This is a genomic window from Flavobacterium salilacus subsp. salilacus, from assembly GCF_004634195.1.
Lineage (GTDB): Bacteria > Bacteroidota > Bacteroidia > Flavobacteriales > Flavobacteriaceae > Flavobacterium > Flavobacterium salilacus.
The window spans coordinates 57,672-173,014 of sequence record NZ_SKBP01000005.1 but is presented as its reverse complement, the minus strand read 5'-3'; the positions used below and the strand labels follow the sequence as shown (position 1 = coordinate 173,014).

At 36.5% G+C, this 115,343-nt stretch carries 117 protein-coding genes and 1 pseudogene (2 of these 118 cut by a window edge); 72 read left to right on the top strand and 46 right to left on the bottom strand.

Annotated features, from left to right (window positions below):
- On the bottom strand, nt 1–172 hold the 5' portion of the coding sequence (locus E0W68_RS08145) for a hypothetical protein (protein WP_135218934.1). The gene continues 251 nt to the left of window position 1, outside the view; 172 of the gene's 423 nt are visible here — the first part of the coding sequence; it begins with the start codon at nt 170–172; its stop codon lies off the left edge, out of view.
- 173 nt (nt 173–345) lie between these two features.
- Here E0W68_RS08145 and sucC point away from each other — a divergent pair, with 173 nt between their 5' ends.
- Nucleotides 346–1,539, top strand: coding sequence for an ADP-forming succinate--CoA ligase subunit beta (sucC, locus tag E0W68_RS08140; protein WP_135218933.1), 1,194 nt, complete (start codon nt 346–348; stop codon nt 1,537–1,539).
- 92 nt (nt 1,540–1,631) lie between these two features.
- Here sucC and E0W68_RS08135 read toward each other — a convergent pair whose 3' ends face one another.
- The 4 genes from E0W68_RS08135 to E0W68_RS08120 form a co-directional block, all read right to left on the bottom strand.
- Nucleotides 1,632–3,815, bottom strand: a complete 2,184-nt coding sequence (locus E0W68_RS08135) for a bifunctional alpha,alpha-trehalose-phosphate synthase (UDP-forming)/trehalose-phosphatase (RefSeq protein WP_135218932.1) — start codon at nt 3,813–3,815, stop codon at nt 1,632–1,634.
- 127 nt (nt 3,816–3,942) lie between these two features.
- Entirely contained in the window at nt 3,943–4,479 is a 537-nt protein-coding gene (locus E0W68_RS08130) for a DUF4269 domain-containing protein (protein ID WP_135218931.1), read from the bottom strand.
- Nucleotides 4,480–4,485: 6 nt separating this feature from the next.
- Nucleotides 4,486–4,908 carry a DUF1456 family protein gene (locus E0W68_RS08125; protein WP_135218930.1) on the bottom strand — a complete coding sequence of 141 codons (423 nt, stop codon included), beginning with the start codon at nt 4,906–4,908 and terminating at the stop codon, nt 4,486–4,488.
- 31 nt (nt 4,909–4,939) lie between these two features.
- Nucleotides 4,940–5,740, bottom strand: coding sequence for an alpha/beta hydrolase (locus tag E0W68_RS08120; protein WP_135218929.1), 801 nt, complete (start codon nt 5,738–5,740; stop codon nt 4,940–4,942).
- A 55-nt stretch (nt 5,741–5,795) separates the two neighbouring features.
- On the opposite strand from E0W68_RS08120, the gene E0W68_RS08115 reads away from it, so the two are divergent.
- Nucleotides 5,796–6,197 (top strand): excinuclease ABC subunit B, encoded by a 402-nt coding sequence (locus E0W68_RS08115; protein ID WP_135218928.1) that lies wholly within the window; start codon nt 5,796–5,798, stop codon nt 6,195–6,197.
- Between the two features lie 77 nt (nt 6,198–6,274).
- Here E0W68_RS08115 and E0W68_RS08110 read toward each other — a convergent pair whose 3' ends face one another.
- Together E0W68_RS08110 and E0W68_RS08105 are read right to left on the bottom strand one after the other, a co-directional pair.
- Complete coding sequence (locus tag E0W68_RS08110; protein WP_192824537.1) at nt 6,275–7,195, bottom strand: mechanosensitive ion channel family protein; 921 nt, start codon at nt 7,193–7,195, stop codon at nt 6,275–6,277.
- Nucleotides 7,196–7,226: 31 nt separating this feature from the next.
- Nucleotides 7,227–9,101 carry a mechanosensitive ion channel domain-containing protein gene (locus E0W68_RS08105; RefSeq protein WP_135218926.1) on the bottom strand — a complete coding sequence of 625 codons (1,875 nt, stop codon included), beginning with the start codon at nt 9,099–9,101 and terminating at the stop codon, nt 7,227–7,229.
- Nucleotides 9,102–9,310: 209 nt separating this feature from the next.
- Between E0W68_RS08105 and acs the strand changes: the two genes are divergently transcribed.
- The 6 genes from acs (at nt 9,311) to E0W68_RS08075 (ending at nt 14,788) form a co-directional block, all read left to right on the top strand.
- Nucleotides 9,311–11,218, top strand: coding sequence for an acetate--CoA ligase (acs, locus tag E0W68_RS08100; protein WP_135218925.1), 1,908 nt, complete (start codon nt 9,311–9,313; stop codon nt 11,216–11,218).
- A 70-nt stretch (nt 11,219–11,288) separates the two neighbouring features.
- Complete coding sequence (locus E0W68_RS08095) at nt 11,289–11,729, top strand: DinB family protein (RefSeq protein WP_135218924.1); 441 nt, start codon at nt 11,289–11,291, stop codon at nt 11,727–11,729.
- A gap of 86 nt (nt 11,730–11,815) precedes the next feature.
- Nucleotides 11,816–12,322, top strand: coding sequence for a DUF2911 domain-containing protein (locus tag E0W68_RS08090; RefSeq protein ID WP_135218923.1), 507 nt, complete (start codon nt 11,816–11,818; stop codon nt 12,320–12,322).
- A gap of 189 nt (nt 12,323–12,511) precedes the next feature.
- Nucleotides 12,512–13,351, top strand: a complete 840-nt coding sequence (locus E0W68_RS08085) for a UDP-2,3-diacylglucosamine diphosphatase (protein ID WP_135218922.1) — start codon at nt 12,512–12,514, stop codon at nt 13,349–13,351.
- 41 nt (nt 13,352–13,392) lie between these two features.
- Nucleotides 13,393–14,190 (top strand): hypothetical protein, encoded by a 798-nt coding sequence (locus E0W68_RS08080; protein ID WP_135218921.1) that lies wholly within the window; start codon nt 13,393–13,395, stop codon nt 14,188–14,190.
- A gap of 100 nt (nt 14,191–14,290) precedes the next feature.
- Nucleotides 14,291–14,788 carry a hypothetical protein gene (locus E0W68_RS08075; protein ID WP_135218920.1) on the top strand — a complete coding sequence of 166 codons (498 nt, stop codon included), beginning with the start codon at nt 14,291–14,293 and terminating at the stop codon, nt 14,786–14,788.
- Between the two features lie 122 nt (nt 14,789–14,910).
- Here E0W68_RS08075 and ettA read toward each other — a convergent pair whose 3' ends face one another.
- Genes ettA through holA form a run of 3 tightly spaced genes read right to left on the bottom strand, consistent with a single transcriptional unit; the run spans nt 14,911 to nt 17,870 of the window.
- Nucleotides 14,911–16,602, bottom strand: coding sequence for an energy-dependent translational throttle protein EttA (ettA, locus tag E0W68_RS08070; protein WP_135218919.1), 1,692 nt, complete (start codon nt 16,600–16,602; stop codon nt 14,911–14,913).
- Nucleotides 16,603–16,636: 34 nt separating this feature from the next.
- Nucleotides 16,637–16,816, bottom strand: a complete 180-nt coding sequence (locus E0W68_RS08065; RefSeq protein ID WP_135218918.1) for a CAL67264 family membrane protein — start codon at nt 16,814–16,816, stop codon at nt 16,637–16,639.
- Nucleotides 16,817–16,865: 49 nt separating this feature from the next.
- Entirely contained in the window at nt 16,866–17,870 is a 1,005-nt protein-coding gene (gene holA / locus E0W68_RS08060) for a DNA polymerase III subunit delta (protein WP_135218917.1), read from the bottom strand.
- 70 nt (nt 17,871–17,940) lie between these two features.
- On the opposite strand from holA, the gene E0W68_RS08055 reads away from it, so the two are divergent.
- The 4 genes from E0W68_RS08055 (at nt 17,941) to E0W68_RS08040 (ending at nt 21,045) form a co-directional block, all read left to right on the top strand.
- Nucleotides 17,941–18,393, top strand: coding sequence for a type I restriction enzyme HsdR N-terminal domain-containing protein (locus E0W68_RS08055; RefSeq protein ID WP_135218916.1), 453 nt, complete (start codon nt 17,941–17,943; stop codon nt 18,391–18,393).
- The gene (locus E0W68_RS08050) at nt 18,390–19,394 is read left to right on the top strand and encodes a glycosyltransferase family 2 protein (RefSeq protein WP_135218915.1); all 1,005 of its coding nucleotides are present in this window, start codon (nt 18,390–18,392) and stop codon (nt 19,392–19,394) included. Before E0W68_RS08055 ends, E0W68_RS08050 begins: the two co-directional genes overlap by 4 nt.
- 63 nt (nt 19,395–19,457) lie before the next feature.
- Nucleotides 19,458–20,291, top strand: coding sequence for an OmpA/MotB family protein (locus E0W68_RS08045; RefSeq protein ID WP_135218914.1), 834 nt, complete (start codon nt 19,458–19,460; stop codon nt 20,289–20,291).
- Nucleotides 20,292–20,586: 295 nt separating this feature from the next.
- Nucleotides 20,587–21,045 (top strand): PAS domain-containing protein, encoded by a 459-nt coding sequence (locus tag E0W68_RS08040; RefSeq protein ID WP_135218913.1) that lies wholly within the window; start codon nt 20,587–20,589, stop codon nt 21,043–21,045.
- A gap of 6 nt (nt 21,046–21,051) precedes the next feature.
- Here the strand turns inward: E0W68_RS08040 and E0W68_RS08035 are convergent, their stop codons facing one another.
- Nucleotides 21,052–21,516 carry a hypothetical protein gene (locus E0W68_RS08035; protein ID WP_135218912.1) on the bottom strand — a complete coding sequence of 155 codons (465 nt, stop codon included), beginning with the start codon at nt 21,514–21,516 and terminating at the stop codon, nt 21,052–21,054.
- 353 nt (nt 21,517–21,869) lie between these two features.
- On the bottom strand, nt 21,870–22,364 hold the full coding sequence (locus E0W68_RS08030) for a DNA-deoxyinosine glycosylase (RefSeq protein ID WP_135218911.1): 495 nt from the start codon (nt 22,362–22,364) through the stop codon (nt 21,870–21,872).
- Nucleotides 22,365–22,542: 178 nt separating this feature from the next.
- On the opposite strand from E0W68_RS08030, the gene E0W68_RS08025 reads away from it, so the two are divergent.
- A complete protein-coding gene (locus tag E0W68_RS08025; protein WP_135218910.1) occupies nt 22,543–23,097 on the top strand; it encodes a YciE/YciF ferroxidase family protein in 555 nt (184 codons plus the stop codon).
- 73 nt (nt 23,098–23,170) lie between these two features.
- Here E0W68_RS08025 and sucD read toward each other — a convergent pair whose 3' ends face one another.
- The 8 genes from sucD to E0W68_RS07985 all read right to left on the bottom strand — a co-directional run bounded on the left by sucD (nt 23,171) and on the right by E0W68_RS07985 (nt 30,665).
- On the bottom strand, nt 23,171–24,043 hold the full coding sequence (gene sucD / locus E0W68_RS08020) for a succinate--CoA ligase subunit alpha (RefSeq protein WP_135218909.1): 873 nt from the start codon (nt 24,041–24,043) through the stop codon (nt 23,171–23,173).
- A 161-nt stretch (nt 24,044–24,204) separates the two neighbouring features.
- Nucleotides 24,205–24,567, bottom strand: coding sequence for a nuclear transport factor 2 family protein (locus E0W68_RS08015; RefSeq protein ID WP_135218908.1), 363 nt, complete (start codon nt 24,565–24,567; stop codon nt 24,205–24,207).
- Nucleotides 24,568–24,571: 4 nt separating this feature from the next.
- The gene (locus E0W68_RS08010; RefSeq protein ID WP_135218907.1) at nt 24,572–25,504 is read right to left on the bottom strand and encodes a UDP-3-O-(3-hydroxymyristoyl)glucosamine N-acyltransferase; all 933 of its coding nucleotides are present in this window, start codon (nt 25,502–25,504) and stop codon (nt 24,572–24,574) included.
- Between the two features lie 23 nt (nt 25,505–25,527).
- Entirely contained in the window at nt 25,528–26,094 is a 567-nt protein-coding gene (gene efp / locus E0W68_RS08005) for an elongation factor P (RefSeq protein ID WP_135218906.1), read from the bottom strand.
- A 79-nt stretch (nt 26,095–26,173) separates the two neighbouring features.
- Nucleotides 26,174–26,959 carry an acyl-ACP--UDP-N-acetylglucosamine O-acyltransferase gene (gene lpxA / locus E0W68_RS08000; RefSeq protein WP_135218905.1) on the bottom strand — a complete coding sequence of 262 codons (786 nt, stop codon included), beginning with the start codon at nt 26,957–26,959 and terminating at the stop codon, nt 26,174–26,176.
- Between the two features lie 10 nt (nt 26,960–26,969).
- On the bottom strand, nt 26,970–28,358 hold the full coding sequence (locus E0W68_RS07995; protein WP_135218904.1) for a bifunctional UDP-3-O-[3-hydroxymyristoyl] N-acetylglucosamine deacetylase/3-hydroxyacyl-ACP dehydratase: 1,389 nt from the start codon (nt 28,356–28,358) through the stop codon (nt 26,970–26,972).
- The gene (lpxD, locus tag E0W68_RS07990; RefSeq protein WP_135218903.1) at nt 28,351–29,397 is read right to left on the bottom strand and encodes a UDP-3-O-(3-hydroxymyristoyl)glucosamine N-acyltransferase; all 1,047 of its coding nucleotides are present in this window, start codon (nt 29,395–29,397) and stop codon (nt 28,351–28,353) included. Before lpxD ends, E0W68_RS07995 begins: the two co-directional genes overlap by 8 nt.
- 23 nt (nt 29,398–29,420) lie before the next feature.
- Entirely contained in the window at nt 29,421–30,665 is a 1,245-nt protein-coding gene (locus E0W68_RS07985) for an HD domain-containing protein (RefSeq protein WP_135218902.1), read from the bottom strand.
- A gap of 187 nt (nt 30,666–30,852) precedes the next feature.
- On the opposite strand from E0W68_RS07985, the gene porX reads away from it, so the two are divergent.
- From porX to E0W68_RS07960, 5 genes are all read left to right on the top strand, one after another.
- Nucleotides 30,853–32,403, top strand: a complete 1,551-nt coding sequence (gene porX / locus E0W68_RS07980) for a T9SS response regulator signal transducer PorX (RefSeq protein ID WP_135218901.1) — start codon at nt 30,853–30,855, stop codon at nt 32,401–32,403.
- A 14-nt stretch (nt 32,404–32,417) separates the two neighbouring features.
- Nucleotides 32,418–32,825, top strand: coding sequence for a tRNA (adenosine(37)-N6)-threonylcarbamoyltransferase complex ATPase subunit type 1 TsaE (tsaE, locus tag E0W68_RS07975; protein ID WP_135218900.1), 408 nt, complete (start codon nt 32,418–32,420; stop codon nt 32,823–32,825).
- Between the two features lie 52 nt (nt 32,826–32,877).
- A complete protein-coding gene (locus E0W68_RS07970) occupies nt 32,878–34,071 on the top strand; it encodes an alanine dehydrogenase (protein ID WP_135218899.1) in 1,194 nt (397 codons plus the stop codon).
- A 190-nt stretch (nt 34,072–34,261) separates the two neighbouring features.
- On the top strand, nt 34,262–34,543 hold the full coding sequence (locus E0W68_RS07965) for a hypothetical protein (RefSeq protein ID WP_135218898.1): 282 nt from the start codon (nt 34,262–34,264) through the stop codon (nt 34,541–34,543).
- 29 nt (nt 34,544–34,572) lie between these two features.
- Nucleotides 34,573–35,400 (top strand): sulfite exporter TauE/SafE family protein, encoded by an 828-nt coding sequence (locus tag E0W68_RS07960; protein ID WP_135218897.1) that lies wholly within the window; start codon nt 34,573–34,575, stop codon nt 35,398–35,400.
- 70 nt (nt 35,401–35,470) lie between these two features.
- Here E0W68_RS07960 and E0W68_RS07955 read toward each other — a convergent pair whose 3' ends face one another.
- Nucleotides 35,471–36,709: a cation:proton antiporter gene (locus tag E0W68_RS07955; RefSeq protein WP_135218896.1), complete on the bottom strand. Its 1,239-nt coding sequence runs from the start codon at nt 36,707–36,709 to the stop codon at nt 35,471–35,473.
- 292 nt (nt 36,710–37,001) lie between these two features.
- Between E0W68_RS07955 and E0W68_RS07950 the strand changes: the two genes are divergently transcribed.
- Nucleotides 37,002–38,348, top strand: coding sequence for a DEAD/DEAH box helicase (locus E0W68_RS07950; protein ID WP_135218895.1), 1,347 nt, complete (start codon nt 37,002–37,004; stop codon nt 38,346–38,348).
- 5 nt (nt 38,349–38,353) lie between these two features.
- Here the strand turns inward: E0W68_RS07950 and E0W68_RS07945 are convergent, their stop codons facing one another.
- The gene (locus E0W68_RS07945) at nt 38,354–39,460 is read right to left on the bottom strand and encodes a lactonase family protein (RefSeq protein WP_135218894.1); all 1,107 of its coding nucleotides are present in this window, start codon (nt 39,458–39,460) and stop codon (nt 38,354–38,356) included.
- 116 nt (nt 39,461–39,576) lie between these two features.
- Between E0W68_RS07945 and E0W68_RS07940 the strand changes: the two genes are divergently transcribed.
- The 5 genes from E0W68_RS07940 to E0W68_RS07920 are packed head-to-tail and all read left to right on the top strand — an operon-like array spanning nt 39,577 to nt 44,180.
- A complete protein-coding gene (locus tag E0W68_RS07940; RefSeq protein ID WP_135218893.1) occupies nt 39,577–41,505 on the top strand; it encodes a vWA domain-containing protein in 1,929 nt (642 codons plus the stop codon).
- Between the two features lies 1 nt (nt 41,506).
- Nucleotides 41,507–42,763 carry a dihydroorotase gene (locus E0W68_RS07935; RefSeq protein WP_135218892.1) on the top strand — a complete coding sequence of 419 codons (1,257 nt, stop codon included), beginning with the start codon at nt 41,507–41,509 and terminating at the stop codon, nt 42,761–42,763.
- 4 nt (nt 42,764–42,767) lie between these two features.
- The gene (locus tag E0W68_RS07930; protein WP_135218891.1) at nt 42,768–43,205 is read left to right on the top strand and encodes a hypothetical protein; all 438 of its coding nucleotides are present in this window, start codon (nt 42,768–42,770) and stop codon (nt 43,203–43,205) included.
- A 1-nt stretch (nt 43,206) separates the two neighbouring features.
- On the top strand, nt 43,207–43,527 hold the full coding sequence (locus E0W68_RS07925; protein ID WP_135218890.1) for a DUF4870 domain-containing protein: 321 nt from the start codon (nt 43,207–43,209) through the stop codon (nt 43,525–43,527).
- Nucleotides 43,527–44,180: an alpha/beta hydrolase gene (locus E0W68_RS07920; RefSeq protein WP_135218889.1), complete on the top strand. Its 654-nt coding sequence runs from the start codon at nt 43,527–43,529 to the stop codon at nt 44,178–44,180. Before E0W68_RS07925 ends, E0W68_RS07920 begins: the two co-directional genes overlap by 1 nt.
- A gap of 30 nt (nt 44,181–44,210) precedes the next feature.
- Here the strand turns inward: E0W68_RS07920 and E0W68_RS07915 are convergent, their stop codons facing one another.
- The 3 genes from E0W68_RS07915 to E0W68_RS07905 are packed head-to-tail and all read right to left on the bottom strand — an operon-like array spanning nt 44,211 to nt 46,008.
- Nucleotides 44,211–44,699, bottom strand: a complete 489-nt coding sequence (locus E0W68_RS07915; RefSeq protein WP_135218888.1) for a hypothetical protein — start codon at nt 44,697–44,699, stop codon at nt 44,211–44,213.
- A 36-nt stretch (nt 44,700–44,735) separates the two neighbouring features.
- Nucleotides 44,736–45,236 (bottom strand): hypothetical protein, encoded by a 501-nt coding sequence (locus E0W68_RS07910; RefSeq protein WP_135218887.1) that lies wholly within the window; start codon nt 45,234–45,236, stop codon nt 44,736–44,738.
- A gap of 7 nt (nt 45,237–45,243) precedes the next feature.
- Complete coding sequence (locus E0W68_RS07905; protein WP_135218886.1) at nt 45,244–46,008, bottom strand: MBL fold metallo-hydrolase; 765 nt, start codon at nt 46,006–46,008, stop codon at nt 45,244–45,246.
- Between the two features lie 84 nt (nt 46,009–46,092).
- Here E0W68_RS07905 and E0W68_RS07900 point away from each other — a divergent pair, with 84 nt between their 5' ends.
- The 4 genes and pseudogenes from E0W68_RS07900 to E0W68_RS07885 all read left to right on the top strand — a co-directional run bounded on the left by E0W68_RS07900 (nt 46,093) and on the right by E0W68_RS07885 (nt 50,566).
- Entirely contained in the window at nt 46,093–47,562 is a 1,470-nt protein-coding gene (locus E0W68_RS07900; protein WP_135218885.1) for a TonB-dependent receptor, read from the top strand.
- Between the two features lie 112 nt (nt 47,563–47,674).
- The gene (locus tag E0W68_RS07895; protein ID WP_135218884.1) at nt 47,675–48,442 is read left to right on the top strand and encodes a hypothetical protein; all 768 of its coding nucleotides are present in this window, start codon (nt 47,675–47,677) and stop codon (nt 48,440–48,442) included.
- A 649-nt stretch (nt 48,443–49,091) separates the two neighbouring features.
- A pseudogene (locus tag E0W68_RS13960) lies at nt 49,092–49,526 on the top strand (thrombospondin type 3 repeat-containing protein); the annotation flags it as partial.
- A gap of 596 nt (nt 49,527–50,122) precedes the next feature.
- Nucleotides 50,123–50,566, top strand: a complete 444-nt coding sequence (locus tag E0W68_RS07885; protein ID WP_135218882.1) for a hypothetical protein — start codon at nt 50,123–50,125, stop codon at nt 50,564–50,566.
- 30 nt (nt 50,567–50,596) lie between these two features.
- Here the strand turns inward: E0W68_RS07885 and bcp are convergent, their stop codons facing one another.
- The gene (bcp, locus tag E0W68_RS07880; protein ID WP_135218881.1) at nt 50,597–51,049 is read right to left on the bottom strand and encodes a thioredoxin-dependent thiol peroxidase; all 453 of its coding nucleotides are present in this window, start codon (nt 51,047–51,049) and stop codon (nt 50,597–50,599) included.
- A 33-nt stretch (nt 51,050–51,082) separates the two neighbouring features.
- On the opposite strand from bcp, the gene E0W68_RS07875 reads away from it, so the two are divergent.
- Nucleotides 51,083–51,742 (top strand): endonuclease III domain-containing protein, encoded by a 660-nt coding sequence (locus E0W68_RS07875; RefSeq protein ID WP_135218880.1) that lies wholly within the window; start codon nt 51,083–51,085, stop codon nt 51,740–51,742.
- 19 nt (nt 51,743–51,761) lie between these two features.
- Here the strand turns inward: E0W68_RS07875 and E0W68_RS13835 are convergent, their stop codons facing one another.
- From E0W68_RS13835 to E0W68_RS07860, 4 genes are all read right to left on the bottom strand, one after another.
- The gene (locus E0W68_RS13835) at nt 51,762–51,905 is read right to left on the bottom strand and encodes a hypothetical protein (protein ID WP_162845817.1); all 144 of its coding nucleotides are present in this window, start codon (nt 51,903–51,905) and stop codon (nt 51,762–51,764) included.
- A gap of 57 nt (nt 51,906–51,962) precedes the next feature.
- Nucleotides 51,963–52,547, bottom strand: a complete 585-nt coding sequence (locus E0W68_RS07870) for an RNA polymerase sigma factor (protein WP_135218879.1) — start codon at nt 52,545–52,547, stop codon at nt 51,963–51,965.
- A gap of 228 nt (nt 52,548–52,775) precedes the next feature.
- Nucleotides 52,776–53,249, bottom strand: coding sequence for a YdeI/OmpD-associated family protein (locus tag E0W68_RS07865; RefSeq protein ID WP_135218878.1), 474 nt, complete (start codon nt 53,247–53,249; stop codon nt 52,776–52,778).
- Nucleotides 53,242–54,750 carry an FRG domain-containing protein gene (locus tag E0W68_RS07860; RefSeq protein WP_135218877.1) on the bottom strand — a complete coding sequence of 503 codons (1,509 nt, stop codon included), beginning with the start codon at nt 54,748–54,750 and terminating at the stop codon, nt 53,242–53,244. Before E0W68_RS07860 ends, E0W68_RS07865 begins: the two co-directional genes overlap by 8 nt.
- A gap of 56 nt (nt 54,751–54,806) precedes the next feature.
- Between E0W68_RS07860 and uvrA the strand changes: the two genes are divergently transcribed.
- The 8 genes from uvrA to E0W68_RS07820 all read left to right on the top strand — a co-directional run bounded on the left by uvrA (nt 54,807) and on the right by E0W68_RS07820 (nt 63,259).
- Complete coding sequence (uvrA, locus tag E0W68_RS07855) at nt 54,807–57,596, top strand: excinuclease ABC subunit UvrA (RefSeq protein WP_135218876.1); 2,790 nt, start codon at nt 54,807–54,809, stop codon at nt 57,594–57,596.
- Nucleotides 57,597–57,649: 53 nt separating this feature from the next.
- Entirely contained in the window at nt 57,650–58,462 is an 813-nt protein-coding gene (locus tag E0W68_RS07850) for a hypothetical protein (RefSeq protein ID WP_135218875.1), read from the top strand.
- 76 nt (nt 58,463–58,538) lie between these two features.
- A complete protein-coding gene (locus E0W68_RS14030; protein WP_135218874.1) occupies nt 58,539–59,201 on the top strand; it encodes a J domain-containing protein in 663 nt (220 codons plus the stop codon).
- A gap of 35 nt (nt 59,202–59,236) precedes the next feature.
- On the top strand, nt 59,237–59,962 hold the full coding sequence (locus E0W68_RS07840; protein WP_135218873.1) for an acetolactate decarboxylase: 726 nt from the start codon (nt 59,237–59,239) through the stop codon (nt 59,960–59,962).
- Between the two features lie 84 nt (nt 59,963–60,046).
- On the top strand, nt 60,047–60,412 hold the full coding sequence (locus E0W68_RS07835; protein ID WP_135218872.1) for a VOC family protein: 366 nt from the start codon (nt 60,047–60,049) through the stop codon (nt 60,410–60,412).
- An 85-nt stretch (nt 60,413–60,497) separates the two neighbouring features.
- Nucleotides 60,498–61,442, top strand: coding sequence for a hypothetical protein (locus E0W68_RS07830; RefSeq protein WP_135218871.1), 945 nt, complete (start codon nt 60,498–60,500; stop codon nt 61,440–61,442).
- A gap of 108 nt (nt 61,443–61,550) precedes the next feature.
- Nucleotides 61,551–62,849 (top strand): eCIS core domain-containing protein, encoded by a 1,299-nt coding sequence (locus E0W68_RS07825; RefSeq protein ID WP_135218870.1) that lies wholly within the window; start codon nt 61,551–61,553, stop codon nt 62,847–62,849.
- A gap of 20 nt (nt 62,850–62,869) precedes the next feature.
- Nucleotides 62,870–63,259 (top strand): ribosomal maturation YjgA family protein, encoded by a 390-nt coding sequence (locus tag E0W68_RS07820; RefSeq protein WP_135218869.1) that lies wholly within the window; start codon nt 62,870–62,872, stop codon nt 63,257–63,259.
- Between the two features lie 140 nt (nt 63,260–63,399).
- Here E0W68_RS07820 and E0W68_RS07815 read toward each other — a convergent pair whose 3' ends face one another.
- From E0W68_RS07815 to E0W68_RS13950, 3 genes are all read right to left on the bottom strand, one after another.
- Nucleotides 63,400–64,677 carry a glycosyltransferase family 4 protein gene (locus E0W68_RS07815; RefSeq protein WP_135218868.1) on the bottom strand — a complete coding sequence of 426 codons (1,278 nt, stop codon included), beginning with the start codon at nt 64,675–64,677 and terminating at the stop codon, nt 63,400–63,402.
- Nucleotides 64,678–64,691: 14 nt separating this feature from the next.
- Nucleotides 64,692–67,181: a YfhO family protein gene (locus E0W68_RS07810; protein WP_135218867.1), complete on the bottom strand. Its 2,490-nt coding sequence runs from the start codon at nt 67,179–67,181 to the stop codon at nt 64,692–64,694.
- A 132-nt stretch (nt 67,182–67,313) separates the two neighbouring features.
- Nucleotides 67,314–67,472 carry a hypothetical protein gene (locus E0W68_RS13950; RefSeq protein ID WP_225990292.1) on the bottom strand — a complete coding sequence of 53 codons (159 nt, stop codon included), beginning with the start codon at nt 67,470–67,472 and terminating at the stop codon, nt 67,314–67,316.
- Nucleotides 67,473–67,702: 230 nt separating this feature from the next.
- On the opposite strand from E0W68_RS13950, the gene E0W68_RS07800 reads away from it, so the two are divergent.
- Nucleotides 67,703–68,698, top strand: a complete 996-nt coding sequence (locus E0W68_RS07800; protein WP_135218866.1) for a transporter — start codon at nt 67,703–67,705, stop codon at nt 68,696–68,698.
- A 5-nt stretch (nt 68,699–68,703) separates the two neighbouring features.
- A complete protein-coding gene (locus E0W68_RS07795; protein ID WP_135218865.1) occupies nt 68,704–69,822 on the top strand; it encodes a GTP cyclohydrolase in 1,119 nt (372 codons plus the stop codon).
- A gap of 59 nt (nt 69,823–69,881) precedes the next feature.
- On the opposite strand, the gene E0W68_RS07790 is transcribed toward E0W68_RS07795, so the two are convergent.
- Nucleotides 69,882–71,147: an aminotransferase class I/II-fold pyridoxal phosphate-dependent enzyme gene (locus E0W68_RS07790; protein ID WP_135218864.1), complete on the bottom strand. Its 1,266-nt coding sequence runs from the start codon at nt 71,145–71,147 to the stop codon at nt 69,882–69,884.
- Between the two features lie 238 nt (nt 71,148–71,385).
- Between E0W68_RS07790 and E0W68_RS07785 the strand changes: the two genes are divergently transcribed.
- The 7 genes from E0W68_RS07785 to E0W68_RS07755 all read left to right on the top strand — a co-directional run bounded on the left by E0W68_RS07785 (nt 71,386) and on the right by E0W68_RS07755 (nt 76,679).
- Entirely contained in the window at nt 71,386–71,724 is a 339-nt protein-coding gene (locus E0W68_RS07785) for a TM2 domain-containing protein (RefSeq protein WP_135218863.1), read from the top strand.
- 3 nt (nt 71,725–71,727) lie between these two features.
- Nucleotides 71,728–72,138 (top strand): DUF2752 domain-containing protein, encoded by a 411-nt coding sequence (locus E0W68_RS07780; protein WP_135218862.1) that lies wholly within the window; start codon nt 71,728–71,730, stop codon nt 72,136–72,138.
- A 116-nt stretch (nt 72,139–72,254) separates the two neighbouring features.
- Entirely contained in the window at nt 72,255–72,590 is a 336-nt protein-coding gene (locus E0W68_RS07775) for a TM2 domain-containing protein (protein ID WP_135218861.1), read from the top strand.
- A gap of 303 nt (nt 72,591–72,893) precedes the next feature.
- The gene (locus E0W68_RS07770) at nt 72,894–73,361 is read left to right on the top strand and encodes a hypothetical protein (RefSeq protein ID WP_135218860.1); all 468 of its coding nucleotides are present in this window, start codon (nt 72,894–72,896) and stop codon (nt 73,359–73,361) included.
- Between the two features lies 1 nt (nt 73,362).
- On the top strand, nt 73,363–73,935 hold the full coding sequence (locus E0W68_RS07765) for a non-canonical purine NTP diphosphatase (RefSeq protein WP_135218859.1): 573 nt from the start codon (nt 73,363–73,365) through the stop codon (nt 73,933–73,935).
- A 100-nt stretch (nt 73,936–74,035) separates the two neighbouring features.
- Nucleotides 74,036–75,832 carry a DEAD/DEAH box helicase gene (locus E0W68_RS07760; protein ID WP_135218858.1) on the top strand — a complete coding sequence of 599 codons (1,797 nt, stop codon included), beginning with the start codon at nt 74,036–74,038 and terminating at the stop codon, nt 75,830–75,832.
- 79 nt (nt 75,833–75,911) lie between these two features.
- On the top strand, nt 75,912–76,679 hold the full coding sequence (locus tag E0W68_RS07755; protein ID WP_135218857.1) for a carboxypeptidase-like regulatory domain-containing protein: 768 nt from the start codon (nt 75,912–75,914) through the stop codon (nt 76,677–76,679).
- Here E0W68_RS07755 and E0W68_RS07750 read toward each other — a convergent pair.
- Entirely contained in the window at nt 76,676–77,344 is a 669-nt protein-coding gene (locus E0W68_RS07750; protein WP_135218856.1) for a TrmH family RNA methyltransferase, read from the bottom strand. The genes E0W68_RS07755 and E0W68_RS07750 overlap by 4 nt on opposite strands.
- A 54-nt stretch (nt 77,345–77,398) precedes the next feature.
- Between E0W68_RS07750 and E0W68_RS07745 the strand changes: the two genes are divergently transcribed.
- The 7 genes from E0W68_RS07745 to E0W68_RS07715 all read left to right on the top strand — a co-directional run bounded on the left by E0W68_RS07745 (nt 77,399) and on the right by E0W68_RS07715 (nt 83,918).
- Entirely contained in the window at nt 77,399–77,932 is a 534-nt protein-coding gene (locus tag E0W68_RS07745; RefSeq protein ID WP_135218855.1) for an RNA polymerase sigma factor, read from the top strand.
- Nucleotides 77,929–78,726 (top strand): anti-sigma factor, encoded by a 798-nt coding sequence (locus E0W68_RS07740; protein WP_135218854.1) that lies wholly within the window; start codon nt 77,929–77,931, stop codon nt 78,724–78,726. Before E0W68_RS07745 ends, E0W68_RS07740 begins: the two co-directional genes overlap by 4 nt.
- Before the next feature lie 7 nt (nt 78,727–78,733).
- Nucleotides 78,734–79,426: an SIR2 family NAD-dependent protein deacylase gene (locus tag E0W68_RS07735; RefSeq protein WP_135218853.1), complete on the top strand. Its 693-nt coding sequence runs from the start codon at nt 78,734–78,736 to the stop codon at nt 79,424–79,426.
- A gap of 23 nt (nt 79,427–79,449) precedes the next feature.
- Nucleotides 79,450–79,956: a gamma-glutamylcyclotransferase family protein gene (locus E0W68_RS07730; RefSeq protein ID WP_135218852.1), complete on the top strand. Its 507-nt coding sequence runs from the start codon at nt 79,450–79,452 to the stop codon at nt 79,954–79,956.
- A 75-nt stretch (nt 79,957–80,031) separates the two neighbouring features.
- Complete coding sequence (gene purB, locus E0W68_RS07725; RefSeq protein ID WP_135218851.1) at nt 80,032–81,384, top strand: adenylosuccinate lyase; 1,353 nt, start codon at nt 80,032–80,034, stop codon at nt 81,382–81,384.
- 24 nt (nt 81,385–81,408) lie between these two features.
- On the top strand, nt 81,409–82,011 hold the full coding sequence (locus E0W68_RS07720; protein WP_135218850.1) for an NAD(P)H-dependent oxidoreductase: 603 nt from the start codon (nt 81,409–81,411) through the stop codon (nt 82,009–82,011).
- 2 nt (nt 82,012–82,013) lie between these two features.
- Nucleotides 82,014–83,918 (top strand): monovalent cation:proton antiporter-2 (CPA2) family protein, encoded by a 1,905-nt coding sequence (locus E0W68_RS07715; RefSeq protein ID WP_135218849.1) that lies wholly within the window; start codon nt 82,014–82,016, stop codon nt 83,916–83,918.
- A 72-nt stretch (nt 83,919–83,990) separates the two neighbouring features.
- On the opposite strand, the gene guaB is transcribed toward E0W68_RS07715, so the two are convergent.
- The 4 genes from guaB to E0W68_RS07695 all read right to left on the bottom strand — a co-directional run bounded on the left by guaB (nt 83,991) and on the right by E0W68_RS07695 (nt 88,271).
- A complete protein-coding gene (gene guaB / locus E0W68_RS07710) occupies nt 83,991–85,463 on the bottom strand; it encodes an IMP dehydrogenase (RefSeq protein WP_135218848.1) in 1,473 nt (490 codons plus the stop codon).
- A gap of 103 nt (nt 85,464–85,566) precedes the next feature.
- Nucleotides 85,567–86,148 (bottom strand): hypothetical protein, encoded by a 582-nt coding sequence (locus tag E0W68_RS07705; protein WP_135218847.1) that lies wholly within the window; start codon nt 86,146–86,148, stop codon nt 85,567–85,569.
- 125 nt (nt 86,149–86,273) lie between these two features.
- Nucleotides 86,274–87,137, bottom strand: a complete 864-nt coding sequence (locus E0W68_RS07700; RefSeq protein WP_135219021.1) for a hydroxymethylglutaryl-CoA lyase — start codon at nt 87,135–87,137, stop codon at nt 86,274–86,276.
- Nucleotides 87,138–87,236: 99 nt separating this feature from the next.
- Entirely contained in the window at nt 87,237–88,271 is a 1,035-nt protein-coding gene (locus tag E0W68_RS07695) for a quinone-dependent dihydroorotate dehydrogenase (protein ID WP_135218846.1), read from the bottom strand.
- 89 nt (nt 88,272–88,360) lie between these two features.
- Here E0W68_RS07695 and E0W68_RS07690 point away from each other — a divergent pair, with 89 nt between their 5' ends.
- Together E0W68_RS07690 and pepT are read left to right on the top strand one after the other, a co-directional pair.
- Nucleotides 88,361–88,972: an HD domain-containing protein gene (locus tag E0W68_RS07690; protein WP_135218845.1), complete on the top strand. Its 612-nt coding sequence runs from the start codon at nt 88,361–88,363 to the stop codon at nt 88,970–88,972.
- Between the two features lie 58 nt (nt 88,973–89,030).
- Entirely contained in the window at nt 89,031–90,278 is a 1,248-nt protein-coding gene (gene pepT, locus E0W68_RS07685) for a peptidase T (RefSeq protein ID WP_135218844.1), read from the top strand.
- A 60-nt stretch (nt 90,279–90,338) separates the two neighbouring features.
- Here the strand turns inward: pepT and yajC are convergent, their stop codons facing one another.
- The 4 genes from yajC to E0W68_RS07665 all read right to left on the bottom strand — a co-directional run bounded on the left by yajC (nt 90,339) and on the right by E0W68_RS07665 (nt 93,257).
- Nucleotides 90,339–90,620: a preprotein translocase subunit YajC gene (gene yajC / locus E0W68_RS07680; RefSeq protein ID WP_135218843.1), complete on the bottom strand. Its 282-nt coding sequence runs from the start codon at nt 90,618–90,620 to the stop codon at nt 90,339–90,341.
- A 2-nt stretch (nt 90,621–90,622) separates the two neighbouring features.
- Entirely contained in the window at nt 90,623–91,102 is a 480-nt protein-coding gene (locus tag E0W68_RS07675) for a DUF1573 domain-containing protein (protein ID WP_235831828.1), read from the bottom strand.
- Nucleotides 91,103–91,122: 20 nt separating this feature from the next.
- Nucleotides 91,123–92,031, bottom strand: coding sequence for a transcription antitermination factor NusB (gene nusB, locus E0W68_RS07670; RefSeq protein ID WP_135219019.1), 909 nt, complete (start codon nt 92,029–92,031; stop codon nt 91,123–91,125).
- A 122-nt stretch (nt 92,032–92,153) separates the two neighbouring features.
- Nucleotides 92,154–93,257: a Glu/Leu/Phe/Val dehydrogenase dimerization domain-containing protein gene (locus E0W68_RS07665; protein ID WP_135218842.1), complete on the bottom strand. Its 1,104-nt coding sequence runs from the start codon at nt 93,255–93,257 to the stop codon at nt 92,154–92,156.
- Between the two features lie 195 nt (nt 93,258–93,452).
- Here E0W68_RS07665 and E0W68_RS07660 point away from each other — a divergent pair, with 195 nt between their 5' ends.
- The gene (locus E0W68_RS07660; RefSeq protein WP_135218841.1) at nt 93,453–95,213 is read left to right on the top strand and encodes an ABC transporter ATP-binding protein; all 1,761 of its coding nucleotides are present in this window, start codon (nt 93,453–93,455) and stop codon (nt 95,211–95,213) included.
- 72 nt (nt 95,214–95,285) lie between these two features.
- Complete coding sequence (locus E0W68_RS07655; protein ID WP_135218840.1) at nt 95,286–95,657, top strand: PUR family DNA/RNA-binding protein; 372 nt, start codon at nt 95,286–95,288, stop codon at nt 95,655–95,657.
- A 38-nt stretch (nt 95,658–95,695) separates the two neighbouring features.
- Here the strand turns inward: E0W68_RS07655 and E0W68_RS07650 are convergent, their stop codons facing one another.
- The 3 genes from E0W68_RS07650 to E0W68_RS07640 all read right to left on the bottom strand — a co-directional run bounded on the left by E0W68_RS07650 (nt 95,696) and on the right by E0W68_RS07640 (nt 97,676).
- Complete coding sequence (locus E0W68_RS07650; RefSeq protein WP_202922682.1) at nt 95,696–96,028, bottom strand: tRNA-binding protein; 333 nt, start codon at nt 96,026–96,028, stop codon at nt 95,696–95,698.
- A 54-nt stretch (nt 96,029–96,082) separates the two neighbouring features.
- Nucleotides 96,083–96,631: a hypothetical protein gene (locus E0W68_RS07645; protein ID WP_135218838.1), complete on the bottom strand. Its 549-nt coding sequence runs from the start codon at nt 96,629–96,631 to the stop codon at nt 96,083–96,085.
- A 112-nt stretch (nt 96,632–96,743) separates the two neighbouring features.
- On the bottom strand, nt 96,744–97,676 hold the full coding sequence (locus E0W68_RS07640; RefSeq protein WP_135218837.1) for a peptidylprolyl isomerase: 933 nt from the start codon (nt 97,674–97,676) through the stop codon (nt 96,744–96,746).
- A gap of 128 nt (nt 97,677–97,804) precedes the next feature.
- Between E0W68_RS07640 and E0W68_RS07635 the strand changes: the two genes are divergently transcribed.
- The 15 genes from E0W68_RS07635 to E0W68_RS07565 all read left to right on the top strand — a co-directional run.
- Complete coding sequence (locus E0W68_RS07635) at nt 97,805–98,254, top strand: DUF1569 domain-containing protein (protein WP_135218836.1); 450 nt, start codon at nt 97,805–97,807, stop codon at nt 98,252–98,254.
- A 77-nt stretch (nt 98,255–98,331) separates the two neighbouring features.
- The gene (gene trmD / locus E0W68_RS07630) at nt 98,332–99,006 is read left to right on the top strand and encodes a tRNA (guanosine(37)-N1)-methyltransferase TrmD (protein WP_135218835.1); all 675 of its coding nucleotides are present in this window, start codon (nt 98,332–98,334) and stop codon (nt 99,004–99,006) included.
- A 152-nt stretch (nt 99,007–99,158) separates the two neighbouring features.
- Entirely contained in the window at nt 99,159–99,509 is a 351-nt protein-coding gene (gene rplS / locus E0W68_RS07625) for a 50S ribosomal protein L19 (RefSeq protein WP_129751117.1), read from the top strand.
- Nucleotides 99,510–99,786: 277 nt separating this feature from the next.
- A complete protein-coding gene (locus tag E0W68_RS07620; RefSeq protein ID WP_135218834.1) occupies nt 99,787–102,009 on the top strand; it encodes an NADP-dependent isocitrate dehydrogenase in 2,223 nt (740 codons plus the stop codon).
- Nucleotides 102,010–102,502: 493 nt separating this feature from the next.
- Nucleotides 102,503–104,842 carry a TonB-dependent receptor gene (locus tag E0W68_RS07615; RefSeq protein ID WP_235831827.1) on the top strand — a complete coding sequence of 780 codons (2,340 nt, stop codon included), beginning with the start codon at nt 102,503–102,505 and terminating at the stop codon, nt 104,840–104,842.
- Between the two features lie 38 nt (nt 104,843–104,880).
- Nucleotides 104,881–105,705, top strand: coding sequence for a DUF4249 domain-containing protein (locus tag E0W68_RS07610; protein ID WP_135218832.1), 825 nt, complete (start codon nt 104,881–104,883; stop codon nt 105,703–105,705).
- A gap of 43 nt (nt 105,706–105,748) precedes the next feature.
- Nucleotides 105,749–106,573, top strand: a complete 825-nt coding sequence (locus E0W68_RS07605) for a DUF4249 domain-containing protein (protein ID WP_135218831.1) — start codon at nt 105,749–105,751, stop codon at nt 106,571–106,573.
- Between the two features lie 33 nt (nt 106,574–106,606).
- Complete coding sequence (locus E0W68_RS07600) at nt 106,607–107,269, top strand: thiamine diphosphokinase (RefSeq protein ID WP_135218830.1); 663 nt, start codon at nt 106,607–106,609, stop codon at nt 107,267–107,269.
- Nucleotides 107,270–107,348: 79 nt separating this feature from the next.
- Nucleotides 107,349–109,334, top strand: a complete 1,986-nt coding sequence (uvrB, locus tag E0W68_RS07595; RefSeq protein ID WP_135218829.1) for an excinuclease ABC subunit UvrB — start codon at nt 107,349–107,351, stop codon at nt 109,332–109,334.
- A 44-nt stretch (nt 109,335–109,378) separates the two neighbouring features.
- The gene (locus tag E0W68_RS07590; protein ID WP_135218828.1) at nt 109,379–109,696 is read left to right on the top strand and encodes a hypothetical protein; all 318 of its coding nucleotides are present in this window, start codon (nt 109,379–109,381) and stop codon (nt 109,694–109,696) included.
- A 166-nt stretch (nt 109,697–109,862) separates the two neighbouring features.
- Nucleotides 109,863–110,471 (top strand): flavin reductase family protein, encoded by a 609-nt coding sequence (locus tag E0W68_RS07585; protein WP_135218827.1) that lies wholly within the window; start codon nt 109,863–109,865, stop codon nt 110,469–110,471.
- Nucleotides 110,472–110,475: 4 nt separating this feature from the next.
- Nucleotides 110,476–112,788 carry an oxidoreductase gene (locus tag E0W68_RS07580; protein ID WP_135218826.1) on the top strand — a complete coding sequence of 771 codons (2,313 nt, stop codon included), beginning with the start codon at nt 110,476–110,478 and terminating at the stop codon, nt 112,786–112,788.
- Between the two features lie 12 nt (nt 112,789–112,800).
- Entirely contained in the window at nt 112,801–114,417 is a 1,617-nt protein-coding gene (locus E0W68_RS07575; protein WP_135218825.1) for an AMP-binding protein, read from the top strand.
- Nucleotides 114,417–114,842: an acyl-CoA thioesterase gene (locus E0W68_RS07570; RefSeq protein WP_135218824.1), complete on the top strand. Its 426-nt coding sequence runs from the start codon at nt 114,417–114,419 to the stop codon at nt 114,840–114,842. The genes E0W68_RS07575 and E0W68_RS07570 overlap by 1 nt, the downstream gene beginning before the upstream one ends.
- A gap of 80 nt (nt 114,843–114,922) precedes the next feature.
- Nucleotides 114,923–115,343: the start of a carbon-nitrogen hydrolase family protein gene (locus E0W68_RS07565; protein ID WP_135218823.1), read on the top strand. 563 nt of this gene lie beyond the right edge of the window; the window shows 421 of its 984 coding nt (coding positions 1–421); its start codon is at nt 114,923–114,925; its stop codon lies off the right edge, out of view.

The window sequence follows — 115,343 nt, the reverse complement described above, 5'->3', positions numbered from 1 at the left end:
TTAACCATCTAACTTCAAAGTCAATAAGCATATCATCAGAGTTGTCAGGACCGCCTGTAACTTTATGAAGAAACCAGTCTCCCGTTACATTATTATTAGTCGTATCGTCATCTTTCGAACAAGCAAGACAAAGCAGTATGCAAATAAGGGCTGAGAATACAAATTTTTTCATAATATGAGATGTTTTTATAGTATAGACACAAACAAATATTTAAGGTTGCGTATCACTAAAACAATATATTTTGCAAATATCTTTTTTAAAAGGAAAAAAATTAAAAATACTTTCAGCCATTGGATGTATTTTGCTATTTTTGTTCCACTTTTAATAAGATAAATGCATTAATTATGAATTTACACGAATATCAGGGAAAAGAAATACTTGCCAAACATGGAGTACGTGTTCAACGCGGTATTGTTGCTAACAATGCTGTAGAGGCTGTAGCTGCCGCTAAACAACTTACAGCAGAAACAGGTACAGGATGGCACGTTATTAAAGCACAGATTCACGCCGGAGGGCGCGGAAAAGGCGGAGGCGTTAAACTTGCTAAAAACCTTGAGCAAGTAGAACAGATTGCAGAGCAAATAATAGGCATGAACCTTATTACGCCACAAACACCTCCTACAGGTAAAAAAGTACACAGAATACTTGTTGCCGAAGATGTGTATTATCCCGGAGAAAGTGAAACTTCTGAGTTCTATATGTCTGTTTTATTAAACAGAGGTAAAGGTCGTAACATGATTATGTATTCTACCGAAGGAGGTATGGATATCGAGGAAGTAGCAGAAAAAACACCACACCTTATTTTTACCGAAGAGATAGACCCTGCTGTTGGTCTTTTAGGTTTTCAGGCAAGAAGAATTGCTTTCAATCTTGGTCTTTCAGGTAATGCATTTAAAGAGATGGTGAAATTTGTTGCCGCTCTTTATGCTGCGTATGTAGAGAGTGATGCCTCTATGTTTGAAATTAACCCTGTATTAAAAACATCTGACGATAAAATAATGGCTGTAGATGCTAAAGTTGTTCTTGATGACAACGCATTATACAGACAGAAAGAATATGCTGAAATGCGCGATATTCGTGAAGAGAACCCTATTGAGGTTGAGGCAAAAGAAGTTGGTCTTAACTATGTTGACCTTGACGGAACTGTAGGCTGTATGGTAAACGGTGCAGGACTTGCTATGGCAACTATGGACTTGATTAAATATGCAGGTTTTGAGCCGGCTAACTTTCTTGATGTAGGTGGTACTGCCGATGCTAAGCGTGTAGAAACAGCTTTCCGTATCATATTAAAAGACCCTAATGTAAAAGCTATCCTTATCAATATTTTTGGCGGTATTGTTCGTTGCGACCGTGTGGCGCAAGGTGTAGTTGATGCCTACAAAAATATGGGAGATTCTATAAAAGTGCCTATCATTGTACGTTTGCAAGGTACTAATGCAGAAATTGCTAAAGAGCTTATTGATAACTCAGGTATGCCTATCCTTTCAGCTACTTTATTTCAGGAAGCTGCTGACCAGGTTAAAAATGCCTTGAGCTAATTTTTAAGAAAAACACACTATACTGAAAAACCTGAGCAAAGCTCAGGTTTTTTTTATATTTTGAATTAAAGAAAGGTGCTGATTAGCATTGTTTATTTTAGTACTGACTTATAATCCAGCTCACTTAAAAACACTAATACCTCCTCAACTGTTTCCAGTCTGTATTTGGCAGCAGTATTGCCTTTACCTACTTTAACCGAAAATTCGTTTTCAGACGTAAGTAGTTCAAACAAGTCTTCATCTGTTTTATCATCGCCAAAAGCCAGTACAAAATCATGTTCGCCCCTCAATACATTATTTTTACAAGTAGTTCCTTTATGCGCCATAAAGTGTTTTACTTCTATAACTTTATTCCCATCTATTATTTGAGTAGGGGTATTGTACATATGGTTCTTCAGTAACATCAATAATTCACGGGAGGTATTAAAGCCTTGCTTTTCAGCTACATTTCTGTAATGATAAGCAATACCAAACTCTTTCACTTCAATAAAGCTTTCGGCATTGGTATCCACATAATCCTGCATTATATCAATCACTTGATCCTTCCATTCGGGTTCTCCTATAATAACAGGTTTCCATTCGGGGTTTTTAACGTAACCGCCATGTTCGGCTATTATGCCAATAGGCAAATGTCCCAGCCATTTTTCTAAAAAATCCTTGTTACGACCACTTACAATCCAAACTTCATTTTTTGGTTCTTCAGCAAGACTGTTAAGGGTATCCAGTAATTCTTCATCGGGTACAGCCAGTTCCGGTCTTGATTGTAAGTTTACCAATGTACCGTCAAAATCCAACAGCAGTAATCGCTTGTTTGCTTCATTAAATTTTTGCAATACCCTATCTCGTTCTTTTCCTTTCAGTGGCACTGCTTTAGTATCGTTTTTATGTATCTCTTCAACTTCGGTTAAAAATTTCTCTGCCCATCTAAAAACGTCATGCTTTTTAAGATAACGCTGCATTCGCGCCAGTCGCAATGCCTGTTCGGCTTCATCCATAGTAAGCGCATAACAAAGCTTTTTGGCTATCATTTCGGCATCAAACGGGTTTATAGTTATCGCTTCTTTAAGATCTTTGGCAGCACCTGCCATACTGCTCAAAATAAGCACACCTTTAAGGTCTTTTCGCGAAGCTACAAACTCTTTTGCCACAAGGTTCATTCCATCGCGCACAGGCGATATAAGTGCCACATCGGCACTGGTGTATAGTGCAATAAGTTTTTCGAAGCTTACCGACTGGTATTGATATACGATAGGTGTCCATTTATAATTACCCATATTACCATTGATATGCCCCACATTATGCTCTATCAATTTTTTTCGCTCGTCATATTTTTTTATTTCCTCACGCGAGGGCACAAGCACGAGCAGAAATACTACCTTTTCGCTCCATTCCGGATATTTTTCTAAAAACTTTTCAAAAGCATTCAGTCGATTGGTTATTCCTTTGGTATAATCCAGTCTATCTACAGAGAAAATTATTTTTTTATCGCCATACAGTTTTTTTATTTCACTGCGTAAGTTGATAACTTCTTCGTTATTGTATGCATTATGAAATTTATCAAAATCGATACTGATAGGGAAGGAGCCTGCTTTGGTACGGTGTGATTCCTGACTGAAAAGAAAGTTTTTATGTGGTATGCCCAATATTTTTTCAACACATTCTGTAAAGTGTATCGTGTTATCCCATGTATGGAATCCGGCTACATTACTACCCAATATTCCTTCTAATATATACCGTTTAACTTTATTGGGCAGGATGCGGAAAATTTCAAAATTAGGGAAAGGAATATGTAAAAAATAGCCAATTTTAGCATCAGGATGGGCTTCACGCAGTAAGTTGGGCAATCCTAAAAAATGATAATCGTGTATCCATATTACATCACCGGGTTCGTAAATACTACTTACTTTTTTGGCAACTATTTCATTAGCTTGTTTATAAGCCTCAAAACCATCATCGGTATATTCTACAAAAGAGGGAAAGTAATGAAATAAAGCCCACAGTACTGAATTGCTGAAAACATTATAGAACTCCTGATTGAGTTCTTCTTCTAAAAAAACAGGTTCTATATCAAAATTTTGGTCGTACTTATCTTTATTCTCATTCCAGGTTATTGAGTCAAAATCGGCAATACCTACCCATGTGAGGTTTACGTTACTTTTTGCCGAGTAGGAGAGTATTGCGGTGGCAAGCCCTCCGGCGCTTTGTGTAATTTTTGCTTTTCCTTTGGTCTTTTTTATAGATAGCGGTAATCGATAGGATACAGTAATGATTTTCATGTAAGGTGTTTTGCCTCTAACGGGACTGTTACCCCCAAATTTACAAAACACAAGCGGGGAGGACACTTAACAAAAAGTTACTTAACAAATGTTTATGAGCGATTTATGTATATACTAAAAATAGCGTTTAATTTTTATGTACCTCATAATCTAATAAGCTCTTGTATGGGTCATTACCTTTAATACCAAGTAATAATGCAAAAGCAGGCTCCGTTTTATAGCCTTGCTTTTTTAGTTCTATTATTCGGTTTTTAAATTCGTTCCCCTTTTGGAGCAATATGTTATATTCAATTATCATATGCCGGTAACCATATTGTTGTACAACAGGAATATTTTGCCCGAAAATTTCAATTTCAAAATTTTCTATAAAAAAATTAGCAATAACAGTAGGGTATCCGTTAATTTTCACTTCGCGTAAGGTGTAATCCTTATACTCTGAAAAGCATTGATTTATAACATCTATAAATAATTGTTTATCCTGCCAGTAACAAATTATATCGAGGTCACTGCCATCAATATCTATTTCCAGAGGAATAGTACCTACAAGTATTGGATTAAAATCATACAGATACTGCATGATATTGTTATCTGTCAGAATCCTGTATGTTTCCTTTTGTATAGTGTTACCGGAACTTAAATAATTAATGCTATCCAGCTTGTGCAAAACGATTTACGACTTTTTATTTTTACCGTTATTGAATTTTACCTTCTCTACTATAGGCTCTGCCTTTTTAGGTTTATGGTTCTTTTTAGGAGCAGGTTTTTTAGTGCCAGGAGTCACTTTATTGGCTGGTATGCCAGGTTTTGAATTGCCTTTTTGTAAGTTTAATGTAGCTTTGTTTTGAGCAATAACATCCTGTGCATTTTTAGGATTTTCTTTTGTACCTCGCAAATGAATAATAAGCCCGTTCAGGAAATTGCGTAACACCTGGTCACCACATTCCATATAGTTAGGATGATCGGGATTACGAAAGAAAGCACCCAGTTCTGCCTTAGATATTCTGAAATCTACCAGTTCTAATATTTCTACTATCTGGTCATCGCGTAATTGAAGTGCTACACGCAGTTTTTTAAATACATCGTTATTATTCATAGTTGCTAATTTCAGCAAAGATACTTATTATTTAACGCTTTCCTATAAGCCATAAGTAAGCTGCCGTAAACTCTTTGCCCCATAATGCCTCGTTATGTTTTCCTTCAGGAACTGTTTTCACCTTAATAGAATTTTCATTCTTTATTTTATTACGGATAAGTTTTTCCATCTTTCGTAACTCAGCAATCATGGTTTCGCTTTCACTTTCTCCCGCCATAAAATAAATACGACTATTAATTTCAGGAGTTTCTTCCGTTAAAGTATAAATAGCATCGGTAAACCAAAAAGACGGAGAGAACACTCCCGCACCGCCAAAAACTTTAGGATACTTTAATAGAGCATAATAAGAAACCAAACCACCTAACGAACTGCCAAATATATAGGTATGCTTTTTATTCTTTTGGGTACGATAGGTTGTGTCAATATAAGGCTTAACGGTTTTTACCACAAAATCGAGGTAGGCATCAGCTCCGCCACCGCCATATTCGGGGTTAGAGTAGGGAGTAAGCTCATCTATACGTTTGGCTTCGCCATGCGAAATACCTACTACTATAACCTGAGCTTTAAGACTGTCGAGTATTTCATCTACCCGCCATTCGCCGGAATAGGCGGTTTGCTTGTCAAATAGGTTTTGAGCATCATGCATGTAGATGACAGGGTATTTTTTAGTGCTTTTTTTATAATTATGTGGCAGGTATATAAAAAGTTTCCTGTCACTGTTTAGTTGCGGGGCATGTATGGTAACTGTGCTAACGTTTTCTGAAGCAGTACTTTGGGCTATCGCATCACGATTTATAAATAGTAAACAGAATAAAAACAATAGACGTTTCATAAATGCTTTGTTTTTTTAGGTATAAAAGAATAAATTAGCTAAAAATACTAATTAGATGAGTACTTACGAAGAAAAATTAAGCCTGCTTTCGGAAATGATTGCTTTTGCACAAATTGACGGGCAGGTACACGATCGGGAATATCAGCTTCTTGCCATCGTAGCTTCACAACTCAAAATAGAGCAAAGTGTTTTTGAAGAGCTTTTTGAAAAGAAAGCTAAAAAAGTGGTCATAAAATCAGAGTATGAACGGATAATGCAATTTTATCGCTTGGCATTATTAATGCACGCCGATGGCACGCTACACATAAACGAGCAAATTGCCATACGGGAAATGGGGGTAAATATGGGGCTAAGCCCTTATGCTATGCGCAGTGTACTTGCCGAAATGCAAAAGTCATCAACAGGATTGATAGATCCGGGAGTGTTACTGGCTCTTTTTCGTGCGCAGCATAATTAAAAAAGGCGCAATAAGCACCTTTTTTACGTATAATTCTTTAAATCAGTTTTTAGGGGTTATGTTTTTAATATAATGAATTAGCTTTTGGGCGTAAAATTCTTGTTTTTGAAATGAATATTCAGGTCTGATGGTTCTACTAACTGGAATGTTGCCGATGCAAATTTTACCTCGCCACCCGTAGCTTCCACTGCTTTTAAAATAGTCGTAAACATTTCTGTTTTTGTTACTCTCCTTTTTTTATAATCTACTACATAGCGTAGTGTAAACTCTACCCAATTATCATTGGCAACAAGCGATATCATTGGGGTTGTCTGCGCATCCTCCAGCATATATTTACGTTGTAATTCAGTCCATTTTTCATGCGATTTCTCCGAGAGGTTTCCGGCTACTTCATTCCCCGCTTTTAATAAAATTTCGTTTACCTTTTCATAATTACTGCCATACCGGATAGGTATTTTTATTTCATCCCATAAAAAAGGAAAATCTCCCGAATAATTAAACACAGGCTCTTTAAAAACAAAGCTATTTGCTACCATTACAATACGACCGTTATACAAGTCACCATCTACCCATTGCCCTGTTTCCATTAGCGTTGTACGCAGCACGCCTATATCCATAACATCGCCTTTCATACCACCGAGCTGAACCCTGTCGCCTGTTTTATAAAAACCGCCAAACATTATGGCAAGCCAACCCGCAAAAGAGGCTATTACTTCCTGCAATGCAAAGGCAATACCTGCACCCGCTACACCAAAAGCAACCGTCAGCCCTCCCAACTTATCGCTAAAAACTACAGTTATCAATATTACAGTAAAGAAATAACCAATGAAACTACCGATTTTTTTGGCTTTATAACGGTTGTCATTTTCTTTTATGCGTGAAAATAAATTTCTCTGTATCAATTTTACAATAAACCATATGACCCCGATACCAATTGCAAGAAAGACAATTTTGCCTACCGTGGGGTTATATAATACCTCTTTTATATTCTCTTCCATTATATGATTTATAGTTTACTGTGAATATTCACTATTCTTTTTTATTGAAATTAATATTAAACGGCGGTGCTGTATAATCTTTATCCAGGTAATTTTCGGGTATAGTAGTCATATTGCCATCGCGGGCTGCCCTGTAATGTGGCGAAAGGATTTCTATGCCCGCTTCGTTACAGCAATCCTGTATGTTTTCGTGCAGTTTAGAGTATATAACAGCTTGTTTATTAGCTTCTTTAGTATAGGCATTTATCTGATAAGATACATAAAAGTCATCCAAACTTGTTTGCAATACAAAAGGCTTAGGTTCTTTTAGCAGTATTTCGGTTCTGTCGGCCGCAGTTAGTAAAGCTTCATGTATTTTTTTCCAAGGCACATCATATCCTAAAGTAACGGTGGTATGCAATATCAATCCTTTATCAACTGTATCGCTGCTGTAGTTTATAGTATGGCTACTCATTACAGTAGAGTTGGGTATTGATATAATTTCATTTTTAATGGTACGTACACGGGTAACTAAAAGCGATTTTTCGATAACATCGCCTACAACTTCGCCAATTTTTACACGATCGTTAATTTTAAACAAGCGCATATAAGTAAGTACTAACCCGGCCATTATATTAGACAACGACCCCATGGAACCAAATGTAAAGAGGAAACCCAAAAATACTGATACACCTTTGAATATGGGAGACTCGCTGCCGGGCAGGTAGGGGAATATAACTACTACCATAAAGGCTATTATTAATACCCGGATTATTTGATAAGTTGGGTTAGCCCAGTCTTTATAAAAACCGTTTATGACAAGACTACCGTCTTCAATTTCATTTTTAAGAAAACGGGCAAACTTGAGTACATAACGGAATACAAAAATGATAACAATTATGGTTATTAAATTAGGCAGATAATCCCAAAAACCAAAGGTTATCTTTTTAACAGGGGTAAGGATATAACTGAATAATGCTTCGGCAAAATGCTGTGTCCATGGAAAAATACCAAACAGTATAGGGAGTGCTATGTATATGAGTATGAGTATTATTATCCATTTTGCCAGTGTATTCAGCATGAGTAATACCTTTATCTGCCGTTTAGCATCAAAAAGGTTATAATTTTTAATAGTAATACCTTTTATACGCTTATTTTCCTGTTCCTGAATTTTGTGTGCTGTCCATTTAAATAATTTTCCTGAATAACGTATTATAATACCTAATACTAACAGTACCAGTATGGCAAGACCTATTTCTTTTGCCAGCGTTATAAAGCTGGTTTCATCTTTATAATGCATTACAGCATCACTTATTATAGTACTGTAAGCCTTTGCCAAATCATATTGAGAGGTGTTATTCCAAAGTGCGTCATTTTCAGAAACACTCATAATAATACTTTCACCTGTTACAATATCTGTAGTGGTTTCAGCATTTATTATTTTTATAGAATCGGGAACAAAATTGTAATTTTCGCCTAATATCTGTATTCTTTCAATTATTGCTTTAGCTCTGTCATGTGCAGAAAAACTACCAAGTTTAGCATACACCGTAAATAGTGTATCATTAAAGAAACCAACTACCGGATAGCCTTTTGCGGTTACCCGTAACGAATCTATTTTAGCTTTTTTCTCAGCAAGCCTTTGTACCTCGCGATTGTTTATCTCCGCTAATTGTTTTTGCAGTTCTTCCTTTTTAATATTATCAGTTGTTTGTAAAGACTGTAATTGCTTTTGTAACCCTGCTTTTTTAACAGAGTCAGCTATACTTTGTTGCTCCAACAGCGATAATTTTTCTTTATATTGACGAATATTTACGCCCGTAACCGAATCGTTTTTTATAATAGTGGTATCCGTTTGTGCATCTGCATTAACAGCAGTGATGATTAATATAATAAGAACTGTAAATAAGCGAAAAGTACTTTTCATATAAACTGATTTATAAAATATACCTACAAGATGTGTCAATACTATCAGCAAGATAAGTAAAAGTAACTGAAAAGTAAATTTTCTTTTATCCGATATATGCAATGATTAAGTGTAGTTACTTACAACTTTATTTATACAAACATGTAGGATTTATATTTTATCATTAATATATTTACATTCGGAAAACATCACAAAAATACTTTAATCACATGAGTTATTATCAGGTAGGCAGCTTAGAACAATATTTTAAACATTATAATAAATCTTTAAGAGAACCCCGAAAGTTTTGGGACAGGATAGCTGATGAAAACTTTACCTGGTATCAAAAATGGGATAAAGTTGTAGAGTTTGATATGCAGGAAGCCGAAATTAAATGGTTTCTGAATGCCAAAGTAAATATTACCAAAAACTGTATTGACAGACACTTGGCTAAAAGAGGAGAGAAGACCGCAATTATTTTTGAGCCTAACAACCCTAATGAAGAAGCGTTACACATTACTTATAACCAACTGTATGACAGGGTTTGCAAAATGGCTAACGTATTGCGCGAGCAAGGCATTCAAAAAGGGGACAGGGTATGTATATACCTGCCAATGATACCCGAACTTGCCATAGCCGTATTGGCTTGTGCCCGTATAGGAGCTATACACTCAGTTGTATTTGCAGGTTTTTCTGCTTCTGCCGTTACCAGCAGGATAAACGATAGTGGCTGTAAAATGGTAATTACTTCCGATGGTGGTTTTCGCGGTAGTAAAACCATCGACCTGAAAGGTATTATAGATGAAGCGCTCGAAAAATGTGATAGTGTAGAAAATGTATTGGTTGTTAAAAGAACGAATACTGCCGTAAATATGAAGGAAGGGCGCGATAAATGGCTACAGCCGTTACTGGACGAGGCGCAACCCAATAATGTAGCTGAAATTATGGATGCCGAAGACCCTTTGTTTATACTTTATACATCAGGTTCTACAGGAAAACCTAAAGGAATGTTGCATACTACCGCAGGATACATGGTATATTCTGCCTATACCTTTAAAAATGTTTTTGCTTATGAAGAAAATGATGTGTTTTGGTGTACTGCCGATATAGGGTGGATTACAGGGCACTCCTATATTGTATATGGACCACTACTCAATGGGGCAACTACCGTAATTTTTGAGGGCGTGCCTTCGTACCCTGATTTCGGGCGTTTTTGGGAAGTAGTAGATAAACATAAAGTAACACAGTTTTACACAGCGCCTACTGCTATAAGGGCGTTGGCAAAAGAAAACTGGGAGTGGGTAAATAAATATAACCTTTCTACACTAAAAGTTATCGGCTCTGTAGGAGAACCTATTAATGAAGAAGCTTGGCACTGGTATAATGACCATGTAGGCAAGAAAAAATCGCCTATCGTAGATACTTGGTGGCAAACCGAAACGGGAGGTATTATGATATCGCCACTACCATTTATAACACCAACAAAACCTACCTATGCTACACTGCCATTACCGGGTGTGCAGCCGGTATTGATGGATGATAAACGAAATGAAATTGAGGGTAATCAAGTAGTGGGCAGCCTTTGTATAAAATTCCCTTGGCCGGGTATGGCAAGAACTATTTGGGGTGATCACCAACGATTTAAAGAAACATATTTTAAAGCATTTCCGGGTAAATATTTTACGGGAGATGGCGCACTTCGTGACGAAGTAGGGTATTACAGAATTACAGGTCGAGTAGATGATGTAGTTATAGTATCAGGGCATAACCTGGGGACAGCGCCTATTGAAGATGCTATTAACGAACATCCGGCGGTAGCAGAATCGGCTATTGTTGGTTTCCCGCATGATGTAAAAGGTAATGCACTATATGGCTTTATTATTCTTAAAGAATCAGGAGAGGGACGTGACAGAGATAATTTGAGCAGAGAAATAAACGAACATATTTCCAGCCATATAGGTCCTATTGCTAAACTGGATAAAATACAGTTTGTATCAGGGCTGCCCAAAACACGTTCAGGAAAAATTATGCGTAGAATATTGCGTAAAATAGCCGAAGGCGATTATTCAAACTTCGGAGATATTACAACACTTTTAAATCCTGAAATTGTAGAGGAAATAAAAGAAGGTAAATTGTAAAAAAACATTTTATATTTAACTGTAAAACAACTACTTAAAAATTTTTATTTGCAGCGAAACTTAAATTTAAATGAAATCGTTTTTTAAAGAACTTTTTGATTATACCTATCATTATAATAGCCAGATTATTGCATCACTTATGGCAGATAGTGCTATACATAAAAAGTCGGTATTGCTTTTAAACCACACTATTAATGCACATGAAATATGGAACGCTCGAATAATGGGTAAAACGGCCGATGTAGGTGTATGGAATATGAGATCTATTAACGTTTTGCAAGAACAAAATAAGATTAACTACGAAAACTCTTTGCAAATATCAGATACATTTGATTTAGATGACATAATACAATACACCAACAGTAAAGGAATGCCTTTTCAAAATTCGGTTAGGGATATTTTGTTTCATATTATCAATCATTCTACTTATCATAGAGGGCAAATAGCATCATATTACAAACAGGAGGGAGGCACGCCAATAGTTTCTGATTATATTTTTCATAAAAGATAGACTATTGTAAAGGTTTGTTAAAGTATATTTATGTTTAAACGATACATTATACTTTTATAAGCCATTAATAATCAAATTTAAAAAGTATGAAAAATCTAAAAAAAATTGCGCTATTTATTGTAATGCTATCAGTTACCGGAATTGCAAGCGCACAAGGTAAAAAAGCAAGCCCCGCAGAAACAGCTACAGGCAAAATAAACGGAGCAAACATTACTATTGAATATAGCAGCCCCTCGGTTAAAGGGCGTGAAATTTGGGGCGAACTTGTGCCATATGGCAAAGTATGGCGCGCAGGAGCTAATGATGCAACTACTTTTACAACAGATAAACCTCTAATGATTGAAGGAAAAGAATTACCGGCAGGAACATATTCTTTTTTTGTAATTCCAGAAAAAGAATCGGCAACTGTAATATTTAATAAAGAAGCCAAGCAATGGGGTGCCTATAAATATGATGAAGGAAAAGACCAACTGCGTGTAAAGGTTACTCCTAAAAAATCGACTAAAATGAACGAAAGACTTGTTTATAGTATAAATAAGAATAATGTAACCCTTAGCTGGGATAATTGGGATATCCCAATTATGGCTAAATAACTTATAATTATATTTATAGAACAGGCATTTAATAGATATCTGTTCTATTTTTAATTTATTATTTTACATAATATAAATTATAAGTCAATATTTATACTAATTAAATTCTAAAATAAAAACACAACAGTTTTGTAATCATTCCATAAACTACAGTTTACATAAACAGTTGTATTTTGCAGAAAACATCCCATGAAAAAAAGAATTGTTGATCTTGTGGTTCTTTCAGATGTACATTTGGGTACGTATGGATGTCATGCCAAAGAACTTTTAGCCTATCTCTCAACAATAAAACCTAAAACACTTATTCTTAACGGCGATATTATAGATATTTGGCAATTTAGAAAATCTTATTTTCCAAAATCACACCTTAAAGTAATAAAGAAAATACTCGATTTTGCTTCCAAAGGTACTAAAGTATATTACATTACCGGTAACCATGACGAAATGTTACGAAAATTCAGTGATACTTCTATGGGTAATTTTTCTATTGTAGATAAAGTTGTATTGGAGTTAGATGGGAAAAAAGCATGGTTTTTTCACGGCGACGTTTTTGACAGCTCTATAACCCATGCCAAATGGATTGCCAAGCTTGGCGGCATAGGTTACGATTATTTAATTCTCCTAAATCGATTTATAAACTGGTTATTGGTAAAAATGGGCAAAGAGCCCTACTCGCTTTCTAAAAAAATAAAATCGAGTGTAAAGAAAGCAGTTAAATTTATTTCAGATTTTGAAACTACTGCTGCCGAACTTGCTATTGAAAATGAATATGATTTTGTGATTTGCGGGCATATACATGAACCAAAAATAGATACCATTACAAATAAAAAAGGTAGTGTTATTTACCTAAATTCAGGTGACTGGATAGAAAACCTTACAGCGTTGGAATACAATAAAAGACGTTGGAAAATGTACCAGCATACCAATGAAATAATCGTAAAGGAAGAAGAATATTTTGAAAGGGAAACCGAATTGGGTAATCAACTAATTACTTCGCTGCTTTTTAATAAAGGCATAAAAAATCCATAAAAATAGTTATATTTAGCCCCACTAACTTAACTTCTTTTATCATGAAAAATAAATTGTTATTTATCGGGCTGGGTTTCTTTATGCTGGCGTGCTCTAATGATGACGGTACTCCTCCTGTTGAATCTGTAACTGAATTTTTACCTTTAACTGACGGCAACTACTGGGACTACGATGTAACCAGCGATGCACAGGAAGGAACCGGTAATGATCATCTTTATATCGCTAATGATACTGTTATAAGTAGTGTAACTTATAAAAGATTTGAAACAGAAAATCTTGCTTTTGGTTTCTTTTCCAGTGCTTTGGCAAATAACGGAGTAAGAAAATCAGACGATAAATTATTACTTACAGGTACAGCCGTGTTTAATTTCTCTGAAGAATTACCTTTTTCTATAGATGCAACAGATCTTGTTATATTTAAAGAAAACACGACCAATAACCAGGTTATTGGTACACTAAACGGTACTATTGAACAGGAATATGAAGGATATACTATAGAATTTCAATATGAACTTACTACTACAGCCAAAGACAATCTGGAAGTATATTCAGTTAATGGAGAAACCTATGCCAATGTAAAACCTATAGAAATTAGGTTAAGTCTTGATGCTGTTTTACAATATAACTTTGGCGGAACTACCATTCCTGTCACTATTATGCCACAACAGGATGTTGTAGTTTCAACACAATACTATGCCGAAAATATAGGAGTTGTACATGTGCTGACTAATTTTGAATATCATTTATCCGATTTATCACAATATCCTATAGAAGTACCTATTCCTGAATCAGTAGCTATTTCTCAAGCAGAGGTATTAACAAATTATTCCGTAGAATAATTTTAACATAACTATATGTGTTAATAATTTAACAGTACATTTCCTTATAAAAAATACTCATATATCTTTGTTTTTATAGACAATTAAAACCAATGAGATTATGAAAAAAGTATTTTTAACCGCTATCATATTAGTAGGTTTATCATTTAGTGCAAAGGCGCAGGATTATAAAAATGCAATAGGTTTGCGTCTTGGAGATAATGACGGCTTTGGTGGTGAAGTATCATATCAACGTTTTATTAGTTCTGCCAACAGACTTGAATTTGATTTAGGATGGCGTAACTCAGACCATTATGATGCCATGAAACTAACCGGATTGTACCAATGGGTTTGGAACATTGATGGAGGTTTTAACTGGTATGCCGGTGTGGGTGGCGGATTAGGTACATGGGAGTACAATGATGATCGTTACAAAGATGAATTTGATGATGATAATGGTACTTTTCTATTTGTTGCCGGTAATATTGGTATAGAATATAACTTTGATATACCGCTACAGTTATCCCTAGATATGAGACCTGAGGTTTATTTTGGAGATGATTTTAGAGATGATAATTTTGGTCCAGATATTGCACTGGGTATTCGATATAGATTTTAATAATTAAATATAAATAAAAAGCGACTCATTTTTGAGTCGCTTTTTATTTATATTTATACTATCTGTACTTTTAAATCAAAACACATATGGCTTATTATGAAAAAAGAATGAACAGCAATCAATTATCGTATCAGTTTTTTATATTTAATACGTTTCGGGGTTAAATCTCCGCCCAGTCGTTTTCTCCTGTTTTCTTCATATTCAGAGAAACTTCCTTCAAAGAAATATACTTCAGAGTTTCCTTCAAATGCAAGTATATGCGTACATACCCTGTCTAAAAACCACCTGTCGTGCGATATTACTACGGCACAACCGGCAAAATTATCCAGACCTTCTTCAAGCGCGCGTAGTGTATTAATATCAAGGTCATTGGTTGGCTCATCCAGTAGTAAAACGTTACCTTCTTCTTTCAATGTTATGGCAAGGTGCAATCTGTTTCGTTCTCCACCCGATAGTGTATTTACTTTTTTGTTTTGGTCACTACCACTAAAATTAAATCGGCTAAGGTAAGCACGAGAGTTCACTTGCCTTCCCCCCATCATGATGAGTTCCTGCCCATCGCAGAAATTTTCCCAAATGGTTTTATTGGGGTCAATATTAGAATGCGACTGATCAACATAAGCAATCTTTACAGTCTCCCCTACTGTAAACTCTCCTTTATCAGGCGTTTCTTCGCCCATTATCATCCTGAATATAGTAGTTTTACCCGCGCCATTCGGCCCGATTATACCTACTATACCGGCTTGTGGCAAGGTAAAATTAAGGTTTTCGTATAATAATTTATCACCAAATGCCTTTGCTACACCTTTAGCTTCTATAACATTCGTACCCAGCCTTGGACCATTAGGGATATATATTTCCAGTTTTTCGTCAAGCTCTTTTTGGTCTTCATTCAAGAGTTTGTCATAGTTTTGCAAACGCGCTTTTTGTTTGGTTTGACGTCCTTTAGCTCCTTGCCTTACCCAATCAAGCTCTCGTTCAAGCGTTTTACGACGTTTTGAAGCTACTTTTTCTTCCTGCTCCATACGTTTTGATTTTTGGTCTAACCAAGAAGAGTAGTTTCCTTTCCAGGGTATCCCCTCTCCTCTATCCAGTTCTAATATCCACCCGGCTACATTATCAAGAAAATAACGGTCGTGCGTTACGGCTATTACCGTTCCTTGATATTGCTGTAAGTGTTGTTCCAGCCACAATACACTTTCTGCATCAAGGTGGTTGGTAGGCTCATCCAGTAATAAAACGTCAGGTTGTTGTAAAAGTAAACGACAAAGTGCCACACGTCTTTTCTCTCCGCCTGATAGTACATTGATAGGAGTATCAGGTTCAGGAGTACGCAGCGCATCCATAGCTATTTCCAGCTTAGTATCAAGTTCCCAAGCACCGGAAGCATCTATTCTATCCTGAAGTTCCGCCTGCCTGTCCATCAGCTTTTGCATCTTGTCAGCATCTTCATATACTTCAGGATCGCCAAAGCTGTCATTTATTTTATTGAATTCTTCAAGCAGTGCAACCGTTTCGGCAACCCCTTCTCTTACTACTTCAATAACGGTTTTATTTTCATCAAGTTGCGGTTCTTGCTCTAAATACCCTACGGTATAACCGGGAGAGAATACCACATCGCCCTGATAGCTTTTTTCTACTCCTGCTATAATTTTCAGTAAAGTTGATTTACCTGAACCGTTTAAACCTAAGATACCTATTTTAGCTCCGTAAAAAAAGCTCAGGTATATATCTTTAAGTACTGGTTTATTTGCCCCCTGATACGTTTTACTAACGCGGGACATTGAAAATATTACTTTCTTATCGTCTGACATTTATATGTAATTAAAATTGTGATGCAATATGTTTTTATACTCTGCCTTTTAGCGCATTAAACGCCCAAGATATAGCAAAAAAGCCAATACCTACTACCGAAAAGCCTATGGCATAATCTTTATATTTAAGTACACCAAGCAGTACAAGGGCAGCTCCGATAAGGAAAAGTATAAAAGATGCCCACCCAAATATGGTGTTTTTGTTCATTCCCATGATATGTTTTTCTAAATTTATTCAGAAAGCAAATATCGCTATTAATTGTCTAATTAAAAATTTTAACCAACATCTCCTTTAATAAATCGCTTTGCGGTATGGCATTTGCTCCCACTCCTTTACTCTTTACATCAATATCCCGCAATGTGGCTACTATGCTGCTCACTTTTCTCATAGGGTAGTTACGCAGGGCAATATCATAATCTTTCATAAAGTAAGGGTTAACACGCAGTATTTTAGCAGCATTACCCGGGGTTTTATCTTTTAATCCATGATATTGTAATAACTGCGAGAAAAACCCAAACACAAGTCCTGTTGTCATTACCAGTGGATTGTCTTTTGGGTTTTGAGAGAAGTAATCGGCTATTTTATAAGCTTTTAATTGGTCGCGCTCCCCTATTGCCTTTCTTAATTCAAATACATTATAATCTTTACTGATCCCTATGTTATCTTCAATAATTTTTGGAGTTACAGTACTTCCTTTGGGTAATATTATAGTGAGTTTATCCAGTTCGTTATTAATACGACTCAGGTCGTTACCTAAAAACTCTACCAGCATAGCAGCAGCTTTGGGCTCTATAATATACCCTTTGCCAGAAAGTACCCGTTTTATCCAATCCCCTACTTGGTTTTCGTATAGTTTTTTACTTTCAAATACTACTCCTGCCTGATTAAGTAGTTTGGTTACTTTTTTACGTTTATCGAGTGTTTTGTATTTGTAAGCAAAAACCAATACTGTGGTGGGTTGCGGGTTTTCGGCATAACTTTCTAACTTATCTATAGTTCGCGAAAGCTCCTGCGCTTCTTTTACTATAACCACCTGTCTTTCCGCCATCATGGGGTAACGCCTTGCATTAGACAGTACTTCTTCTATACTCACGTCTTTTCCGTATAGTACTGATTGGTTAAAACCCTTTTCATCTTCGGTAAGTATGGTATCTTCTATATATTCGGTTAGTTTATCAATATAATAAGGTTCTTCGCCCATAAAAAAATAAATGGGCTTTATTATTCCTGCTTTTATATCATTAACTATTTTTAAAGCCTCGTCCACTATATAAATGTGTTTATATTCTTGTTATATGGTATTGTAATGAACCTCTAAAAAAACATACATTTGTGTGATGCAAAAGTTGAATTTTCCAGACTATACATTCCGATTCAAAAATAGTGAAAATAAGGTGGCTATTTTTGATGAAATCCGTAAAAAATTTATTGTACTCACTCCCGAAGAATGGGTACGGCAGCATGTGATACGCTTATTAGTGGACAACAGGCAGTACCCAAAATCATACATAAACGTAGAAAAGGTTATTAAAATTAATAATTTAAATAAACGATACGATATTGTTGTATTTCAACCCAATGGAGAAATATTTTTATTGATAGAATGTAAAGCACCTAACGTAGCTATATCGCAAAATACTTTTGACCAAATTGCGCGTTATAATATGACAGCAAAAGCACAATATATGATGGTTACTAACGGGCTAAATCATTACTTTTGCCAAATGGATTATGAGCAGGGAAAATATATATTTTTACATGACCTTCCTGATTTTAAAACTAATCAATGAAAAGTATAGCAATCGTAATACTCAACTGGAACGGCAAAGAGTTGCTTGAAAAATTTTTACCTTTTGTGGTTAAATATTCACCAGAGGCTGCTATATATGTTGCTGATAATGCTTCTGCTGACGATTCTGTTGATTTTTTAAAAGAATACTACCCTGATATAACCCTGATACGTAACGATAAAAACTATGGCTATGCCGGTGGTTATAATAAGGCTCTCAAGGAAGTTAAAGAAGATATTTACGTATTGCTCAATTCGGATGTGGAAGTTACCGAAGGCTGGCTCTCTCCTATTGTATCACTTTTTGAAAAAGACAATCAAACAGCCATTATACAGCCCAAAATACTGGATTATTACAAACACGATTATTTTGAGTATGCAGGGGCAGCAGGCGGGTTTATTGATAAGTATGGCTTTCCGTATTGCAGGGGACGTATTTTTAATACTATCGAAAAGGATAACGGACAATATAGCGACAGCAAAATATTCTGGGCATCGGGCGCCTGCTTTTTTATAAGAAAGGAGGTTTATTGGGAGCTTGGCGGTTTTGATGAAGATTTTTTTGCTCATCAGGAAGAAATTGATTTATGCTGGAGAGCTTTCAACAGTAATTATACCATTAGATTTTGTGCCGAGTCTGTAATATATCATGTAGGTGGTGCCACTTTAAAAAACAGCAGCTCACACAAAACATTTCTTAATTTCAGAAACTCGCTATGGATGTTACTGAAAAATTTACCTGCTAAACAATTATTTCCTGTGCTGTTTATACGGCTTGCACTGGACGGTGTTGCCAGTATGCAATTTGCCGTAAAAGGACAGTTTTCACACTCATTTGCAGTATTAAAAGCACATGTTTATTTTTATTTAAAATTATTTTATTTTTTAAATAAAAGACTGCCCAATCAATATAAAAATTACTATAAAAATCGTAGTATTGTAGTACGCTATTTTGTCTTAAATGGCAAGATATTTGGTAGTAATTTTAACAATAGTTTATAGGTAGTTTAATTAATCTTTTTCTTATTAATTATTATTTTTGCATTAACTAAAATCCTGAAATTTATGAAAAGAATCATCATCACACTGTCATTGGCAGCACTAACTCTTACTTCTTGCGGGTCTAAGAAGAAAATTGCTGAGTTGGAAAACAAAAACAAGGAAATTCAGGATCTGCTGAATTCCACTACACTTAAGCTTAATACTTGTCTTGCAGAGAAAGATGGTATGGCTGCACGTATTGAAGACCTTAAACTGGCTAATTCAGACCTTAAAGTATCAAAGGATAACTTTGCAACACTTTCTACAAAAGGAGCCGAAACTATTGAAAAGTCGTTGGAAAGTTTAAAAGAGAAAGACCTTAAAATCTCAAGGCTGCAAGATGCACTTACTCGTAAAGATTCTGTTACACTCGCTTTAGTAACAAGTATTAAAAGAGCTGTGGGTGTTAACGACCCGGATATTGAAGTAAATGTTGAAAAAGGAGTAGTGTATATCTCTATCGCTGACAAACTGTTGTTTAAAAGCGGACGATATGAAGTTACTGACAGAGCTAAAGAGATATTAGGTAAAGTAGCTGCTATTGTAAAAGACAAACCAGACTTTGAATGTATGGTAGAAGGACATACAGATAATGTGCCTATTAACAACCCTGTACTTTTAGATAATTGGGATTTGAGCGTTAAGCGTGCTACTGCCATTGTACGAATTTTACAAAACGATTACGGTATTGATCCTAAACGTCTTGTAGCTTCGGGAAGAGGTGAATATATGCCTCTTGAAGATAATACTACTGCTGAGGGAAGAGCAAGAAACAGAAGAACAAGAATACTGGTATTGCCTAAAATCGATCAGTTTTATGATATGATAGAAAAAGAAATGAAAAATCAGAGTAAATAAAACACTGTTGATTCCTAATTTTTAAAAAAGGCTGCTAATCTGGATTAGCAGCCTTTTTTGTGATCTTTTAACATCCTATTATTTAAATAAATACATGTTCAATATAAATAATTTACTGCAATGATGGATGTAATTATTAATCACTTAAAATGTTAATATTTTGCGTTTTTTTAACTATTATGTTTTAATTTTATTCATTTATATGGTTCAATATAAATTTTATGTAAATTTATAGATGATTAATTAAGGTTTATATTTTTTCTCCACAACAAGGATTAATTAAATAACTACTAAAATGGACAAAATAGGATATTTTAGCGATTCGGACAATCCTCAAAAAAATAATGATTGTGTACCAATCATAAAAGAAGAATATTTTTCGAGGCTTATAGAATTTACTCCTGCCATAATATATACTTGCGATACTCAAGGCAGAATAACATATTATAATAAGGCTGCAGCAAACTTTTGGGATGCAACTCCGGAATTAGGAAAAGATTATTATTATACGGGATGGACTTCATATACTATGAATGGAGAACCATTACCCATAGACAAAACGGCTATGGCTATGGCTTTAAAGCATGAAAAATCATTTCGGGAGGAAATGATTATAGAAAATATTCAAGGAAAACGATTTTATGTAGAATGCAATCCTAAACCTATGTTTAACACTTCAGGAAAAATGATTGGATTACTAAATTTATGTGTTGATTTTTCAAAATATCATACAGGGAAAGACAAATTGTACTAAAAGAGGCTATAGCTTATTTTTATAAACTGTTGTCATACTGAATATTTTACCGAAAAACCTATTCAGGCAAGCAAGATCTTCCTCAATTTCTTTTTTAATAACACCATTCTTGAGCATAATATCACCTGCTGTAACTGTTTTTTGTGGTGATAGTGTATATACTAAATTAGATACTGTTATACCATATTTTCCTTCACTTAGTTTTATTTCGAAATCGAAAGATAACTCATTATCCATATAAGATGAACAGCCTTCACAAATGTGCTTTATTTCTGTTCCTTTTCCTTTATATAAAGTACCCGATGCTGAAATAATGTTAAGCCTTGGGTGGCGTTGTATAAGTTCCGGAATATTATTTTGATCTGTAATAATGACATTTTCCCAAACCAAATCATTATCCTTTACATAAAAATTACTTACCTGTGCAAAACAGGAAACAGATAGCAACAGAAAAAATACAAGCTTTTTCATATATGGCACTATAAATATCGATATAACCAAATATAATACAAATTTTGATTGCTTGAGCAATCAAAATTTTAATAAAACAATACTTTTTGTTATAAAGATGTTTATTTAAAATCCACTTAAACACTTGTAAAACAACTGATACATTTTTAATATATGTTTAATATAAAATTAAACTCTATTACCAATAAAATGATGAAATTGCATACGAAAACAAAAAGAGTTTAATTATGAAACTGAAAGCTTTAAAATACAGATTGAAGTATATGGTGCAGGCAAGAATAAGAAACTACAGACAGAGAAAACTGCAAAAATATTTTATGACTTAATAGTCATAATTAACTTAACCGAACACGTTACTGCTTATTAACAAGCGGTAATATTTTAGCCTCCCATACAGCCAGCTTTTTCAAAAATGGCATAGATGCATTTGCCCCACTTGGCGACGGTAATATATCATAAACCAACTCCTCTCTCAATCCTATATATTTGTTATAATACGCATATGCGTTTTTACTGGAAAAAAATACATATTTAACGTTAGGGAACTTTTTGTAAAAAATATTGAAATCGTTAGGTTGTTCATTCTTAATTTTACTGTCTAAACTCCCCTCTCGCTCGCAATATTGCAATACATCCCACAGAGCAATATCATAATTCTTCAGTAAATTTTTTCTTAATTCATAATCAGTAGTAAACGGCTGTCTAAAGAGCGTAAACAATATTTTCCAGAACTGATTACCCCTATTTCCATAATACTGTTGTAACCCCAATGACTTTTCGCCCGGCATAGTACCCAGAATAAGAATTTTAGACTCGGGGAAAATTATAGGGTCAAAAGCCTTTTTCATAATAAAAATACAATTAAAATTGAGTATATAAGAAATGTACTATACTATAAGTTAAATAATCCTTAGAGCGACATTTTTTTATGATTTGGTTAATATGCAACCTTTTACACATTGATTAGTTTTGATAGTGAGCTCGATAAAAATCGAAATTTTTAACTAATCAAAAATAATAAACATTATGGGAACAGAAACAAAAACAACAAAAAGCGCAACGAAAGTAAAAGCAAAATCAAGTGCTGCAGAAGGTCTTAAAGAATTATATATTGATTCTTTAAAGGATATTTACTGGGCAGAAAAAGCTTTGCTAAAGACATTGCCCACAATTGCTAAAAATGCAACTACAAAAAGTCTTGTAAAAGCTATTAATGATCATACTAAAGAAACGGAAGGTCATATTACCCGATTGGAAAAAGTATTTGAATTGATAGGTGAAAAAGCTTCGGGTAAAAAATGTGAGGCAATGGCAGGGCTTCTTGAAGAAGGTGAAGACATTATGAAAGAAACAAAATCAGGTGCGGTTCGGGATGCCGGAATAATTGCCGCTGCTCAAAAAATAGAGCATTACGAAATTGCGACTTACGGTACTCTATGCACTTTTGCAAAAACACTGGGACAGGACGAAGCTGCAAAACTTTTACATGAAACACTGAAAGAAGAAAAAGCTGCTGACCAAACACTTACAGACAGTGCTTATAATGATATTAACTTTGAAGCAATGGCTGAAAAAGAATAGTAGCAAGGTTTCAAAACTGAAAAGGCTGCCAATGGGCAGCCTTTTTGTATATAATAAAGAAATTAGGAATAAACTATCCTAAAACTTCTTTTACTTTTTTACCAATTTCAGCAGGAGAATCTACAACGTGTATTCCGTTTTCTCTCATAATGCGTTTTTTAGCCTCAGCAGTATCATCTGCACCACCCACAATAGCACCGGCATGCCCCATGGTACGTCCTTTAGGAGCAGTTTCTCCGGCAATAAAACCGACAACAGGTTTTCTGTTACCATCTGCTTTTATCCATTTAGCAGCATCAGCCTCAAGCTGACCGCCTATTTCTCCTATCATAACGATACACTTGGTTTCAGGGTCGTTCATCAATAGCTCAACCGCTTCTTTAGTAGTAGTACCAATAATTGGGTCGCCACCTATACCTATAGCTGTTGTAATTCCTAAACCTTGTTTTACAACCTGGTCGGCAGCCTCATAAGTTAATGTTCCTGATTTAGAAACAATACCTACCGTACCTTTTTTGAAAACAAAACCGGGCATGATACCTACTTTGGCTTCCTCCGGAGTAATTACACCCGGACAGTTAGGACCTATCAGTCGGCAATCTTTATCTTTAATATAGTCATAAGCTTTAATCATATCAGCAACCGGAATACCTTCGGTAATAGTTATAATTACTTTGATACCGGCTTCAGCCGCTTCCATAATTGCATCAGCAGCAAATGCAGGCGGAACAAATATAATGGTTGTATCTGCACCCGCTTCTTCCACTGCTTCTTTAACAGTATTAAATACAGGACGATCTAAATGGGTTGTACCGCCTTTACCAGGTGTTACACCACCTACTACATTGGTGCCATATTCAATCATTTGGGTAGCGTGAAAGGTACCTTCGCTTCCTGTAAATCCCTGAACAATTATTTTGGAATTTTTGTTAACTAAAACACTCATGGATATATTTTTTAAATTATTTATAATAGCAATGCAAAAATAGTTTTTTACTTAAAATATATAAAGCTTTTTTTCATATTTGTATATCAAATTTGCAAAAAAAAGCTGCTTAAAAATTTTAAACAGCAAAGTTGAATATATTATTATAGACTTTTTTAAAGTTAGTCCAACTGACTCATCAAATAACCTCTGTAGAGTTTGTTATCTTTTATTTCCCAAACAGCCACAAAATGTCCTAATATAACCTCTTCATCAGGATTTTCAAAAGCGTGTACATAATGCGTGTAGCGCGCACAGGCTTTATTACCATCGGCAATGATATGCCCGATATCCAGCCGATATGAAGAATATGCCTTTTTCAGTCCTGATATAAGTTCTAAGATATCAATTTTATTTAACTGTAAAAATCCTTTAGAACTCCGCCATTCCATTACTATATCGCTATGTATAAAGCGGTCTGCTACTTCAGGATTACCAAAAGCATTCGATTTATAATATGCCGTTACTAACTCTTTTGCATCCATGCTTTTAACCTTTTAGTTTTTCCAAAATATCAGGAATGCGTTTTATGTTTGCTAACTGTTTCATTTTATCCCTTGCTTCTTCGGCAGGAGAACCAAAATATGTTTTACCGCCATCCAGTGATTTACCGATACCGGATTGTGCCAGTACTATAGCTTTAGCACCTATAGTAATTCCGCTTGCCATACCTACCTGTCCCCATATCGTTACTTCGTCTTCTATAATAACACATCCAGCAATTCCGGTTTGTGCAGCAATAAGGCATTTTTTACCTATTACAGTATCATGCCCTACGTGTACCTGATTGTCTATTTTAGTACCTTCGCCAATAGTTGTATCACCTGTAACACCTTTATCTATGGTGCATAAAGCACCTATACCTACATTGTTATGGATTACTACTCTGCCTCCTGATAATAATTGGTCGAAACCTTCAGGGCGTTTTTTATAATAAAAAGCATCAGCTCCCAGCACTGTACCGGCATGTATTATTACATTATCGCCAATAACTGTACCATCATATATAGAAACGTTAGCGTGTATCAAGCAATTTTTACCTATGGTAACATTATTACCAACAAAAGTGTTGGGTTGTATTACAGTTCCCTCTCCTATTTTAGCGGAAGGCGAAATAGAAACATTAGAGGATTGAAATGGTTGAAAATGGCGTGTTAGCGTATTAAAATCCCTGAATGGGTCGTCAGAAATAAGTAAAGCCTTGCCTTCAGGACAATCAACCTCTTTATTTATTAAAACTATTGTTGCTGCTGACTGTAATGCTTTATCATAATATTTAGGATGATCTACAAAAACAATATCGCCCGCTTCTACAACATGAATTTCATTCATACCGTGTACAGGAAAATCAGCATCGCCAATATATTCACTACCGATAATCTCGGCAATATCCTTTAAAGCATAAGTTTTCGGGAACTTCATACTCGTTCTCTATATAAATTATATTACTCCTTTACGCGCTCTTGGTAAGCTCCGGTAGCAGTATCAATTTTAATTTTATCTCCTTCGTTTATAAATAAAGGTACATTTACAGATGCTCCTGTTTCTACGGTTGCAGGTTTGGTAGCATTAGTTGCCGTGTTACCTTTTACACCCGGTTCTGCATAAGTAACCTCAAGTACTACCGATGCCGGCATATCTACAGAAAGTGGTAAATCAGTTTCGGTATTAACTATTACCATTACTACTTCTCCTTCTTTTAATAAATCCGGAGCATCAAGAATATCTCTTAGTAATGATATTTGCTCATACGTTTCAGTATGCATAAAATGATATTGATCTCCTTCAGGATATAAAAACTGATATTTATGTGTTTCTACCCTTACATCTTCTATTTTATGTCCTGCAGAAAATGTATTATCCAACACTTTTCCGTTTGTAAGGCTTTTAAGTTTTGTTCTCACAAATGCAGGTCCTTTACCCGGCTTAACGTGAAGAAATTCTATAATTTTATAAATATCGTGGTTATACTTAATGCATAAACCATTCCTGATGTCTGATGTACTTGCCATTATCTTATTATATTGTATTTATATTTTGTTTGCATATAGCTTATCTCGATAATTTAATCACCACAAGATAGTCAATTTTTTAATAAATCCCTGTATAACCTTTCATTACACCACGCGAAGAATTACGGATAAATAATATTATCTCATCACGCTCAGGAGTTGCCTCCATTTCGGCTTCAATAATACTCAATGCTTGGGTGGTATTATAATTCTTTTGATACAGGATTCTGTAAATATCTTGTACTTCTCTTATTTTTTCGGGAGAAAATCCTCGCCTTCTCAATCCGATAGAGTTTATACCAACATATGAAAGGGGTTCTTTTGCCGCTTTGGTATATGGCGGAACATCTTTTCTTACCAGCGAACCACCGGATATCATGGCATGATCGCCAATGCTTATAAATTGATGTACTGCCGCAAGACCGCCTATAATGGCAAAATTGCCTACAGTGACATGACCGGCAAGTGCTACGCCGTTTACTATAATTGCATTATCGCCAATATGGCAATCGTGTGCTATGTGGGCAGTAGCCATTACCAAACAGTTTTTACCCAACTTGGTAACACCGGATGCTACAGTACCTCTATTTATTGTAACACACTCACGTATAGTACAGTTATCTCCTATTATTGCAAGTGAATCTTCACCTCCAAATTTCAGATCCTGCGGTACAGCAGAGATTACCGCTCCGGGAAAAATGTTACAATTTTTCCCAATTCTGGCACCCTCCATTATAGTAACGTTAGAGCCTATCCAAGTGCCCTCGCCTATCTCCACATTATTATGTATTGTGGTAAAAGGTTCTATTACTACATTCTTAGCGATTTTTGCGCCGGGATGTACATATGCTAATGGTTGATTCATATGATTCTTTTTAGCTGTTTTTGACAATTTGCGCCATTAATTCGGCTTCAGCAACCAGCTTGCCATTGGCATAAGCATTGGCTTGCATATGGCAAATACCTCTCCTTATAGGAGAAATAAGGTCGCACTTAAATACAAGCGTATCGCCCGGCAATACTTTTTGTTTGAACTTTACATTGTCAATTTTCATAAAATAAGTAAGGTAATTTTCAGGATCCGGAACAGAGCTTAATATTAATATTCCGCCCGTTTGTGCCATTGCCTCTACAATGAGTACTCCCGGCATAACGGGAGCACCGGGGAAATGCCCGACAAAGAAACTTTCGTTCATCGTAACATTTTTTAACCCAACTACATGGTTTTCTGACATTTCGAGTATTTTATCTACCAGCAAGAACGGTGGTCGGTGCGGCAGCATACTCATTATTTTGTTAACATCCATCAATGGTTCTTTGTGCAGGTCATACACAGGAACTTGATTGCGTTGTTCTATTTTTATAATTTTTAATAATTTTTTCGCAAACTGAGTATTTACAAAATGACCGGGCTTGTTTGCTATAACTTTACCTTTTATCCTCATACCCACAAGTGCTAAGTCGCCTATTACATCTAGTAGCTTGTGGCGTGCAGCCTCGTTAGGGTAATGAAGTGTAAGGTTATCGAGTATTCCATTGGGTTTAATAGCAATACTGTCTTTACCAAAAGCCACTTTAAGGTTTTCCATTGTTTCCGAAGATATTTCTTTATCTACATACACAATGGCATTGTTAAGATCGCCTCCTTTAATAAGTCCGTTATTTAGTAGCGCTTCAAGCTCATGAAGAAAACTAAAAGTACGAGAGTCAGCAATTTCAGTTTTAAAGTCGTTAATATTCTTTAATGTCGCATTTTGAGTACCTAATACTTTAGTACCAAAATCTACCATAGCAGTTACTTGGTAGTCATCAGCAGGCATTACAATAATTTCGCTTCCTGTAGCCTCGTCAGTATAAGATATTACCTCTTTTACAACATATATTTGTCTTTCAGCATCCTGCTCTACTACACCAACTTTTTCTATAGCTTCAACAAAATACTTAGAAGAACCATCCATAATAGGAGGCTCGGAGGCATCAAGCTCAATAATTACATTATCTACATTGCAGCCAACAAATGCTGCAAGTACATGCTCTGATGTTTGTATTTTTACCCCTTTTTTCTCAAGATTAGTACCACGTTGGGTGTTTACTACATAACTGGCATCTGCCTCTACAATAGGTTGACCTTCTAAATCTACCCTTACAAAAGTATATCCGTTGTCAACAGGAGCCGGCTTAAAGGTCATCGTGACTTCTTTACCGGTGTGGAGACCTACTCCTTTTAATGAAATTTCATTTTTGATGGTGGTCTGCTTAACCATTATCTGATGTTTTAGTTTTGTTGTTTAGATTTTCTTTAAGGTCGTTTATATCTGCCACTATTTTGGGCAAGTTCCTGAAATGAACATATGACTTATTAAAATCGGCATAAGCCAGAGCCGGCGTTCCTTGAATGGTTTCACCATCCGCAATGTTTCTTCCTACCCCAGATTGGGCTTGTATGCGTACGCCGTTGCCAATAGTAATATGCCCCACAATACCTACCTGACCGCCTATAATACAGTTACGCCCTATTTTGGTAGAGCCTGCTATACCGGTTTGTGATGCAATTACGGTATTTTCTCCTATAACAACATTATGGGCTATTTGTATCTGATTATCCAGTTTTACTCCATTTTTTATTATGGTTGAGCCTAATGTAGCCCTGTCTATAGTAGTACCCGCACCCACATCTACATTATCTTCCAGTATAACGTTGCCTATTTGCGGCACTTTGCTATATACTCCTTCTTCATTTGGTGCAAAGCCGAAACCGTCCGAACCTATTATAGCTCCTGAATGTATGGTACAATTATTACCTATCTCTGTTTCCGAGTAAATGCGCACTCCGGCAAATAGTATGGTGTTATCGCCAATGTTTACATTATCTCCCACAAAACTGTTAGGGTATATCTTTACGTTATTACCAATTTTTACATTTTTACCTATATAACAAAAACTACCAAGATACAGGTTTTCTCCATATATTACATTATCGCCAATTACAGACGGCTGCTCTATTCCTGATTTCATCAATTTTACCTGATTATAATATTCAAGTAGTTTAGAAAACGATTTATAAGCATCATCTACTTTTATCAAAGTAGTTTTTATAAAAGCTTCCGGCTCAAAAGATTTATTAACGATAGCTATAGTAGCCTCGGTAGAATATATGTATTGTTGATACTTAGGGTTTGCTAAAAAAGTAAGTGAACCTTGAGTCCCTTCTTCTATTTTTGATAGCTTATATACTTCGGCATTTGGGTTACCTACGACCTCTCCCTCCAGTAGTCCCGCTATTTGTTCTGCTGTAAATTTCATCCCGACAAAAATATAAAATTATATTAAATCACTGCTTTTTCCAAAAGTACTTTTGGAAAACATATATAATATTTTGTAACCGGCTTAGTTAATGCCTTTAAATTCAACTGATCTGATGCTTCTGCCACTTCTTCAACCGTGCCGTCTTTCTTTAATATATGTATAGGTTCGCCCGACTTGTTATAAGCTTGATTTTTTATTTTCCCTTTAAAAACAAAATATTCTGCCTCCTTTTCACTAATGCTATACCTACTCATTAATTCGGCTTTCATAACGTCAACCATTTTTTTGTCTATCTTTTCAGGATATAATCTTATTTTTAGCAAATCTCTGTTAATAATCATCCTGCTCAGTTCGCTTAGTACAAAATCGTCATGATATTGCCACTCTTTTATGGCACTTATAATATCAAAATCATCAAGCCTTGAAAAAGTTTGTAATACATCTTCATTAAAATCATCCAAACCTATCTTTTGCTGAAGGAAAAACTGTAGCGGTTTGCTGCATAACAAAACTTCTCCCTGCTGGGTTAGCTCTTTGGCTCGCTTTAAAATTCGGGTTAGTATAAACTCTGCCGCTATACTTGTTTTGTGCAGGTATGCCTGCCAGTACATCAGCCGGCGTGCTACCAAAAACTTCTCTACAGAGTAAATGCCTTTCTCCTCTATTACCAGCATATCGTCTTTTACATTCATCATTTGTATCAACCTTTCCGAATTGATATTTCCTTCGGCAACGCCACTGTAAAAACTATCACGCTTCAGGTAGTCCATCCTGTCCATATCCATTTGGCTCGATATAAGCTGTAACATAAACTTACGATGGTATTCTCCTTTAAATATTTGTATTGCTAATGACAGTTTACCGGCAAACTCATTATTAAGTTTATCCATAAACAGCAGCGAAATGGCTTCGTGGTTTACGTCTTCTACAATACTATGCTCCATAGCATGCGAAAATGGTCCGTGTCCTATATCGTGCAATAATATGGCTATGCACAAAGCATTTTCTTCTTCTTCAGAAATTTTCACTCCTTTAAATTGAAGTACCTGAATGGTTTTTTGCATGATGTGCATACAACCCAATGCATGATGAAAACGGGTATGGTGCGCACCGGGATATACCAGATATGACATGCCCATTTGTGAAATGCGACGCAAGCGCTGAAAATATGGATGTTGGATAAGATCGTAAACCAGTGGATTTGTTATGGATATAAACCCGTATATAGGGTCGTTTAATATTTTAAGCTTATTAATTTCGCTCACAGTAAGGGTAATTTTTTAACAAATATAGTAAACATAGTGTTTTGTTTAAACGAACTCATGTTTTTCTGAGTAAAAGCTATTCAGTATAACAATTTCATTTAAGTATTTTTATACAATAATTAAGATAAAAATCGTTAATTACCTTTAACTTGCAACATTAATTTACGAACGAAAATTCACTCATAAAATGAATGAAATAAATATACTTTGGGTTGACGATGAAATAGATATGCTGAAACCCCACATACTCTTCCTTGAAAAGAAAAATTATAAAGTAACTACTGCTAATAATGGGCAAGATGCCATAGATCTTTTTAAAGAGGAAAATTTTGATATTGTATTCCTTGATGAGAATATGCCGGGACTTAGCGGGCTGGAAACATTATCGGAAATAAAAGAGCTGAAATCATCTGTTCCGGTAATTATGATTACCAAAAGTGAGGAAGAGTACATAATGGAAGAGGCTATTGGTTCTAAAATAGCCGACTACCTTATAAAACCTGTAAACCCGAACCAAATATTACTGAGTCTTAAAAAGAATTTAGACAACTCGCGGTTGGTATCGGAAAAAACAACGCTTGATTACCAAAAAGAGTTCCGAAAAATAGCTATGGATATGGCTATGGTAAACAGTTGGGAAGACTGGATAGATATGTATAAACGACTGGTGTTTTGGGAGATGGAGCTCGAAACGATTGAAGACCAGAGTATGGTAGAGATATTGGAATCGCAGAAACATGAAGCCAACTCACAATTTGGTAAATTTATAGAGCGAAACTATGCCGACTGGTATAAACCCAATGCTGATAAACCTATACTGTCGCATAACCTTTTCCGCGAACTGGTAGTGCCTGAAATTGTAAAAAAACAACCTATACTTTTTGTAGTTATAGATAACCTGAGGTATGACCAGTGGAAAGCTTTTCAGAGCGTGGTAGCCAACCACTATAAACTGGAAAAAGAATCAGCCTACTACTCTATTTTACCTACGGCTACACAATATGCACGTAATGCAATATTCTCCGGGCTTACGCCTTTAGAGATGGAGAAAAAGCTGCCTCAATATTGGAAAAATGATGTTGAAGATGGTGGCAAAAACCTGTATGAAGCCGAGTTTCTTACAGAGCATTTAAAACGACTTGGGCTTAATATAAAACAGGAATATTACAAAATAACCAACTTTAAAGATGGTAAAAAGCTGGTAGATAACTTTAAAGGGCTTAAAGATAACGACCTCACTACAGTAGTATATAACTTTGTAGATATGCTGTCGCACGCCAAAACCGAAATGGAAGTAGTAAAAGAGCTTGCCAGTAACGATAAGGCATACCGCTCGCTTACACTAAGCTGGTTTAAAAACTCCCCATTACTCGAAATGATACAACAGGCACAGCTAATGGGCTTTAAACTGATACTTACTACCGATCATGGTACTATAAATGTAAAAAATCCGAGCAAAGTAATTGGCGACAGGAATACGAGCCTTAACCTGCGTTATAAAACAGGACGCAGCCTGACTTTTGAAGATAAAGACGTATATCATATAAAAGACCCTAAGAGTGTGCAACTGCCTACTATAAACATGAGCAGCTCTTATATATTTGCAAAAAATGATTTGTTTCTGGCTTATGTAAACAATTTTAATCATTACGTAAGTTATTACAGGAATACGTACCAACATGGCGGTATATCGCTGGAAGAAATGATTATTCCGTTTTTAGTATTTAATCCAAAATAACAGGCTCATAATATATGGAAATCACTTTCTCTTTAGAGGAAATAGATGATGCGGCAAATCAAATGCTTGCAAATGGATTGAAAAAAATAGTTGTTTTTCACGCGCCTATGGGTGCAGGCAAAACCACACTTATTAAAGCCATTGCCCGGCAAATGGGGGTTACCGGCATTACCTCCAGTCCTACATTCTCATTAGTAAATGAATATGAAACAGCAGAAGGTAATCCGCTATACCACTTTGATTTGTACAGGCTTAATAGTGAAGAAGAGGCTTATGATATGGGTATAGATGAGTATTTTTATTCCGGTAATATGTGCCTGATAGAGTGGCCTGAAAAAACTCCGAACCTTATACCGTTAGACCACTCCTCTATTACGATTAAACAATTAGCCGATGGCAGACGTCATGTAGTTTTGAAATAATTTTTGCATCCATTTTATTTTTGTAAATTAGAGCCAATTATCACGTATAGTCATGTCATTAACACCCTTTACCAAACAACAATTACTCCCTCAGGAAGAGAAGCTTGAAGTGAGCAGACAGCGGAGCGATCTTTTTATTGGTATCCCAAAGGAAACATCATATCAGGAAAGAAGAATTTGCTTAACGCCCGATGCCGTAAACTCATTAACAGCACACGGACACAGGGTAATGATAGAATGCGGAGCCGGTGAAAGCTCCAGCTATACTGATAAAGAGTACAGTGATGCCGGTGCAGAAATAACTATGGATACTAAAAAAGTATTTAGTTGCCCTGTTTTGCTAAAGGTAGAACCGCCTACAGAAAAGGAGATTGAAATGATAAAGCAGGAAACACTGCTTATCTCTGCAATACAATTAAAAACACAAAAGAAAGAGTATTTTGAGGCACTTGCCGCCAAAAAAATAACGGCAATGGCTTTTGAATTCATAAAAGATGAAGATGGCTCCTACCCTGCTGTAAAATTACTCAGCGAAATTGCGGGCACGGCATCAGTGCTTATTGCTGCCGAATTGATGATAAATCAAAAAATAGGAAAAGGACTGCTTTTTGGTAATATAACAGGTGTACCTCCTACCGAAGTTGTAATTATTGGTGCAGGCACAGTAGCCGAATTTGCAGCCAGAACAGCCATAGGGCTTGGGGCTAACGTAAAAGTTTTTGACAATTCGATCACTAAATTGCGTCGCCTTCAAAATAATTTAAACCAACGCATATTTACCTCTACCATACAGGAAAAATCATTACTGAAAGCGCTTATGCGTTGCGATGTTGCTATCGGGGCAATGCGAGGCAAAAACCGCACGCCTATTGTTGTGAGCGAAACAATGGTAGAACACATGAAAAAAGGAGCCGTAATTATGGATGTATCGATAGATACGGGGGGCTGTTTTGAAACTTCCGAGATAACCACACATGAAAGACCCACTTTTATCAAAAATAATGTAATACATTATTGTGTGCCCAATATCCCTTCGCGTTATTCAAAAACGGCATCAATGTCAATCAGTAATATAATAAGTCCGTTTTTATTACAAATGGCTGAAAATGGAGGTTTGGAAAGCTCTATACGCTGTAACAGCGGTTTTAAAAACGGGATTTATTTTTACCACGGATTACTTACTAATAGGTCTATTGCTGATTGGTTTTCGCTTTCATATACGGATATCAACTTGATTATATTATAAGAGAAATATTATGATAAAAAAATATTCCGTCATAATTCTGGCTTTAGTTACTTTATCTTGCGGGAGTCATACCTCCACAATAGTAGACACTTGGCATGAATCTCCCTCAAGTACCACTACCAAAATAAAAGTTACTTCTGATCTATCTGCTGATGATTTAAAAAGAGAATATATAAATAGATTAGTAAGAATGGGATTTGATATTGATACTGAAAACAGAGTAACTGGTAATAACCATATGGAAACTACAATGAGGTATCATGAGAATTATTACGTACGCTTTTTTATTGATTTTACCGATAACATAGCTGTTATTCATGGCGAAGCAGGGAATACAGGTCTTAACGGAATTGGGCAAGAACCGGCAGAACATAACATTAATTGGAAATCGGTTACCTATGAAGGACGCGGTTGGGAGTTAATGAGTATTGTTGCCGGCATGAGTAATATTAAAATAGAATATAATAAATAACTTTTCCCCTCTCGCTTAATCTATTTTTTTTGGAAAATTCAATTATACTAATAATCGTCGGGCTGCTAATAGGAACAATAGGAACATTGATAGGCGCCGGTGGTGGTTTTATACTTGTGCCGCTTTTACTTATTTTTTATCCTGAATTTAGCCCCGAGGTAATTACTGCTATATCTATGGCGGTGGTTTCTGTTAATGCAATATCCGGTACTTTTGCCTATGCCCGTTCGGGACGTGTGGACTATAAGGCAGGAATAACATTTGCCGTTTTTACCATACCCGGCTCTGTATTAGGAGTATATACGGTACAATACATCCCACAAAAACTTTTCAATATCATATTTGGTATATTACTGATATTACTTTCGGCTTATCTGTTTTATAAAAATAAAAATACTGTAGCTACAGTAACAAAGCCTGTAATTAGAAAAGGTTACAAACAGCGTTTAATTACCGACAAAAAAGGAATACTGTATGCTTATAGTTACAACAGTAAGCTTGGTAATATTATAAGTATTATTGTAGGATATATATCGCCACTGTTAGGCATTGGCGGAGGTATAATACACGTGCCCGCAATGGTAAATATACTAAAATTTCCTGTGCATATTGCTACGGCAACATCACACTTTATACTGGCTGTTATGACTACCGTTAGTGTATTAATACATGCTTTTAACGGCACTTATGATAATCCTGCTACTGTAAAAATGATATTGCTGATAGCTTTAGGCGTAGTGCCCGGCGCTCAAGTTGGGGCGTTACTGTCACATAAAGTAAAAAGCTCTTTAATAATTAAATCGCTTGCAGTATGTCTTATAATAGTAGGGATACGAATATTACTGAAAAGTTTATAGCCTAACTTCGTTTTCTTTAGCTACACAATACGCTAATTTTTTTAGCATCTACACAGTTGCAAACTTATACTTAATTTTCTTTGATAACTGCATCGCCGGCAGGGATAATTTCGCCTGAATCTGTTTCTTCCGCTTCCGATTCTTTAGGTTCTTTTTTACTTGAAATAGTCCCCATCATCATTATTAAAGAAGTAAATATAATTACCTGGATAATCAGTGATCTATTCATAAACGGCAGCCTATTTTCGGGTATGATGGACAGGAATAACAAAATAGTTATCAGGCCTCTTGGCGCAATAAACAATAGAGGTATAAGTCTTGTGCGTGCCAGCTTCAAAGCAATTATTCTTATAAAATAAATACCTGCCGTAATGGCTGCCGAATATAACACAACATCGGCATTAAGCACTTCTTTTAATTCTATTAAATAACCGAATAGAAGGAAAAACAAGGCACGAACAAGAAAAGTAGCTTCAATAGTTATTTCTCTGAATTTATGCACCTCTCGCCTTAATACTTTTGGTTTTAATTTTTGTATCCACGAAATGTGCCTGATTTCATTAAGATTATTAAGGAATAACCCGAAAACCAAAATAAATACAAGTGAAGGGAGGTGAAATTCTTTTGATATCTCATAAATAAGTATCACAAGAAATATAATCGGTACAAATTTTATTTGATGTTCCAGCCTGCTCAGCATGAAAGAAAGCATACCCGTAGCAATAAACGAAATTACTATAATAATAAGAAGCTGAACGAAGAAAGAGCCAAATGCCATGAAACCAAAGCTTTCGTGCATGGTAACAAAATTAAATAATATTACCCCTATAATATCTGAAATACTACTCTCGTAAATAACGAACTCTCTGTCAGATTTCATAAAACTGCGCACGCTGGGTATTGCTACGGAGCTGCTGATAATAGCAAGAGGTATGGCATTAATAAGACATATTTTAAAATCGATACCTGTAATGTAGTTAAAAGCAAAAGCCAGTATTAATGCAAGAATAATAAGAGGAACAAACCCTATAATAACCGACCGCTTTATCACGGGAATTTTATCTTTAGTGAGTTCAAGCTCCAAAGCGCCTTCCAAAACTATTAATATTAACCCCACGCTACCCAATATAGGCAATACGCTTTCCAGATTTACTAAGGTTATACCGAAAAAATTACATAGCTGTCGCACCAGGAAACCAAGGGCAAGCAATAAAAGTACAGAAGGTATTTTAGTCTTCGAGGAGGTTAAATCAAAAATGTAAGCCAATAGTACAAGTAAACAAAGTACTAAGATAATGCCTGCCGTCATAATGTTATCTTTTAAATGACTAATTTATACTTTTATCTCTTTAAATTACAATAAACTCTTACCTTTTTGTAATTTAATTAGTGTAAAAATACACTTTATGTTGTTTCTTTTTCAGTATAGAAAAAATTAAGGATATACCCCTTTATCAAACCTTAACCCTTCCACTCTATTATACAGCACTTTAACTTACTTTTTAAATTTCATATATTTTCAGTTACTGATATTTTGGTATTATCTGCTGTATCACATAAATCATTTTACAATTCGCTATCTTTGCAGAAAATATAGTTAAATGACCACTTTTCAAGATTTCGACCTGCCCAAATCATTACAAAAAGCATTAGACGAAATGGGATTCATTACCCCTACGCCTATTCAGGAACGTGCTATGCCTGTAATACTTTCAGGTCGCGATATGATGGGTATTGCGCAAACAGGTACAGGTAAAACATTTGCCTACTTACTTCCTATATTAAAGCAATGGAAGTTTGCAAAGACAGAAACCCCTCGTGTGGTAATTATAGTACCAACGCGTGAGCTTGTGGTGCAGGTGGCCGAAGAGGTTGAAAAACTAACGGTATACATGTCGGTACGCACGCTGGGTATATACGGAGGTGTAAATATAAATACCCAAAAAACAAAAGTATATGAGGGTGTAGATATACTTGTTGCCACTCCGGGAAGACTTATGGATCTTGCTCTTGATAATGTGGTACGCTTTGATGCCCTGCAAAAACTGGTTATTGATGAATTTGACGAAATACTTAACCTTGGGTTTCGTTTCCAGATAACATCAATACTCTCGATGATGAGGCAAAAAAGGCAAAACATTCTATTTTCGGCAACAATGACTGATGATGTTGATGAAATGCTGAATGATTTTTTTGATTTTCCGGAAGAAGTTTCACTGGCAACATCGGGTACTCCCCTCGAAAAAATACAGCAGTTAGGCTATCATGTACCTAACTTTCTTACTAAAATAAACCTGTTAAAGCAATTATTACAAGAAGATGGTTACGACCGTGTACTGGTTTTTGTAAACAACAAGCGTACTGCCGATTTGGTCATGGAGAGTCTTGAAGAAGATTTCCCGGAACAATTTGGAGTGATACATTCAAACAAGTCGCAAAATTACCGTCTTAATACTATGGCTTCTTTTCAGCAGGGAGCACTTAAAGGTATAGTAACTACGGATGTTATGGCGCGCGGACTTGATATTACAGATGTTACCCATGTAATAAACATGGAATTTCCCGAAGTGCCGGAGCAATACATTCACCGTATAGGGCGAACAGGACGTGCTGATAAAGACGGTATAGCCATAAGCCTGATAAGCCCCAAAGAGCAGGAACAGCAAATAGAAGCTGAAATGCTGATGAATAAGGAACTGGAGCTACTACCCGTTCCTGAAAGTGTTGAAATAGCCGAGCGTTTGCTTGATTTTGAGAAAGAAAAGCAGAAAGTAAAATTATTACTGAAACGCCCTAAGCAAGACGGTGGTGAAGCTTTCCACGATAAGAAAGATAAGAACAAGAAAGTAAACCTTGGCGGTCCCGGTAAAACCAAACCCCGCAAAACCAAACCCCGTAACAGAGGGGTTGAAAAAACAAGAGCTGCAAAACGAAAAAAAGGTAAATAAAATTGTTATTTGCTATCTGTAAATACTAAACAAACAGGCTGGCATACCTCTACCCTGTTACCGGTATCACTAAGCATTCCTGTAGTTTTATCTCGTTTAAATATTACTATGTTATTACTTTTTTGGTTTGCCACCAGTACAAAATTTTCATCGGGGTCAATAGCAAAATTACGTGGCGCAACACCTCCTGTAGGCAGTTGTTGTACCTTACTTAACTTCCCGTTGGCATGTACCTGAAAAACCGTTATACTGTTTACCTCTCCCCTGTTGGTAGCATATAAAAATTTACCGTCTTTAGTAATATGAATATCGGCAGCACTATTTTGTGCGTCTGTATCTTGAGGTGCTACACTAATTTCCTGTATGGTTTCCATCTTAGCATCGTTGTAATAAAATACAGTAAGCGTAGCATCAAGCTCTTGCAAAAGATATACGAATACCCCGTTAGGGTTAAATACAAAATGTCTTGGTCCGCTCCCTGCTTTTATATCTTTCACTTCTTTTAGTACAAGTGTTTCTTTATCTCCTTTAGGGTTATAATTGTAAACATACATTTTGTCAGCACCCAAATCGGTCGCAATTACATACTTGTTATCAGGCGAAAACTGCACCATATGTATGTGCGGGCTTTTTTGCTGTGGCGCTATACTGCTACCTTTATGCTTAATAACCTGCTTAGGGTTAGCAAGACTTCCGTCACCTTTTTTTCCAAAAACAGTTATAGCACCATCACTGTAATTAGCCACTACTACATTAGTATCATCAGTAATAATATGGCAAGGATCTATACCTTCAGCATCTTTTTTATTAATAAGCTCTATTTTATCATTGCTCTGAATGTATTTAAAAGAGCTTATAGTGCTTTTAGTTCCGTTTTCATTTACACTGTATATATACTTCCTATCAGTCGATACCGTAAGAAAACTGGGGTTAATAACTCCTTTTGAACTTCCTTTCAGTTTCACTCCGCCATCTGTAGCATTATAATCATATATATACATTCCTTCGCTTTCGCATTCGTTAGTATAAGTACCTACAATAAGTTTATAATTGCTCTGCGCATTTGCGGTAATTATTGAAAACAAAATAAGTAATCGGTATAGTTTCATCATAAATAGTTTAAAGTAAAAACAAAAATAGGAATTAAAAGCGCATTTAAAATTTAAGCCTGTTAATAACTTCACGCATTAGAATAAAAATTAGTATTTTTGACAAACTTTGAAAGCGAATGCAGTTTAAACATCCGGAAATTCTATACTTTCTTTTCCTGCTGGTAATCCCCATTCTGGTACATCTATTTCAATTACGCCGTTTCCAAAAGCAGTACTTTACCAATGTACGTTTTTTGAAAGAACTGAGCATGCAAACCCGTAAAAGTTCGGTCATAAAAAAATGGCTGTTGCTCATTACCCGTCTTTTATTACTGGCATTGCTTATTACCGCTTTTGCACAGCCTTATTTCAATGCTCAGGACAGTGAAAATACAGGTAACGAAATGGTTATACTGCTGGACAACTCGTTCTCTATGCAGGCAAAGGGCAGTAAAGGCGAGTTATTGAAACGGGCAGTACAGGATATATTGGAAAACACGCCCGAAAACCAACAGTTTTCATTACTTACCAATACAGGAGCTTTTTGGGATACCGATACAAAATCGATACAGAAAGAGTTACAGAATATACATTATACCGATGTTCCCTTTCGTCCTGATTTTTTGCTTACTAAAGCAGCCGCAAAAAAGCCCGGTACAGGTAAGGATATAATTATTATTACCGATGCCGTAAACCTTGATAGTAAAGATATTAATACATTTAAAACTAACAACTTTGTATATAGCATTATTCCCGAAGCAGAGAATAAAAACAATGTAGCTATAGATAGTGTATATATCGCACAAGCACTGGATAATTTTTATGAAATTAAAATAGACATGCAGGCTTACGGCACTATTGAAAATGAAGTACCAATAGCGCTGTATAACGGTAAAAACCTAACGGCAAAAACAGTCGTAAAGTTCGATACCCAAAAACAATCTGCTGCATTTACCATCCCAAAGGCTGATTTTCATGGATATGTATCGGTAACCGACAATAGCCTGGCTTATGATAATACCTACTATTTCAGTATATCGAAACCTGAGAAATCCAATGTAATTGCCATAGGCGATACTGATAAAAATAAATTCCTGTCAAGGATATATACTCCTGATGATTTTAATTTTACAGCATCTGAATTAAGAACACTGGATTATAATACACTGGAAAAACAAGATGCTATAATAGTAAACGAGCTTCAAGATATACCTCAAGCACTGATTACTACCCTAAAATCATTTTATGATAAAGGTGGTAATGTAGTGGTTATACCCGCTCCTGACAGTAACCCGAAAAACCTTAACGGGTTGCTTACTAATTTTGGCAATACTATATATAGCGCTCAAAATACTACAGAAAGACAGATAACTCAAATAGCGTTTAACCATCCGTTGTACCGCACTGTTTTTGAAAAGAAAACCAACAATTTTCAGTACCCAAAAGTTAATAGCGGCTATACCCTTTCGGGTAATGCTTTACCCGTACTTACGTATGATGACGGAACGCCATTTGTGGCATCACTCACTAATAGTTTGGGTAATGCTTATGTATTTGCTGCACCTATTAATGCATCAAACAGTAATTTCCAGAACTCTCCGCTTATTGTGCCTACCTTCTACAATATGGCACAAAACAGCAGTAAAACAGGCATAAGTGCCATAACCATAGGCACGAGTGAAAGCCTTATACTCGATGCATTGCTTACTAAAGATGAAGTAGTTACTGTGCGTAATGATGTTACTGATTTTATACCCATGCAGCAGGTACTGAGCAGTAAAGTAAAACTCTCTTTTGGCGATTATCCTGAAGAAGCAGGTAACTATGCTGTTTATAAAAGTAGTGAAAACCTAAAAAACATAAGCTTTAACTATGCCCGCAGCGAAAGTAATTTAGCCTTGCAAAATAAAGCAATACTCGATAATTTTACGATAACTAAATCAGTCACTACAGTATATGACGATATACAGTCCGAAAGAACTGCTGATGAGCTGTGGAAATGGTTTGTTATAGGTACACTCCTCTTTTTATTATTGGAACTCTTTATTCAAAAATTTGTAAAATAAAATGAACCTACTATTTAAAAATGCCACTATAATAGATGAACACAGCCAATACAACAACAAAACAGTTGATGTAAAGGTTGAAGCCGGCATTATAACACAAATAGGACACAATAGTATTACCGAACCGCATATGGAAGTTATTGAACTGGAAAACCTTCATATTTCACGCGGTTGGTTTGACAGTTCAGTAAGTTTTGGCGAACCCGGATATGAAGACAGGGAAACACTTGCTAATGGTTTAAATACAGCAGCCTTAAGCGGGTTTACCAATGTTGCAGTACAACCCAACGGTAACCCCATAGCCGATACTCAGGCAGATATTCATTTCATTTCAGGAAAGGCGGCAAATACAGCAACATCAGTACATCCCATAGGTGCACTAACCAAAGGCAGCGTAGGAAATGATATAGCCGAACTGTTTGATATGAAAAATGCAGGTGCGGTAGCTTTTGGCGATTATAATAAAGCTGTTGCGGATGCCAATATTCTAAAAATAGCACTGCAATATGTACAGGATTTTGACGGTTTGGTAATTGCTTATGCACAGGATGATAAAATAAAAGGAAAAGGAGTTGTACATGAAGGTACAGTAAGTACAAGGCTGGGATTGAAAGGCATTCCTGCACTTGCCGAAGAACTGCAAATAGCCCGCAACTTATTTTTACTGGAATATACGGGTGGTAAAATGCATATACCTACTATATCTACAGCCAAATCGGTACAACTCATTAAGGAAGCTAAAGTAAAAGGACTTAATGTAACGTGTAGTGTAGCTGTACACCATTTAGTACTGACTGATGCGGTATTGACTGATTTTGATACATGCTATAAGATAACTCCTCCTCTGCGCCCTGAAGCTGACAGACAGGCACTCATAGCAGGCGTACTTGATGGTACAATCGACATCATTACATCAGACCATAACCCTATTGATATTGAGAATAAAAAAATGGAGTTCGACCTTGCGAAAGATGGGACTATAGGATTAGAAAGTGCTTTTGGGGCATTACTTACCGTATTACCCTTAGAAACAGTTATTAAAAAACTTACAGCAGGTAAAAAGCTATTTGGGATAGAAGATCATGTTATAGCCGAAGGCAAACCCGCATCGTTTACATTGTTTAACCCTGATGTGAAATATACTTTTGGGAAGCAGAATATACTTTCTAAATCTAAAAACTCGGCATTTTTAGGTATGGAATTACAGGGCAAAGCATACGGTACCTGTAATAACGGAAAATTGATGCTGAAAAAATAATATTATGAGAAAGCTACTCAAACTATTAATAATTTCTCTGATTGCTGTTTCCTGTAACAAAGCAAAAGATACTGTAAATAAAGGAGGTGAAGCCGTTGGCGAAACCGCAACAGAATTTATTAATGGCATTAGCGAAGGGGTAGATAATACTATTGACAGCAAAATTGTAATTTCAGACGAATTAAAAAATAAAGGTATAAGCATCGGTAAATATTATCTTAAAAAAGATGACTCGGGTAATAATAATATATTGGTAATTTATATAATTACAGAAAACGATTTTAACGGAGCTCTTACTTTTAAGGTATTTGATAAAAGAGATGCAGAGTACGGCAGACAAAAAATTGAAGTGAGCGGTAAGGCTGGTGAAGCTTCTTATTATGATGTTGTATTTGACTCAAGAACTGATATAGAATCAAAAAGCACTATAAAAATTAACTGATATGAATACCGTTGAAGAAGGAAAAACTATGGCAATAGTTAGCTACATAACTATATTTGGTACTATTATAGCAATGGTAATGAACAGCGAAAAGAAAAATTATTTTACATCTTTCCATATACGTCAGGCATTGGGGGTTATCCTTACTTTTTTCATTTTAGGATATCCGGTAGGATTATTTGATAGTTGGATGGTTTCCTCTGCTTTTTACATTTTTTTCTTTATATTATGGATATACGGATTTTTAGGTGCAGTACAAGGGCAAATGAATCTTATTCCTGTACTTGGACCTTTCTTCCAAAAAACATTTAAAAGTTTATAATGCAACAAAATTTATCACTATACCACGTAGTACGAGAACCAAAAGTAAAAACCGAGAAAAGCCCTTTATTACTGCTGCTTCATGGTTATGGCAGTAATGAGGAAGACCTATTTTCGTTTGCACCGCAGTTACCCGATGAGTATTTTATAGTTTCGGCAAGAGCGCCTTATGCCCTGCCGCCTTATGGTAATGCTTGGTATGCAATTAATTTTGATGCCGGTATGAATAAATTTTCTGATAATGAACAGGCAATACAATCGCGTGACCTTATTGCAAAATTTATTGATGAGCTTATAGCTACTTACCCAATAGATAAAGATAATATTACCCTGATAGGCTTTAGCCAAGGCAGTATATTAAGCTATGCCGTAGCATTTACTTATCCTGAAAAAATAAAAAGTGTTGTTGCTCTTAGCGGTTACGTTAATGAGGATATTATAACCGAGACTATTGAAAAAGAAGAAGTAGATAAACTACGTTTTTTTATATCACACGGCAGTGTAGATCAAGTTATTCCTGTAGAGTGGGCACGCAAAGCTCCGGAGTTTGTTAAAAGTTTTGGTATCGAAGCAGAATATCAGGAGTATCCTGTAGGTCATGGCGTAACGCCGCAAAATTTTTATGATATGCTTGCGTGGCTAAATAAACAGTAAAATTGTATACTGAATACTGCGACTTGAATATTACTGTTCCTGTATGTCGCTCCCTGTTATTTGTTGCTCTTCTATAGCAGCTCCTGCATACTGTGGTTCGCCATTTTTTAAGAGAGAGTAACCATTATTAAGCTGTAATAACCATACATTATTTTTATATGGGCTTCCCTCCTTTTCACGTTCCAGTAGTATAGCAGCAGTTTCGTTAGGCAAATAAAGTTCGGCTCTGTTACCCTTTTCTTCAAAAATAACAAAAGCACTTTTAGATATACCCTCACTTTTCAGTTCGGCAACAATATTAAGGCGGTAACCTTCTTCAAAAACGCGTATGCATTGATTTTTTATAGATGACCAGCGGTATCCTGCAGATGTGACACAACCATTGGCATCTTTATCAGTACCTAATATTACCCTTTTGTCGCCTTTCTCCACGGTTTCTTTATTTTCGGTATCTTTAAGTATATGCTCGCACGAAACGAGAAAAAAGAGCATTACTGCCAGTGGAAACAGCTTTTTCATATCGGTAAAAATTGAATTTTAAATGTACAAAAAATATTAATACATGCTGTTTACGTGCAGTAGTGCTTCCATAGTTTCATAAGTAATATCGCCGTTATCTTCTACAAAATACTTAATAAGCACCTCACCCCACAACTTACCATTGGTAAAATCAGCAATAATCCAACGATTATTTATGACTTTTATTTTATTAATCTTATAGGGGTTGTCATCTAATGACGGATATTGTATGAGCGGGTTTCCTTCAGGGTTTTTATTTTTTTCATAAATACCGTCCCTAACCTTTATCTCCAAAGCATCAGCATCTTGTCCTCTAAAGTAATTACGGGCATTTAAATTTTGCGATAAAGAAAAATAATCAGCTCTTTGTAAATAATCAGTCGTTACTGCCAGGCTGTCTTTTAATGATGTTACTCTTACATTGAGATTATCAACCTTTTCCGCATCATGTTTTTGTTTGTTAGTAAAATATACATAGGTAAAAACATTTATCAATACTGAAAAAATAAACAGGTATAACAAGATATTCTTTTTCATAATTATATTAAATAGTTATTTGTAAATTATCATAAGCTAAAAACACATTTTCAGGCAATTGTTGCTGCACTGCTTCATGAAACCCCATATGCTGACTGATGTGTGTGAGGTAAGCCCTTTCGGGCTGTATTTTTTTAATAAAATCAAGAGCTTCTTCAAGGTTAAAATGGGTGGGATGCGAGGCTATCCTGAGTGCGCTGACTACCATAACTTTAACTCCTTTTATTTTTGCAATTTCTTCATCCGCAATAGTCTTAACATCAGTAAGATAAGCAAAGTCCTCTATCCTGTAGCCAAATACCTCCAGGCTGCCGTGCAGTGCCATAAACGGGTATGCTGTTTTATTACCCACAGTAAAAGGCTTATTATTTTTAACCTCTATGGCGTGTACTGATGGCGCTCCGGGATATTTATCTTCTTCTTCAAAAATATAATCGAAACGTCGTTTCAGGCTTTCTATTACTCTCTTGTGTCCATAAATTGGTATATCACCCTGTTTAAAGAAAAAAGGTCTTATATCATCCAACCCTGCTGTATGGTCGGCATGCTCGTGTGTAAACAGTATCCCATCTACCTGCGGGCATTTTGATACTAACATTTGTTGCCTGAAATCGGGTCCGCAATCTATAACGTAAGAATAATTCTCCCAGTGTATCCATACAGAAACACGAAGGCGTTTATCCCTTGGGTCATCGCTCAGGCATACCGGATGGTCTGAACCTATAACCGGTATGCCTTGAGATGTTCCTGTTCCTAAAAACCAAACTTTCAAAATTGTTTATTTTTTACAAAAATAACATTATTTGTTTTATTAAACTGGCTGAATTTTTAACTTTGCAATATATCAGTCACCGCTATGAAATTAACCGAACAAGACATAACCCTAAAGGGGGATAAAATTATAGAACATGTTCCTTCCACTAAAGATAAAGCGCTACGTATAAATCTTAATGAAAATGTTTACGGTACTTTTTCCGAAATAGGGGCAGGACAGGAAACTGTACGTCATTTTTTCAGAGCAGGAGGCTCGTCCGGCACAATAGCCAAAGCTATGTCGGCATACGATAAAGATTTTAGTGATGCCATATATGGCGTGGAAGATGATGGCAGGTATGTAACTGAGAGTCGCCTTAAAAAAATGCTTACCCATGAGGTACGCATTATAGAAAACAGACTGAAAAGGGATAAACACCCCAGCAAAATGTTTTTTAGCTATGCCAATACTGTAGCAACTATCGACTTTGCCAAACAGTTTAAAGGTCATGGCTGGGTAGGTATAAAATATCAGGTAGAGCCTGATGAGGATTATAACGAAATAACGCTGCACATACGATTTAAAGAAAATGATGCCCGACTGCAACAGGAAACGCTGGGCATACTTGGGGTAAATCTTATTTATGGAGCTTTTTACAAATATAACGATCCTAAAAAATTACTGCGTTACTTATACGACAATTTAGATAAAGACCAGCTCGAAATAGATACTATCAACTTTTCAGGACCTCGCTTTGCCAATGTAGATAACCGACTGATGAGTCTTCAATTGGTTAAAAACGGAATGACTGATGCGGTAATGTTTAATCCTGACGGTAATAATGTTTTGCCTGCTGCTATTTTATATAAAAAAAATATACTCGCACTTAGAGGTAGTTTCCGTCCCGTTACCAAAGTAAACATTGACATGCTCCAAAAATCGCACGAAATGTTTTTGGAAGAAAACAGGGTGGATAAAGAAAAAACACTGGTGGTTTTTGAAATTACCCTTTCCAACCTTCGCTCTGAAGGTGAAATAGATGAAAGAGATTTTATGGACAGAGCCGAGTTACTTTGTTCTCTCGGACAAACAGTTATGATATCTAACTTTCAGGAATACTATAAGGTTGTCGAATATTTTTCAAGTTATACAAAAGCCCGGATGGGGCTTGCTATGGGGGTAAATAACCTTATAGACATATTTGACGAAAAATATTACCGACACCTAAGCGGAGGAATACTGGAAGCTTTTGGTAAACTGTTTTACCGAGATCTTAAAGTATTTTTATACCCGATGGAAGATGAAGACGGAACTATTATAACCTCTGAAAATCTTAAAGTACACCCACGAATGAAAGAGTTGTATAAATTCTTTAAGTTTAATGGTAAAGTAATCGATATTCCGGGTGTGGAAGAAGGTCACCTTAAAATATTTTCACGCGAAGTACTTAAAATGATAAGTAAAGGACAAACAGGTTGGGAAGATATGCTGCCTGCCGGTATTGCCGAGCTTATTAAAAAAAATCACTTATTTGGGTATGATCCCAATAAGGTATTAGCTGAACAGAAATAATATACAAATTCGATTTTTTTTTGTTTTTAAAATAATTTTAACAGACGTCAAATTGTTTGAAAAATTTATTTTATATAAGTTTGTTATATTCAACAAATTAATTATAAACAAAATGAAAAAAATAAGATTGTTTATTATCGGTTTTCTAAGTACAACTCTACTAATTGTATCCTGCTCAAAAGATGAAAATTATGTATCAGAAACTAACAACAGTAACTTAAAAGAGAAGCTACAAATTTTTGAATCTCAATTGAAGAGCGAAAATACTTTAATATTTGAATTAAAGTCAAATACTGACTCGATAGTATTTAATGAAGATTATATTAGGAATTCAAAGAACAATTACGATTATGAAGGCGAATCAATATTAGCTGTTCATAAAGATATTGATAACTATGTAGAACAAATCATTACTGATTCCACTGCAACTTATGAGAATGATTTGAAGCCATACATAGATGGGAAAATTCAAACATTAAAACCTATCGATGTAAATAATTTTAATTCTGATGAAACTGCATTATTAGATAGCTTTAAGCTAAATTTTGTTCCTTCAGTAGATTATGTCATAGCTTATGAAAATTTCGTATTTGATAATTTTCCAGACCAAACGAAAGTGAGTGAATTTCTTATTACAATATCTAGAATTAAATTCCAAATTTTTATACACAATGCTGATATTAATCACAATCATGAAGAAGGTGAAGGTAGAACACTTTCAGCTTGGGAAAACTGTGTTGTTGCGTGTATGAGAAATGAATATGAGGACTATAATGTAGTAGATTGGGTTCAGTTTGCTCTCAATCCTGGAGCGGATGTTTTATGGACTGCTGCATCTTGTGGTTGGGATTGTAGAAGACGAGGATATTACGGAGAATAAAAATATATTAAAAATTTTTAAGTTATGGATACAGTTTTTTTTGAAAGAAATAAATATTTAATCCTACCCATATTGATTTCCATTCTATCATTACTGGTGTTTTTGTATATAGAACATATCGTGTATAATTGGGTGGGTATATTGACATTTATTGTATTGGTTATGTTATCTTTTTATTATGTGCCATTTCAGGTACTTAAAAATGACGATACTGAATTATCAAAAGGGATTGTTATTATATCTAATCTGATTAAGGGTGTATCATGTGGTTATATCGCTTTGTTAGTATTTACTTATAATAATACAATAGGTTTAATAGGGAGTATAATTATTATTGTAAGCCTTATTTTTTCATATTATATTTTGAGTTTAAAAAAGAGTAACTCTAAAAAATTATTTATATCTCATTTTATTATAGCTTTTTTCCTAACTGGCTTGGTGAAATTAATTAATTAAGCGACTTTTTTGTCAATAAAAAAGCAGTCAAATTGGCTGCTTTTTACATTCTAATATATTTTATCCATTTACTTTTCATAAAAATCATTATCAATACGTGTTTTTAACTTAAAAAAAGATATACTTTTATAAGTCATTACAAATACGACCTGCAAACGCGGGAGAGTACATTTAAAATTGTAATTATTTATAAATGAAAATAATTATTAAATTCATAGTTATCTTATCAATAGGTATAAGTTTAACAGGTTGCAGGAGTATGCAATCACCAAACAAAACGGATACCGACCAAGATGGTATAGCCGATATATATGACGAGTGCCCTAATGATGCGGGGACGCCAAGTTTAGGCGGATGCCCTGATACGGATAATGACGGAATAGCTGATAAAGATGACAAATGCCCTTTTGCAGCAGGAATATTTGAACTGTCAGGCTGCCCGGATCGTGACGGAGATGGTGTTCCTGATGATGAAGACGATTGTCCCGACGTTGCCGGTCCTAAAGAAAACAAGGGTTGCCCGTGGGCAGACAGTGATGGGGATGGTGTGCTAGACAAAGATGACAGATGCCCTGATGTGCCGGGTACGAGTGCTAATTCAGGCTGCCCCGAAGTAGGAGAACCTATAATCAGACCTAAATTTCCACAATTTCCTACGCAACCACCCCGACCTTCTGATGTGGAAAAGGTGTCTGGAAATTATTTTAACGAAGCGCAAACATTAGGTAACGTCAACGAAATCATTGGAGAAGCATTAGATACAAAAGGATATACGCGTAAAGGTTATTTTTATGTGAAAGATGGTTTTGCTATTGCCACACAACTTGAACAAACTGACAGGCAGGGAAAACCGCTGACAGGCGAAAACAGATGGACAAGAACTGTTTATAATGATGAAGGGTTTTCGTTATCGGAATATATAAGTGCTTTGTTAACTGCAAAGGCAGGTTATTACCGATTTATTGTATTTATAATTAATAAAGAGCCTTTATCGTTTTCGGATAGTAACGAAGCAACAACACAATGGGCGGATACTATTATGTATAAAGGCAGTACAGATTTGCCCGACACTATAAGCAATATGCTATATACACCACAGCATAAAATTACCGCGCTTATATACCAGTTTAAAAAACCGGAAAATGACGATGCAATAATGATAAAACCAACCCCAACACCAGGGCAACACTTAACCCTTTCCGGAATTAAAACAGCTTTACAACAATGAAAATACAATTTGAGACCGCCAAGAAAAGAATTGCAATACTATGGTTTATTGTTGCTGCAACCATATTTGCACTCATGTTTTTACAGACTATAAATGGTAAATTTGAAAATAAAGTAAGCGAAGCCTGGGGTTGGTTCTGCCAAAACCTTTTACCCACACTTTCGCTGATTATATCGGTATTTATTTTTGATAATGCAGCTAATAATGGTAATAGCCGAATGATAGATAAATTTCATTTTAATATTGCTTTCTTTATCTCTTTGTTTTATTTACTGGTAGTAACAAGCGTAGTGTTGGCACAGCCCTTTGCTAAAACTTCTACTATTGTGTGGTTACAGCAGTCAAATATTTACTTAGCCCCGTTACAAGGTATAGCAACAGGGGCTATAGGTATATTTTTTATAAAAAAAAGCAGTGACAGTCAAGCCGCCGACACATAATAAAAAAGCAGCCGTTTGGCTGCTTTTTTATTATCCTAATATCTGTTCGGCGTGTTCTTTCGTTTTTACCTTATCAATTACCTCATCAATAATACCCTCTTCATTTATAATAAACGTGGTACGATGAATACCATCAAACTCACGACCCATAAACTTTTTAGGTCCCCATACACCAAAAGCGTTAATAACGCTTTTATCTTCATCGGCAATTAACGGAAAAGGGAGACTATATTTATCTCTGAATTTTGCCTGTGCTTTTTGACTATCGGCACTCACACCTAGCAATTCATAATTATCAGCTTTAAAACGATCAAAGTTATCGCGCAGGTCGCACGCTTCGGCAGTACATCCGGGAGTATTAGCCTTCGGATAAAAAAACACTACCAGTTTTTTTCCTTTATAATCGGCAAGTTCATGTTTGTTTCCATCCTGGTCAATTCCTGAAAATTCAGGAGCTTTATCTCCTTTTTTTAATGTCGTCATAATAGTATATTTGTTTTTATAAAATTAATCAAAATGACTAAGGCAGAAAAGGTAACATTTGTTATAGATACGTTAAATGATATCTACCCTACCATACCCATACCTTTAGACCATAAAGACCCTTATACGCTGCTTATCGCGGTGCTTATGTCAGCACAAAGTACGGATGTTCGGGTAAATCAGATAACTCCCCTACTCTTTGCTAAAGCTGATAATCCCTACGACATGGTAAAATTATCTGTAGCAGAAATACGTGAAATAATAAAACCCGTAGGGTTGTCCCCCATGAAATCAAAAGGCATACACGGATTATCTGAAATTTTGATTGAAAAATATAATGGCGAAGTACCCGCAAGTTTTGAGGCTCTTGAATCGTTACCGGCTGTAGGTCATAAAACGGCAAGTGTAGTGATGAGCCAGGCATTTGGCATACCTGCCTTTCCTGTAGATACGCACATCCACAGATTGATGTACCGTTGGAATTTAAGTAATGGTAAAAATGTGGTACAGACTGAAAGAGATGCAAAACGGCTTTTTCCTGAGGAGTTATGGAATAAACTGCACTTACAAATTATATGGTACGGACGCGAATATTCGCCTGCGCGTGGCTGGAATTTAGACAAAGATATCATCACCCGAACCATCGGGCGAAAATCGATTTTAGAAGAGTATTATAAAAAAACCTCCCGTTAATCCGCAGGAGGTTTATACTTTAATTAGCAAAATTTTCGAACGTACCGTTACCTGTTTTTACTATTAATAATGCTTTAGAATAATTTAGTAAAAAATCGACCGTTTCTTTTTTAGGTAACATTTCGGGAGTTGCTAATTTTTTTTTAGAGTAAAGTTTTGCCATGTACAGAATGTTGTTTGTTTATTTTCTATACAACGCAAAGCAACTTCCTATTATTGCCTAATTGGTCAAAATAATATTATTTTTTTCTATTACTTTTCTCAAGTTCATCAATGCATAGCGCATTCTGCCCAATGCAGTATTGATACTAACGCCCGTAACATCGGCTATTTCTTTAAAGCTCATGTCCTGATACATACGCATTTGCAATACTTCTTTCTGGTCATCAGGGAGTTCTTCAATAAGTCTTTTTACATCATTTTCTACCTGGTCGGTAATAATCCTGCTTTCTATATTAGGACTGTTATCGCTCATGATGGAAAAGATAGAAAACTCTTCTGTTTCACGAAACATCGGCATTTTCTTGTTTCTCCTGAAATGATCCACAATCAGGTTGTGTGCTATACGCATAACCCAAGGCAAAAACTTACCTTCCTCGTTATAAGCATTACATTTCAGTGTTTTGATTACCTTAATAAAAGTATCCTGAAAGATATCATCTGCAATATCCCTGTCAGTAACTTTTGAATAGATAAAACCGTAAATTTTTGATTGGTGTCTTTTGATTAAACAGGCAAGCGCATTTTCGTCTCCGCCTATATAATTTTTAACCAAGACAGCGTCCGGGATTACAACATTAGCCATAGCAACAACTTTTTAGTTTTTTTTTGAATTTGGTTCTCGTTAAATAAGAAACTGCGTTCCTAAAAAGTAATTTTTTCTATAGGCTATGTTAATTTTGAATTAATTATATGCCAAATATAACATAAAACATTTGTTAAAAACAAGAAGAATTTTAAACTTTAACATTTAAACTGCAATAATTAATGTTAAAACCTGTCATTCCTTAAGTGGTTGCATGGATTATAATTGTTATAAACGCTCTCCTCTTTCGATCTTTTTCAATATTTTTACAATACGCTCCACTTTGGTTTCTTCTTTTTTAGCAGCATATATCCAATCAATAAAAGCTTTTTGCTCGCCATCGGTATAACCGCAAAAAGTTTCATAAGCATTAGGTTCATTTTGCAGGCACAGTTTTAATTCTTCAGGTAATTCTAAAGGAGTATCGTCCAAATAAAGTATGACGTGAATATAATCGCCTGCCTGCTTTTTTATCTTTTTGCGTATCTCTGCTTTAACAGGTAAAAATAGTTTGCCGTTGCCCATAGGCATCAGGTGGTAATTTTTTATTTCATAATCATCAATAGTACCCTTTACCCTAACCCATCCAAACGGCGCAGATTTATCAGGCTTTATTTCAGGTATCTGGGCATACGTCCACCCACCTTTACCGGGAAATTTCTCAAGGAGGTAGGTTTTGTTAGTGAGTGTATTATTAGGCATAACCAAGAATTGTTATCTGGGTTGGAGTAAAAAAAATAACAGGTTTTTCATTTTCACTATTATATAAAACTTGGTATATTATTATTTCTGCTTTAAATAAAGACAACAGTTTTTGAAAATCAAATATTATTCTAGGATCATTAATTTCCAGTAGAATTTTAGAACTTAAAGAATTTAATACGGGATAAGTAAAGATATCATTTATATCTTCTCTAAACGCTTCAATTATCAAATGTTCTGATGCATAACATCTTGTGACACTTCTATATTCATTAGTAAGTTCTAAAACTAATAACTCAGAATCGTCTAATGGAGATATATCTTTCTTATTGTCAAAAATCTCGAAATAAATATATTTACTTAAAACGTAAATAATTTCTTTTAAAGAATAAGGTAGATTTCTCATTCCGTCCCATATCCTAGAACAACTCCTATTCATTATTTTCGATAACTTATTATTTAGTTTAGGAGCAACTATCAATGAAAATTTAATTTCATCTTTCGAGGTTACATCACTGTTTTCAAAAAAATCACATAATTTATCGTATATGATAGTATATCGTTCTATTTCTGTAAACAATAGTTCATTATTAACAGATATTTTTAAATAGTGTATTTTTCGGGTAGAATCCCATCTCTCGTTAAAAGAATACAACCATTTCTTATATATTGTGGATTTCCAACTTTTATGTATACTATTTGGTTTAACAATCGAGTCAAAATTAATACTAGGAAAGCGTTCAATTGGAATTTTTATTTCTTTTGAGAATTCAAGCATTCGTTTATATCCTTCTAGTCTTTTTTCAGAATTAAAAAACTGATCTAATAAAATTTCTAATTCACTTTTTCTTTTAGGATAAATATCATCCTGAAGATTTTTGCCGTAAGATTTAGAGTAAGGGAAAACTATCCTATCAAAATTATATAATTTTTCAATGTCCATAACTGGTGTATACAAAAAATATCCTTCTTGGCTTTGTAATCTCCATAAATTGTCTACATCGATAGATATGACCTCTGGCGTAGGGGTTTTCTGTTCTTTAAAAATAATTTCTATAAACCTGATAAATTCATTAAAATCATTTTCATTTAAGCATATTATTACACTGTCTTTGCCTATAACATTAGATTTTGAGTTTGTTGCAAAGAATGCTGCAATTTCAACATTTGATGTAAAATCAATAAAACTTGTTGGAATACCGTAATGCTGAGCTATTGCGACCAACCAATCCTTATTATCTATATATTTATGCAATGGTTGATGGGATTCCATAAAATAATATAGTCTTTCAATTATATCTTTTATTTCATCAAATTCTTTATTAGTTCTACCCATAGTTGGCACAACAGACCAATTTTGAGCCTGACCTCTAAATAAATTATATTTACCTGAATTTTTATACTCTTTTGCTAAGCTTACAGCTTCTTCTATTGAATTTACTTTATAAATTTCACCCATATTATTATTATATCCTTCCAAATATAACAAATCCCTCTCCATTCCCTTAACAAAAATTTCCTGCGAAAAACGTATCTTTGCACATTACGATTTTTGCTATGATAAAAACAGATTTTTCTACTCTCGAACCTAAGAAAAATATCCTTATAAAAGGTGCACAACTGCACAACCTCAAGAATATAGATGTCGCTATTCCGCGTAACAAACTCGTGGTCGTAACAGGACTTTCCGGTTCCGGTAAATCCAGCCTTGCATTCGACACCCTGTATGCCGAAGGGCAACGCCGTTATGTGGAGAGTTTATCCAGCTATGCCCGTCAGTTTTTAGGACGATTGGACAAACCTAAAGTAGAATATATAAAGGGCATTGCTCCGGCAATAGCTATAGAGCAAAAAGTAAACACTACCAATGCCCGCAGTACCGTAGGTACAAGCACCGAGATATACGACTACCTAAAACTGCTTTTTGCCCGTGTGGGGCGCACCTACTCCCCTGTTTCGGGACGTGAAGTAAAAAAAGACACTGTTACCGATGTTATCAATACCATAAAAGGATTTGAAGACGGCAGTCGTTGGTTATTACTTTCACCCGTACATACCGAAAAAGGGCGTACACTCGAAGAAAAACTGGGCGTATTACTGCAACAAGGGTTTGCACGTATTTTGGCAGATAATGAAACCCTGCGCCTTGATGAGATAGCAGGTGTTGACTTTGCCAACAAAGAAGTTTTATTGGTTGTTGACCGAATTGTAGTAAAAGACGAAGAAGAATTTTATAACCGCCTTGCGGATGCAGTACAGACTGCTTTTTACGAAGGCAAAGGCGAATGTTACTTACAGGAAGTAAGCACAGGCAACCGACTGCCTTTCAGTAATAACTTTGAGCTGGATGGCATTACTTTCCTTGAACCAAACGTACACTTATTCAGCTTTAATAACCCTTACGGGGCTTGCCCTGCCTGCGAGGGCTACGGCAGCATTATAGGTATTGATGAAGAGCTGGTTGTGCCCAATACAGCCCTTTCGGTTTATGAAAATGCCATATTCCCCTGGCGTGGCGAAAGCATGGGTTGGTATCGTGACCAGTTGGTTAATAATAGCCATAAATTCGATTTCCCGATACATAAACCTTATTTTCAACTATCAGAAAGTGATAAGGCTTTGATTTGGAAAGGCAATAAGTATTTTACAGGGCTTGATGCCTTTTTTGCCGAACTGGAAGAGAAAAATTACAAAATACAAAACCGTGTAATGCTGTCGCGCTATCGCGGTAAAACCAAGTGTAATGTATGTAAAGGCAAACGCCTGCGACCGGAAGCAAACCATGTAAAAATAGCTGACCGCACCATATCAGATCTTGTTGATTTACCGATAAAAAACCTGATTGATTTTTTTGATGGCTTAACACTGAACGAATACGACCAACAGGTAGCCAAACGTTTGTTGATTGAAATTAACAATCGTCTGCATTTCTTGCAGGAAGTGGGATTAGATTATTTAACGCTGAATCGTAAGTCAGCCACACTTTCAGGTGGAGAGTCGCAACGTATTAACCTCGCTACCTCATTAGGCAGTAGCCTTGTAGGTTCGATGTATATATTGGATGAGCCGAGTATAGGACTGCACCCAAAAGATACCGAACGCCTTGTAAAAGTGCTTGAAAACCTGCGTAATCTTGGCAATACTGTAATTGTGGTAGAGCACGACGAGGATATTATGAAAGCTGCCGATATGATTATTGATATAGGTCCCGAAGCAGGTACTTTTGGCGGTGAGTTGGTAGCACAAGGCACGTATGACGAAATCCTGAAATCAGACTCACTTACGGCTAAATACTTAAATGGCGAATTGGAGATAAGCGTACCTAAAAAACGTCGAAAATTCAAGCATCATATTGATGTTATCGGTGCGCGCGAAAACAACCTTAAAAATATAGATGTTACTTTCCCGCTCGATTGCCTTACGGTAATAACTGGTGTTTCCGGTAGTGGTAAGAGTACATTAGTCAAAAAAATACTGTATCCGGCACTACAAAAACAACTTGCCGGTGTAGGCGAAAAAGCAGGGCAATTTACCGAGTTACAGGGGAGCTATTCGCACATTAAGCACGTGGAATATGTTGACCAAAACCCTATCGGGCGCAGTTCGCGCTCTAACCCTGTTACGTATATTAAAGCCTATGACGATATTCGCGATTTGTATTCAAAACAGAAGTTATCGAAAATGCGCGGGTATCAGGCAAAACATTTCTCGTTTAATGTAGATGGCGGACGTTGTGAAACCTGTAAGGGCGAAGGCGAAGTAACTATCGAAATGCAGTTTATGGCAGATGTGCATTTGGAATGCGAAACCTGTAACGGCAAACGCTTTAAAAAAGAAATACTGGAAGTTGCTTTTGAGGGTAAAAACATCGATAACATATTAACCATGACTATTGATGATGCTGTGGCATTTTTTACCGAGCATAAGCAAACTAAAATAACCCAAAAGCTGCAACCCTTGCAGGATGTTGGGTTGGGCTATGTACAGTTGGGGCAGTCCTCCTCTACCCTATCGGGTGGTGAGGCACAGCGTATTAAACTTGCCTCGTTCCTGGTAAAAGGCACAACTAAGGATAAAGTACTGTTTGTATTTGACGAACCTACTACGGGGCTGCATTTTCATGATATACAAAAGCTGTTAGCTTCGTTTGAAGCCTTATTGGATAAAGGGCATTCTATTACAGTGATTGAGCATAACCTCGACCTTATTAAATGTTCCGATTATATTATAGACATTGGCTCTGAAGGCGGCGAAAACGGCGGACATTTAGTAGCGTTTGGTACACCCGAAGAAGTGGCGAAAAATCCTAAATCGGTTACGGGAGAATATTTGAGAGGGAAGTTGTAAAAATTATTACTTAGTACGCATTTATTACAAGTAGCATTTATTTTTGTACAATTATGAGTAGCAGGGATATAAAATATGATGTAAAAAGTATATTGGAAAAGCAAATGCCTTATTTGATAAAATTATTGAATGGGAAAGAAATTTCATGGACCGATATCAATAAGAGTTTTAAAAAACATTGTCAATCTCTAAAAAAAAAATATAAAGAGGGAGATATAATAGAGGTCAATATTTTTTGGTTGATATCCGAAACTATTCGTAAGAATGAAAAGTCTTATGCCATGTTTGACTTTATTAATACTACGTTCGAACAACTATTCCACCGGCTAAATAATAAAGAATTAAATCTTACTCATAAATTGATTAAGAATGTACTAATGTCTTGTGACAATAAATATTTAAATTTTATTGGAGAAATAGCTACTTTAAATGCATATATGTCGACTGAGGAAATTGAGTTATTAAATATTGAACAAAAAATTTATCACAATAAAAATAAACATGCTGATTTATTCCTAAAAAGAAAAAAGGATGAAATAAAATTCTTAGTTGAGATAGTGAACATTCATCTTGAAGACAAAGAAAATAAAACTTCAGAAGAAATTGAATATATTATAAATAGTAAATTAAAATCAAAATACGAAACAACCTTTTTCGATAATCCATCTTATAATCTGACTATACAACCTGTTATATGGACAAACAGTATAGAACAAATAAAACTACTTGAACAAATATTTCGAAAACACGAAAATAACGTAAAAGATATACGTATACCTATGTGTCACATAACATATCAGAACCCTGAAGGGGGGTATTATGAACACCGTTTCGAATATATAACTACTATTTTACATGACGATTAGATTAAGTATAACAACTTTTGTAATAATCAAATAATATTATTTCTCGCTAACTTGCTTGCAAATAGTAAACTTTTAAATGACAAACTACTACAAAATACTGGGTGTAACCGTTACTTCCTCGCAAGCCGAGATAAAGAAGGCATACAGGCTGCTGGCAATACAGTATCACCCGGATAAAAATGGTGGTGACAGGGAAAGTGAAGAGCGGTTTAAGTTGATATCAGAGGCTTATATTGTTCTGAGCGATACAGCCAAGCGCAATGCTTATGACTATGCTGAGGAATATCAAAAAAACTACAAAAGTCAAAATACAAGTGAGGACACAACATTAGTAACGCTTTTGCTCCTTTTTAGAAAAATAAAAAACAGTGTACTCAACGCTAATGGGTATATTAATGAAACTATGCTCTTTACTATTGTTAACGATATACTATCGGATAAAAATATCGATTTCCTTATTAACACCGAAGATATTGTTGCGAAGAATTTAATGATTGATGATGTTTTGGTATCATGTATATTTCTTGACGGTTCGCAAAAAGCCATTATCCAAACTAAGCTTTTAAAAGTTGCTGACGGCGACCCCCGATTTATAGAAAAAATTACGGCAATAAACAATACAAATAACGATTCGGATAACAGTAAACCAACTGAGAGAGATGCAGAGAACCCCTCTATTGCTGCTATAATCTTTTTTATTGCATTTGTAGTTTTCATAATCCTGCTTATGATTATATAAGTATTAATATATCACAAACAAAAATTAATAAATAGATGTCAGCCAATTTTAAAACCCTTTTTGTACTGTTAACTATAGCGTTATTAATCGCCTGTACAAACAAAATAAAAAAAAGCACAAACGAGGTAATTATTGTTGGTGCAATGAAAAATGTAATGCAAAAAGGCGAATTACAAGGCACTATAAACCTTGATACAATAGCCAACAAAAAGCATTTATACGGGCTTGGTCCTGTTGAGTATTTGAAAGGCGAAATAATGATTTTCGATGGTACGTGTTATAAATCGACTGTAACATCCCCTACTGCCATGATTGTTGAAGAAACATTTGAGGTAAAAGCACCCTTTTTTGGATATACTACCATTACCGACTGGACGGAGCAACAGCTACCCGAAAATATTGGTACATTAAAAGAACTGGAAAATTACCTTGCTGCTATAGCCCAAGAGGCAAACCGACCTTTTATGTTTAAACTTAACGGAACGGTAGAAAATGTAAAAATTCACGTTGTAAATTTACCCGAAGGTACAAAAGTGAGCTCGCCAAAAGAAGCACATAAGGGATTAACACATTATAAGATAAAAAACCAGAAAGTTGATATTCTCGGATTCTTTTCTACAGAGCATAAAGCTGTTTTAACCCATCATGATACTTATATACACCTGCATTTACTAACTGCCGACAGGAAACAAATGGGACATTTGGATGATGTAACTTTTAAAAAAGGGGCTGTTACACTTTACCTGCCTAAAGAAAAATAAAGACACTAAATTTTTCTAAATTAGTATCTGCTGATTGGTTATTTGCTCAAAAAAAAAATTATTTTTACAGTAAAATCATCAATCATGCAACATAACGCCAAATCAATACGTCCGTTTATAGGAGCAAAAAACTTTGAGGTTTCACGAAACTTTTATCGCGATTTAGGTTTCCAAGAAACTATACTCGAACATAAACTCTCGGTTTTTAAGTCCGGTAACCACGCGTTTTACCTGCAAGATTATTATACAGAAGACTGGGTAAATAATACTATGATATTCATGGAAGTTGAGGATGTAGATATTTTCTGGAAGGAACTCATCACTTTAAACTTAGACAAAAAATATGAAGGCGTAAGGCTTGTTCCCATCCGTATAATGGACTGGGGCAAAGAATGTTTTGTGCACGACCCTTCGGGCATATTGTGGCATTTTGGAGAGTTTTTCGGATAAAACTTCATACATCTGATTATTTCTGTTTTATTTGCAAAACTGGTTTTTATTCTGTTATTTTATAGTTCCAACCAACTATAAAATTATGAATGCCTACACCGAAAAAAATAAAGACAGCCAAATAAAAGCTGCTGCTAATACAGTTTCTCAAAAACAAAGCGGTCGCACACCCACTCTACAACTTGTTGATAATCGCCCCGAAGCTGTTGCCCAACGAAAAATACAGGAAAGTATAAGCAATATCTCAAAACCTGTTCAACTTTTAGGAAAGAGAACTTTTTCTCAGGCATTTGGCGATGATTATGAAAGTGAATATGAACCGCCAAGAAAAAAAGTAAAACTTTCGGGAATAGATCGTTTACACCGCTCCTACCTGAGAAATCTTCACAAAAAAGCAAAACCGGTAGATGAGAGAGCTGTTTTAAATCATCAAAAGCTGCATAATTATGGGTTTGATAATAAAATCATCAATTTTGGTAATGTGAAGGGTGATTTTTATAAGGGTCCTTTTGTAAATCAACCCTATCTCAGAATAGATCCTGCTGATTACGGATTAGATGCCAAGCCTAAAACCAATTATGACGATATCATTAAAGGCTTGGAACGTTACGGCGATGATGCTGCACTGGCAACTATTATCTATAATAAAATAAAGCTGGGTACGGAACTGCCTGCCGACATGAATGCCACTGTTAAGGCTAACGCATCACTTTTAATACAGCTAACGCAATTTATAGAGCCACATGAAACCCGCATACCCGGAGTAGATAAACTCGCCAGATCATTTCTTAAAAAAATAGCCAGCGGAAGCATGACTTTCAAACAGGTATTTAATCGTAAAGATGGATTATTTGTGGTAGCGCGCGCTACCGGAGGAGGCTCTAAATATGGTGGTCAGGAGGCTGGCAGAACTCTCATAGGATTACCGCCTAAAAAAAGTGATAAATCACAATACCATGAGATATGGAAACCTGAAATTGATGCAGCGGCAGCCGATATGTCAGATTCCAGCGATGAAGAGAATGACTAAAAATTAACTCAACTCAGTACTCATCACAGTCAAGAGTTATATATCAGTCATATACAAAACAGCTCATAATTGCATTAACTCATCTCCTAACCCAACCGGCTATAAATTATGAACACCTATACTCAAAAACCTCATGACAGCAAAATAAAAGCTGCTACCAACACAGTTACTCAAAAGCAAAGCAGCAGCACACCTACATTACAACTTGCAGATAACCGCCCCGGAGCTGTTGCTCAGCAAAAAATACAGGAGACAGTAAAAAACTATGTTCCTAAGCGGCCTGCTCCAATACAAAGAACCGAAAACAAAACAGGTATGCCCGACAATCTTAAACTGGGCATAGAAAACCTTTCGGGGTACGCTATGGATGATGTAAAAGTACAATACAACTCCAATAAACCAGCCCAACTCAACGCACATGCCTATGCGCAAGGCAACAACATTCATATCGCTCCGGGGCAAGAAAAACACTTGCCTCATGAAGCCTGGCATGTAGTACAACAAAAACAAGGACACGTAAGACCTACCCTGCAAATGAAAGGCGGTGTGAATGTTAATGACGATAAAGGCTTAGAGAGAGAGGCAGATGTAATGGGTAGTAAAGCAGATTCGTTAAATGATAGTTCTTACACGCAGTTAAAAAAAATAAATAAAAATCAGCAGTTGATAATTCAACGAAAAATAAGTGTTGGTGAAGAAGAATATGAACAAGGTGTAGATTTCACGCCGTCAAGCTGGCGATTAACCCCACAACAACAAACTGTATATAGAGTTTTATTAAATAGTCCTGCTAAATATAAATTTTCAGACAAAGCTGAAATGCTTTCGCTTGTGCGGGAAATTGAAGAAAAGGTTGGGCTTGGGAAAGATATACACAGCATTAAGCAAGTACTTAATTTAAAAATTTACTATGAAGGTTCAACGCCGGATAATACTGCGAAAATATTGGGACTGCGGGATCATATAAATACAATTATAAATAGTACCTATTCAAATAAACATTATCAAGTTAATACTATTAACGTAGGTAGTGCCGCCGAATCAGATGTACAGGTATATTGTATCGGCCCTGCCTCGCTCCCTAATTATGGGTATTCTTCATTGGGACAGAGAATGCAATTTGGCAGACAACTGGCATGGACGCCGGGAATGGGAAATCGAGTATTTATAAATGGTGCAAAAGTAACCCCAGAAGACCAACTGATAATTACATCTGCTCATGAAATAGGTCATACTTTGGGATTAGAACATCCTAAGGAAGACTCGACAGAAGCAGGTGAAGAAAATCTAATGAATCAAAAAGCAAGTGGTAAACAAGGTCCTAAAATTAGTGACTCACAATTAGAAGAAATTAGAGAATTAGCAAAACTGGGGACATGGGAATTAACAATGCAAGACAAAGCTTAAAATAAAAACTATTAAAAAAGATGCTGATTTTCAATCGGAAGTGTTTTTCTCTTACTATCCTGCTCTTCATAATCGAAGTATTAATTGCTTTATACGTTCATGATAGCATCATACGTCCGTATGTTGGAGATATACTGGTAGTAATATTAATTTACTGCTTTATAAAATCATTTTTTAAACTGCCTTTTCTGCCTGTCGCCATTTCAGTACTAATTTTCGCTTTTCTGATAGAAATGCTGCAATACTTCAGGTTTGTTGAAGTTATAGGGCTTCAGGACTCAAAACTGGCAACAATTATAATTGGTACCTCTTTTGCCTGGATGGATATGTTAACTTATGTGATTGGATTTGTTATTGTCATCATTTCAGAAAATATATTCCATAATAGTAATAAAATAAATTACATTTAAATCAACTTTGGCACACAACTTGTGATTAGTTATATGAATCTCATAATACTTTTTTGAGATTTGTTAATAATTGGTTGGTTGGTTTGTTAAGTCCCGTCGCTCCTTCATAAGAGGAAGGCGGGATTTTACATTTCTGATTGTTAGTTATTTAGCAAATTAGCCAGTTGCCCTGTCAGGTTTTTACGCGAATAGTATTGTAGCCCCACTGCATTAACTTTAAGATTTCCTTCCTGATAGTGCTTAAAATAATTTAAAAGTGTTTCTTTAATCTTTTCTTTTTCAGAATAGGTTGTAAATACCCCTGTATTAGTAGTTTTTATTATACTTTCAATATCGGCACCTTCAGGACCAACGGCTAGTATAGGGCGTTCGGCAGCCATGTATTCAAACAGTTTACCGGGTATAATACAACGGGTATCTGGCGAATCAATCTCAACTAATAGCAGCACTTGCGATTTTCGTTGTTCTACAAGAGCTTCGGCATGCGATATATAACCTAAGTTATTCACATAACGGTTCAATCCGAATTTGGTCATAGTACTGAGTACTTCCTGACTTACTGCACCTATTAATTTTAATTGAAATGCTTTTTTAAATTCTTGATTATCATTAACAAGTTCTGAAATCGATTGCCATAACACTAATGGATTACGTTCGGACAAGAAAGAGCCTATATGTGCCAATGTAAATTTCTCATCTGCAGGTTGTTTGCCTACCTTTTCTACATCATATCCATTGGTTATAACCGTAATAGGTTGTTTAGTAATTACTTGAAATTCTTTTTTTGTGGTTGGGCTGGTTACAATAACCTGGTCGGCAATATTTAGAACCTCTCGCTCTAACTCCTTATGTTTTTTAGCAGCATTATCGGAAAGCTTTAATTCTTTATGATAGCCAATAGTCGTCCAAGGGTCGCGAAAATCGGCAAACCACTTAATGTTATGATGTTTTTTAAGCCCTAACCCTATTAGATGTAAACTATGTGGAGGTCCTGTGGTAATAACAGTATCTATATTATTTTTCTGAATATAGTCTGACAGATAACTAATAGATGGTTTTACCCATAGTACGCGTGCATCAGGAATAAAAAGGTTACCTCTAATCCACAGCATCAATCGCTGCGTAAAAGATTGTTTCTTTTTATCGGGAATAATGCCTGCGCTTATCTTCTTAGTGTTTTTAGAGAATATCGAAGCCCAACTATAAGGCTCTATAATTTTATGCTTTAGTATTGTAACCTTTTCATCTACCTCGTTTAGTAAACCCTTATCCAGAAAAGGATAAGTAGGATTTTCGGGTATATATACTATAGGTTCAATACCATAATCGGGTAAGTATTTTACAAATTTAAGCCAGCGCTGTACGCCGGGCCCTCCTGCCGGTGGCCAATAATAGGTTATGATAAGAACTTTTTTCAACTTAAAATCAATTATTATTCTCCGCTTGGGTGTTCAGCAGTTTTTTTATTGCTCATATATATGCCCCATACTAAAAATAAAAGCATAAATATAAAACTAATCAAGGCTATGGTGCTGCCCGTTTTTATTACCTGTGGTTCAAACTTAAACTCTATAGTATGTTTACCCGCAGGTATTGCCATGGCGCGCAATACGAAATCAGCTTTAAAATGAGGTACCGCCTTACCATCTATATAAGCATTCCAACCATTGGTATAATACATTTCTGAAAATACTGCCAGTCCTTCGTTCTTATTATTCGATGTATATTTCAAGTAATTAGGTTCGTGTGTTTTTAATGCAATAACAGCAGTACTGTCTTTCGCAAAAGTCGATTTTTTCAAAACATCAGGTAAGTCATTTTTATTAATGACTACTTGATTTTTACTATCCAATTCATTTAATACCAAAAGCTCTTCATCGGCAGTATTTACTGTTTTTACATCTTGTACAAACCAAGCAGCTCCGTTCGCATAGGGGTTGGTAATAGCTACCTCCTGCCCTTCGCCGGCTTGTAACAGCATATATTTTACGTTCAACAAGTTAAGTACAGGAAATTTTTCACCCAATGCCATTTTTTCAGGATTAATAGTCTGAATCATATCCTGTATTTGTGGATCAACAATATAGTTGAATAACTGATCCATTCTTCGTGGCCTTACAGCACTATACCCTCCTACCGAGTTATGAAAATAGGAAGTACGCCCCTGTAATCTTAACTGTGGTTCATATACTCTGTAGAATGAAGTATCCTGTAGGATAAACGAGTCGGCTTGTGTAGCTTGGAAAGGAACATCTACCTCACGGGCATTCACAAAATCTTCTTTATTTACATAATTTCTGTCTATAAAATAAAGGTCACCAACCATAAGTATACCTACTAAAATGGTAGCTATGGTAGCTTGTAGTTTTTTCTCTTTAAATACCCAAAGTATTCCTGCTGTCGCCAATATTAAAAATCCGGAACGCAGTAAATCAGATGTGTACATACTCATACGCTGTTCTTTCAAAGCTTCTACAAATGCAGGACCTATATCGCCATACATTTGCCTAAGCTGACCATCCATTATACCCGTAAAACTAAACGAGCCTTTAAACAAGAACAAACAGAGAATTATACTTAAAGCCGTACCTGCTGCTATTTTTAAAACTTTCCATTGTTCTTCTTTATCGGCTTTAAAGAAAGATTGTAACCCCATTAATGCCAGTATAGGGAAACAAAGCTCCAGTATTACCTGTATGGATGATACTGCCCTGAATTTATCATACATGGGGACATAGTCAATAAAAAAAGTAGTTAATGCCGGAAAGTTTTTACCCCATGAGAGTAATAGTGAAAGTAATGCCCCTGCAAGAAAAGCATATTTAATCTTGCGTTTATCGCCAAACAACCCTAAAAGTGCCAAAAAGAAAACTACTGCTCCTATATAGGCAGGAGCTTCTACAATAGGCTGATCGCCCCAATAGGTTGGCACATTGGCTACAAAATCTTTAGCTTCCATCGGGTTTGCACCTTGTTCTAATACAAATTCGTGCATTACTGAGTTTTCACCCACATTTTCGCGCGAGCCACCCCCAAAAAGCCTTGGAGCAATAAGATTAAAACTTTCGGCTATCCCATAACTGTATTCTGTTATGTAATCATACTCCATAGCAGAGTCAGTAGTATTAGCAGAGCCGTCAGGATTTATAGTAAGCTCACTTTTACCACGAATACTAAAATCGGTATATTCGGCTGTAGCCATCAAGTTAGTAGCATTAGCGCCTATAGCAAGAATTGCTGCAATAATAAAAGTACCTGATAGTAACCCTAAATGCTTAAATTCCTTTTCTTTAACTATTTGTATAATGTAATAAATACCGATAACTAACAATAACAGCAGCAAGTAATAGGTCATCTGGAAATGGTTGGCATTAATTTCCAATGCGGCAGCAATCATAGTGAGTAACCCTCCTGCTATATAACGTTTCCTGAACACAAGTAATACTCCCGCCACTACCATAGGCATATAGGCTATGGCATGGGCTTTTGCATTATGCCCTACTCCCAGAATGATAATAAGGTAGGTAGAAAAACCAAAAGCAAGCGCGCCAAAAAAGGCTTTTAGCGGATCGACTTTTAGTACACACATTAATATATAAAACCCTATAAAATAGAGAAATAAGTAATCAGCAGGGCGCGGTAGGGCGCGTAATACCGAATCTAATTTTTTAACGTAATTATGCGGATAATCAGCTCCCAACTGGTATGTTGGCATACCTCCAAAAGCGCTATTGGTCCAATATGGCTCTTCTTGGGTTTCTTTCCTGAAATCGTTTTGCTCTTTTGCCATACCGGTATATTGTGCAATATCCGACTGGTATATTTTTTTACCCTGTAATACCGGGTAAAAATAAATAAGTGAAATAACTCCAAAACCTATTAAGGCAAGAAGATGTGGGTAGAGCTTATTGATGTTCTTCATGTAACGATTATATTTTTATAACTGTAAAAACGCCGTGAAGATACTTAATTTCCCTAAAAGTAGTAATATTTATGGCTAATAAAAGGGAACTTAAAATATAAAACTCCTCTTATAGAGGAGCTTTATAATACTTTAATCAATTTCTTCATAATCAATATATTCGCCAACTTTTTTATTTTCTTTTGGTTTTTTATCCTGATTGGATGAAGCTTGTTGTTGGTTGTTATACTGCTGATTGAATTGTTGCTGATTATAAAAATTTTGCTCTGCTTTTTTAACTAACTGTTGCATAAGGACAGGAGCAAAAAGGCGAAGCAAAAACTTAACTGCATAATAAACAAGTATATAAGATAAATATTGTACGCAGTATTCCTGTAAGAGATGCCGTTACCATTATAATTAAAATTTCTTCAAAAATAAGTAATCTATGGTTTAAAATTAAATTAGTGTTCTTAAAATAATAATAAAATGTAGTATTTTTGAAAAAGCCTAAAGGACTGTGAATAATAAAAAAGCCAAATATGAATATTATTAAAAAGATAACTCCTTATATCTTTCTGTTAAGTTGCCCGATAATAAATGCTCAATATACAGATCAGATAAACTCTAACCGTCCCGGAATGTCAATGTCAGCATTTGCTGTAGGCAAAACCATCGCACAGGTAGAAACAGGGGTATATGGAATAATGGAGGAACACAGCATACTTAATTATGAAACAAGGGGTATGGGTATAGATCTTGCCTTGCGATATGGCGCTTTTATGGAAGAGCTAGAGTTTATAGCCGAAATGCAATATCAAATAGACCAACAGGAAGATGCTTTATATACAACCAACAGAAACGACTTTAAGCAGTTTACGATAGGGGCTAAATATCTTGTATATGACCCTGATAAAAACTATAACCCCGAGCCTAATCTTTATAGCTGGAAAGCTAACCACAGGTTTAAATGGCGAACACTAATACCCGCGGTAGCTGTATATGCAGGCGCAAACCTTATTGGCGGCAATAATCCTTATACTTTTCCTGATGATCATGTAAGTGCTAAAGTAATGGCTATAGCCCAAAATCATTTTGGTAAATGGGTATGGGTAAATAACGTAATTTTTGACAAATTCCCTACAGAATATCCAAGTATTGGTTATATTACCACGCTTACAAGAGGCTTTAACGAAAAATGGTCGGGTTTTATCGAGTTTCAGGGATTTAGCAGCGATTATTATGCCGATGGTTTAGGCAGAATTGGTGCAGCCCATTTACTAAGCGATACTATGCAGATAGATGCCTCTGTAACAGGAAATTTTAAAGATACTCCATCCATATTATATGGCAGTATCGGGTTTTCGTGGCGATTTGATGCCAATTATAGTGATGTGCTGATTGCCGGTAAGGGTGAGCGTGAGGATGAATATAATGAGGAACAGAAAAAAGAGAAAGAGAAAAAAGATAAAGAACGGGAAGAGCGAAAAAAGAAGAAAAATCAACGCCTGGACGAAATAGAACTTGAAGGAAATTAATGCTAATGATAACCATAAAAGAAGCAAAAACTAAAAAAGAAATAAAAGATTTTATAAAATTTTCTTTTAAATTATACAAAGGTTGTCCCTACTGGGTACCACCCATTATAGACGACGAACTCGAAAATTTTGATGTTACGAAAAATCCTGCCTTTGCTCATGCCGATGCAAAATTTTATTTGGCATATCGAAACAATGAAATTGTAGGCAAAGTTGCTGTAATAATTAATTGGCAGGAAGTAAAAATGCAACAAAAGAGCAAAGTGCGTTTTGGCTGGTTTGACGTTATAGATGACATCGAAGTAACCAAAGCTTTGCTGGAAAAGGTTTATGAATATGGAAGGGAGCATAAAATGGAGTATGTTGAAGGTCCTATTGGATTTTCAAACCTGGACAAAGTAGGCGCACTTACCGAAGGTTTTGACAAAATAGGTACAGCCATAACCTGGTACAACTATCCTTACTATATAGAACATTTTGAAAAATTGGGCTTTGTTAAAGAAAAAGAATATATAGAAAGTATATTTTCTTTCAACAATGTTAGCCCTACTGTTTTTGAAAAAGCTACTGACCTTGTTAAAAGACGATATCAACTTAAAGCCTTAACTTTTACTACTACCGCCGAAGTTATGCCTTATGTAGATAAAATGTTTGATTTGTTTAATAAATCCTATGAAAAACTGGCCTCTTTTGTAGCTGTATCACAAGTGCAAAAAGAGTATTTCAAGCAAAAATATATAGGTCTTATCAATCCGGAGTACATAAAATTTGTTGAGGATAAAGATGGTAATCTGGTAGCTTTCAGTATTGTGATGCCCTCATTTGCCGAAGCACTCATAAAAGCTAACGGTAAACTTTTCCCTTTTGGATTTTTGCATTTATTAAGAGCAAGAAAACACAGTAAAGATGTTGTTTTCTATTTGATAGGTGTTGATCCTGAATATCAAAATAAAGGAGTTACAGCTATAATATTTGATGAATATTACAAGGTATTTACTAAAAACAATATCAGAAACTGCATCAGAACGCCTGAACTTGAGGACAACTTTGCCATGCATAATTTGTGGAAGCACTTTAACCCCATTATTCATAAAAGGAGAAGAACCTACCGAAAAGACCTTTAAAAACGAGAAAGCCCATACATTTGTATGGGCTTTCTCATTTTATAATATTTATAGTTTGTTTATTCAGCAGATACATCAACTGTAGTTTTAGCAGCAATTTGCTTATATGTACCGTTTTCCAGTTTTTCGCGTATAGCTTCATAAGCTTTTAGTGTCAGCTCTATATCCTCCATAGTATGGGTAGCAGTAGGTATCATTCTTAGTAAGATAATACCTTTGGGAATTACAGGATATACTACTATTGAGAGGAATATACTATAATTTTCCCTTAAATCATTTACCATAACCATAGCTTCGGGTATGCTGCCTTCAAGGTAAACAGGAGTTACACAAGTATTGGTATCACCTATGTTAAACCCTCTTGTTTTTAATCCGTTTTGAAGCGCGTTTACATTTTCCCAAAGTTTAGCTTTCAGTTCCGGCATTGTCCTAAGCATATCAAGACGCTTAAGCGCACCTTTTACTAAAAGCATCGGTAATGATTTGGCAAACATTTGCGAACGCAAATTATATTTAAGAAAATCTATAACATCCTTATCGGCTGCTACAAATGCACCTATACTTGCCATAGATTTTGCAAAAGTAGAAAAGTAAACATCTATACCATCCTGGCATCCCTGCTCCTCTCCTGCTCCTGCACCTGTTTTACCCAAGGTGCCAAAACCATGCGCATCATCTGCCAATAATCTGAAGTTATATTTTTCTTTAAGTGCTACAATTTCTTTCAGTTTTCCCTGTTGCCCTCTCATACCAAATACACCTTCGGTAATAACAAGTATGCCTCCGCCTGTAGTTTCGGCCATATTTGTGGCACGCTCCAAGTTTTTTTCAAGGCTCTCTATATCGTTGTGCTTGTAGGTAAAACGTTTACCCATGTGCAAACGTACACCATCTATTATACAGGCATGCGAATCTACATCATATACTATAATATCGTTTTTAGATACTAATGCATCTATTATAGATACCATACCCTGATAGCCAAAGTTTAGTAAATATGCTGATTCTTTTTGTACAAAAGCAGCAAGTTCTCGTTCTAACTGTTCGTGTACAGATGTATGTCCGCTCATCATTCGTGCGCCCATAGGGTAAGCGGCTCCATATTCTGCTGCTGCTTCGGCATCTACTTTTCTTACTTCGGGATGGTTTGCCAAGCCCAGGTAATCGTTTATGCTCCAGTTAATAACCTCCTTGCCATGAAACATCATGCGGTTTGCCAACGGACCTTCCAGTTTAGGAAAAACATAATACCCTTCTGCTTGAGAAGCCCATTTTCCTAAAGGACCTTTATTTTTTTGTATCCTTTCAAATAAATCGTTTACCATTATATCAAAATTTTCAGTGTCATAAAAACGCATCAAAAGTAGTTATTAAATTGCTTACGTCATAATAATTTTTTAATATAAGCATTGGTTACTCGTTGCTTTTTATATAAAAACGTTATGTAAATTTAACTTAAAAAAATTTATTTCTTTTTTTAACCAACTAAAAAAAGAACAGAATTATAATCAAATCAAATATTTTTTTAGTTTTACAGGATTAATCAACCAAAAACAACCAAAAATGGATTCACAAAAAGTGGACATGTACATCATGTCAAATGCAAAGTATTTTAAAAGTCAACAGTTAAACTATATTCGCGAAAGACTATTGGTTATGGATGACTCTAAATGGGGCATGATACAAAGTGTAGAGCTAAAAGACCCAACAACTATCCTGATTGTTTCTATACTGGCAGGTGGTTTAGGTATAGATCGTTTTATGATAGGCGATGCAGGGCTTGGGGTAGCAAAACTATTAACGTGTGGTGGGCTTGGTATATGGGCTATTGTAGATTTATTCCTTATTATGGATGCCACTCGCGATAAAAACATGGAAAAAGTACAGCAATTCCTTGTATAAATAATGACTAAAAAAAAGCTGTATCTCATTATTACATTAGGATTAACAGCCGGATATAGCTGGCTGGCATATATACTGTTGCGAGAAACTCCCAAGCACAATAATATGCCAGTCTGTTTTTTTAAAAACATTACAGGAATACCCTGTCCTTCTTGTGGCAATACACGCTCTGTACTTACACTAATGAAAGGTAATATTAAAGATGCAGTACTTATAAACCCCCTTGGGCTTATTGTAGCAGCTATATTACTTGTTTTTCCATTTTGGTTACTATACGATCTTGCGTATAAAAAAGATACACTCTATAAAAGTTTCTTACGATTTGAAAAAACGATAAAAAATAAACATATAGCCATTATATTAATAGTATTGTTAATTATAAACTGGATATGGAATATACAGAAGGGACTATAAAATAATTAATTTTGAAAGAAATAACAAGAAGATACTTAAATAGTTAACATTATGTTAATATTACAACTCTCATAAATATATATTTTTACAACTTTAACCAAAAAAACATACAAATTATGAATGAGCAAAAAGTAGATCTTTTTATTACTACAAACGCAAGGTATTTTGAAAGTCACCAAGTTAACAACATCCGTGAAAGACTTATGAAGGTAGACGAATCTAAATGGGCTTCAATACAAGCTATCGATTTCAAAGATCCAAAAACCACTATCCTTGTTTCTATTTTCGCAGGAGGTTTAGGAATTGACCGCTTTATGATAGGTGATACCGGTCTTGGTGTTGCTAAATTATTAACATGTGGAGGCGCAGGCATTTGGACAATAATAGATTGGTTTGGTATCCAAAAAATAACACGCCAGAAAAATCTGGAGAAAATAAATCTATATATCTAATTTTTATATATCAAATAAATAGACTATACCTGTAATATATTTTTTATATGAATCCTGTACTTCTTTAAAAAGATAACAGGTATAGTTTATTCCTACTACGGTAACGCCTACATCTCTTGTAAATATACCTAAACCAAACTTTACGAAAATAACTATTGTACCAGTTACAATTAACCGTATTTATTAATTACTCTGCGCTATTGTTTTTTTTAGCTAGTTCTGTAAAATTATTTTATTTTTGAAAAACCGATAATTACAAAAATTGGTACTACCCGGGTTACTCAAACCGCTTTTAACCAAATTATGGAATATACAGAAGAGACCAGTAACAAAGAGCAAAAAATAATACACCCCAATGAATACGAAAAAGCATCCAATAGCTATTTGATGGCTATAGTGGCTGTAATTGTAGGAGTTCCGCTTCCCGTTATTAATATTACAGCATCAGTTATATATTATTTAGGAAACTTAAAATCATCCTATTTTGTAAGATGGCATTGCATACAGGCAATATTGGCACAAACCATCATGATTCCTTTTAACAGCATTGCCGTAGGATGGACAATTAGCATAATGCTTAATGTTAAAGAAGTTACATTATACTATGGTATTTATCTTTTTGCTGTTATCCTGTTTAATATTATCGAATTTTTTGCAGTAATAATAACAGCTTCAAAAGTTAGTAAAGGCAAAAATGTACGTTGGTTTTTAATTGCCAATATTACTGATTTACTTTGCAGTAAAAAAAACAAAGATCCCTATAGCATATAATATGAAACTTGTTTTTGCATCCAACAATAAAAATAAAATACAGGAAATAAAACATCAACTTCCGGATAGTATACAATTGCTTAGCCTGGAAGACATCGGTTGCCATGAAGAAATACCCGAAACTGCCAATACCATAGAAGGTAATGCCATACTAAAAGCCAACTATGTTACTCAAAACTATGGTTATGATTGCTTTGCCGATGATACCGGGCTTGAAGTTCAAGCCTTAAATGGTGCTCCCGGAGTATATTCTGCACGCTATGCAGGAGAACAGAAAGATGCTAATGACAACATGAGTAAGTTACTTGAAGAATTAAAGGGTATTACTAACCGAAAAGCAAACTTTAAAACAGTGATTGCGCTTAACATAAACAAGACACAATATTTATTTACAGGGATAGCAGAGGGCGAAATAGCAACAGAACGATCAGGTAATGAAGGATTTGGCTACGACCCTGTTTTTAAACCTACAGGGAAAAACCTAACGTTTGCAGAGATTTCGCTTGAAGAAAAGACCTTGCTAAGCCATCGGGGTAAAGCTGTAGCACAACTGTTAGCATTCCTAAAAAAATAACTATCTGATTTTCAATTTATTTACTTCAAATAAAACTATCACTCATATTAGCATATCTCGCTAATAAACAGTACCTTTGCAGCTATTTTTAAAATTATATATGAATAAATTTGAACAATTAGGATTGAATGAATCGCTTCTGAAGGCGATAAAAGATCTAGGATTTGAAAATCCGTCAGAGGTACAGGAAAAGGCGATTCCCCTATTATTGGAAAAAGACACAGATATTGTAGCATTAGCACAAACAGGTACAGGGAAAACCGCTGCTTTTGGTTTTCCGCTTATCCAGAAAATAGACCCGGAAAACAGAAACACACAGGCACTTATACTATCACCAACGCGTGAACTTTGCCTGCAAATTACAAACGAAATTAAGCTTTATGCCAAATATGTTAAAGGTATTCATACCGTAGCAGTATATGGCGGAGCCAGTATTACAGAACAAGCAAGAGAAGTTAAAAGAGGTGCTCAAATTATTGTGGCAACTCCCGGACGTATGCAGGATATGATAAACAGAGGTTTGGTAAACATCTCTAAAATAGATTATTGCATACTGGATGAAGCAGATGAAATGCTTAACATGGGCTTTTATGAAGATATAGTTTCTATACTTTCTACATCGCCTAATGAAAAGAGCACATGGCTGTTCTCGGCTACCATGCCGCAAGAGGTATCCCGTATAGCCAAAGAATTTATGAGAAAACCACTTGAAATAACAGTGGGACATAAAAACTCAGGCTCATCTACCGTTTCGCACGAATTTTATTTAGTAAACGCGCGCGATCGTTATGAAGCATTAAAACGCCTTTCGGATGCTAACCCTGATATTTTCTCGGTAGTATTTTGCCGAACCAAAAGAGATACACAGGCTGTTGCCGAAAAACTTATTGAAGACGGATATAATGCTGCAGCATTGCACGGCGACTTATCTCAGGCACAACGTGACTCGGTAATGAAATCGTTTAGAAACAGGCAAATACAAATGCTTGTAGCTACCGATGTAGCAGCAAGAGGTATAGATGTGGATAACATAACACACGTTATTAATTACCAGCTTCCTGACGAAATAGAAACTTATAACCACCGTAGCGGTCGTACAGGGCGTGCCGGTAAACTGGGTACATCTATTGTAATTATTACTAAAAGTGAATTACGCAAAATATCTGCAATAGAGCGTATTATCAAACAAAAATTTGAAGAGAAAACAATTCCGTCGGGAATGGAAATTTGCGAAATACAACTTTTCCATTTAGCCAACAGAATAAAAGATGTAGAAGTAGATCATGAAATAGACTCTTACCTTCCGGCTATTTATGAAGTAATGAAAGATCTTTCTAAAGAAGAACTTATCAAAAAAATGGTAGCGGTAGAGTTTAACAGATTTATTAACTATTATAAGAAAAACAGAGATCTTTCTGCACAACCTGCCGGAGACAGACGTGATGGTGGCGGTACTGCTATAAGCAGTAATGGCGGTGCAGTACGCTATTTTATAAACATTGGGTCAAGAGATAATTTTGATTGGATGACATTAAAAGACTTCCTTCGTGATACACTTGGTTTAGGTCGTGATGATGTATTTAAAGTAGATGTAAAAGAAGGCTTCTCTTTCTTTAATACTGAAGCTGAACACTCTCAAGTAGTTTTAGATACTTTGAACAGCGTACACCTTGAAGGGCGCAGGATAAATGTTGAAATATCTAAAAATGACGGCGGTTCTAACAACCGACGCAGAGACCACGGTGGCAGAAAAAGCATTGGCGGAGGCGGCGGAGGTCGCAGAAGCGAGTCTTTTGGCGGAGGAAAAACCGGCAGAAGTGAGAACTCTTTTGACCGTCCGGCAAGAAAAACCGAAGGCAGAAGTGGTACCAGAGAAAGAAAGCCAAGAAGAAGTTAATATAAATATTTCTTGATAATTACATACTAACTACAAAATATCCCGTTTGTTTATTACTTTTACGTCACATAAGCAGTCAATGAGATATTTTGTAGTTTTTTTATTTTTAAGTTTTTCCTTTTGTGGCTTTGCGCAGCAGGCAAAAACAGTGTCGGGTATCATCATAAATGATGGAACATTACTACCTGCGGCAAACGTTAACATTATCAATATTAATAAGGTTAAGGGAACACTTACTGACCCACAAGGTAAATTTACCATAGAGGCAAGTGTGAATGACACACTTCATATATCATTAATAGGATACCAATCTATAAAAGTAAGAGTAACCAACGACTGGATTAATAATACTACTACAACCAAAATACCACTAACAGAAAGAGCTTACACCCTTGAAGAGGTTATTATAAACAAATATAACCTTACGGGCTATTTACAAATAGACTCTAAACTGGCTCCTATTAGAGAAAACAATTACCGATACAGCATATCAGGTTTACCGCAAGGATATGAAGGCGGACAAAACTCGCCAAGCGCCTTTAAACGCATAGTAAGTTCGGTACTTAATCCGGCAGACTTGCTGCATAATATATTTGGTAAAAAACCTGCCGAAATGCGCAGGCTAAGGGAAATGAAAAAGGACGATACCGTAAGAAACGCTCTTGCCTCTAAATTTGACAGAGAGACACTGGCGGCTTTATTAGGCGTTACCAAAGATGAAATAGCCGATATATTAGAACGCTGCAATTACTCGGAAGTTTTTATAACCACAGCAAACGACCTACAAATTATGGATGCCATAAGCGGTTGTTATGAAGAGTATAAAGCACTTAACCGAGATAATTAAGCACCCTCTTCCAAATATTTTTGAGTAATAAAATCAATATCTTTTATTGATTTTCGTGTCCAGTCAATACGCTTTTGTATCACTTCTTCCTTCGTTAATTGCCAATTAATATCTGATTGTCTTAACCGATTAGTAAGATGTTGTATTATTATTGCTGCCGAAGACGATATATTTAAACTCTCAGTAAATCCGGCCATAGGTATTTTTATAAAACCATCGGCCGCCTTAATAACTTCATCCGAGAGTCCTGACCTTTCTGTCCCGAAAAACAAAGCTGCGGGTTGGTTGATATCAAATTCATCAAGCAGGCACGAATCATTATGCGGCGAAGTGGCTATTATTTTATACCCCTTCTCTTTTAATGAGGTTATACAAGCTGTTGTAGCATCAAATCGGTTTACATCTACCCATTTTTGAGCCCCCATAGCTATCTCTTTATCAATATCCTTACCATACCGCTCCTCTATCACGTTCAGTTCTTGTATGCCAAATACCTCGCAGGTACGCATTACGGCACTGGTATTATGTAGTTGAAAAACATCCTCTACAGCTACTGTAAAGTGTTTCGTACGATTTTGTAATACTTCCAAAAAACGCTGCTTCCTTTCCTGCGTAATAAAACCTTCAATATAAGTGAGATAATCAATAGTATAGGTATTTTTCATTATAAATGCTGAGGTTAAAAATCTTTTATTAAATTAGGGGTTTAAAACCTAATTATGACACAGGAAGAATTACTAGAGCAAATTTACAAAAAAGACAGCAAAGCCTTTACACTGCTGTACGACATGTACTCCAAAAGCCTTTATGGTGTAATTTTTAATCTCCTTAAGGATAAAGAAGAAAGCGAAGATGTCCTTCAAGAAGTATTTGTAAAAATATGGAAAAACATTGATAGTTATAATACTAGTAAAGGGAGGTTCTTTACATGGATACTGAACATTGCCCGAAACTCATCGATAGACAAGTTACGATCTAAAAGCCATAACAACAGTAAGAAAAACCTATCTTCTGATAATTTCGTACATATTTTGGACTATAATACATCAACAACAAACAAAATTGATGCTATTGGAATAAAGGAGTTCATAAAAAAGCTGAAACCGAAATGCATACGTATAATAGATCTGTTATTCTTTAAAGGTTATACACAGCAAGAGGCGTCAGAAGAACTTGAAATACCTTTAGGGACAGTGAAAACGCAGAACAGAAATTGTATTAATGAACTAAGAACAATACTACAAGTACAATGAGCAGTAATGAATTAATAGAATCAGGAACCCTCGAACTTTTTGTTTTCGGATTACTATCCGAAGCTGAAAATAACGAGGTGCAGGAAATGGCGAAGAAAGACTCTGAAGTACAAGATGAAATAATTGCTATCGAAAAAGCAGTGATAAACCTTTCGTATAGTATTTCACCAAGACTTTCGGCACAAAACTATAACAGGATATATGCCAAACTCATAGAGAAGCAAGAAGGCGGTGTTGTACAAATGGATACACGTCGTAGTGGCGGAATATCACAGTACATCGGATGGGCAGCAGCAGTTATATTACTGATAGGCATAGGTATCCAGTATATGAAATATAACGAAGTTACCCAAGAAGCAGAACAGGCAACCGCAGAGCGTAACAAGTTTGAGCAAATGGTAGCAAGCATAGAGCAGGAAAAAACACAAACCGAAAGAGCTCTGGAAATTGTGAGAGATAAAGGCAACGCTGTTATATCATTAGACGGGCAGCAAGTTGCGCCTGATGCTTATGCGAAAATTTATGTAAACAAAGACGACAACGAAACTTATGTAGATATAGCCGGACTGCCCGAACCACCGGAAGGCAAAGTATATCAGGTATGGGCATTAAAATTAAGTCCGTTTACCCCAACCAGCATAGGTGTACTTGATGCTTCAACAGCAGATGCTAATAAAGGCATTTATAAAGTGGATACATTTGAAGGAGTTGAAGCTTTTGGTATAACCCTTGAGCCTGCCGGAGGTAGCCCAAGCCCTACGCTGGAACAGCTATATACACTAGGAAAAGTATAATGAATTTATGAAAAAGAAACTTGTGGTGCTGAGCGGTGCAGGTGTGAGTGCCGAAAGTGGCATAAACACCTTTCGCGATGCAGGCGGTTTGTGGGAAGGTCATGATATAATGGAAGTGGCATCTCCCGAAGGTTTTAGTAAAAATCCGGCACTTGTGCTGGATTTTTACAATAAACGCAGGCAGCAACTAAAAGAAGTACACCCTAATAAAGCCCATACCATAATTGCGGAGCTTGAAAGTATTTTTGACGTAACCGTTATTACCCAAAATGTAGATGACCTGCACGAACGCGCCGGAAGCACTAATGTACTGCACCTGCATGGCGAATTGCTGAAAGCACGCTGCATTACCAGCGAAACAGCTATTATAGACTGGACAGATGATATAACCGAAGACACACTGCACCCCGTTACCCAAAAGCAGCTACGCCCCCATATAGTGTGGTTTGGCGAAGCCGTACCCGCCATAATGCCCGCTATGGAAGTGGTACAGCAAGCTGATTATATTATTGTAATAGGCACGAGTATGCAGGTTTACCCCGCTGCGGGGCTAATAGACTATGCCGCGCCCAATGTACCTATGTATTATATAGACCCAAAACCGGCACACATACCTAATTTGCGAAATCCACTGGAAGTATTTCCATTAACGGCAAGTGAAGGGATGGAGGTTGTGTCCGAGAAGATTAAAAAAACATAGCTTTCAATACTTAAAAGTTCATCATGAAAATTTTTGCTTACGGCTCTAATATGTATTACAGAAGAATTAAAGAAAGAGTTTCTTCTGTAGAGAAAATATCTAATGTTTTTATTGAAGGCTATTTACTATCCTTCAATAAAAAAAGTACGGATGGCTCATCCAAAGCAAACATTGTCTATACTGGAAATTTAGAAGATATTGTTTGGGGAGTACTTTATGAAATCAATAGTACAGATAAGCCTAAATTAGATCGATTTGAAGGACTTGGAAAAGGCTATGAAGAAACTTCAATGGATTTTACTGATCCTGAAAATAACAAGCATAAGGCTCAAGTTTATATTGCTAATGAAGAGTCTATTATTGAAAATTTATATCCTTATGATTGGTATAAGGAACTAGTATTACGCGGAGCTATCAAGAATGAATTTCCAATGGAATATATAGCGAAAATAGATTTATTTAAGTCAACTATTGATCCAGATAGAAAAAGACGAGATAAAAATCTAAAGATATTAGAAGATAAATCATAATATCTTTTACAATATGAATTAATATTTAATCTCATAGAAACCCCTATCTTTGCCGTTTATTCAAACACACAACAAATGCAGCCTTTATCTGAACTAAACGCCATATCCCCTATAGACGGACGATACAGAAGTAAAACCATATCCTTATCCCCTTATTTTTCTGAAGAAGCCTTAATACGCTACCGGGTATTGGTAGAAGTGGAATATTTCATCATGCTATGCGAGCTGCCCTTACCCCAATTACAGGGAGTAGATAAAAATACCTTTGGTGCATTGCGTGATATTTATAAAAATTTCAGTACAGAAGATGCGCTCCAGATAAAAGAAATAGAAAAAACCACCAACCACGATGTAAAAGCGGTAGAATATTTTATTAAATCAGCTTTTGATAAATTGGGTTTACAGCAGTATAAAGAATTCATACATTTTGGGCTTACCTCACAAGATATTAACAATACCGCCATACCGCTTTCTGCCAAAGAAGCCTTTGAGGATGTTTATATGCCGGCACTTATAGGCGTAATCTCAAAACTAAAAGAGTTGAGTGTAGAATGGTCAGATATACCTATGCTGGCACGCACGCACGGGCAGCCGGCATCCCCTACCCGCTTGGGTAAAGAAATTGGGGTATTTGTAGAACGATTGGAAGAACAACTGCGCCTGTTATTCAATATACCATTCGCAGCCAAGTTTGGCGGAGCTACGGGTAATTTTAATGCGCATTTTGTGGCATATCCTGCTACCGACTGGAGAAAGTTCGGTAATGACTTTGTAGAAGGCAGACTGGGATTAAAACACTCCTTCCCCACTACACAAATAGAGCATTACGACCATTTTGCAGCATTTTTTGATGCGTTAAAGCGCATCAATACCATATTGATTGACCTTGACAGGGATATCTGGACGTATGTATCTATGGACTATTTTAAACAAAAAATAAAGGCAGGCGAAATAGGCTCATCGGCTATGCCACACAAGGTAAACCCTATCGATTTTGAAAATTCCGAAGGTAATTTAGGTATCGCCAATGCTTTATTCGAGCACCTATCGGCAAAACTGCCAATATCAAGATTGCAACGCGACCTTACTGACAGTACCGTATTACGTAACATCGGGGTACCCATCGGGCATACCCTTATAGCATTTGAAGCTACACTGAAAGGGCTAAATAAACTATTGCTTAATGCAGATAAGTTTGCGGAAGACTTAGAAAAAAACTGGGCTGTAGTGGCTGAGGCTATACAAACCATACTGCGCCGCGAAAGCTATCCTAACCCTTATGAAGCCTTAAAAGATCTTACGCGTACCAATACCGTAATTGATAAAAACGCGATACATACATTTATTACTGCCCTTAATGTATCGGATGATGTTAAAAATGAGTTATTACAGATAACTCCTGCTAATTATTTGGGAATAAATCCATAATTTTAAAAACAGTAAAATTTATGTATGCCCAACAAAATTCTTATTCTCTTTGCACATCCACTGTTCGAAAAATCGAACGCTAACGCTGCGTTAGTAAGACATATACCCAACTCTCCGAATATAACATTTCACGATTTATACCAGGAGTACCCGGAGTTTGACGTAGATATGAAACGGGAACAGGAACTCCTGATGCTTCATGATATTATTATATGGCATCATCCTATGTACTGGTACAACTGCCCGCCGCTGTTAAAACAGTGGATAGACATAGTACTGGAACACGGATGGGCTTATGGCAAAGAAGGTAAAGCCCTGAAAGGTAAAATATTATTGCAGGTTATAACCACCGGCGGGCAGAAAGAAAATTACAGTGATATGGGACGGGACAGATTTACCGTAATGGAACTGTTAGAACCCTTTAATCAAACAGCTAAAGTTTGTAACATGACCTACCTGCCCCCCTATGTAGTGCACGGCACTCACTCCATGAAAGCAGAGGACTATGAAACCTGTGGCAAACATTACAGAGCCTTACTGGAATATATTGAAAACAAAGGTATTAATATTACAGAGCTTTCAGGATATAATTATTTTAACGATTGGTTTCAAACTAAACTCGGATAATTATGCAAGACAGTTTTTTCTTTCAGGCAATAATATACCTTACCGCAGCGGTAATATGCGTTCCGATAGCTAAAAAATTGGGACTCAGTTCTATATTGGGCTATCTTTTTGCAGGTATCATTATAGGGCCTTATGTATTGGGCTTGATTGGGCAGGAAGGCGAAGACATTATGCACTTTGCCGAATTTGGCGTGGTTATGATGCTGTTTCTTATCGGGTTGGAACTCGATCCAAATAAGTTTTGGAGAATGCGACGTTTTATTTTTGGTATGGGCGGATTGCAGGTAGTCGCTACCACACTGGTACTATTCCTTGCCTGCTCGCTAGTATTAAACTGGCAATGGCAAACAACACTTACCATATCATTGGCATTAACACTGTCTTCTACAGCTATTGTAATGCAAACGCTAAAGGAAAAAAACCTCACTAAAACCTCTATGGGGCGGTCATCGTTTGCAGTCTTGCTTTTTCAGGATATTGCAGTAATTCCCATATTGGCTATACTGCCTTTTTTGGCAGATGGCGAAATTCAAAATGAAAACTTATCAGAATCGCTGATAAGCGATTTCTCGGCATGGTTACAGGCTGCCATAGTAATTGGTACGGTAGCATCAGTATATTTTAGCGGACGCTACATTATAGTACCATTATTGCACGTAATAGCCAAAACACGCCTGCAGGAACTTTTTACCGCATCGGCTCTTCTATTGGTAATGTCCGTGTCTTTCATCATGCAGCTTGTAGGGCTTAGCCCTGCATTAGGAGCATTTATGGCGGGTGTGGTACTTGCCAATAGCGAATTCAGGCACGAACTGGAAGGCGATATAGAACCTTTTAAAGGACTGCTTTTAGGGCTGTTTTTTATAGGCGTGGGCGCCTCCATCAACTTTACCCTGATAATTGCCGATCCTGCCTTTATCATTATTTTTTCGACTATCTTTAATTCTATAAAATTCTTTGTGCTTTTTGGTATAGGAAAGTTATATAGAAAAGAAGCAAGCAAAAACCTGCTCTTCGCCTTTGCCCTCAGTCAAGCAGGAGAGTTTGGCTTTGTGATACTTGCCTTTGCGAATCAGATTAACCTGATGCCAACTACATTGGCAAACCAAATGATGGCTGTTATTGCCATAAGTATGATAGGTACCCCCTTTTTATTGCTTATTAACGAAAAATGGATAGACCCCTATTTTGGCGGTACAAAAGATAAAAAATCGAAAAAAGAGTATGATACTATTGATGAGGACGAGCAAAACGATGTTATTATAGCAGGTTTCGGGAACTTCGGGAGTACTATAGGCAGATTATTAAAAACTAACGGAATACCCGCTACAGTACTGGATATGAATTCGGAACGTGTAGATTCATTACGAAAAATGGGATTTAAAGTATATTATGGCGATGCTACCCGGCTGGAGTTATTAAAAGCTGCCGGATGCGAAAATGCCAAAATATTTATTGCTGCCATTGATAACCCCCGGGTAAATTTAACTGTAATAGAAAAAATAAAAAAACACTATCCTCACCTGAAAATACTGGCGCGGGCGCGAAATCGTAACGATGCTTTTGAAATGGTCGATTTGGGTATTCAAAATTTTTATAGAGAAAACCTGTACAGTGCCATACACTTAGGTGTTGATGCATTGGTAGCAATGGGGCACAGGCGTTATACCGCTACAAGGCAAGGACAGCGTTTTATTAAGTATGACGAGCAAGCTACCTTTAGGCTGGCACATAAACGCCACGATAAAAAAGCATTCCTTATTACTACTATGGAAGAAATTGAAATGCAGGAACAGCTTATAAAAAATGACCTTTATGCACAGCTTGGGGCTAATGACCATGCTTGGGAAAGTGATGAACTTAAAAAGGAACAAGCCGAAACAGCAGCAAGAAAAAATCAGCAATAAAAAAGCAGGAGTAATTACTCCTGCTTTTTTGTGCGTTGTGTTATTTGTAGTTTAGTGTGAACTCTTAATTAATTATCTTGAATAGTTCGGAGATTCGTTAGTAATAGTAACATCGTGTGGGTGACTTTCGGATATACCGCTTGATGTAATACGTACAAAACGACCTGTTTCCTGCAATGTAGGAATATCTTTAGCTCCGCAATACCCCATTCCGGCACGAAGCCCGCCAATGAATTGCAGCATACTTTCAAACAATTCGCCTTTATAGGGTACACGTCCCACTATACCTTCGGGTACCAATTTTTTAACATCATCTTCCACATCTTGGAAGTAACGGTCTTTAGACCCTTCTTTCATTGCCTCTACAGATCCCATACCTCTGTAGGATTTAAATTTCCTGCCTTCAAATATTATTGTTTCTCCCGGAGATTCTTTAGTTCCGGCAAGTAATGACCCAAGCATTACACAATCCGCTCCCGCAGCAAGTGCCTTAGGTATATCACCTGTATAGCGAATACCACCATCGGCAATAACCGGAACACCTGTCCCTTTTAAAGCAGCAGCTACTTCCAGCACTGCCGAGAATTGAGGGAAGCCTACACCTGCCACCACACGGGTAGTACATATAGACCCCGGACCAATACCTACTTTTACAGCATCTGCACCGTTTTCGGCAAGGTACAATGCTGCTTCGGGAGTAGCAATATTACCTACTACCACATCAAGCTCAGGAAATTTTGCTTTTACTTCTTTCAGTACTTTTACTACACCTTGTGTGTGCCCGTGTGCTGTATCTATAATTACGGCATCAACACCAGCATTTACCAAAGCCTCTGCCCTTTTTACCACATCGGCGGTAACGCCGAGCGCAGCAGCAACACGCAGCCTGCCAAACTTGTCTTTATTGGCAATCGGTTTTTGGGTAAGTTTAGTAATATCTCTAAAGGTTATAAGCCCTACCAGTTTGTAATCGTCATTTACAACAGGTAGTTTTTCTATTTTATGCTTTTGCAGTATGCTTTCGGCTGTATTCAATGTTGTTCCTTCTCCTGCGGTAATCAGTTTTTCAGAGGTCATTACTTCCAGTATAGAGCGATTGTTATCTTTTTCAAAACGTAAATCACGATTGGTAACAATACCTTTCAGTATGCCGTTTTCATCTACAACAGGAATCCCGCCAATGCTAAACTCACGCATTACATTTTTAGCATCGCCTACATTTGCCGTTAGCGGTAATGTAACAGGGTCTATTATCATACCTGATTCTGCACGTTTTACTTTACGGACTTCGGTAGCCTGCTGGTCAATAGTCATGTTTTTGTGCAGTACACCTATACCGCCTTCGCGGGCTATAGCAATAGCCATAGCGCTTTCGGTAACGGTATCCATAGCTGCCGAAACAATAGGAACGTTGAGCGTTATATTTCGTGAAAATTTTGATTGTATGCTTACTTCGCGTGGTAAAACTTCGGAGTAATTCGGAATAAGGAGTACATCATCGTAAGTAAGACCTTCGCCGATGATTTTATTTATATGTGCCTTCATGTTGCAATTTGTAGTTAAATTGCATGCAAATATACTACTTTTTAATGATAATTGTAAACTATATCCCTTTAATGATGTTTTAAAAATATTAAAAGTCGAATCTTTAAAAAGATATCAAAGGAGTAGTAAATCTTTTTCCTAAACATTTAAAACAAACACCTCCTTGTATATGATTATATTGTTCAAACCAACCTGTACCATTACATCGACCACAAGGAATTAATATCTGACTATTAGCAAAACTTTCATTATCGAAAATTTCTATATTCGATTCAATATGTAATTCTGAGTGACACCAATTACAAAGTGTAATTAAAGCATCATCTTTATATTCCCATGGAAGCTTATTAAAAATATAATACTTGTGATGTACTTGTAAATGATAGGGTTTATAAGTTACAACCAGTCTTGGAATTTCAACATCAATTACGAAACCATTATTATCTAAAATAGATTGTTTTTCTTCTGTTCCATCGTCGGTCAAGTAACTATATAAATTTTTTTCTTTATCAAAATGTGCATAAGAACCTGTTGCAGAATAATTACATTTTCTACACCTTTTACCATCTCTCTCAATAATTCTTTTTCTTGTTCTTTCCCATTCTGTAGTAAATAATAAATTTTGATATGTAATTTCTTCTATAGGTTTACTCTCTAATAGTCTTTGGTATGAAATTTTATCCATAATATATTTCTTTCTATATTATCCTGACTTCCGCTTGAGAATAAAATATATGATATACAAAACTATGAGAATTTTTGCAATAATGTAAGTTTTATTTGCTTATTCGAAGTTAAAACAACAACCAATTAATGATACTCCCCAAACAGCTTTGTAGCCTCGTTATAAGCACTTTCAAAGCTAAGGGCGTTTAAATTTGTGGTTACTTTGGCTGCTGTAAAGTACGAAAGCATCTTTTCAGTAGGCATATTACCCGTAAGGTCGTCTTTTGCCATCGGGCAGCCGCCAAAGCCTTGTATAGCTCCGTCAAAACGTGTACAACCCGCTTTGTAAGCAGCATCTACCTTTTCGTGCCACTTGTCGGGCGTGGTGTGCAGGTGTGCGCCAAACTCAATAGTAGGATATTTTGGTATCAGGTTAGAAAACAAATAATCAATTACATCGGGTGTAGAACTCCCCACCGTGTCTGAAAGGGATAATATAGTTACCCCCATACCCGCCAGTTTTTCTGTCCACTCCCCTACTATTTCCACATCCCAAGGGTCACCATACGGATTACCAAACCCCATGGAGAGGTATGCAACGACCTCTTTATTGCTTTTTGCAGCAATATCCAGGATTTCCTGTAATGTTACTATCGATTCGGCTATGGTTTTATGCGTATTACGCATCTGGAAGTTTTCGGATATAGAAAAAGGATAACCTAAGTAATGTATTTCCGGATGCACCGAAGCTATCTCTGCTCCTTTGGTATTAGCTATAATTGCCAGTAACTTAGTTGTGGTTGCAGAAAGGTCAAGTTGCGCCAGTACTTCGGCGGTATCCTGCATTTGCGGAATAGCCTTTGGTGAAACAAAACTGCCAAAATCGAGAGTATCGAAACCAATACGCAAAAGCGATTGTATATAGGCTGCTTTTTTTTCTGTCGGGATAAATGCCTTTATGCCCTGCATGGCATCGCGCGGACATTCGATTATTTTTACCTGCTCCATAGACTTCAAAGATATAAAATTTAGCGTTTACGAAATCGTTTTATTTTTTATGATATCCGTAAAATCTGCTTCAATATATAAGAATACTTTACCAGTTTCTTACTTATTCATTGCTAATATCTTTTTATTGATAGCTTTAACCAGTGCGGGTCCTTCATATACAAAGCCTGTATAAAGTTGTATGAGGCTTGCTCCTGCTTCCAATTTTTCAATAGCATCTTCGGGGGTATGGATGCCGCCTACTCCTATTATAGGGAATGCTTTATTACTTTTTTCTGAAAGGAAACGTATTACTTCGGTTGAACGTTTGGCTAAAGGTTTACCACTAAGCCCGCCTGTCTCCGATTTATTCTCCGATTGTAACCCTTCACGGGATATGGTTGTGTTTGTAGCTATTACTCCTGCTATTGCGGTAGTTTTCACTATATCTATAATATCCAAAAGCTGCTCATCCGTAAGGTCGGGAGCTATTTTTAGCAGTATTGGTTTTTGCTTAGGCTTTGCAGCATTTTTATTTTGTAGTGTTTGTAGAAGTTTGGTTAATGGTTCTTTATCCTGTAATTCTCTAAGATTTGGTGTGTTAGGCGAGCTTACATTTACTACAAAATAATCTACATAATCATAAAGGGCATCAAAGCATATTTCGTAATCTTTTACAGCATCTTCATTTGGGGTAATTTTATTTTTACCAATATTTCCGCCTATTAATACATGATTTTTTCCTTTCGGGTTGTTTTTTAGTCGTTCTACCGCATCTGCTACTCCGCCATTGTTAAAGCCCATTCGGTTGATGAGTGCTCTGTCTTCACGCAAGCGGAAAAGCCTTTTTTTAGGGTTACCGGGTTGTGGCTTGGGTGTTAACGTCCCTATCTCAATAAAGCCGAATCCGCAGTTAAATAACTCTCTGTAAAGTGTAGCATCTTTATCTAAGCCTGCAGCAAGCCCTACGGGATTTTTAAACTTTAACCCAAAAACTTCTCTTTCAAGCCTTGTATCACTCACTTCATATTTTGCCCTGAATAAAGCGGGCATTCCGGGAATTTTATTGATGAAACGAATAGAATCGAAAGTAAAATAATGCACTTTTTCGGGGTCGAAACGAAAAAGTAACGGTCGTATAATTGATTTGTACATAGTTGTTGTGTTGTGATTGCAAAAATAACATTATCCTCTCAATAATTACTACATTTGGTATAAACACATAATTCCGATATCATTTTATTATGAAAGATATTTTTTATGAACTGTTTGGAAGTTATACTGATAATCCTTCTTTAACAAAGGAACTTTGGATTGAAATAGAAACAAATTATTCAGCCCGAGGCAGGCATTATCATACCATACAGCATTTGGAGAATATGTATAATGAATTAAATGAATGCCATGATGAAATTGCCGACCGGGATACTATCCTGTTTTCATTATTCTATCATGATATAATTTATGATACCTCAAAAAAGGATAATGAAGAAAAAAGTGCTGATGTTGCAGTAAATCGCCTTAACCAAATAGAATATCCTGAAAATAAAATTGCTTTGTGCCGTAAGCAAATACTGGCTACAAAAAGTCATACTCTTAGTAATAACAATGATACTAATCTTTTTACAGATGCCGATCTTTCTATATTAGGCAGCTCATGGCAAAACTATGAGCAATACTATAAACAGATACGAAAAGAATACAGTATATATCCTGATTTTTTATACAAACCGGGCAGAAAAAAAGTATTACAGCATTTTCTTGATATGGAAAGCATATTTAAAACCGAGCTTTTCAGGAATAAATATGAAAACACAGCCAGACATAACCTCTATAAAGAATTACAGCTCCTTTAAATATAATACTCTCAAATAAATTGTAAATTTGTGCTTCATTATTAATAAAAACATAAAAATGCAACACATAATAGACCGATTTATCAGCTATGTTACTGTTGATACCGAATCTGACCCTAACTCTGAAACAACGCCAAGTACATCCAAACAATGGGATCTTGCCAACCAACTGGCAGAAGAACTTAAAACCATTGGTATGGAAGATGTTACCATAGATGAAAATGCTTATATAATGGCAACATTACCCTCTAATGTGGAGCATGATGTACCGGTTATTGGTTTTGTTTCGCATTTTGATACTACCCCCGATTTTACAGGAGCTAATGTAAAACCTCAAATAGTTGAAAATTATGATGGCGGCGATATTATACTGAATGCTGAGCAAAATATAGTACTTTCTCCTTCCTACTTTAAAGATATGTTGCAGTATAAAGGTCAGACCCTTATTACTACTGATGGTACTACCCTACTGGGTGCTGATGATAAAGCGGGTATTACTGAGATTGTTACGGCTATGGAATATCTTATTAATCATCCTGAAATTAAGCACGGAAAAATACGGGTAGGTTTTACTCCTGATGAAGAGATTGGTCGTGGTGCTCATAAATTTGACGTAGCTAAATTTGGTGCTGACTGGGCTTATACTATGGATGGCAGCCAGATAGGCGAACTGGAGTATGAAAACTTTAATGCGGCAGGAGCAAAAATTACCTTTAAGGGTAAAAGTGTACACCCGGGTTATGCAAAAGGGAAAATGATAAACTCAATGTTATTGGCAAGCCGTTTTGTAGCAGCTTTACCTCAAGGTGAAGTGCCGGAAAGAACATCGGGTTATGAAGGTTTTTATCACGTAACGGGTATTAACGGCAGTATTGAAGAAACTACTGTACAGCTTATCATCCGTGACCATGATAAAGAAAAATTTGAAGCCCGAAAGAAAAAAGTAGCTCAAATAGCCGAAGAAATCAGTAACGAATATATGGAGCAATATGGTGAGCCTATTGCTATTGCTGCTATTAAAGACCAGTACTACAACATGAAAGAAAAGGTAGTACCTGTATTTCATATTGTAGATATTGCCGAGCAGGCAATGAAAGATTTAGGAATAACTCCGCTTATTAAACCAATACGTGGCGGTACTGACGGGTGTCAACTATCGTATATGGGATTACCTTGCCCTAACATTTTTGCAGGCGGTCATAATTTTCATGGAAAATATGAGTATGTACCTGTAGAGAGTATGCAAAAAGCTACAGAGGTAATTGTAAAAATTGCTGAACTTACAGCTAAAAAATATAATGGGTAATGTAGTATAACTTATCTTTATAAAATCAAAAAGCCTCATCGTAATGATGAGGCTTTTTTGTTAGTCTTTTTTAGGAGCATTTAATTTTTGGCTCAGTTCCAGCGATACTGCCGAACGTTCCATTTTTAATTTACCCGCCATAGTTTCAATTACCAAAGTATCATCGCCAAGCTCTAATATCTTGCCATGAATACCGCTTTTTGTAATTATTTTATCCCCTGCTTTAAGGTCTTTTTCAAATTGCTTTTCTTGTTTTTGCCTTTTTTGTTGTGGTCGTATCATTAAAAAATAGATAACGACAAACATTAATAATAACGGGGCAAACTGTTGTAATTGATCCATATTTAGTTTTTCGCTTGTTTAACGCCTACACCAGCTTTTGGTGTAACTTCGGCTGTAAATTTAAGTACTTCGCTACCTTGCTCTGTATTAGCTGTAACAGTTACTGTTTTGTTTTGTTTTCCGCTTTTTCCCGCAGAGTTAAAAGATACGTTTATCTCTCCGCTGTCTCCCGGTTTTACAGCCGTTTTGGTGTAACTTGGCACAGTACAACCACAACTTGCTTTTGCTTCGCTTATAACTAAGTCAGACGATCCGGAATTTGTAAAAGTAAAAGTGTGTTCTACCACATCGCCGGCATTGATTGTACCAAAATCAAATTCGGTTTCGTCAAACTTCATCACGGCTACTTTACCTGCTTCGGCATGTGCCAGTTCGGCTTCTTTTGCTGTTTCTTCATCAATACGCAATGCCGCATTTTCTTTACAAGATACTGTAAGTACTAAAGATGCTATGGCGAACATAGCTGCTGTTCTTTTTATCATAACTATAGTTTTAAATTATTTTACATTAAACCTCTTCCGGTTTTTATCAGTTTATTATTGGTTTGATAATCTTTAATTAAGTTGTCTAATATTCCGTTGATAAAAATACTGCTTTTTGGTGTAGAATATTCTTTTGCTATCTCAAGATATTCATTTATAGTAACTTTTACCGGTATCGACGGAAATTTTAAAAATTCACATATTGCCATTTTTAATATTATGGCATCTATTTCGGCTATACGCTCGGTATCCCAGTTCGGGGTTTTGTCAATAAACTCTCTGGCAAGCTCTCTTTCGTTGAGTACTGTTTTCCTGAATAGGTTTTTTACAAAATCTTTATCATCAACATCCTTATACAGTTTTGGTACAGAAAAAGAATTACCATCCGGCTTTATTTGCTTTAACTGTTTAACTATCATTGTGTTTACCAGCGGAATATCGTCCACCCAAGTTAACTTATAGTCTTCCAGATATTCATACAGCTTCTCGTTAGGCGCAATAACTTCGGTAAAAAGTGAGGCTATAAAATCTCTGTCTTTTTCAAAATCATTTTCTTCATTCTTCATATAATCGTTATATACTTCACTTTGCTTTATTGCTTCGAGCAACAGTAGTATATAATCGTCATTCTGTTTCCAGTTATTTATTTTGCGATCTGCCATTGCAACACTCAGCGAATTGTTTTCTTCCAGCAATTGCAATACCTTATTATTGATAAATTTTTTGTTGGGGTTGCGCTCTTCGCTTGTGGCAAGATGTTTTTTAGACGATTTTGCGAGATAGTCTTCCTCGCTGTTTCTCAGCTCTACAAGAGCGGAAACCATTGTAAGATATAGGTCGCGAATGTTCTCTATACTATAGAAAAGAAACTTTTCTTCCTTTTCCAAGTTGTCTGAATCATTTTGATGCATGGCATATATTGACTGCATCACTTTAACCCGAATATGTCTTCTGTTTAACATTCGTCTATAAGAACTTTAAAAAATTAAAGAAGCGAAAGAAAAATTCTTTCGCTTCGCAAAATTAAAAATAATATTTTTTCTATCGCTAATTATTTAGCGGTTTCTTTCTTTCTGTCGTCAATTCTTTTTTGCGCAATAGACATAGCAGCTTTTTGAGTAGTAATACCGTTAGCCTCTGCATGAGTAAATATTTCTAAGGTAGTATTATAAATATTCTCTGTTCTGCGCATAGCCTCCTGTTTGTCATATCCTACAATCTCGGCATATACATTTATAATACCTCCGGCATTAATAAGAAAGTCAGGAGCATAAGCAATGCCTCTTTCTTGTAATACTTTACCGTGAATCTCATCATTAGCCAACTGGTTGTTAGCTGCACCTGCTATTACTTTGGCTTTAAGCCTTTGTATCGTTTCATCATTAACCGTACCGCCAAGCGCACACGGAGCATAAATATCTACATCAGCACTGTAAATATCTTCGCCCATATATATTTGCGCACCATATTTAGCAGCTACCTCCTGCATTTTGGCTTCGTTAATATCTGTTATTTGTACCAAAGCTCCTTCTTTAACAAGATAGCTTATAAGTGTTTCGCCTACATGACCTGTACCTTGTACCAATACTTTTTTGCCTTCCAGCTTATCAGTACCAAACTTGTACATTGCAGCAGCTTTCATACCCATGTATACACCGTAAGCCGTTACGGGCGAAGGGTTGCCTGATCCGCCTTTGGCTTCTGATATTCCTGTTACATAAGGAGTAACTTCACGAATAATATCCATATCAGGTGTGGTAGTGCCCACATCCTCCGCAGTGATATATTTACCGCTGAGTGAGTGTATAAACTGACCGAACTTAGTCATCATTTCGGGAGTTTTATCCGTTTTGGCATCACCGATAATGACTGCCTTACCACCTCCGAGGTTTAATCCTGAAATAGCAGATTTGTATGTCATTCCTCTTGATAGCCTTAAAACATCATTTAAAGCTTCCCACTCATTAGCATATTTCCACATTCTTGTTCCACCAAGTGCGGGTCCTAAAACGGTATTATGAATACCAATTATTGCTTTTAATCCAGTATCTTTGTCATGACAAAAAACAATTTGTTCGTGGTCATTAAAAGAAAGCTGCCCAAAAACAGGATCAGCTTTTGTAAGATCGTTGGCTTTAATAACTTCTGCTATCATGATTATAATTTTAAATTTGAAATTTATTCAAAAACAGGAGACAAAAATACATATATAATTAAAATATAGCAATATAAACGCTCTTTTTTATGTATTCAATAATTTAAAGCTATATATTATCAGTACTTATAACCACAATTAATAACGTTATTTTAACATTAAAAACAAGTAATATATTAATTTATTAATATTAACATGAAAGAACTTCAGTATTTAAACAAATATTTTATAAAATATAAATTTCGGTTTCTTTTAGGAATAAGCATTACTATAGTAGCGCAAATATTTTCATTATTTACGCCCGAACTTATAGGTAACTCCATTAAATCGATTGAAGAATATGGTCATAAAGGAGGTTTATCTGCCGATGCTATAAAAAGTGAATTACTAACTAATATAATTCTTATAATAGTTACTACACTTATTGCCGGAGTACTTACTTTCCTGATGCGACAAACGTTAATAGTAATGTCGCGCCATGTAGAGTTTGATTTAAAAAATGAAATTTTCAGGCATTATGAAAACCTGTCACAGAGTTTTTATAAGCGCAACCGTACGGGCGACCTCATGAACCGCATCAGTGAAGATGTGGGCAAGGTACGAATGTATGTGGGTCCTGCGGTAATGTACTCACTAAACACCGTAATACGTTTTGCGGTGGTAGTAACGCATATGTATATTATATCGCCAAAACTAACGCTTTACACCCTGCTCCCATTACCTATATTATCCTACAGTATTTTTAAAATAAGTACCGAAATTAACAAACGTAGTACGCTATATCAGCAAAACCTATCCAAGCTATCTACTTTTACGCAGGAAATGTTTTCGGGTATCAGGGTAATAAAGGCTTATGCGCTGGAAAAACAAAAGCAGAATGATTTTACGGATTTGTCCCGCGACAGCAAAAAGAAAAACATGAGCCTGGCTAAAGTTAATGCACAGTTTGGACCATTGATGATATTATTAATTGGTATAAGTAACCTTGTAGTAATATATGTGGGAGGTGTAATGTATATAAACGGTACTATACCTGATATTGGAGTAATTGCACAGTTTATATTATATATTAATATGCTTACCTGGCCTGTTGCCTCACTGGGATGGATATCCTCTATGGTGCAGGAAGCGGAAGCTTCGCAAAAAAGGATAAATGAGTTTTTGAAAACCGAGCCGGATATTCAGAATAATCAAACAGCCCATACTCCTGTAAAAGGTGCAATAGCTTTTGAAAATGTTACTTTTACTTATGATGATACTAATATTACGGCTTTAAACGATGTTTCGTTTACGGTAAACAAAGGAGAAACACTCGCTATACTAGGCAAAACAGGTTCAGGGAAATCAACCATCCTTTCACTCATAAGTCGCCTGTATGATGTGGAGAAAGGCAGCATAATGGTAGATGGCAAGAACATAAAAGACCTTAACCTTAACGACTTGCGAAACAGTATAGGATTTGTACCGCAAGACGCTTTTTTGTTTTCTGACAGCATTCAGAATAATATTAAGTTTGGTAATGAATATGCTACTGATGATGAGGTAGTAACAGTGGCTAAAAAAGCAGTAGTACACAACAACATAATCAGTTTTAATAAACAGTATGAAACTATACTGGGAGAGCGCGGCATAACGCTTTCAGGCGGACAAAAACAAAGGGTTTCCATAGCCAGAGCCATGATAAAAGATGCCCCCATATTATTGCTGGACGACTCGCTTTCGGCAGTAGATACTGAGACCGAAGAGGCTATATTAAACAACTTGCTGGAATTTTGCAAGGATAAAACCACTATAATTGTAAGCCACAGAGTGTCTTCGGCTAAAAATGCCGATAAAATAATTATACTCGAAAACGGAAAAATAGTACAACAAGGCACTCATAATCAAATGGTAAATGCAGAAGGATACTACAAAGAATTATACCTGAAACAACTTTCGGAAAAAGAAATTCAGTAAATTGTTGGATTGTATAATTTTTTTTTAGATTTTTGATTGCTACATAAAATCATACAAATCAAACGAAGGATTATGAGAGAAAATGACATGTTGGAAAAGGAAGAGATCTTTTCTAGAGTTCTAAGGGCAGGAAGAAGAACTTACTTTTTTGATGTAAGGTCAACAAAAGCTGATGATTATTACATTACTATTACTGAAAGTAAAAAATTTACTGAAGAAGACGGTTCTTTTCACTTCAAAAAACATAAAATCTATCTGTACAAAGAAGATTTTACGGCATTTAAAGAAATTCTTGACGAAATGACTACTTATGTACTTGACCACAAAGGCGAGGAAGTAATTTCTGAAAGACATCAAAAAGACTTCAAAAAATTGTTTGGAGACAAAAGCGAAGAAACTATTACTACAGAAAGTTTTACAGATGTAAGCTTTGATGATATATAAATAAAAACTGCTGTACAGGCAGTTTTTATTTTTTTTTTTTACGCTATTCGCAATCCGTTTTTTATCCTGCTATCGGGAGCAAGCAATATTACATCGCCTTCCTCCCCTACAGCACCTAAAACAAGGCATTCGCTCATAAATTTTCCTATTTGTTTTTTAGGAAAATTCACTACTGCTACAACTTGTTTGTTCAATAATTCCTCTTTTGTGTATCGTTTCGTAATCTGTGCCGATGATTTACGGATACCTATTTCCGCACCAAAATCTATAGTTAGTTGATATGCAGGTTTTCGTGCTTCAGGAAAATCATTTACATCAATAATAGTCCCCACACGCATTTCTGTTTTTTCAAATTCTTCCCAGGTAAGCATAATTCAATATTCTAATTTGTTAATGTAGCAATATAACAATTTCCCCTTTGGGGATTAAGGGGCTTTCTTCTCAAGCACCACATCAATCGGGCGGTTCATTTTGCGTCCAAACTTTACCGCAGCCTGCTGGCTTTCGTTAGAGCATAATACATACATATTATAACTGTATAGAGGTACTATTACAGATTTAAATGTACCGCCATTTTCAGCGCCGTCAATATCTTCAACCTTTATACTAAACCTGTCGGCAGGAAAAGTATTAGCAACCGAAAGCAGGTAGTTATCTTTGGCAAAAGGGAAGAACCAGCGTTCTTTTTTAGCCGTAGTACCTTCGGTAAGTCTTTTGTTATCATCTCCTATTTTATAATTTGATGTGAATTGCAGCGGAGCATTGGCATTTTTAAAACTATAGGCATTATTAACATTAATAACATCTCTGCCAAGACTATCTACAACTGTTATTTTAAGGTTTTTAATATTTTCTGTTTTTCCCGATTCGTGTACGTCCAGAACAATATAGGATGTAAAATCGTATCCACAGTGCATTACCTGCGACTTGGCAGATAGTGTAAATAAAAACAGAAGTATAAGAATATATCGCATAGCTGATGGTAAATATTGGTAAAAATAGAACTATAAATACTTATTTTCAAAAAGTATTCCAAATAAAAAAGCCGCCTGTAATGGCGGCTCTTCAATATATTGGTATTGATGATTATTTTACATCCATCAATTCTACGTCAAAAATAAGGGTTGCATCCGGCGGTATAACGCCACCTGCACCACGTGAACCGTAACCCAAATGCGAAGGAATTACAAAACGTGCTTTATCTCCTACTTGTAATAAAGAGATACCTTCGTCCCATCCTGAAATAACCTGACCCACACCCAGTTGAAATTCAATAGGTTGTTTTCTTTGGTAGGAAGAATCGAATACTTGCCCGTTATCAAGAGTACCTTTATAATGTACTGATACTTTCTTTCCTTTTTCGGCTTTTTTACCGTCACCTTTTTGGATTACTTTATAACGAAGCCCGCTTTCTGTTTTATCAAATCCGGCAGCCAGTTTTTCCATTTCTGCTTCTGCCCTTGCTTTTTCTTCAGCAATACGTTTTTCACGCGAGCCTTCAAATGTTCTGAAAGCCTCTATGGCATTCCAGTTTTTAGCCTCGTCACCTTCTCTTATTATTTCAAGACTTTCTATAACATCGCCTTGTGCAACGCTGTCAACAATATCTTGCCCTTCTATAACATGACCAAAAACAGTATGTTTTTTGTCTAACCAAGGGGTTTCTATGTGAGTTATAAAAAACTGAGAGCCGTTAGTACCCGGTCCTGCATTTGCCATAGAGAGTACTCCGGGCTTATCATGCCTTAACTCCGAATGAAATTCATCATCAAAGTTGTAACCCGGTCCGCCTGTACCGGTACCCTGTGGGCATCCGCCCTGTATCATAAAATCAGGTATCACACGGTGAAATTTCAGTCCGTCATAATACGGTTTTCCTTGTGGTTTCGCCTCATTTTCAAGGTTACCCTCAGCAAGACCTACAAAGTTACCCACCGTACCCGGAGTTTTATCATGTGTAAGCTTTACCAATATAGCTCCTTTTGTTGTATTGAATTTTGCGTAAATTCCGTTTTCCATTATTGTTGTTTTTGTTTGTAAACGGCAAATTTACAAATAAATTTCCTACCTGCCCAGCCGCTAAATCATAACAAAAATGTAAATTTGAAAACATTTTTACTAATATAAAATCATCAAATCAATATTCTATGGAAAGTGTTTTTGACGCTCAGGGTAATCAAAAATTAGTTACACGAATAGAAAAATTAACCCCCATTACATTGTCAGAATGGGGAAAAATGACTGTTAGCCAAATGATGGAGCATTGCCAACAGCCTATAAAGGTTGCTTATGGTACGCTTAACCTTAAATCTAACTGGATGAGTTTTCTTTTTGGTAAAATGATGAAAAAAAAGCTGTTAGAATCAAAGCCGTTTGCCCACAATATGCCTACTGTAAAACAGTTTAAAATAGAACATGAGCCTGATTTTGAAACTGCTAAAAAAGAATTGATAGCCTTAGTTACAACTTTCGCAACCGAAGGGCATGCCAGTATAAAAAACGTCAAACATCCTTTTTTCGGAGAAATGACAATGGAAGAATGGGATGAATTGCAATGGAAACATCTTGACCACCACCTGAAACAGTTTGGAGTTTAAATGTAATAATTAATCAATTCTTTAATGTAGCTATGGAATTGTTACATTTGCACATTCCTACATTAAAGAATTGACCGATGCGTATTGATATAATTACCGTACTGCCTGAACTATTACGAAGCCCTTTTGAAGCCTCTATACTAAAAAGAGCTATAGATAAGGGACTGGTAGAAGTACACCTGCATAACTTGAGGGATTATAGTACCAACAAACACAAAAATGTAGATGACTACCAGTTTGGCGGTGGTGCCGGTATGGTAATGATGATAGAGCCTATAGATTTATGCATTAGCAAACTAAAGGCAGAACGTGAGTATGACGAGGTAATTTATATGACTCCTGATGGCGAAACCTTAAACCAGGGGATGGCTAACCAAATGTCATTATTAAAAAACATAATTATCCTTTGTGGTCATTATAAAGGTGTTGACCAGCGTGTGCGCGACCATTTTATAACTAAAGAAATTTCCATAGGCGATTTTGTGCTATCCGGTGGCGAGCTTGCAGCAGCCGTAGTATCTGATGCCATTATCAGGCTTATACCGGGCGTGTTGAGCAACGAAACATCGGCACTTACCGATAGCTTTCAGGATAACCTGCTCTCCCCTCCTATTTATACACGCCCTGCGGAATATAAAGGCTGGAAAGTTCCTGATGTGTTACTGAGCGGTAATTTTGCCCATATAGACCAATGGCGTGAAGATAAAGCGCTGGAACACACCAAAAACCGACGACCTGACTTACTGGAATAACAGCATAAAAAAATGTTTCTAAAAGTTTAAAAACTAATGACTAAACTTTTTTGTTGCTTCAAAATAATTTATATATTTGCACCCACTTCGGATTAACCTCTGGCGATACTCGTGAATGTTGTTCTGATTCAAACTTTTAACTTTTAGAAATCATGTCTGATTTAGTAAAATTTGTACAAGACGAATTTGTAGCAAAAAAAGATTTCCCTGAGTTCAATTCAGGAGACACAATTACTGTGTATTATGAAATTAAGGAGGGTGAAAAAACCAGAACACAGTTCTTTAAAGGAGTAGTTATCCAAAAAAGAGGTGCCGGTATTACACAAACATTCACCATCCGTAAAATGTCAGGCTCAGTAGGTGTAGAGCGTATCTTCCCTATCAACATGCCTGCTTTACAAAAAATTGAACTTAACCAAAGAGGTAAAGTACGTAGAGCTCGTATCTTCTACTTTAGAGACCTTACCGGTAAAAAAGCAAAAATTAAAGAAAGAAGAAGATAATTTTTCTTTCAGTAATGTATATAAAATCCCTCTGCTTTGCAGAGGGATTTTTTTTATTGCTATTTATCCTCAAGAAAGAAAAATATTGCAAACAATAAAATAACTATAACGTTTTTTTGCCATATTCGCACTGGGCATTATGCTTATATTTTGCTATATTTGCGAGCCTCGCTTTTAGTTAAACTCTTAAGCTAAGCAAATTAAACAAACAACATCTAAATTCATTTAATAATCCGCCTGCCTATCTTAAAAGCAGGAAATTAAAAACCTGAAAAAAATGTCAAAAGCATCAAAAATCATTTATACGATAACTGATGAAGCCCCAATGCTGGCAACGCATTCTTTCCTACCTATAGTGCAAGCTTTTGCTGCACCGGCAGGTGTTGCTTTAGAAACAAGAGATATTTCGCTTGCAGGAAGAATACTTGCAAACTTTCCTGACCATCTTACCGAAGACCAAAAAATAAATGATGCACTTAGCGAACTGGGCGAGCTTGCCAAAACTCCCGAAGCTAATATCATAAAATTACCAAATATATCAGCATCTGTACCACAGCTAAAAGCTGCTATAAAAGAATTACAGTCACAAGGTTATAACATACCTGACTTTCCTGAAGAGCCTAAAAACGAAGAAGAGAAAGCTATAAAAGCACGTTATGCCAAAGTATTAGGTTCGGCAGTAAACCCTGTACTTCGTGAGGGTAACTCTGACCGCAGAGCGCCAAAAGCGGTAAAAAACTATGCTAAAGCACATCCACACCGAATGGGGGCTTGGTCGCCAGACTCTAAAACCCATGTGGCAAGTATGAACGATGGCGATTTTTACGGAAGTGAAAAATCAGTTACGGTAAGTAATGACAATGATGTAAAAATTGAATTTACTGATAAAAGTGGTAATGTAACAGTGCTAAAAGCAAGTACCCCACTTATAGCCGGTGAAATTATAGACAGCTCTGCCATGAGCATGAAAACCCTGAAAAGCTTTATTGCACAACAGGTAGAAGATGCAAAACAACAAGGCGTACTGTTTTCAGTACACTTGAAAGCTACCATGATGAAAATTTCAGATCCTATCATTTTCGGGGCTTTTGTAGAAGTCTTTTTTAAAGATGTATTTGAAAAATACGGACAGTTATTTGAAGAACTTGGTGTTGATACCCGTAACGGTCTTGGCGATGTATATGCTAAAATAGCAGGTACATCACAAGAGGCAGAAGTAAAAGCGGCTATTGATGAAGCATACAAAAATGGTCCTGACTTGGCTATGGTAAACTCTGATAACGGTATTACTAACCTACACGTACCATCAGACGTGATTGTAGATGCTTCTATGCCTGCCATGATACGTACATCAGGACAAATGTGGAATGCCGGAGGAAAACCACAGGATACTAAAGCTATTATACCGGACAGAAGTTATGCGGGTGTATATAGTGCTACTATCGATTTCTGTAAAAAACATGATGCATTCAATCCGTCAACAATGGGTAGCGTACCAAATGTAGGGCTTATGGCTCAAAAAGCCGAAGAGTATGGCTCGCATGATAAAACTTTTCAACTTAGTGCTGATGGTGTAGTTCGTGTTATAGATAATAATGGTACGGTACTGATGGAGCAAAATGTTGAAGCAGATGACATTTTCAGGATGTGCCAAACTAAAGATGCTCCTATACGCGACTGGGTAAAACTGGCTGTTACAAGAGCAAGACTTTCAGGTACTCCTGCGATATTTTGGTTGGATGAGAACAGAGCCCATGATGTACAGCTTACAGCAAAAGTAAATACCTATTTAAAAGACCACGATACTACCGGGCTTGACATAAGGATTATGAATCCTGTAGAGGCTACTAATTTTACACTGGAAAGAATCATTAAAGGTGAAGATACTATATCTGTAACAGGAAACGTATTGAGAGATTATCTTACTGACTTGTTCCCTATTCTGGAAGTAGGTACATCGGCAAAAATGCTTTCTATCGTACCGTTAATGAACGGTGGCGGACTGTTTGAAACAGGTGCGGGAGGTTCTGCTCCCAAACACGTACAACAGTTTGTAGAAGAAGGATATTTGCGCTGGGACTCACTGGGCGAGTTCCTTGCACTGGGTGTATCGTTAGAACATTTAGGACAAACATTTAATAACCCAAAAGCCTTGGTACTTTCGGAAGCATTAGACGAGGCTACGGAAAAATTCCTTGAAAACGACAAGTCGCCTGCACGTGAGTTAGGCAGTATTGACAACAGGGGTTCTCATTTTTACCTGGCTATGTACTGGGCGCAGGCTCTTGCTTCTCAAAATAAGGATACTGTGTTAAGAGCAATATTTGAACCAATAGCAAAACAACTTACTGATAACGAAGCTAAAATAAACGAAGAGCTTATTGCTGCGCAAGGCAAAGCTCAGGATATTGATGGTTACTACCACCCCGATTTTAGCAAAACGGATAAAGCTATGCGACCCAGTGAAACACTTAACGGCATACTGGCTAAATTGAAATAATAAACAATCCTTACACTATAAAAAAAGCTGCAAATTGCAGCTTTTTTTTGTGGGATTATATTTACTTAATAAAACATAAAAAATCACATAAAAATTAATACTATGGCATGCTTTTGGATAAAATGAAGAGCACCCCTGTTAAGCAATTAAAGAAAAAGAATAAGATACAGATTGATTATTGTGTTTTGCAATTCATCCATAGTATTATATAATTCATCTGCAATTTTATACAGATGGTCAATAATTAATATTTTGTAAGTTTTTTATATTGAAACATATAGTAATTTTGTCCGAAAATTGTAATATTACTATGCATTTTTAATATCATATAATATAACAAATCATGATTTAAAACGTTAACAGTCAGAGTAACTTTATTTTATATACTTAACAAATACAATCAAAAAAAAAAATCAATCATTAATCAAAAAACGAAACAAACAATCAAACCATCATGACATTATTAAAACAGAGGTACTTAAGTGTGCTTTTTATGTTTATTTTTTCTGCTGCATTTGCTCAGGAAAAATTTACTTTAAGCGGTACAGTATCTGACTCCGGAAGCAATGAAACTCTTATTGGTGCAAGCGTTTATATTGTAGAAGCAGAAACAGCCATTGCTACCAATGAATATGGCTTTTACTCTATATCGCTCCCGGCAGGGACTTATACAGTAGAAATAAGCTATGTTAGTTTTGGTACTACTCGAGAAACGGTAACACTCAACCAGAATATCAGGAAAAATTATAAGTTAAGCGTCGATTCGCAGGAGCTTAATGAGGTAGTAATAACCGAAAACCAAAAAAGGGCAAACATTAAAACCCCTCAGATGAGCGTAAACAAACTCACCGTGCAGGAGATTAAAAAAATGCCCGTAGTACTTGGAGAAGTTGATATATTAAAATCGTTGCTCCAGCTACCCGGAGTTACCAATGCAGGCGAAGGATCATCAGGTTTTAACGTGCGAGGTGGCGCAGCCGACCAAAACCTTATACTGCTTGATGAGGCTACCATATTTAACTCGTCCCACTTATTTGGCTTTTTCTCAGTATTCAATTCTGATGCCATAAAAGACTTAAAACTGTACAAAGGCGGTATTCCTGCACGTTTTGGCGGTAGGGTATCATCAGTACTGGATATTTATCAAAAAGAAGGTAACAGTAATGAATTTCACATGAATGGCGGTATAGGTTTAATATCAAGTCGCATACTTGCCGAAGGACCTATACAAAAAGGAAAAAGCTCTTTTCTTGTTGCCGGTAGGGCATCTTATGCCCACTTATTTTTAAAACTTACTGATAATGATAACTCTGCCTATTTCTATGACCTCAACACAAAAATAAGCCATAAATTTAATGACAACAACAGTTTATACCTGTCGGGCTATTTTGGGCGCGACCTGTTTAACATAAACGATAGTTTTAATAATACCTATGGTAATGCAGTAGTTAACCTGAGATGGAATCACCTTTTTAACGACAAGCTTTTCTCTAATATGTCAATGATATACAGTGATTATTATTATGGACTGGAGCTTGATTTTATAGGTTTACAGTGGGATTCGGGCATAAAAAATTATAACCTGAAATATGACCTGAAACACTATATATCAGATAAGTTTAAATTAAACTATGGTTTAAATGCCTTGTACTACGACTTTAATCCGGGAGAAGTAAACCCTACAGGCGACAGCTCGTCGGTAAATTCTGAGCAACTTGATAAAAAATATGCTTTTGAACCGGCTCTTTATATTGATGCCGAACATGAACTTACTGACAATATAACGGTTAGTTACGGACTTAGATACAGTATGTTTTACAGATTAGGTGCACAAACCTTAAATTTGTATGCTAATGACCAGCCGGTAAGTTATGACAGCGATTTAAAGATATACGAAAAAGCCGATATTATAGGCACAAAACGTTACGACAGTAACGAAACGATTGCAAGTTTTGACAATTTTGAGCCCCGTGCCGCAGTATCTTTTAAACTGGACGATACCCAGTCAGTAAAAGCAAGCTATAACCGCATGGCACAATACCTTCATTTAATATCCAACACATCCTCTCCTACTCCGCTGGATGTATGGGCGCCAAGCGGAAAATACATTCAACCGCAGTTGTTAGATCAAGTAGCAGTAGGGTATTTCAGGAATTTTAATAATGATGACTACACACTGGAAGTAGAAACTTTTTATAAGAAAATAAAAAACAGAATAGATTACATTGACGGTGCCGATCTTATAGCCAACAATGCTATAGAACAGGTAGTATTGAACGGAAGAGCCAGAGCATACGGACTTGAAGTGTTATTACGTAAAAATGAAGGTAAGCTAACCGGCTGGATATCCTATACCTTATCAAGATCTGAGCAACAAACGGAAGGACGCACTCCTGATGAAATAGGGATAAATAATGGCGACTGGTATAAAACAGGATATGACAAAACACATAACCTGTCAGTAACGGGCTCATACGAATTAAATAACAAATGGTCATTTGGGGCAATATTTGCACTACAATCAGGACAGCCTGTAACCTACCCTAACGGGCAATATGTATATGGCGACCTTGCTATACCAAGTTTCGGACAGCGTAACGAAGACAGGCTTCCTGCCTACCACCACTTAGATGTTTCGGCAACCTATAATCCAAAACCTGAAAAGAAAAAAGGATGGCAAGGCGAATGGGTATTTAGTATCTACAACCTGTACAATCGTAAAAATGCCGCTTCCATAACATTCAGGCAAAATGAAGATACAGGATATAATGAAGCTGTAAGACTTTCCATATTCGGAATTATACCGAGTGTAACTTATAATTTTAAATTTTAATAAAAAGCACCTAAGGGTAATTACAATATATTCACACCATGAAAAATATAAGATTAGCAATACTTTTAATAATAGGCAGTATGTTTATTGCCTGCGAAGATGTAGTTGATATAGATCTCGACACTGCAGCTCCACGTCTTGTTGTAGAGGCTTCTATTGACTGGGTAAAAGGTACTGACGGCAGCGAACAAACCATAAGGCTTACTACTACAACAGGCTATTATGAGGAGGAAGTACCCATAGTATCGGGTGCTGTGGTATATATAACCAATAGCAGCAACACTGTTTTTAACTTCATAGAAGATATGGGTACAGGTAATTATATTTGTGCTGACTTTGAACCCATTATTGGCGAAACCTATCAACTTACTATAGAATATAACGGGGAAACACACACTGCTACCGAAACACTATATGCTGTACCGGAAATAAGCAGTGTTGTACAGGATGATGAAGGCGGTTTTTTGAATGAAGATATAGAAGTGCGCTTCTTTTTTCAGGATAATCCCAACGAAGATAACTACTATCTGATACGATTTGATACTGAAGTATTACCTTACCCTGATTATGATGTGCTGGACGATGAATTTTTTCAGGGTAATGAAATGTTTAGCTTTATAGATAATGAAGATTTTGAAACCGGACAAGAAGTAGGAATACAACTGTACGGAATATCGCAACGGTATTATAATTACATGAGCATATTGATTGCAACAGCCGAAGGCGGTGCGGGAGGCGGACCTTTTCAAACAGTACCCGTAGCAGCGCGTGGTAACCTGACAAACCAAAATAACCCCGATAATTATGCCTATGGTTATTTCAGGCTTACTGAAGTTGACACAACCCTATATACAATACAGTAACTTTATGGCACTGTCTTTGAGGCTTTTTCAGTAAATTGCCTCTATGAAAGATATGCTGCGAATTACGATACTATTACTAACAGCCCTACTGTTTATTGCATGCGAAGATGTAATAGACGTAGGGCTTAATAGTACAGAACCAAGGCTTGTGGTGGAAGCATCTATAAACTGGCGAAAAGGAAGTAATGGTAACTGGCAGGTAATACGCCTGAGTACCAGTACCGATTTTTATAATACCGAAATCCCCACCGCATCGGGGGCTGAAGTATATATAACCAACAGTCAACAGGATGAGTTTTATTTTTATGAATTGCCCGGAGAGAATAACGGAGTCTATTTGTGCGAAAACTTCGTTCCTGCAATCGGGGAAACCTATACGCTTACAATCCTTTACAAAAACGAAGTTTATACCGCTACAGAAACAATGCTGCCCGTTCCTGACTTGGAGGATGTACAGCAAACCAGAGAGGGATTTACAGAAGACCAACTCACAATAAAAGCTTTTTTTAACGACCCTGTAAACGAAACTAATTATTATATGCAAAATTACAGGCGTGAAGATCGTGGTCCTGAATATGGTGTATTTAACGATGAATTTGTTAACGGCAACTATACCTATGCTGTCAGAATATTTACCGATTTAGAAAGAGGTGAAGAATTAAGCGTTGACTTACACGGCATATCGCCAAGGTATTACAATTATATGAGTAAAATATTCATAACTACATCCGAAGCTAATTTAGGACCGTTTCAGGTAGCTCCGGCAAGCCTTCGTGGAAACGTAGTAAACGAAACAAACCCTGATAATTATGCTTACGGTTACTTTTACCTTAGCGAAGTAAGCACTATAGACTATATAGTACAGTAGTTTTTATTTGTATTTTTGCAGAAACCACAAAATATGTCATCCCACCACATAGTACGCGACGACCAGGAACCCGCATTGATAATAGCCAACGGCGCCGAATGTAATAAAGCCCTAATGGATGAATTATTAGAATGGTCGCCATTAGTTATTGTACTGGACAGTGCTATACAACGTGTAATTGATTTAGGCATTAAAGTAGATGTACTACTTGGCGATTTTGATCGTGGCTTTGACCCTGAACAATACCGAGATATGCAATATCCGCTGGAAATTGTACATACCCCCGACCAAAACAAAACCGATCTTGAAAAAGCTTTTGATTATCTTATAAGTCGAGAGTTTCCTGCCGTAAATGTAATATGGGCAACAGGAAAACGTGCCGACCATACTATAACCAACATTACCAATATAGTACGCTATCGCGAAAAACTGAAAATTGTAATGCTGGATAATCACAGTAAAATTTTTCAGTTACCCAAAAAATTTGAAAAATGGTATGTAGCAGGTACACCGATTTCGCTTATCCCTATCGGAAAAGTATCAGGCATACACTCCAAAAACTTAAAATATCAGCTTACCGATGATGAACTCACCATAGGGTATCGCACAGGAAGCAGTAATGAGGCTCTAAATGATGGAATAGTAACCATAGAGCACAACGATGGCGACCTGCTGTTGATGGAGTGTTTTGATTAAAAACTGGTTATTATGATTGTAAACTGAATACTATTGCTATAAACTAATCGCTATCTTTGTAGAAAAGGAAGAAAATAGCATGAAATTTCAGGTAGTATCAGACTATAAGCCAACAGGCGACCAGCCTACGGCAATAAAACAACTGAGCGCAGGCATAAATGAAGGAGAAAAATTCCAGACACTATTAGGGGTAACAGGTTCAGGAAAAACCTTTACTATGGCAAATGTTATAGAAGAGGTGCAAAAACCCACACTGGTACTGGCGCACAACAAAACACTGGCAGCCCAGCTATATAGCGAATTCAAACAATTTTTCCCTAATAATGCCGTCGAGTATTTTGTATCGTACTACGACTACTACCAACCCGAAGCCTACATACCCGTTAGCGGACTGTATATAGAAAAAGACCTCTCTATAAACGAAGAGTTAGAGAAAATGCGCCTTAGTACCACCTCTTCCCTACTTTCAGGACGGCGTGACATAATTGTAGTCGCATCAGTATCGTGTTTGTACGGTATTGGTAACCCTGTCGAATTCCAAAAAAACGTAGTATCCATAGAGCGTGACCAAGTAATAAGCCGTACCAAACTACTGCACCGCTTAGTGCAAAGTTTATACTCCCGTACCGAAGCCGACTTTTTACCCGGTACATTCCGTATCAAGGGTGACACTGTAGAAATATTCCCAAGCTATGCCGACGACCCGTTCCGTATTCACTTTTTTGGTGATGAGATAGAAGAAATCGAGGCTTTTGATGCCAAAACATCATTGGTAATAGAGAAATATGAAAAATTGAACATCTATCCTGCCAATATGTTCGTTACCAGCCCCGATGTATTACAGGGAGCTATTTGGGAAATACAGCAGGATTTGGTAAAACAAGTTGATTACTTTAAAGAAATAGGCAAACACCTCGAAGCAAAACGACTGGAAGAACGTACCAATTTTGACCTTGAAATGATACGCGAACTCGGTTACTGTTCCGGTATCGAAAACTATTCGCGTTATCTGGACAGAAGGCAGCCCGGTACACGTCCGTTCTGTTTACTGGATTATTTCCCTGAAGATTATTTAATGGTAATTGATGAAAGTCACGTAACCGTAAGTCAGGTACATGCCATGTATGGCGGTGACCGTTCGCGTAAGGAAAACTTGGTAGAATACGGTTTCCGATTGCCTGCTGCTATGGATAATCGCCCCTTGAAATTCGAAGAATTTGAAGCCATGCAAAACCAGGTGGTCTATGTAAGTGCCACCCCTGCCGACTATGAACTGCAAAAAAGCGGTGGTGTATATGTAGAGCAAATAATACGCCCTACGGGATTGCTTGACCCCATTATAGAAATACGCCCCAGCCTGAACCAGATAGACGACCTTATTGAAGAAATACAACAACGGGTTGAGGTTGACGAACGTGTACTGGTAACCACACTAACCAAGCGTATGGCGGAAGAACTTGCCAAATACCTCACGAAACTGTCAATACGTTGTAGATACATACATAGCGAAGTCGATACACTGGAGCGTGTAGAAATTATGCAGGATTTACGCAAAGGAATATTTGATGTGCTTATTGGGGTTAACTTATTAAGGGAAGGTTTGGATTTACCCGAAGTATCATTAGTAGCAATACTGGATGCCGATAAAGAAGGCTTTTTGCGTAGTACACGCTCCTTAACGCAAACCGTAGGGCGTGCAGCACGTAACGTGAACGGTAAAGCGATAATGTATGCCGATAAAATTACCGACAGTATGCAGCGTACCATAGACGACACCAACTACAAGCGCGAAAAACAGCACAACTATAACATTGCACACGGACTGGTACCTATGGCACTAAACAAAAAAATAGAAAACTCGCTGGGCAGGAACAGTGTAGCCTATAATTATGACAGCAGCCCAAAAGTAGCCGCCGAACCCGACACCACCTATATGGCAAAAGGCGATATTGAAAAACTGATACGCGAAAAACGTAAGGCTATGGAAAAAGCCGCAAAAGACCTCGACTTTTTACAGGCAGCTAAACTGAGGGATGAGATTAAAGGATTGCAGGAGAAGATTTAACATTTTTTATTTAAATTTACATTTAACAATTAAAAGATTACTAAATGAAAATAATAGCTGTAAATATCGGTAAAACGGTTAATAATCATAAAGATATAATCGAATCTATTGAAAGAGCATGGGTATTGAATAAAACAAGGGCTATGGGCTGTGACTACATTATTGGTGTTATAAAAGGAATAGTTTATAAAGATGCTTATTTTGTAATAAACCAAGAAAAAGTAAAGCAAGATGGTGAGCATCCCAATAGAGTGAAATTCGAGTTACTAGAAAAATGTAATGATGAGCAGATAGCAATGATTAATCAATATATCATTAATAATAATTCAAACTTAGGCGGTTTCACAACAAAATATTTATAATGCATTCTAAATAAAACCCGCGCACATCTGCCAAATCCGTGTCATTCGCGTTCCATACTATTCAAAATCCCTCATTTGCAGAAAAACTAAAAAAATGCAATTTAGTTAGCAGATAATTTACATATACCTGATAAAATTTCTTTAATTTGTAAGAAATACAAAGTATATGCAAATTGACCCGGCAAAGACAAGTCAAAGAAACATCTATAAAATCCTGTCAGGAGCTATAATTCCGCGCCCTATAGCTTGGGTGTCGAGCATTAGTGACGAAGGGATAACCAACCTTGCCCCGTTCTCATTCTTTAATATGGTGGGCGACGACCCGCCACATATTATGTTCTCTACCGTGCGCACGGGCGACAAAAACAAAGACACGCTTAATAACGTACTTGCAACGAAACAATTTGTAGTCAACTTGGCAACGGAAGACCTTGTAGAGAAAATGAACGATACCTCGGCAAGCCTGCCACCCAACGAAAGTGAATTCGATTTTGCAGGGCTTACCCCTGCCCCATCAGTATTTATAAAACCACCCAGAGTACAGGAAAGCCCTGTAAGTATGGAGTGCGAACTGGTACACCATTACAGCCTCGAGGGGCATCAAAACGGCGGTGCTACCATAATGATAGGCAGGGTTGTAATGATTCATATCGATGAATCGATACTGCTGGACGACTTTAAAATAAACATGGAAACCTATAAACCTGTGGCACGATTAGCAGGATCGAACTACGCAGGCTTGGGAGAAATTTTTTCAATAAAAAGACCAATATAACACAATGAAAATAACAGTAATAGGCGGAGGTCCCGGAGGTTTATACTTCTCCATTCTTTTGAAAAAGGCAATGCCTGATTATGATATAAGTGTTTACGAACGTAACAAAGCCGACGATTCCTTCGGTTTTGGCGTAGTATTCTCTGATGAAACACTAAGCGAATTCCTTACCCGCGACCCCGATTCTTACGACCTGATACGCAGCAGTTTTGCCTATTGGGACGAACTGGATGTAGCCCGCGATGGCGAAAAAGTACGTATTACGGGTAACGGTTTTTGTGGCTGTTCACGAAAAACATTATTACAATTATTACAGCAACGTTGCCGGGAAGTAGGCGTTGACCTGCATTTTGAGGCGAATGTTGCCGACTTGTCGCAATTCTCTGATTCTGATATTATTGTGGCTTCGGATGGTATTAATAGTGGTGTTCGCGAGCAATTTACCGAAGACTTTGGTACAGAGGTACAAATGAAGAGCAACCGCTTCGTATGGATGGGTTCTACCCGCCCGTTGGATGCGTTTACCTACTTTTTCAGGAGCACGCCTCACGGCACATTTGTAGCGCATACCTATCAGTATGAGGAGGGTATGAGTACCTGGATATTTGAAACTACTGACGAAACATGGCAAAAAGCAGGTTTTGAAATTACTAATGAAGAAGACACCATTGCCAAACTATCCGAAATATTTAAGGAAGAACTGGACGGTCATGGGTTAATAACCAACCGTTCGCACTGGAGGCAATTCCCTGCTGTGACCAATAAAAACTGGCATAAAAACAATATAGTATTACTGGGCGATGCCAAAGCAACGGCACACTATTCTATTGGGTCAGGTACTAAGCTGGCGATGGAGTGCGCTATTGCCCTTGCCGATTCGGTAATACAATACCAAAATGATATACCCGCTGTTTTTGAAAACTATGAAAAACTACGCCGTAACCGTGTAGAAATGATACAGCATGCTGCTAATGTTTCGCTCGACTGGTTTGAACACATGGACAGGCACATGCAGCACGATTTTATGAAGTTTGCCTTTAGTGTAATGACACGTGCCAAGAAAGTAACCTTTGAAAATTTAGCCTTACGCGATGCTTCGTTTACCCAAAAAGTACTGGCAGAATTCAACGAAAAATCAGGGACTGAAAACCTGAAAACAGCAGCAGCATTTACACCGTTTACCCTACGCGATATGACATTGAATAACCGTATTGTAATGAGTGCTATGGAGCAATATTCGGCTACAGACGGACTGGTAAACGACTGGCATTTGATGCATTATGGCTCACGCGCTACAGGTGGTTTGGGGTTAATTTTAACCGAAGCTACAGCCATATCTCCTACCGGTAGAATTACTTTAGGTTGTGCAGGTATATGGTCTAAAGAACAAGTTATTGCATGGAAACGTGTTGTTGATTTTATTCACCAAAACAGCACCTCAAAAATAGGAGTTCAAATCGGGCACTCCGGGCGCAAAGGCGCAATGCAATTTTACTGGGAAGCCAGAAATGAAACTATTGATAACGCCTGGGAATTGTTATCGGCATCCCCTATCCCGTTCAGCGATAAAATGGGTACACCCAAAGCAATGACTCAGGAAGATATGGACACCATAACTACCGAGTTTATTAACGCTGCAAAAAATGCCGATGAAGCCGGTTTTGATATGATAGAACTACAGGCACATCACGGTTTCCTGCTTGCCTCGTTCCTGTCGCCGCTTACCAACATTCGCACCGATGAATTTGGAGGAAGCATCGAAAACCGACTGAAGTTCCCGATACGAGTATTTAGCGCCATGCGTGAAGTATTCCCGAAAGGAAAACCGATGTCGGTACGCATTTCTGCATCCGATTGGGCAGAAAATGGCATTACCGAAAGTGATGTATTGGCTATTGCCGAAGCGTTTAAACAAGCGGGGGCAGATATAATTAATGTATCTACAGGGTTAACCGTAGCCCATGAAAAACCTGCTATTGGCAGGATGTGGCAAACACCTTTCTCTGATATGGTGCGTAACGAAGTGCATGTCCCTACCATAACAGCAGGATATATTCAGGATATAGACCAAATAAATACCATATTACTCAACGGTCGCGCTGATTTGGTCGCACTGGGCAAAACATTACTACTCGACCCATTCTTTGTGCGTAATGCACAAGCATATGAATTGCATAACGCAGGCAACTGGGATAGTCTGGGCGTACCGAAACCGTATATGTCGGCAGTATCGCACTTATACCCTTATGTTGCAGGACAGCGCAAAAATATAGAGAATATGAAAAAAGCATTAAAACCGCTAACGCATAAAAAGTAATACGCTTTAGTAATGAAACACTACGAAGATAATTTTGCGCACGACCATCTGCCCCACCCATTATTACATGCGGAGTGTTTTACAGGGCATTCGGATTTTGAGTTCCCGGAAGACCTGAATTGTGCAGCCTATCTGCTTGACAGGCATATCGCCGAAGGCAACGGCGATAAAGTGGCTATTCGTACTTTTGATATGGAATGGACATATAACGACTTGTATGAAAAAGCGAACCAGATAGCCCATGTGTTAAAAGACGACTTAGGTTTTGTTTCAGGTAACCGGGTTTTAATACGTTCGGCAAACAACCCTATGTATGTAGCGTGTTGGTTCGGCATCCTCAAAGCAGGCGGAATTGTAGTAGCAACCATGCCCCTATTACGCGAAAAAGAGCTTACCGTAATGGTAGAAAGTGCCGAAATATCGCACGCCTTTTGCGATTACAGGCTGGCAGACGATATGCTTGCCATACAATCGCCATTTCTAAAAGAAGTAGTTACATTTGACGGTTCAGGCGAAGGAACATCAAAACTGGAAGCATTAATGGCTGATAAGCCCATTACATTCGATAATTACCCCACAAAATCCGATTCGCTGGCAATAATCGGATTCACTTCCGGCACAACCGGAAAACCCAAAATGACAGCGCATTATCATAAAGATATATTACTCATATGTGAGGCTTTCCCAAAATATTCACTGCAACCTACGCCCGATGATATTTTTACGGGCAGTCCACCGCTTGGGTTTACCTTTGGGCTCGGCGGTTTGGTATTATTCCCTTTCTATTTTGGGGCATCCACATTTTTGTTAGAAAAACCATCACCTGATTTATTGCTTCAGGCAATACAGGATTACAAAATAACCATTTGCTTTACTGCCCCTACCGCTTGGCGTGTAATTACTACCAAAGTCAAGGATTATGATATTTCATCATTACGCAAGTGTGTTTCGGCAGGCGAAACCTTGCCTGAAAAAATATGGGACGACTGGCATGAAGCCACAGGACTGAAAATAATAGACGGTATCGGCGCAACCGAGATATTGCATATCTTTATTTCGTCGAATGAATCAACCATGCGAAAGGGCGCAACAGGAGTGCCTATTCGTGGCTATGAAGCTAAAATTATAGATAATAGGGGTAATGAAGTCCCCGTTGGCGAACCGGGCCGCCTTGCCGTACGTGGCATTACGGGCTGTAAATACCTGGCAAGCGAAGAGAAACAAAAAGAGTATGTAAAAAACGGCTGGAATATTACAGGCGATATTTTCCGAAAGGATGAAGACGGTTATTTTTGGTTTGTAGCGCGTGGCGATGACATGATTATCTCGTCAGGCTATAATATATCGGCAATAGAGGTAGAAAATGTATTACTGATGCACAACGACATTGCAGAGTGTGCCGTGGTAGGCATCCCTGACGAGGAACGCGGTATGCTGGTATGCGCTTATGTAGTGCTTAAAGAAAAAGAGAACGCAGGCGACGCTATGACCAAAGCAATACAGGACTGGTTTAAAGAAGTGGCAGCACCCTATAAATATCCGCGTAAAATACATTATCTGGACGTACTGCCTAAAACCGAAACAGGAAAAATACAACGATTTAAACTTAAAAATACAGCACAAGCGTAATGGAAAATGCATTTATTAAAAAAGAAAAAGTACGCTTTCAGCACGTAGATTATGCGGGAATTGTTTTTTACCCCCGATTTCTGGAAATGCTGAACTGCCTTGTAGAGGATTTTTATGAAGAGGCTTTAAACCTGCCTTTTAAAAACCTGCACGAAACGGGTGGAATACCAACCGTTGACCTGAAAGTACAGTTTAAAAAAGCGGCACGATTGGGCGACGAACTTACTAAATACCTATGGATTAAAAACCTTGGTGGAGCATCTATAAACTGTGGGTTTAAATTTGAGCACGAAGATGGCTCTGTATGCCTTGAAGGCGAAGTAACGCTGGTACGGGTTGAATTCTCTGAGGACAGAAAAGGGATAAAAGCAAGCGCTTTCCCCGATGCTATGCGGGTAAAACTGGAAAAATATCTTATAAAATAGTTTTCAGTCGCAGTAACAGTTTGCAAAAAAAATTAAAAGAATTTGAAATTCTTAATTCAAAATTTATAATTGAATAAACAATGTTAGATTTACCAAAATTCAAAGCAGCAGCCGTGCAGGCATCACCTGTTTTCCTTAATGTGGATGCCACTGTAGAAAAATCGTGTGCTATAATAGCCGAAGCAGCAGGAAACGGAGCATCGCTTGTAGCATTCCCCGAAGTTTTTGTAGCGGGCTACCCCTACTGGAACTGGATAATGACACCGGTACAGGGCAGCAAATGGTATGAAAAATTATATCTTAATTCCATAACGGTACCGGGTGCTGAAACAGACAGACTTTGCGAAGCTGCTAAAGAACATAACTGCCATGTGGTAATTGGTGTAAACGAACGCGGACAAAGTTTTGGAGAAATATACAACACCAACCTTATTATTAATAATAAGGGAGAAATAGTAGGTAAACACCGAAAGTTAGTTCCTACTTGGGCAGAAAAACTAA

Excerpts from the sequence above, each read along its gene's own strand:
- sucC (WP_135218933.1), top strand. The coding sequence starts at position 346 with ATGAATTTACACGAATATCAGGGAAAAGAAATACTTGCCAAACATGGA.
- E0W68_RS08135 (WP_135218932.1), bottom strand. The coding sequence starts at position 3,815 with ATGAAAATCATTACTGTATCCTATCGATTACCGCTATCTATAAAAAAG.
- E0W68_RS08125 (WP_135218930.1), bottom strand. The coding sequence starts at position 4,908 with ATGAATAATAACGATGTATTTAAAAAACTGCGTGTAGCACTTCAATTA.
- E0W68_RS08120 (WP_135218929.1), bottom strand. The coding sequence starts at position 5,740 with ATGAAACGTCTATTGTTTTTATTCTGTTTACTATTTATAAATCGTGAT.
- E0W68_RS08115 (WP_135218928.1), top strand. The coding sequence starts at position 5,796 with ATGAGTACTTACGAAGAAAAATTAAGCCTGCTTTCGGAAATGATTGCT.
- E0W68_RS08110 (WP_192824537.1), bottom strand. The coding sequence starts at position 7,195 with ATGGAAGAGAATATAAAAGAGGTATTATATAACCCCACGGTAGGCAAA.
- E0W68_RS08105 (WP_135218926.1), bottom strand. The coding sequence starts at position 9,101 with ATGAAAAGTACTTTTCGCTTATTTACAGTTCTTATTATATTAATCATC.
- acs (WP_135218925.1), top strand. The coding sequence starts at position 9,311 with ATGAGTTATTATCAGGTAGGCAGCTTAGAACAATATTTTAAACATTAT.
- E0W68_RS08095 (WP_135218924.1), top strand. The coding sequence starts at position 11,289 with ATGAAATCGTTTTTTAAAGAACTTTTTGATTATACCTATCATTATAAT.
- E0W68_RS08090 (WP_135218923.1), top strand. The coding sequence starts at position 11,816 with ATGAAAAATCTAAAAAAAATTGCGCTATTTATTGTAATGCTATCAGTT.
- E0W68_RS08085 (WP_135218922.1), top strand. The coding sequence starts at position 12,512 with ATGAAAAAAAGAATTGTTGATCTTGTGGTTCTTTCAGATGTACATTTG.
- E0W68_RS08080 (WP_135218921.1), top strand. The coding sequence starts at position 13,393 with ATGAAAAATAAATTGTTATTTATCGGGCTGGGTTTCTTTATGCTGGCG.
- E0W68_RS08075 (WP_135218920.1), top strand. The coding sequence starts at position 14,291 with ATGAAAAAAGTATTTTTAACCGCTATCATATTAGTAGGTTTATCATTT.
- ettA (WP_135218919.1), bottom strand. The coding sequence starts at position 16,602 with ATGTCAGACGATAAGAAAGTAATATTTTCAATGTCCCGCGTTAGTAAA.
- E0W68_RS08065 (WP_135218918.1), bottom strand. The coding sequence starts at position 16,816 with ATGGGAATGAACAAAAACACCATATTTGGGTGGGCATCTTTTATACTT.
- E0W68_RS08055 (WP_135218916.1), top strand. The coding sequence starts at position 17,941 with ATGCAAAAGTTGAATTTTCCAGACTATACATTCCGATTCAAAAATAGT.
- E0W68_RS08050 (WP_135218915.1), top strand. The coding sequence starts at position 18,390 with ATGAAAAGTATAGCAATCGTAATACTCAACTGGAACGGCAAAGAGTTG.
- E0W68_RS08045 (WP_135218914.1), top strand. The coding sequence starts at position 19,458 with ATGAAAAGAATCATCATCACACTGTCATTGGCAGCACTAACTCTTACT.
- E0W68_RS08040 (WP_135218913.1), top strand. The coding sequence starts at position 20,587 with ATGGACAAAATAGGATATTTTAGCGATTCGGACAATCCTCAAAAAAAT.
- E0W68_RS08035 (WP_135218912.1), bottom strand. The coding sequence starts at position 21,516 with ATGAAAAAGCTTGTATTTTTTCTGTTGCTATCTGTTTCCTGTTTTGCA.
- E0W68_RS08030 (WP_135218911.1), bottom strand. The coding sequence starts at position 22,364 with ATGAAAAAGGCTTTTGACCCTATAATTTTCCCCGAGTCTAAAATTCTT.
- E0W68_RS08025 (WP_135218910.1), top strand. The coding sequence starts at position 22,543 with ATGGGAACAGAAACAAAAACAACAAAAAGCGCAACGAAAGTAAAAGCA.
- sucD (WP_135218909.1), bottom strand. The coding sequence starts at position 24,043 with ATGAGTGTTTTAGTTAACAAAAATTCCAAAATAATTGTTCAGGGATTT.
- E0W68_RS08015 (WP_135218908.1), bottom strand. The coding sequence starts at position 24,567 with ATGGATGCAAAAGAGTTAGTAACGGCATATTATAAATCGAATGCTTTT.
- E0W68_RS08010 (WP_135218907.1), bottom strand. The coding sequence starts at position 25,504 with ATGAAGTTCCCGAAAACTTATGCTTTAAAGGATATTGCCGAGATTATC.
- efp (WP_135218906.1), bottom strand. The coding sequence starts at position 26,094 with ATGGCAAGTACATCAGACATCAGGAATGGTTTATGCATTAAGTATAAC.
- lpxA (WP_135218905.1), bottom strand. The coding sequence starts at position 26,959 with ATGAATCAACCATTAGCATATGTACATCCCGGCGCAAAAATCGCTAAG.
- E0W68_RS07995 (WP_135218904.1), bottom strand. The coding sequence starts at position 28,358 with ATGGTTAAGCAGACCACCATCAAAAATGAAATTTCATTAAAAGGAGTA.
- lpxD (WP_135218903.1), bottom strand. The coding sequence starts at position 29,397 with ATGAAATTTACAGCAGAACAAATAGCGGGACTACTGGAGGGAGAGGTC.
- porX (WP_135218901.1), top strand. The coding sequence starts at position 30,853 with ATGAATGAAATAAATATACTTTGGGTTGACGATGAAATAGATATGCTG.
- tsaE (WP_135218900.1), top strand. The coding sequence starts at position 32,418 with ATGGAAATCACTTTCTCTTTAGAGGAAATAGATGATGCGGCAAATCAA.
- E0W68_RS07970 (WP_135218899.1), top strand. The coding sequence starts at position 32,878 with ATGTCATTAACACCCTTTACCAAACAACAATTACTCCCTCAGGAAGAG.
- E0W68_RS07965 (WP_135218898.1), top strand. The coding sequence starts at position 34,262 with ATGGGATTTGATATTGATACTGAAAACAGAGTAACTGGTAATAACCAT.
- E0W68_RS07955 (WP_135218896.1), bottom strand. The coding sequence starts at position 36,709 with ATGACGGCAGGCATTATCTTAGTACTTTGTTTACTTGTACTATTGGCT.
- E0W68_RS07950 (WP_135218895.1), top strand. The coding sequence starts at position 37,002 with ATGACCACTTTTCAAGATTTCGACCTGCCCAAATCATTACAAAAAGCA.
- E0W68_RS07945 (WP_135218894.1), bottom strand. The coding sequence starts at position 39,460 with ATGATGAAACTATACCGATTACTTATTTTGTTTTCAATAATTACCGCA.
- E0W68_RS07940 (WP_135218893.1), top strand. The coding sequence starts at position 39,577 with ATGCAGTTTAAACATCCGGAAATTCTATACTTTCTTTTCCTGCTGGTA.
- E0W68_RS07935 (WP_135218892.1), top strand. The coding sequence starts at position 41,507 with ATGAACCTACTATTTAAAAATGCCACTATAATAGATGAACACAGCCAA.
- E0W68_RS07930 (WP_135218891.1), top strand. The coding sequence starts at position 42,768 with ATGAGAAAGCTACTCAAACTATTAATAATTTCTCTGATTGCTGTTTCC.
- E0W68_RS07925 (WP_135218890.1), top strand. The coding sequence starts at position 43,207 with ATGAATACCGTTGAAGAAGGAAAAACTATGGCAATAGTTAGCTACATA.
- E0W68_RS07920 (WP_135218889.1), top strand. The coding sequence starts at position 43,527 with ATGCAACAAAATTTATCACTATACCACGTAGTACGAGAACCAAAAGTA.
- E0W68_RS07915 (WP_135218888.1), bottom strand. The coding sequence starts at position 44,699 with ATGAAAAAGCTGTTTCCACTGGCAGTAATGCTCTTTTTTCTCGTTTCG.
- E0W68_RS07910 (WP_135218887.1), bottom strand. The coding sequence starts at position 45,236 with ATGAAAAAGAATATCTTGTTATACCTGTTTATTTTTTCAGTATTGATA.
- E0W68_RS07900 (WP_135218885.1), top strand. The coding sequence starts at position 46,093 with ATGAAATTAACCGAACAAGACATAACCCTAAAGGGGGATAAAATTATA.
- E0W68_RS07895 (WP_135218884.1), top strand. The coding sequence starts at position 47,675 with ATGAAAAAAATAAGATTGTTTATTATCGGTTTTCTAAGTACAACTCTA.
- E0W68_RS07885 (WP_135218882.1), top strand. The coding sequence starts at position 50,123 with ATGAAAATACAATTTGAGACCGCCAAGAAAAGAATTGCAATACTATGG.
- bcp (WP_135218881.1), bottom strand. The coding sequence starts at position 51,049 with ATGACGACATTAAAAAAAGGAGATAAAGCTCCTGAATTTTCAGGAATT.
- E0W68_RS07875 (WP_135218880.1), top strand. The coding sequence starts at position 51,083 with ATGACTAAGGCAGAAAAGGTAACATTTGTTATAGATACGTTAAATGAT.
- E0W68_RS13835 (WP_162845817.1), bottom strand. The coding sequence starts at position 51,905 with ATGGCAAAACTTTACTCTAAAAAAAAATTAGCAACTCCCGAAATGTTA.
- E0W68_RS07870 (WP_135218879.1), bottom strand. The coding sequence starts at position 52,547 with ATGGCTAATGTTGTAATCCCGGACGCTGTCTTGGTTAAAAATTATATA.
- E0W68_RS07865 (WP_135218878.1), bottom strand. The coding sequence starts at position 53,249 with ATGCCTAATAATACACTCACTAACAAAACCTACCTCCTTGAGAAATTT.
- E0W68_RS07860 (WP_135218877.1), bottom strand. The coding sequence starts at position 54,750 with ATGGAGAGGGATTTGTTATATTTGGAAGGATATAATAATAATATGGGT.
- uvrA (WP_135218876.1), top strand. The coding sequence starts at position 54,807 with ATGATAAAAACAGATTTTTCTACTCTCGAACCTAAGAAAAATATCCTT.
- E0W68_RS07850 (WP_135218875.1), top strand. The coding sequence starts at position 57,650 with ATGAGTAGCAGGGATATAAAATATGATGTAAAAAGTATATTGGAAAAG.
- E0W68_RS14030 (WP_135218874.1), top strand. The coding sequence starts at position 58,539 with ATGACAAACTACTACAAAATACTGGGTGTAACCGTTACTTCCTCGCAA.
- E0W68_RS07840 (WP_135218873.1), top strand. The coding sequence starts at position 59,237 with ATGTCAGCCAATTTTAAAACCCTTTTTGTACTGTTAACTATAGCGTTA.
- E0W68_RS07835 (WP_135218872.1), top strand. The coding sequence starts at position 60,047 with ATGCAACATAACGCCAAATCAATACGTCCGTTTATAGGAGCAAAAAAC.
- E0W68_RS07830 (WP_135218871.1), top strand. The coding sequence starts at position 60,498 with ATGAATGCCTACACCGAAAAAAATAAAGACAGCCAAATAAAAGCTGCT.
- E0W68_RS07825 (WP_135218870.1), top strand. The coding sequence starts at position 61,551 with ATGAACACCTATACTCAAAAACCTCATGACAGCAAAATAAAAGCTGCT.
- E0W68_RS07820 (WP_135218869.1), top strand. The coding sequence starts at position 62,870 with ATGCTGATTTTCAATCGGAAGTGTTTTTCTCTTACTATCCTGCTCTTC.
- E0W68_RS07810 (WP_135218867.1), bottom strand. The coding sequence starts at position 67,181 with ATGAAGAACATCAATAAGCTCTACCCACATCTTCTTGCCTTAATAGGT.
- E0W68_RS13950 (WP_225990292.1), bottom strand. The coding sequence starts at position 67,472 with ATGCAACAGTTAGTTAAAAAAGCAGAGCAAAATTTTTATAATCAGCAA.
- E0W68_RS07800 (WP_135218866.1), top strand. The coding sequence starts at position 67,703 with ATGAATATTATTAAAAAGATAACTCCTTATATCTTTCTGTTAAGTTGC.
- E0W68_RS07795 (WP_135218865.1), top strand. The coding sequence starts at position 68,704 with ATGATAACCATAAAAGAAGCAAAAACTAAAAAAGAAATAAAAGATTTT.
- E0W68_RS07790 (WP_135218864.1), bottom strand. The coding sequence starts at position 71,147 with ATGGTAAACGATTTATTTGAAAGGATACAAAAAAATAAAGGTCCTTTA.
- E0W68_RS07785 (WP_135218863.1), top strand. The coding sequence starts at position 71,386 with ATGGATTCACAAAAAGTGGACATGTACATCATGTCAAATGCAAAGTAT.
- E0W68_RS07780 (WP_135218862.1), top strand. The coding sequence starts at position 71,728 with ATGACTAAAAAAAAGCTGTATCTCATTATTACATTAGGATTAACAGCC.
- E0W68_RS07775 (WP_135218861.1), top strand. The coding sequence starts at position 72,255 with ATGAATGAGCAAAAAGTAGATCTTTTTATTACTACAAACGCAAGGTAT.
- E0W68_RS07770 (WP_135218860.1), top strand. The coding sequence starts at position 72,894 with ATGGAATATACAGAAGAGACCAGTAACAAAGAGCAAAAAATAATACAC.
- E0W68_RS07765 (WP_135218859.1), top strand. The coding sequence starts at position 73,363 with ATGAAACTTGTTTTTGCATCCAACAATAAAAATAAAATACAGGAAATA.
- E0W68_RS07760 (WP_135218858.1), top strand. The coding sequence starts at position 74,036 with ATGAATAAATTTGAACAATTAGGATTGAATGAATCGCTTCTGAAGGCG.
- E0W68_RS07755 (WP_135218857.1), top strand. The coding sequence starts at position 75,912 with ATGAGATATTTTGTAGTTTTTTTATTTTTAAGTTTTTCCTTTTGTGGC.
- E0W68_RS07750 (WP_135218856.1), bottom strand. The coding sequence starts at position 77,344 with ATGAAAAATACCTATACTATTGATTATCTCACTTATATTGAAGGTTTT.
- E0W68_RS07745 (WP_135218855.1), top strand. The coding sequence starts at position 77,399 with ATGACACAGGAAGAATTACTAGAGCAAATTTACAAAAAAGACAGCAAA.
- E0W68_RS07740 (WP_135218854.1), top strand. The coding sequence starts at position 77,929 with ATGAGCAGTAATGAATTAATAGAATCAGGAACCCTCGAACTTTTTGTT.
- E0W68_RS07735 (WP_135218853.1), top strand. The coding sequence starts at position 78,734 with ATGAAAAAGAAACTTGTGGTGCTGAGCGGTGCAGGTGTGAGTGCCGAA.
- E0W68_RS07730 (WP_135218852.1), top strand. The coding sequence starts at position 79,450 with ATGAAAATTTTTGCTTACGGCTCTAATATGTATTACAGAAGAATTAAA.
- purB (WP_135218851.1), top strand. The coding sequence starts at position 80,032 with ATGCAGCCTTTATCTGAACTAAACGCCATATCCCCTATAGACGGACGA.
- E0W68_RS07720 (WP_135218850.1), top strand. The coding sequence starts at position 81,409 with ATGCCCAACAAAATTCTTATTCTCTTTGCACATCCACTGTTCGAAAAA.
- E0W68_RS07715 (WP_135218849.1), top strand. The coding sequence starts at position 82,014 with ATGCAAGACAGTTTTTTCTTTCAGGCAATAATATACCTTACCGCAGCG.
- guaB (WP_135218848.1), bottom strand. The coding sequence starts at position 85,463 with ATGAAGGCACATATAAATAAAATCATCGGCGAAGGTCTTACTTACGAT.
- E0W68_RS07705 (WP_135218847.1), bottom strand. The coding sequence starts at position 86,148 with ATGGATAAAATTTCATACCAAAGACTATTAGAGAGTAAACCTATAGAA.
- E0W68_RS07700 (WP_135219021.1), bottom strand. The coding sequence starts at position 87,137 with ATGGAGCAGGTAAAAATAATCGAATGTCCGCGCGATGCCATGCAGGGC.
- E0W68_RS07695 (WP_135218846.1), bottom strand. The coding sequence starts at position 88,271 with ATGTACAAATCAATTATACGACCGTTACTTTTTCGTTTCGACCCCGAA.
- E0W68_RS07690 (WP_135218845.1), top strand. The coding sequence starts at position 88,361 with ATGAAAGATATTTTTTATGAACTGTTTGGAAGTTATACTGATAATCCT.
- pepT (WP_135218844.1), top strand. The coding sequence starts at position 89,031 with ATGCAACACATAATAGACCGATTTATCAGCTATGTTACTGTTGATACC.
- yajC (WP_135218843.1), bottom strand. The coding sequence starts at position 90,620 with ATGGATCAATTACAACAGTTTGCCCCGTTATTATTAATGTTTGTCGTT.
- E0W68_RS07675 (WP_235831828.1), bottom strand. The coding sequence starts at position 91,102 with ATGATAAAAAGAACAGCAGCTATGTTCGCCATAGCATCTTTAGTACTT.
- nusB (WP_135219019.1), bottom strand. The coding sequence starts at position 92,031 with ATGCAGTCAATATATGCCATGCATCAAAATGATTCAGACAACTTGGAA.
- E0W68_RS07665 (WP_135218842.1), bottom strand. The coding sequence starts at position 93,257 with ATGATAGCAGAAGTTATTAAAGCCAACGATCTTACAAAAGCTGATCCT.
- E0W68_RS07660 (WP_135218841.1), top strand. The coding sequence starts at position 93,453 with ATGAAAGAACTTCAGTATTTAAACAAATATTTTATAAAATATAAATTT.
- E0W68_RS07655 (WP_135218840.1), top strand. The coding sequence starts at position 95,286 with ATGAGAGAAAATGACATGTTGGAAAAGGAAGAGATCTTTTCTAGAGTT.
- E0W68_RS07650 (WP_202922682.1), bottom strand. The coding sequence starts at position 96,028 with ATGCTTACCTGGGAAGAATTTGAAAAAACAGAAATGCGTGTGGGGACT.
- E0W68_RS07645 (WP_135218838.1), bottom strand. The coding sequence starts at position 96,631 with ATGCGATATATTCTTATACTTCTGTTTTTATTTACACTATCTGCCAAG.
- E0W68_RS07640 (WP_135218837.1), bottom strand. The coding sequence starts at position 97,676 with ATGGAAAACGGAATTTACGCAAAATTCAATACAACAAAAGGAGCTATA.
- E0W68_RS07635 (WP_135218836.1), top strand. The coding sequence starts at position 97,805 with ATGGAAAGTGTTTTTGACGCTCAGGGTAATCAAAAATTAGTTACACGA.
- trmD (WP_135218835.1), top strand. The coding sequence starts at position 98,332 with ATGCGTATTGATATAATTACCGTACTGCCTGAACTATTACGAAGCCCT.
- rplS (WP_129751117.1), top strand. The coding sequence starts at position 99,159 with ATGTCTGATTTAGTAAAATTTGTACAAGACGAATTTGTAGCAAAAAAA.
- E0W68_RS07620 (WP_135218834.1), top strand. The coding sequence starts at position 99,787 with ATGTCAAAAGCATCAAAAATCATTTATACGATAACTGATGAAGCCCCA.
- E0W68_RS07615 (WP_235831827.1), top strand. The coding sequence starts at position 102,503 with ATGTTTATTTTTTCTGCTGCATTTGCTCAGGAAAAATTTACTTTAAGC.
- E0W68_RS07610 (WP_135218832.1), top strand. The coding sequence starts at position 104,881 with ATGAAAAATATAAGATTAGCAATACTTTTAATAATAGGCAGTATGTTT.
- E0W68_RS07605 (WP_135218831.1), top strand. The coding sequence starts at position 105,749 with ATGAAAGATATGCTGCGAATTACGATACTATTACTAACAGCCCTACTG.
- E0W68_RS07600 (WP_135218830.1), top strand. The coding sequence starts at position 106,607 with ATGTCATCCCACCACATAGTACGCGACGACCAGGAACCCGCATTGATA.
- uvrB (WP_135218829.1), top strand. The coding sequence starts at position 107,349 with ATGAAATTTCAGGTAGTATCAGACTATAAGCCAACAGGCGACCAGCCT.
- E0W68_RS07590 (WP_135218828.1), top strand. The coding sequence starts at position 109,379 with ATGAAAATAATAGCTGTAAATATCGGTAAAACGGTTAATAATCATAAA.
- E0W68_RS07585 (WP_135218827.1), top strand. The coding sequence starts at position 109,863 with ATGCAAATTGACCCGGCAAAGACAAGTCAAAGAAACATCTATAAAATC.
- E0W68_RS07580 (WP_135218826.1), top strand. The coding sequence starts at position 110,476 with ATGAAAATAACAGTAATAGGCGGAGGTCCCGGAGGTTTATACTTCTCC.
- E0W68_RS07575 (WP_135218825.1), top strand. The coding sequence starts at position 112,801 with ATGAAACACTACGAAGATAATTTTGCGCACGACCATCTGCCCCACCCA.
- E0W68_RS07570 (WP_135218824.1), top strand. The coding sequence starts at position 114,417 with ATGGAAAATGCATTTATTAAAAAAGAAAAAGTACGCTTTCAGCACGTA.